Below are 115,343 nucleotides of genomic sequence, written 5' to 3' on the forward strand. Positions count from 1 at the left end.
GGCCAAGGACCACGGTTTGCGACCAAGCGGCCGGGCGGTTCACTACTACTATGACAAGCGCAGCAATAGTCACAAACGTCAGTAGCACGCCGAGCTTCCCAGCCAAGGCGACCTTCGACGCTGACTTGTCGTCGACGTAGATGCTGGCCTTTGGATTGAATTCCTTTCCGTCGGGCATGCTCGTTCTCCATGAGGCCTAACGCCTGAGTTAAGCCGCGCCGCGAAGCGGCGTCGGCTTGAACGAATTGTTAGGTGCCAACCGGACGATGTTCCGTGCCAGCACCGGGGGTGAGGAACAACATGGTAACAGGCGCATCGGCCCTCGCTGTGTGCCAGACATTCTTTGGTACAACGACATAAGAGCCGGGGCTGCTTAGTTGGATGGTCTGCTCTTGACCAGATTCTTCGAGTATGAGCGTGGCAACACCAGAGAGCAGCATGACTAATTCCTCTCCGGCGGGATGCCTCTCCCACATGGCCCACGGCTCCGAGAAGGTGAAGGCTGACATGAGCCTGCCTTGCTCTAGTTCAGGATGATTTCCAGCCGCGACCTCTTCCCAGAACGATTCTGATAGGGGAATTGGATTGACTCGCCCAATGCCCTGGAAGTGCAGGTATGTGCTGAGAATATCTTTGACGAGACTCACCTTTGCCTCCATTGGCACCTAACGTTTGAGCTGAGCCGCGTGCGCCGGTATGGCGCTTGGCCCGCCGGATGGATGATGTACCACTCCAAGAGGCGGGCCAAGTGCCATGCCGGTGCACGTCGGCTCCAGCGAAGGGTTAGGCCACACTCGTTGCACAGCAGAGTGCCGCCCGGTGCGGCTTACGGAGGACAAGTGAAATAGCTCGCCGAACAATGCGTAGGTGTACGGCCGACTGTCCGGCCAGCGCTAGAGTTGAACGACAGCGACAGTGCACAAGAACACGGTAGCCAGTATGAGCGCAACGTCCGCTGACAGCGGATTGACTTGGTCCTCGGGGTTCTGCTCGATCTCTTTGAGGACTCGCGCACCGAACCAAGCACTTTCGCGCCCATGCGAACGCCGATGAAGCACGACGGCTAGCGTGGCTGTGAGGAACAGAAGTGCGAGATTGGCGACCAGCTCGTTTTCAGCGAACTGCGCCAAGGCTGTATGCCATGCACCTGCAAGCAAGACCACAAGCGGTGCGAGGTATGCGAGCAGGCGCTGAATCCGACGAGTTGTTCTGACGTTCACGGCGGGGCGGCTGTGTGGCCTAACGTAAAGCTGAGCCGCGCGCGGAGGCAGACAACCCTGGCCGCGCGGAGCATGATAGACAACGAGCGTAGCGCGGCCAGGGTTGGCTGCCGTAGCGCGTCGGCTCGAGCGTTGGGTTAGGCCGCAACTCGGCGAAAGTATTCAAAGTTCTTGCTGCCACTGCGCAGAAAGAAGTATGGCTCGTCAAAGTACAGCGTTATATCCTCACGCCGCTCAACATGTAGTAGCTGGATAGTGATTACGTTCTCGCTCTCGCTTCGAACTTTATACGGCGCCTCCCAGGAGCCGCCATCGTATTCGGCGAGAGCGGACTTCTGGGTAAATGTATACGTGAAGCTGCCGAACCATGCCTCGATTCGCTCTCTTGCCTCTGGTGTAGCGGTCGGCAGATGACTCCAGTGCTTCATGGTCTTCTCTCGATCGGACCGCCATGTTCCGATGAGCCGCCTCCTTGCTTGTAGGGGCAGCGGCGCGGCAAGCGAAGACGCACGCGCGGTCGCGAAAAGCAGTGCGGCGGAGAGAAGAGCGCGGCGATACATTCTTTGCGGCCTAACGTTTGAGCTGAGCCGAGAGCGCCGGTGTGGCGCTTGGCCCGCTGGACGGATGATGGGCCACTCCGGGAAGCGGGCCAAGTGCCATGCCGGTGCGAGTCGGCTCCAGCGAAGGGTTAGGCGTCACTGTGGAAGAAGCAGCAGAGCATCGCGGAGCATTTGACGGGTGCTTGTGACTTGGATAGACCAAAGTGTCTTGGGGATCACGACACAGAGCCGCAAGCAAGCCTTACCCCGAACTTCATTGTTCTCTCCTGAGTTCAAGAGTCGGTCACCAAAGGCTGCTTCAATCTCGGAGATCTCATTTGGCACAAAAGGTTGTTCTGCGTCGGTGGAGGCCGCAGCCTGCGAGTAGTAGTCGGTTGCGTCGTCCAGCGACCGCAAGAGCAGCTCACGAGACTCTACGGGCAACTCATGTACCCAACTGAACAAACCTGCGGCGACCTCATTCTCGACTTCAGGCGTAAGCCCGCAGGACTCGACGGTGTGCATGGCCGCTGCGGCCGTAAGCAGGAGAAGTTCTGACTCGTAGTGCGCGCGAGAGAGCTCAGCCTCCTGAAGCCAACTTGGATTGATCCCCCCGGACAGCTTCTGAGCCAGGTTTGCAACAGCCAAGCCGATTGCGTGGCCGGCTTGGCGTGGCGTTGATTTGAAATGGATCGACATGACGAGAGAAGCGCGTGACGCCTAACGTAGAGCTGAGCTGCGTGCTGCGGCAGACGGCCCTGGCCGCGCGAAGCATGATAGACAACAGGCGTAGCGCGGCCAGGGACGGCTGCCGTAGCACGTCAGCTCGAGCGCCGGGTTAGGCCTCAATACCGTTAGTTTAAGGCACCAAATGCTCGATTTCCCTGACCTTCCGGATGTGTGCCGCCTATGATCGCCTGCGATTTCGGATGCCAGGGTAAACCCGCAAAATCTCCTTAAGCTAACGGTATTGGGTTAGGCCTCAGCGCTCCCACGGCGGATGGCGTTCCGGTGAGTCGTGTTGGTTGCCCCAGATGAGCATGAATACTGGTCTGAGGCGAAGGCTTAGTGTCTGCACTTCTGTGTTGTGGAAGCGGATCTCCACTTTCTGATCCACTTCACCCTCTTCTTCTTCGCTCATGACAACGATTTCCCTCACGTCTTCAAGTCCAAGCAGAAAGAAGCGAGACGGCGTTTTGGTGAAAACTCTGACGTTAACCTCTTCCGCAACTGGCAGAACCGATAGTGTGACTCGTTCATGCTCGGTGTCGCACTCGACCTCGTAGTTGAGAGCGCCCAACTCAGGGTGCGTCGCCTCAACGCGAGGTTGGCAGCCAAAGTATTCAGCAAGAGCGTCGATGGACGGGAGTGTTTGCATTTCTGAGGCCTAACGTTTGAGCTGAGCCGCAAGCGCCAGCGTGGTGCTTGGCCCGCTGGACGGATGATGAACCACTCCGGGAGGCGGGCCAAGTGCCATGCCGGTGCTTGTCGGCTCCAGCGAAGGGTTAGGCCGCATTCTCGATGGGAGCCACAGACTTGACCATGACGACCTCATCTGACTCCGCGCCGAACTCAGCCGCTTGCTCACTGGCAGCGGGCTTAAAGCCAAGGTTGAGCAACAACCCGAGCGACCTGTGGTTGACAGCCTTGAGCACTGCTGCGAACAGGCGAACACCATAGCTGGATTGGAGTTCACCGAGCATGGCCGAAACAGCGCAACTGCCGATGCCTTGCCGCCAGTAGCGACTCGCCAACTCGTAGGCAACCAATGCGGCACCAGAGGGAAGCACGGTTGCTTGAACATAGCCCGCCAACTCTCCGCCAGGTAGCCGCAAGACCCAGTTGAGCCAGACTTGGCTTCCATCCGCTGAAGCACGGCGCTCAAGCCTTGTGTACCGCTCGGCAAGCCATGATTCCGAGCAAGGTGGCTCGTTCTCGAACTCGTAGATAGCAGGGTCAGAGAGAACGCTGAACATCTCTTGCGCATGAGCCACGACCAAGGGTTCAAGGGTGCAGTGAGACGCTTCGACGGTTCTCATGCGGCCTAACGTTTGAGCTGAGGGGCGGACGCCGGCAAGCCGGCTTGGCCGCGAGGCGGATGATAGACAGCGAGCGCCTCGCGGCCAAGCTGGCTTGCCGGTGGCCGTCCCCTCGAGCGAAGGGTTAGGCAGCGGGTTTGCTCGTGGCAGACAGCCGTGGTGTGAGGCAACTGCATTGAGCAGCCTGAGCCGAGACCACAGACCTGCGAAGAGCCGCAGCCTGGTTTTGCTTGGGCGAGAGCACCACCAAAGCGGACGGGTTTGGCGATGAACACGGCGCAACCGCTGCTGATGCCGCCAAGCCAGGAAAGCGACTGTGGCAGAGGCGCCGAGCGCCACCAACGCCTACGCTGCCCAACTGCCGCAGCACAAGACGACGAACCTGAGCTGTGACCCTCTTGATGCGCGGACCACAGCCGCTGACCGACTTGATTGCTCCGTTCTCCAACGCTGCGAGCAGTGAAGGCATTTGGAATTCAGCAGCGCAGCGAGTGCCCAACCGGCTTCGCCTGCTGCCTAACGTTTGAGCTGAGGGGCGGACGCCGGCGAGACGGCTTGGCCGCGAGGAGCATGATAGACAGCGAGCGCCTCGCGGCCAAGGCGGCTTGCCGGTGGCCGTCCCCTCCAGCGAAGGGTTAGGCCGCACTTGGTACTGCTGACAAAGTGCGGGCGCTCGCAACGATTGCCGCCAGAACTGGACCTCACTAGATGCCCGCGATGACAGCTGTTTCGCAGGCCATGAGCGCCCGGATACCTTTGACTGCCCCCAAGGGCCTGCTGTAGCGCCCTGTCACAGTGCGGCAGGGCCAACGCAGAGCATCTCAGCAGGCTCTAGTGCTACCGAGTGAGACACACAAGTTCCTTCTGCTTCGTTGGGCCACCGCTTGCACACCCAAGGCTGGCCATACTCGTCGATCTCTTCCACTTCAAAGATCTGGCCAAGCATTGAGTCCACACGCTCCCGTTCATCGGCGGGTAGTTGTTCATACCAATCGCCTGAGAAGCCCAAGACCCGAACACGCGAGCCGACTCGGACGGGTGTTCCATCGCGATCGACGGGTGTGCGGCGCTGATTCATCGTGCGGCCTAACGTTTGAGCTGAGCCGCGGGCGCCGGCGTGGCGCTTGGCCCGCGAGGCGGATGATAAGAACCAGCGCCTCGCGGGCCAAGTGCCATGCCGGTGCACGTCGGCTCCAGCGAAGGGTTAGGCGGCGCTGGTTGCATTGCTGAGTAAGGAATGCTGCTCTGCCTATAGCCTAAGGCGTGGACTTGGAGTTGCGCTCCCACGATGGCCAGAGACCGACAACTCTCCAGTTGCCCGGGCGCAGCGTTGTGACTGCGAGAGCGCCACCAACGGCGCCAAGGCTGTAGCTCAGGAAGGAGAACAGTTGACCGGAGCTCGCTGCATGCGCCGAGGGAAAGGAAGCGAAGGCCTGGAGGACGAAGCCAAAGCCGGCGATGCCGAGGCAAAGGCGAAGCCAGTTGTTGTGTTCACCGTTGATGCGAAGTTGCAGCGAGTACGCAAAGACGACTAAGGCTCCCGCCGCAAGGAAAGCTTCTCCTAGGAGCACCATGATGCCTCCGACTTGTTGTTGTGCGCTTGAACAATGCCAGAGATGGCAACTCGTCGCAACGCTGTTTGCTTGCGACGCCTAACGTTTGAGCTGAGCCGCGGGCGCCGGTGTGGCGCTTGGCCCGCCGGACGGATGATGTACCACCCCGGGGAGGCGGGCCAAGTGCCACGCCGGTGCTTGTCGGCTCCAGCGAAGGGTTAGGCCTCCGTCTTTGACCTGAGTGGAAACGCTGACGGATTGCGAATGGATTCGACCGAGAGATCGACGTCGAGCTGCGGCCAGTAGAGGTGATTCTCAGTAGGGCGCTGAACGTCCGCGAGTTGCTCGATCGTGGCTCGCTTGAACCACGGGAACTCGGAGAACGGGACGTGAAGCTCTTCGCTGCCGAGTAACAGCCAGAGGCCGTGCGGCGAGACGTTGGTAACTTCAGCCTCCAAAGTGGCGATGCCAGGCATCTTGAATCTCCTGGATGTGCGCCTCGACAACGGCCTGCGCTTGCCTTACCTGAGCCTGGGAGAGACCTATGTTGACGGCCAAGTGTACCGTGGGCGTGAGCCAGAACTTTGCCTCCCCGTCGGGATGGGCCACATGGACGTGGATCCGTGTCTCCTCACGAGAAAAGAAGAACAACCGGAACTGTCCGTCACGGACGATGGTGGGTGCCATAGGTCCACTGTAACGGAGCGCCGAGATTCGGTGTTTTTCGGAGGCCTAACGTTTGAGCTGAGGGGCGGACGCCGGGAAGACGGCTTGGCCGCGAGGCGGATGATAGACAGTGAGCGCCTCGCGGCCAAGCTGGCTTGCCGGTGGCCGTCCCCTCCAGCGAAGGGTTAGGCCTCGCTTGCTTACGAGCGCCCGCGCCAGTAGCCGGGCCTACGGCTCTGGTGGGCTATGGCGATGATGCGCAGCGCGGCCAGCGACTCGTGATAGACGATGCTGTATGGGAAGCGCCGCATCGGAAGTCTGCGCAATGGGCCGCGCCACCGCGCGCCAAGCTTTGGATGCTCGCGGAGCAACTCGACCGCGTGGTGAAACTCGGCAATGAAGGCCTCGCCCAGCACTGCATTGGCCTCCTTGGCGTAGAAGGAGGCACCATCGACAAGCTCTGCTTCCGCCAGGGGATGGATTGAGAAGATCATCGGATCGCGTTGCGAGCGCGAGCGATGGCGGCTTCAATCGGAATGGCAGCAACGGTCCCGGCCTCGAGTTCGGCGAGGCGGCGGTGAGCTTCCGTGGCCCACTCTTCCTCGATCGACGTGTCGGCAGACAGGCTGGCGAGCAACCGATCGGCAAGCTGCGCGCGTTCCTCAGGTGCGAGGCGCAGTGCCTGTACTTCCAGGTCGGTAACGGTGCTGGGCATGCGACTACTCCTCAGAACCAGAACTGCGCGAATCATACGCGCCCGCGTTGCCTGCGAGGCCTAACGTTTGAGCTGAGCCGCGGGCGCCGGTGTGGCGCTTGGCCCGCGAGGCGGATGATAAGAACCAGCGCCTCGCGGGCCAAGTGCCATGCCGGTGCACGTCGGCTCCAGCGAAGGGTTAGGCGTCACCGGTTGGCGCGCCGACTCATTGTGCGCTACTGCCAACAAACCAGAACTCTGGAGTACACGACTCGTTGCTCAACGGGGCGCACTGAAGCTTCAGCCGCCACTGCGCTCGCAAGTACGAGAACCGGCTTTCCGACGAAGATTCGAGCTGCCAGCCCCGCTCGAGCAGTAGCTTCGGACTGACGGTGACGTTTCCGCAGGTCATGTACAGATGCTTGGGCCAATACTTACACGCCGCAGCTGCTTGATTACCAAACAAGGAAGTGACCTCTTCTCGGAACGCATGCTCCAGCTTGCGCGTCGGGGACTTGCTCGACGGCATTGGGACAAGCCACCAGAGCGCCGCGAGGACAACGGCAAGGCCTCCGATGAGGTAGAGCTTGAAGGCCTCACGCTGGAGCTTGCATTTGATGTATGGCTGCATGCGCAGAGGGGTGCGAGTCGTGACGCCTAACGTTTGAGCTGAGCCGCGTGCGCCGGTGTGGTGCTTGGCCCGCGAGACGGATGATAAGAACCACCGGCTCGCGGGCCAAGTGCCATGCCGGTGCACGTCGGCTCCAGCGAAGGGTTAGGCCGCATTCGCGATGGGAGCCACAGACTTGACCATGACGCTCTCATCTGACTCTGCGCCGAACTCAGCCGCTTGCTCACTGGTGGCGGGCTGAAAGCCAAGGCTGCGCAACAACCCAAGTGACCTGTGGTTAGCAGCTTTGAGCACCGCTGCGAACAGGTGAACACCATAGCTGGATTGGAGTTCACCGAGCATGGCCGAAACAGCGCAACGGCCGATGCCTTGCCGCCAGTAGCGACTGGCCAGCTCGTAGGCAACCAAAGCGGCACCAGAGGGGAGCACGGTTGCTTGAACGTAGCCCACCAACTCTCCGCCAGGTAGGCGCAAGACCCAGTTGAGCCAGACTTGGCTTCCATCTGCTGAAGCACGGCGCTCAAGCCTTGCGTACCGCTCGGCGAGCCATGACTCCGAGCGAGGTGGCTCATTCTCGAACTCGTAGATGGCAGGGTCAGAGAGAACGTGGAACATCACCTGCGCATGGGCCACGACCAAGGGTTCAAGGGTGCAGCGGGACGCTTCGACGATTCTCATGCGGCCTAACGTTTGAGCTGAGCCGCGAGCGCCGGTGTGGCGCTTGGCCCGCGAGGCGGATGATAAGAACCAGCGCCTCGCGGGCCAAGTGCCGCGCCGGTGCGAGTCGGCTCCAGCGAAGGGTTAGGCGTCTTTGCCACCCAGTACAAGATTTTCATGCTTCTCACCGCCAAGCTCGAAGTAGGTGATGCCCAGCTTTCTGTACCCGTGCTTGGCATAGAAGGCAATGGCTCGAGAGTTCTTGGAGTTCGTAGCGAGCCACATTGACGTATTTGCGCGCTGCTTCGCGCACTGCTCGGCGTGCTTGAGAAGTGCGCCTCCAACCCCTTTGCCCAGAAACGGCGACTGAACGTAGAGGGTTGCAAGCTCGATCTTCTCGGTTGTGGGAACCGGGCACAGTGTTCCAACTACCAGCTTTGCATAGCCGAGAAGGTAATCGTTGTTCTCAGCAACGAAAATGGCCGACGAGTCTTCCGTGAGCACGGTTTCAAACTTCTTCGCCGACAGTTCCGACAGCACATAACGTGAGACCACAGACGAGACGCCTTCAGTGGCGTACGTGTGAAGCCAAACCTGTATCGCGAGGGCAGACAGATTCTCGGCATCTTGGAGGTTCGCTTGTCGGATGAGCATCTCAAGACGCCTAACGTTTGAGCTGAGGGGCGGCCACCGGCAAGCCGGCTTGGCCGCGAGGCGGATGATAGACAGTGAGCGCCTCGCGGCCAAGCTGGCTTGCCGGTGGCCGTCCCCTCGAGTGACCAGTTAGGCAGCGGGTTTTCTGGTGACGGACAGCCAGGCTACCAGGCAGCGGTGTTGAGCAGCCTTGGCTGGCGCTGCAACCTTGCGAGAAGCCCCGTGGCGACTTGACTTGGTTGAGAGCGCCACCAAAGCCACTTGATTGACGAAGGGCAAACTGCCGTTGCCAAGGACGCAGGGCTGGGGAGGCGAGCTTGGCCGAGGCGCTGGCCTTATGGCACCAACGGTGCCCAAGTTGCCAAAGCGCAAGACGACGAGCCCGAGCGGCGAGTTCGTTGAAACGCGAACCGCAACCGCTGCACACCCGATTTGCCGCTGCCGGCGCCCAGTGCAGCGACCGAGCTTTGGTATTCAGCAAAGCGACGAGTACCAACCGAACTGACCTGCTGCCTAACGTTTGAGCTGAGCCGCGGGCGCCGGTATGGTGCTTGGCCCGCGAGACGGATGATAAGAACCGCCGGCTCGCGGGCCAAGTGCCATGCCGGTGCACGTCGGCTCCAGCGAAGGGTTAGGCCTCACCGTGTACCCCGCTCTGTTGTTTTGTTCGGAACAGCAAAGGCGCTTCTTGGAGGTACGTGCGCTCACTGCCAAAGGTGTGGGCTCCGGAACAAGTACTGATGTAGAGCGAAGATGTAGGGTGCACTGAGCAACAGAGCGGCCGCGGCAATGGCAAGAGGCAGGACGGAAAGGCTCAGCCCCGCCGTTACCAAGCAGATGACCGTTGCGACTACCGCGCCAAGCACACTCAGCCAGAACACACCCAACCAAAGCCAGCGCGGGTTGTAGCGACGTTGGCGGACGTAGCCGAACAGGGGCCAGAGGCCGATGAGTGCAAATGTGGTGCCAAAGAGTGAGGGAGACCCTTTGGGGCTAAACGCCTCCGCGAGGCTGTACATGCTGTTCGTGATGAACAGCAGCACGGAGAGTACGAAGTACCCCAGCCAGAACCTTGGGTATTGACGCGCGTAGTTCATGCAGGCGGATGCAGTGTGAGGCCTAACGTTTGAGCTGAGGGGCGCGCGCAGGCATGGCGCTTGGCCCGCGCGGTGCATGATATGAACAAGCGCCGCGCGGGCCAAGTGCCATGCCTGCGCGCGTCCACTCGAGCGAAGGGTTAGGCCTCACCCGCTGCCCAGCGAAGCGACTGAACCGCCGGCAGGGCCAATCGCTGCCTGGCAAGGGTGACTTGTTCCTCAACGGCGGTGATTGCGTCGGTACGGGCCGCCTCCATGATGTGTCTGGACAGACTCTGAAGTTCCAAGCACCACTCATAGTCGGCTTTCAACCTTAGCAATGACTGAGAGTACTTGGCGGCGCGGTCAATCTGACTACACGCCAACGCAGCCATCATTGCGTTGTAGTGGTCCCAATGGCTCTGAGACCCGACGACCTGCTCTTCAAGGTAAGCCAGTGCCGAGTGAACATCGCGGAACTGCTGTTCGTTCTTGAGCGCTCCTTCGGCGGCCATACGCGCCAGACCCTCCGCCGCGGGCCCGAAACTCGCCTCGTCCAGAAACTCAGCATAGCGTCCCAGTCGTTCGCAGACATGGAATGCGAAGTGGTCCTGTGGGTGCCAAAGCCACATGCAGGCGACATTCAGATAGGAGCCCTTCGACCAAGAACTCGGCTGAAACTCCACGATCGCAAGCCACCAACCGTGGTCACGGTACCAAGTTCGCGAGCGCCCCTTCTGTCTGAAGCCCAGCGGGCCCAAGTGCGCTTTCGCTGCCGCGCGGATGATTGCGGCGTGAGGGCCAGGGTTTCCCATCGTGAGGCCTAACGTTCGACATGAGCGGCGACCAACAGCAGGCCGCGCGGAAGCAAAAATGACGATGTGCTGTAGCGCGGCCTGCTGTTGGGCGTCCGCTCGATGAAGGGGTTAGGCGACATGGTCTTGCTGCATGAACGCGCGCGCCTCGTTCCACGAAGGGAAGATCCTGAAGCGAGGCTCTGACCCCGAGCGGAGCGAAGCAATGCATTCAACCGTGCAGTCCTGAAACGTGAGGATCCAGTGTCCGTTGTCGGCGAGGAACGAGTCGCGATCATGCCGAGGATGCCCAGCGTTTGCGCGCTCAAGCGTGAGTAGCCTCGACGAGTTGATCACCCGATGCACAGAGTAGTGCTCAAGCCCGCGGGAGTACAGAGGATGACCGGAGAGAGCTTCGTCGTTTGGGTGGCCGCAAACGAGTTGAAGGCATATGGGAAACACGGCGACTGCGACTAGCTCCTCCGGCGTGTCGAAGGCCACTAGGACTCCCACGTGGCTGTAGAGCACCGAGGGGCTGGAGTTGCCCGTGGCCAGGCCTGGCCAATCGGGTAGCACTTCGACAATCTCAGGCGCTGCCACGTGTTGCCTAACGTTTGAGCTGAGCCGCGAGCGCCGGTGTGGCGCTTGGCCCGCCGGACGGATGATGGACCACACCGGGAGGCGGGCCAAGTGCCATGCCGGTGCACGTCGGCTCCAGCGAAGGGTTAGGCACCACCGCGCCGCTGCACAAACTCTAGGGCGTGTTTGATGTCGTATGCCACTAGGAAACCGGTGTTGTAGTGCACTGTCATTCCCGTGGCGGCTCCTTCGGCGTCCAGTACTGATTCAGGCTCGACGCGGTACTTGGACACTACGCCGGCAATGTAGGGCTCCTGAGGGTTGTTGTTCCGGAAGAAGTAGAGCGGGCCGCCTGAGAACCCTTCGTTGTTCAGTGCGTCGACGTAGAGAACCTTTGGCTCTGTGAGCGTCACCGCAGACAGCGCGCCCTTCTTGAGGAACGGGCCTGGAAGACCAGCGAAAGGTTCTCCGTAGTCGACCGACATCTTGTACGGGTAGCCAACAAAGAAGACATCTTGGCCAACAAAGACGCTTCCCATTGAGGCAGTGACTGGAAAGCCGGTAGGTGTGAGGCGTGTGGCGACCCGCAAGACCGCAATGTCAAGTTCGCCACGACCTCGGCCCACTACGGTCGCAGTACCGCTCAACCACTGCTTGTTGAAGTAGATCTGGATCGGAACCTCACGATCGTTGGGCGCGGGTAGCAGGTGCGCTGCAGTTATCAAGTATTCGGCACCATCAATGTCGAGCGTAAAGGCCGTTCCATACTGCGCGAGGCGAACGAAGAACGTGCGATAAGCGATGTTGGTGGGTAGCACGGCCTTTCCCTGTGGTGCCTAACGTTTGAGCTGAGGGGCGGACGCCGGTGAGACGGCTTGGCCGCGAGGCGGATGATAGACAGCGAGAGCCTCGCGGCCAAGGCGGCTTGCCGGTGGCCGTCCCCTCCAGCGAAGGGTTAGGCCGCACTCGCTGCTTTGTATTGCTGTGCGTGGCGAAGGAAGGCGAAGAACTCCTCTTCTGAGGTACTTCCCACTTTGGTGACAGGAATGGGAGCAGTTCGCGTGGCCAGCAGGACGGCGAACTCGGCATCAATGACGAAGACTGAGACTGCGGACCAGTGAAAGACAGCGGTCATTGAGGTTGTAGTGACCGTCAGGTTGGAAGCCGTGGCCTCAAGGGTGAGAGGCTCCTCGGCGTGTGGTGCCAAACTGGCCAAGGCCTTGGCGTCCGCAAGGCGAAGGCGGCTGATCCCGACGACGAAGAAAGCGGGAACGATAAACAGAGCTAGTACAGACCAGCGGAGCACCGAACGGATGGCTTCATCTTGGTGGTTCGGAGCTACCAAGATGACGAACAATGGAACGGTATACAGCACATAAGCCAACAGCGCCAAAGGCTTGAGCGACGTTGGCATCGCACCCGCTCGGCGAAGCCTGTCGACGACAAACGCCGAAGCTCGTGAGTAGTCTGACTGCGTGAGACGAAGACTGATTTGTGCCACTTGTGCGGCCTAACGTTTGAGCTGAGCCGCAAGCGCCGGTGTGGCGCTTGGCCCGCCGGATGGATGATGTACCACTCCAGGAGGCAGGCCAAGTGCCATGCCGGTGCTTGTCGGCTCCAGCGAAGGGTTAGGCATCGCCTTACAGCGCGGCGACGAACTCCTCATGCGAGACCTCAGCCTGGCGCAAAAGCCCAGCGAGAGTGCCGACCTTGAGTTCGGCGTGCATTGGAATGACACAGCCCTTGGAGCCACGACGCACAATGACGTGGCTTCCGGACTGGCGAGCCTTCTCGAACCCGAGCTTCTGCAAAGCCTTGAGCGCTTGGGCGCCAGACACTCGCGGAAGCTTAGGCATGCGCCGGCACAGAGAAGGTGGTGACCACCGGGTGGCCGCGAGTGGCAAGGGGGAATTCGCTCAGATAGAGCGCAGTAGCCTCTTGCAGGTTAGCCACAGCCTCTTCCACCGTTTCACCTTGGGTGGTGGTGCCAGTCTCGGGATTGAGGGCCACGTAGCCGCCTTCATCCGCGGGCGTGAGCACAGCAGTAAGTTCCATCGCGAACCTCCGACGATAGGGTCTGAGCCGGATTGTCGCTCAGACGCTGGTTTGCGATGCCTAACGTTTGAGCTGAGCCGCGGGCGCCGGCGTGGTGCTTGGCCCGCGAGACGGATGATAAGAACCACCGGCTCGCGGGCCAAGTGCCATGCCGGTGCACGTCGGCTCCAGCGAAGGGTTAGGCCGCATCTCTATTCACCCAAGACGAGCTGTGTTCAGGGTTTGGGCCGAACCAGTGCGCTTTGCCGGCCTTGACCAAGAAGCCAACAGTCGCCGCGAGGGCAAGAGCGTTGCCGAGAGGAAGTGCGAACAGAAGAACTTTGAACCAGACTTGTTCGCCTACGGATGGTTGATAGATGGCTATGACTATGAGCCCAGACAGAGCGATTGCGAACTGGCATAGCCAACTAAACGAGTACGCTGCCCAACGACATTGATAACGTGAGTAGGTCTCGCCGCTCATTGGCTGCGGACCTATCCAGGTGAAAGCCACTCGTGCCAAGACGCTCTGCGGATTCCGGCGGAGAAACCAGAGCACGGCATAGACAACAAGCCAGAAGGTGAGGATTTGCTCTGCCACTTGCGGCCTAACGTTTGAGCTGAGGGGCGGACGCCGGTGAGACGGCTTGGCCGCGAGGCGGATGATAGACAGCGAGCGCCTCGCGGCCAAGCTGGCTTGCCGGTGGCCGTCCCCTCCAGCGAAGGGTTAGCCGTCACTGAGCGAACAGCGGATGCTTTGACCGTAGCTCCGAAACGCTGGCGGTGAACTCCACTGCCTTTGCGTTCTCGCGGGTGACCTTGAAGCCAAGGCGAGCATGGAAGGCCATAGACAGGTGGTTGGTCTTGTAGACATTGGAACGCAGAGACTCAATGCCCCGGCGCGATGCGATGTGTAGAAGCTGACCGAACAGAGAGCGGAATATCGCTGCACTGCGGTGCTCGGGATGCGTGCTGAAGCCTGTGACGAACCACCGACCCGCCTCTTGTGGTTGAAGCATGGCGTAGGCAACAAGAGCGCCTTGGCGGCGCACGACTGCGACCTCGGAGACGGGGAGCAGGTTCTCGATCGAGTGGCGAAGACGCACTGGATCAAGCGCATCACCGGCTCGCTCCGTGTGTTCACGCAGCGTCAGAAGATCGAGCTCGAGGATTTCGTCGACTTGGGGCACTTGCTGACGGCTAACGTTGGAGCTAACCGGCCTGCCACGGCATGCGGCTTGGCCCGCGTGACGCATGATAGGCAGAGGCGTTACGTGGGCCAAGCCGCATGCCGTGGCAGGTCCGGTTGAGCGAGAGGTTAGGCCTCGCCTGCAAGCGGTGCCTTTCGACCGCGTTTTGCCGTTCGCACAGGCTTGCCGTCTTCGAGGGTAGGCACGAGGAGATCTTCTAAGGTTAGTGGGGGAACTTGCAAGAGATGAGCCCACTTCTTGGTCGTCTCAACGATTGGCATCGCTGTTAACAGGCTCGGGTTTGGACTGCCATCCATGCAGGCAAGTTGCGTTAAATATAGCAGTGTGATAGGCGTGACCTCATCCTCTGGGTGTCCTGCAGCTCGTGCAAGTCTTCTTCGAATTTCCGTTGCGTCAGCTGAGAACTGTTTCTTCTGTGGGGCGGTCATCGCCTGGAGGAAGCGCAGGAGCGGGGTTGCGGTCTTCATGTGTTTTGGTTGAGCCTTGGCTTCTTAGATTTGTCCTGTGTAGTTCATGCCGAAAGCGTTGATGCTGCTGGAGCACTGCGCGGCCTTCGCTGCGAGGCCTAACGTTTGAGCTGAGGGGCGGGCGCCGGAAAGACGGCTTGGCCGCGAGGCGGATGATAGACAGTGAGCGCCTCGCGGCCAAGCTGGCTTGCCGGTGGCCGTCCCCTCGAGCGACCAGTTAGGCAGCGGGTTTTCTTGTGGCCGACAGCCAGGCTACGAGGCAGCGGTGTTGAGCAGCCTTGGCTGGCGCTGCAACCTTGCGAGAAGCCCCGGGGCGACTTGACTTGGTTGAGAGCACCACCAAAGCCACTTGATTGACGAAGGGCAAACTGCCGTTGCCAAGGACGCAGGGCTGGGGAAGCGAGCTTGGCCGAGGCGCTGGCCTTATGGCACCAACGGTGCCCAAGTTGCCAAAGCGCAAGACGATGAACCCTAGCGGTGAGTTCGTTGAAACGCGAGCCGCAACCGCTGCACACCCGATTTGCTGCTGCCGGCGCCCAGTGCAGCGACCGAGCTTTGGTATTCAGCAAAGCGACGAGTACCAACCGAACTGACCTGCTGCCTAACGTTTGAGCTGAGCCGCGGGCGCCGGTGTGGCGCTGGGCCCGCCGGATGGATGATGTACCACTCCAGGAGGCGGGCCAAATGCCATGCCGGTGCACGTCGGCTCCAGCGAAGGGTTAGGGCTCACTGGTTGCGTGACTCAGTGGTTGCGCAGCGCAAACGCGAGGAGCGTACCCCGGCGCCAGATGCGACCAGGCACGGCACAACGAGTTGCCTCAGACGGCTACTAAACCGTACCACCGCTTGAGGATGACTCAGGCGTATGCGCTGAACCGAGGGGTTTGTCTTGCTCGGCCGGAGCGAATGGCCCCTGAGTTTGCTGCCTGAGGTAGCGCTCGCCAGCGGGAGAGTTGAATGCCTTGTAGAGCTTGGCAAACGCCAGCACCAGGACGACCACCGCGCAAGCTATTGCGACCCACTGCATGGAATGGCTCATTGGTACTCTCCTTGGCTCTGGGGCGGATGATGCACGAAAGTTGGCCGGCTTGGGGCGCTGCTTGCCCGGCCTTCTGCCCGATGAACAGCCAAGCTCGGCGCGCTGCGCTGGCGCTGCTGCTGTGAGCCCTAACGTTTGAGCTGAGGGGCGGACGCCGGTGAGGCGGCTTGGCCGCGAGGCGGATGATAGACAGCCAGAGCCTCGCGGCCAAGCTGGCTTGCCGGTGGCCGTCCCCTCGAGCGACCAGTTAGGCAGCGGGTTTTCTGGTGACGGACAGCCAGGCTACCAGGCAGCGGTGTTGAGCAGCCTTGGCTGACGCTGCAACCTTGCGAGAAGCCCCGGGGCGACTTGACTTGGCTGAGAGCACCACCAAAGCCACTTGATTGACGAAGGGCAAGCTGCCGTTGCCAAGGACGCAGGGCTGGGGAGGCGAGCTTGGCCGAGGCGCTGGCCTTATGGCACCAACGGTGCCCAAGTTGCCAAAGCGCAAGACGATGAACCCTAGCGGTGAGTTCGTTGAAACGCGAACCGCAACCGCTGCACACCCGATTTGCTGCTGCCGGCGCCCAGTGCAGCGACCGAGCTTTGGTATTCAGCAAAGCGACGAGTACCAACCGAATCGGCCTGCTGCCTAACGTTTGAGCTGAGCCGCGGGCGCCGGTGTGGCGCTTGGCCCGCCGGATGGATGATGTACCACTCCAGGAGGCGGGCCAAGTGCCATGCCGGTGCACGTCGGCTCCAGCGAAGGGTTAGGCCTTGCTACGTGGCTGCAAGTGCGATGGCTGTGCCCGCGACGAGGAAGGCCCAAGCACCCAGCGTGACCAGCATGTTGCGACGCGACTCATGATGGGTGAGAAACAGATGCCCGAGCAGACTGGTGATGCCTGACATGCCGCCAGTAGCTGCGATTGCTAGGACAACGCCGAGGTAGACCAAGTGGAAGGCCCAAGGCAGCGACAGCCATGTATACGCTGCCACCCGCCCACTACCGAGCGCAAGAGCCAAGCCCAAGTACAGGGAAAGTTCGAACAGCGGGACGCAGAGGGCCACTGCAAGTGCTCTTGTGGCCAGGTTCTCGGTGTTGCCGGAATCGGGCTGAGTTCTCACGCGGGCTGCTTAGCTTGGCTGACGTTGTGAACTGCTCACAGCGCCGAATGCGCCTGAACTCCAGTTCCCAGGTAGGTCACTATGTGGCCTGCAAGGCCTAACGTTCGAGCTGAGCAGCACGCGGAGGCAGGCAGTGTAAGCCCGGGTTGAGACAATGTACGGAGTATCTCGGCCCGGGCTTATACTGCCTGCCGTAGCGCGTCGGCTCGAGCGAGTTGTTAGGCCTCACCTTGCGCTGCCGCTCTGATATTGGCATTTTCGTTCTTCTGCCTTCCATTGGCCACCGCTGTCTAGGCACCTGTCTTGGGCGATAAAGTCGCGCGCCAGCGAGTAGCCGTTCCATGCGGCCGTAGCAACTGCAACGGCGAGCGTGATGCCAAGGATTGTAGAAAGCCCGTACCACGCTATGCGGGCGATTGAGAACTCTTTGCCCTCAGCCCTTTTCTCGAAGTAGCGCGTACCTTGCTTCATACCTGGAAGCGACATGAAGAAATGTGCTGCCCCTTCGACGGCAGCGTTTGCCAAGAGGCCCATAGGCACGATGGCGACTGCCCACAAACACCACTTCACCAAGCCTTCAGGCTGCAACAACATCAGGGCAACCGCTGCAGCGATACCACCCGCGAGCCAGAGCCACAGCAGAAGGAGGAGTTTGCGGGGCATGAGCGGCGGGGTTTGGATTGTGAGGCCTAACGTTGGAGCTGAGCCGCGTGCGCCGGTGTGGCGCTTGGCCCGCGAGGCGGATGATAAGAACCAGAGCCTCGCGGGCCAAGTGCCATGCCGGTGCACGTCGGCTCCAGCGAAGGGTTAGGCCGCGCTTTTCGTTTGGCTGCTCAACAATTGACTGCACTTGCGGGAGGCTTACTTCGTAAGCGGGCGCCCCCAAGGCGTGCAGGCTTGAGGTGCTGGCACAGTAGGGCTATGGCAGCACGCGGCGGCTACTCATAGATCTTGCCACAGTAGAGAAACACAGCAAACCTTTTCCACGAATTGGATGGATCGAGTCCTTGCGTGAGACCGAAGTTGGTTGATTCGGCCCAAGCTGATGCAGCCCCGAGGAAGGCTTCTATCGTTCGGTTTTCCCAGCCGTTTGCGCCTGGACCGTACGGACTTGATGGGGACGGGCGTTCCTTCTCGTCCTCCTCGATCCTGTCGAGCCGAAGGGCATTGACGAACGCAAGCAAAGTAGCTTCGTCTTTGACTAGATCAAGAAGATCGTGGGGATCGGTGGCCATGACTTCGAGCGCAGGCTGTGCGGCCTAACGTTTGAGCTGAGGGGCGGACGCCGGCAAGCCGGCTTGGCCGCGAGGCGGATGATAGACAGTGAGCGCCTCGCGGCCAAGCTGGCTTGCCGGTGGCCGTCCCCTCGAGCGACCAGTTAGGCAGCGGGTTTTCTGGTGACGGACAGCCAGGCTACCAGGCAGCGGTGTTGAGCAGCCTTGGCTGGCGCTGCAACCTTGCGAGAAGCCCCGTGGCGACTTGACTTGGTTGTGAGAGCACCACCAAAGCCACTTGATTGACGAAGGGCAAACTGCCGTTGCCAAGGACGCAGGGCTGGGGAAGCGAGCTTGGCCGAGGCGCTGGCCTTATGGCACCAACGGTGCCCAAGTTGCCAAAGCGCAAGACGATGAACCCTAGCGGTGAGTTCGTTGAAACGCGAACCGCAACCGCTGCACACCCGATTTGCTGCTGCCGGCACCCAGTGCAGCGACCGAGCTTTGGTATTCAGCAACGCGACGAGTACCAACCGAATCGGCCTGCTGCCTAACGTTTGAGCTGAGGGGCGGCCACCGGCAAGCCGGCTTGGCCGCGAGGCGGATGATGGACAGCGAGCGCAACGCGGCCAGGGACGGCTGCCGTAGCACGTCAGCTCGAGCGAAGGGTTAGGCCGCACTTCGCGACTCAGCCAACGCCTTGAGTTTGGCTAGCGTGACCGGAAGCCCCGAGTTCAACTGCTTGGTGAGCATGCCGCCCAGGAAGATGGTGAGCGGCCCGGAGAAGGTAACCCTGTGGATGACCTCGGTCAGCCCTTGCTCGGGTACCAGTTCGTGCTCGAACACCATGCGAAACAGCGGGATCTTCGACTCGACCGTGAAGTGGCTGTCGCGAACCGCGTGCGTAAGGACCATTGGAACGGTGTTGCCCTTGGTAGGCGTGAGCCGGCCCCGGCTTCCAACCTCAAACGGGCCTTCAAGGAAGGCAACCTTCGTGTCAGGATCCCAGGTGTGCCAGTTCTGCACGTCCTCGTAGATGCGGAAGATGACCTCAGGGGCGGCAGAGACCTTGATGCGATGTTCGACTTGCATGGACCAAGAAGAGTGTGAAGACACCCCGTTCAACGCACCGCTGCCGCAAGGGCGGACAGGCGGGCTTGTGCGGCCTAACGTTTGAGCTGAGGGGCGGACGCCGGTGAGCCGGCTTGGCCGCGAGGCGGATGATAGACAGCAAGAGCCTCGCGGCCAAGGCGGCTTGCCGGTGGCCGTCCACTCCAGCGAAGGGTTAGGCGTCGTTGCGGGACTCAAGCGATGTGCGTGACCTCACCCGGCACCTGAACCCAGGAGTGCATGCGCTCCTCGTAGACGGAGAAGGAGGGCGCTGGAAAGGAGGGATCGGCGAATGCCCCGACGGGGATGGCGACGAACTCCTCGAGCCCGAACATTGTGTAGTACACCGTGGCACCGCAGTGCGGACAGAAGCCGAAGGTGACGTGTGTTCCTTCGTCCCCCACGCGGACAAACTGAGTGACGTTGCCGCTGATAGCAACGGCTGCCTTGGGGAAGCGTGCCTGAGCGCCAAACACACTGCCTGTGCGACGCTGACAAGCCAGGCAGTGGCAAACGGATACGCGAACTGGTTCTGAAGTGACCAGTGCTCGCAATTGACCGCAGCTACAAGAGGCAGTGCGCTGAGTCATACGGCTGTTGGGGTTGGTTTGCGACGCCTAACGTTTGAGCTGAGCCGCGGGCGCCGGTATGGCGCTTGGCCCGCCGGATGGATGATGTACCACTCCAGGAGGCGGGCCAAGTGCCATGCCGGCGCACGTCGGCTCCAGCGAAGGGTTAGGCCGCATTCCTTAGGGCGCAGGCGATCTACTGTTTAGAACAGATGACACCTTAGCGCCGAAGCAGCGAACCCAAGTACCTAAGGATCTGGGCTACGCCTTCGCGCTTAAGCTCGACGTAGACGGGGTAAAGGTAGACGACGGCAACGAGTGCCGGTGGTATGAGCAAATGACGGTACTTGTAAGGGTGATCGCTATCGAACGACATCCAAGCAAGTGCGCAGCCCAACAGGAAGGCGCAAGCCGCAAGTACGTGGAGACGGCGCAGCCTAGAAACAAGGTCGTCTTTTCCGTCGAGCTTGCTCAGCCGATTGCCAAGGTAAAGCATCGTCGCCGCGATTGCCGAATACACGGCGATCATTCCGAAAACGACAAGCGCGATGGTGACGGGTGCTTCGTTCATGCGGCCTAACGTTTGAGCTGAGCGGCCGGAAGCGGCGAGGTGCTTGGGCCGCGAGGCGCAGCATAAGCCTGAGCGCCTCGCGGCCCAAGTGCCTTGCCGGTGGAGGTCCGCTCGAGCGAAGGGTTAGGCGTCACCGCTCATCCTGGAAAGCAGCGTCGTAGAGCGACTTGAAGACAGTGTCCTGGTTCTCGTCGATGTACTTGGCGAGTGCAGAGTCAATGGATTGAACGAGGTCGCTACGATTCCAGAGGATCGCCCAGATCGCCAGTTCGACGGGAGTGCCCCGATGCCTGCCGTTTGAGAGGTCATCGGAATAGGCTCGATATGCTTGGCCGACCAAGGCGAAGTCATGTGGGTCCGGCATCTGATGCGCCAGCAGGCGGTTCTCCGGCGCCGAGAGATCGACCGACTTGTCGAGTCGGTCGAGCCCTTGCTCGTGCAGCTTCGACATGTCCTTGCCGTAGGTTGTGACGAACGCCCGCGCGACCGTTTCCTTCATTTCCCACTTCTCAGTCATGTATGACAGAAAGTCGGCCGAGTGATCTGGGGTTCGATCTTGGCGATTGCCATCCACGTCAAGCGGGACGATCTCCGGCTTGTACGAGAAGCGTGGCGCGTTGGGATCAGGTGGGAGGCAATACAAGGTTCCACCACAGCTGTGCCGCAAGCTAACGCAGTTTCCACTGTCATCAAATTGCAGAGGGACTGTCCCGTCAGACCCGCAGGCCAAGCACCTTGGACCGGACTTACGAACCTTGGTTACTCGTATAAGCCCGTTCAGGCGTTGGACTTCAGCGTCTTCGTCGTTCGAGTTGCCTCCAAGCGCTCGGTCAATGGCGCCGAAGAGTCCCCTGGGGCGGCGAGAGTTGATGGCATGCAGCTCGGATTGCAGTTGTTGAGCATCGAGACGTTGCTCGATGTCTCTTATGCCATTGCATCGCCTACACCAACCGAACTCGCGGTGGCCATCGACAGTGGAGCCGTCGGCAAGCATGTAGCGCAGCGTTACTGAGCGGCGCTGTAGCACGCCCTCGAAGTCGCAGCCGTGGCAGCGAATTTGACCGGCCGGGGCGGACATGAGTTCTCCTGTGTGACGCCTAACGTTGGAGTTAACCGGACCGCAGCGGCATGCGCCCTGGCCCGCGCGGCGCATGATAAACAAAGGCGTTGCGCGGGCCAGGGCGCATGCCGCTGCGGGTCCGGTTGAACGACTTGTTAGGCCTCGCTCGGCGGTAGGGCATACGTGACCTTGGTGCCGTCTATCTCAATGACCCCCTCGGATTGGAGGTGCCGCAGAAGTGCGACAAGCTCCTCCTCTGAGAGTTGCTTCTGGAAGATGGAGTTGACCGTGCTCGTCAGGGTCTTGAGGGTACGCGGCTTGGATGCTCCACGTTGTTGAAGGTTGGCAATGACAACACTTGCTTTGTCTGGAACGGACTTGGAGTTGCTGGCCTTGAGCAGCGGAATGTCAGCGATCGACTTCGATCTGCCTGCGAAAATCTTTCGATCCTTGAGGTGCTGGATCAGCGGGTCGAATCCGGTGTCCTTGGAGATGATGTGAAAGAAGGCGCTGGCGTCCTGGGCTGCGAGGTTGCCGATGTAGAAGGCAATGTGGAAGTCCAGGGCGTTGGCTCCGTTACCTGCGATCTTTATGTACTGCGCGCGGTCGCCCAGCTTCTGAGTGGCGGAGGCGATTTCGAACGTGAGCTTGTTCTGGTTGGCGCCAACGAACAAGAGGACGCGAAAATGCTCTGCGTCGAGGCCAGCCAACGTGTCGGGCTGGACGTTCTCATAGTCGATCAGGACGTAGTTGGTTCGCACGGTCGGGCTGTTTGGATTCTGGCTGTTGGTTTTCGCGGCGTGAGCGTACTACGGAACACGGTTTGCGAGGCCTAACGTTTGAGCTGAGCCGCAAGCGCCGGTATGGTGCTTGGCCCGCTGGACGGATGATGAACCACTCCGGGAAGCGGGCCAAGTGCCATGCCGGTGCTTGTCGGCTCCAGCGAAGGGTTAGGCGTCACTCGGCACCCCGCGCTCTTCTAGAAATTGCTTGATACGTTGCCGGAAGTTCTCGTGCGGCGCTCGCTGACTTGCACGCTCAAGTACTTGAGTTGCTTCGACGTGCCGACCGAGCCTGTCGAGACACCAGGCATGGCTCTCACAGTACCAAACGGAATCAAGCTCCGCATACAAGTTCACTAGGGTTGGTAAGGTGGACATCCGGCGGAGTAGATCCAGCCCTGTATTGGAGAATACCTCCCTGACTTGAGAGAAGAGGGCCGTTGTGTCGGCGCCGTACTCTATGGTCCACCGTTGCCTCCCTTCGACGTGCAAGCTCAATCCAATGCACATCAATCGCCGGTTGGGAGGTAGCGAAGCATGAGTAACACACAAGTCAAGCCCGAAGTGAATCGGGCCACAAGGCGAAGCAGGGCCGGACTCTAGGGTTACTGACGTCACCAGACCGTCATCGGCCTGCCGTTCACTGCGCCGTCCCTTCTTGCGAAACCCAGCGGGCTTAAGCCACTGCTTGTGAAGCTCGCTGAACAAGGTATCTCGCGGGTCGGTCATGTTCTGTGTGACGCCTAACGTGTTTTGTCCCCCACTTTGCCACACCCACCAACAAGTTCCTTCATCTATCCACCTCTTCCCTCAGCAATTGTTCCTGCGACACCGCGATCCGGTGCGCCAGCCCCAGGCTCAGCACGTCGTGCCGCGCCAGCTTCCACAGCCCGGTCTTCGCGTCGAACCAGGCGCCGCGGCGCAGGGCTTCGCGGCGTAGCCGGGTTTCGCCGTCGCGCAGCTTGAAGGCGACGATCTGGTCGCCGCGCTTGCGCACCATCGTGCGCTCGACGATCAGCTCGATCGTGGTCAGCCGCTCCTCCCCGCTGCCGCTCGTGCGGTAGCGCACGCACACCAGCCGGTCGCCGTGCAGGCGCATCAGGCGCACCGCGCCGCGCTCGCCGGGTTGCATGGTCTTGCTCACGTGCCACCACCCGCGTTGGGGGTGCTTGTCGTTTCGGCGTGGCGGCGGCGACATGACTTCTCGCTCCATTTTGTGGATACTGTACAAAAACACAGTTTCGAAAGCAAGCCGTGAGCCCCACCCCAGACGTGACGCCTGCTCCCGCCCCAGCCACCGCCCCTCGTCTGCTCGACCTCCTGCGCACCCAGGTCCGCGCGCAGCACTACAGCCTGCGCACCGAGCAGGCCTATGTGCACTGGGTGCGCGGCTTCATCCGTTTCCACGGCCTGCGCCATCCGGCCGAGCTGTCGGGCGCGGAGGTCGAGGCCTTCCTGTCCTGGCTGGCCGTCGAGCGCCGGGTCGCGCCGGCCACGCACCGGCAGGCCTTGTCGGCGCTGCTGTTCCTCTACCGCAGGGTGCTCGGCCAGCACCTGCCGTGGATGGACGAGATCGGCCGCCCGCAGCGTCCGCCGCGCCTGCCGGTGGTGATGTCGCGCGACGAGGTGGCGCGCCTGCTCGCCGCGCTCGCGCCCTGGCCGGTGCCGCAGCTCTTCGCCCAGTTGCTCTACGGCACCGGCCTGCGCCTGATGGAAGGGCTGCGCCTGCGCGTGAAGGACATCGACTTCGAGCGCCGCGCCATCGTCGTGCGCGAGGGCAAGGGCGGCAAGGATCGTGTCGTGATGCTGCCGGCCGCGCTCGAGGCGCCGCTGCGCGCGCAGCTCGCCCGGGCGCATCGCCAGTGGGAGGCCGACCGCGCCGCCGGCGTCGCCGGTGTGCACCTGCCGCATGCCCTGGCGCGCAAGTACCCGCGCGCGGCCGAATCCTGGGCCTGGTTCTGGGTCTTCCCGCAGGCCGCGCTGTCCGTCGATCCGCGCGCGCAGGCGCACCCGCCACAACCGCCACAACCGCGCCGCCATCACCTCGGCGAGCAGTCGGTGCAGCGCGCCTTCAAGCAGGCGCTGCGCGAGGCCGGCCTGGCCGACAAGCCCGCCACGCCGCACACGCTGCGCCATTCCTTCGCGACGCACCTGCTGCAGTCGGGCTACGACATCCGCACCGTGCAGGAATTGCTGGGCCATGCCGACGTCAGCACCACGATGATCTACACCCACGTGCTCAAGCTCGGCGGCGGCGCGGTGCGCAGCCCGCTCGACCAGCTCCTGCGCGAGCCCGCCCCGCCGTGTTACCCGCCGACACCCGCCGCCCGGTAGCCGCCGCGGCACCCGGCGGCCGGCCCGGCCTGCCGGGCTATGCCGAGCTGCATTGCCGCAGCAGCTTCAGCTTCCTCACCGGCGCCTCGCAGCCCGGCGAGCTGGTGCAGCGCGCCTGGGCGCTCGGTTACGCGGCCCTGGCGATCACCGACGAATGTTCGCTGGCCGGCGTGGTGCGCGCGCACCTGGAGATCGAAGGCGAACGGGCGCGGCTGCACGACGGTGGCGGCGGCGAAGCGCGCCCGCCGCACCCGCTGCCGCGCCTGATCGTCGGCGCCGAGATGCGGCTGTCGTGCGGCACCCGCCTGGTCGTGCTCGCGCAGTCGCGGCGCGGCTACGGCAACCTGTCGCACTGGATCACGCTGGCGCGCCGGCGCGCGGCCAAGGGGCAGTACCTCGCGCATGCGCGGGATGTCGAAGGCCGCGAGCCGACCGCGCCCTTTCTCGCCGGCCTGCCGGGCTGTTTCGTGCTGCTGGTGCCCGATGCCGCGCAGGGCGCCGAGGGCGTCGAGGCGCTGCTCGAACGCGCGCGCTGGCTGAAGGCCTGGTTCGACGACGGCGCGCGCGCCGCGATCGCCTTCGAGCGGCTGCTGCATCCCGGGGAGGACGCGCTGCGCGCCGATGTGCAGCACGCCGCGCGGGCCAGCGGCCTGCGCATCGTCGCCGCCGGCGACGTGCTGATGCACCTGCGCTCGCGCAAGGCGCTGCAGGACACGCTCACCGCCGTGCGCCTGAAGCGTCCGCTGGCCGAATGCGGCGCGGCGCTCGCGCCCAACGCCGAGCAGCACCTGCGGTCGCGCACGCGGCTGGCGCGCCTGTACGAGCCCGGGTGGCTGCAGGCCACGCTGGACGTGGCCGATACCTGCCGCTTCTCGCTGGCCGAGCTGCGCTACGAATACCCGCAGGAGCTGGTGCCGCCCGGGCACACGCCGGCCAGCCACCTGCGCGCCTTGGTCGAGGCGGGTTTCCCGGGGCGCTTCCCGCCCGAGCGCTTCGGCGCCGCCGAGCGCGAGGCGCACCGCCGCCAGATCGAGCACGAGCTGGCGCTGATCGGCCGGCTCGAATACGAGCCTTATTTCCTCACCGTCGCCGACATCGTGCGCTGGGCGCGCGAGCAGGGCATCCTGTGCCAGGGCCGCGGCAGCGCGGCCAACTCGCTGGTGTGCTACTGCCTGGGCGTCACCGAGGTCGAGCCGGGCCAGGCCAGGCTGCTGTTCGAGCGCTTCATCAGCGCCGAGCGCCGCGAGCCGCCCGACATCGACATCGACTTCGAGCACCAGCGCCGCGAGCAGGTCATCCAGTACGTCTACCGCAAGTACGGCCGCCACCGCGCCGCGCTGACGGCCGTGGTGATCAGCTACCGCCCGCGCAGCGCGCTGCGCGACGCCGGCCGCGCGCTGGGCATCGACGAGCAGCGCATCGCCGCGGTCGCCAAGGGGCAGCAGTGGTTCGACGGCCGCGGCGTCGCCGCCGAGCGGCTGCGCGAGAACGGCTTCGACCCGGCCTCGCCGGTGGTGCGCCAGTGGGTCGCGCTGACGCAGCAGTTGATCGGCTTCCCGCGCCACCTCTCGCAGCACCCCGGCGGCTTCGTCATCGCGCGCGACCAGATCGAGCAGCTCGTGCCGGTGGAGAACGCCGCGATGCACGGCCGCTCGGTGGTGCAGTGGGACAAGGACGACCTCGACGCGCTCGGGCTGATCAAGGTCGACATCCTCGCGCTGGGCATGTTGAGCGCGCTGCGGCGCAGCTACGAGCTGATCGGCCGCAAGCTCGGCCATCCGTTCGATGCGCAGCGGATCCCGCAGGACGACGGCGACACCTACGACATGATCTGCGCCGCCGACACCATCGGCGTGTTCCAGATCGAGAGCCGCGCGCAGATGAGCATGCTGCCGCGCCTGAAGCCGCGCTGCTACTACGACCTGGTGGTCGAGGTGGCGATCGTGCGGCCCGGGCCGATCCAGGGCGGCATGGTGCATCCGTACCTGAAGAACCGCGAGCTGGAGAACGGGCAGATCGACTACCCCGAGGCGCTGCGCCCGGCGCTCGAGCGCACGCGGGGCGTGCCGATCTTCCAGGAGCAGGTGATGCAGATCGCGATGATCGCCGCCGACTTCACCCCCGGCGAGGCCGACGCGCTGCGCCGCGCGATGGCGGCCTGGAAGCGCAAGGGCGGGCTGGGGCCGTTCCACCAGCGGCTGGTCGGCCGCATGGTCGAGAAGGGTTACGACCCCGGGTTCTCCGAGCGCATCTTCAAGCAGATGGAAGGTTTCGGCGAATACGGCTTCCCCGAGAGCCACGCCGCCGGCTTCGCGCAGCTCGCCTACGCCAGCAGTTGGATCAAATGCCACCACCCCGACGTTTTTCTCGCCGCGCTGCTGAACAGCCAGCCGCTGGGCTTTTACGCGCCGGCGCAACTGGTGCGCGACGCGCGCGCGCACGGCGTCGAGGTGCGGCCGGTGGACGTGCAGCGCAGCGAGGTGGAGACGGTGCTCGAAGGGCGCATCGACGCGGCGGGCGAGGCCCTGCTGCCGGTGCGCCTGGGGCTGGACCGCATCGGCGGCCTGGGCGCGGCCGCCGCGCAGCGCATCGCCGCGGCGCGCCGCGCGGGCGGCCTCTTCACCGGCATCGAAGACCTGGCGCGCCGCGCCGAACTCGATGCGCCGGCCTTGCAGGCATTGGCCCGGGCCGATGCCCTGCGCGCGCTGGCCGGCCACCGCCACCAGGCCGCCTGGGGCGTGGCCGGCGTCGACACGCGCCCCACCGCGCTGCTGCGCGCCACGCGCCTGCGCGAGGGGCCGCAGGAGGTGGCGCTCGCGCCGCCCAGCGAGGTGCAGGACATGCTGGCCGACTACCGCAGCGTCGGCCTGACGCTGAAGCGCCACCCGATCGCGCTGCTGCGCGAGCAGCTCGCGCGCTTCAAGGTGCAGCCCGCGGCCGTGCTGAAGACCTACCCCGACGGCCGCCTGGCGCGTGCCAGCGGCATCGTCACGCACCGCCAGCGCCCCGAGACCGCCAAGGACACCACCTTCGTCACGCTCGAAGACGAAACCGGCGTCGTCAACGTGATCGTCTGGCCGCGGGTCTTCGAGGCGCACCGCCGCGAACTGCTGGGCACGCGGCTGCTCACCGTCTACGGCCGCTGGCAGCGCGAGGGCGAGGTGATGCACCTCGTCGCGATGAAGCTGGTCGACCACAGCCCGCTGCTGGCCGGGCTCGTCGCGAAGAGCCGCGACTTCCATTGAGCCGCGTTGCACCGACAATCCGCGCATGCTGTTTCTTCTCTCCCCCGCCAAGCGCCTCGACTACGAAACCCCCGTGCCGCCCGAGGTGGCCGCGCTCGCCACCACGCCGCAGCGCATGGGCGATGCCGCCGAGCTGATCGCGCTGATGAAGGCCAGGACGCCCGCGCAGGTGGCGCGGCTGATGGACCTCTCCGACGAACTCGCCGCGCTCAACGTGGCGCGCTACGCGGCCTGGTCCCGGCGCAACACGGCGAAGAACAGCCGCCCGGCCGTGCTCGCTTTTGCCGGCGACGTCTACGAAGGTTTGCAGGCCGACACGCTGACGCCCGACGAGCTTGCCTGGGCGCAGCGGCACGTCGTCATCCTCTCGGGCCTGTACGGCCACCTGCGACCGCTCGACAGGCTGCAGCCCTACCGGCTCGAGATGGGCACGGCGCTGGCCACCGGACGCGGGCGCGACCTCTACGCCTTCTGGGGCGATGCGATCGCCGAACACCTCGACCGCCTGCAGCGCGGCGAGCGTGCGCCGGTGGTCGTCAACCTCGCCTCGCAGGAGTATTCGCGCGCCGCGCTGCGCCCGGCGCTGAAGGCGAGGGTGGTCGAGTGCGTGTTCGAGGAAGGCAAGGGCGGCGGCCAGTACCGCATCGTCAGCTTCTTCGCGAAGAAGGCGCGCGGCACGATGGCGCGCTTCGCGATTCGGCACCGCATCGAATCGCCCGACGCGCTGCGCGACTTCGACGAAGACGGCTACGCCTTCGCGCCGAAGGCGTCGGGCGAAAACCGGCTGGTGTTCCGCAGGCGCGGCGCGTGACGGCGCTCAGCGCCGCGCGTCGAACACCAGGCAGGTGGTCGTGGCGTGCGCGTACAGCTTGCCGTCCGGCCCGACGAGCCGGCCCTCGGCGGTGGCCACCTGGTTGCCGCCGTGCACCACGCGCCCTTCGGCGCGCACCAGCGGCACCTTGTCGGTCAGCGCGCGCACGATGTTGAGCTTCAGCTCCAGCGTCGTGTAGGCCTTGCCGGCCGGCAGCGTGGAGTGCACCGCGCAGCCCACCGCCGAATCGAGCAGCGTCGCGAACCAGCCGCCGTGCACCGTGCCCAGCGGGTTGTAGTGCGCGAAGCCCGGCCGGCCCTGGAACACCGCGCAGCCGGGCTCGATGTGCACCAGCACGAAGTCGAGCGTCGCGCCGATCGGCGCCGCCGGCAGGCGGCCGGCGAGCATGGCCTCGAACACCTGCATGCCCGACAGCCCCGCCACCTGCTCGGGCCGCGCCACGCCGATCTCGCCGCGCCGCGCCAGCGCCGCGTCGGCCTCCTCGCGCCAGCGCGCCAGCGTGGCCTCGGCATCGTGGGTCTTGTGCATCGTCACTCCTTCAAGTTGCATCTACAACAATTGTAGATACAATAATCAGCATGAGCGAAGCCGTCAAGCCGCGGGGCTGCACCAACCTGAAGCTGCGCCAGCTCGGGCGCGCCGTCACGCGCCACTACGACGCCTACGTCGCGCCCACCGGGCTGAAGAACTCGCAGTACTCGCTGCTCTCGCACGTGGTGCTGCTCGGGCCGATCCGCCCCGGCGAGCTGGCCGCGCGCATGAAGCTCGACGCCTCCACGCTGACGCGCAACCTGCAGCCGCTGATCGCCGCCGGCTGGGTGGCGCAAGGCCCCGGCGACGACGCGCGCAGCCGCTCGGTGGCGGCCACCGAGGCCGGCCGCGCCAAGCGCGCCGAGGCGCAGCGCGCCTGGAAGCAGGCCCAGCTCGCGCTCAACGCCCGCCTGGGCAACGGGCGCGTGGCGCGGCTGCACGCGCTGCTCGACGACTGCCTGGCCCTGGTCGACACGGCGGTCGACGATGCATGACGCCGCGCGTCGCGGCGGCGGCCCGGCCGCTCAGCCGCCGCGTGTCGCGGCCACGCCCGGCACCACGTCGTCGCCGTAGGCGGCCTTCCAGCGCGCGCTCAGGCGCTCGCTGGCGTCGAGCCGCGTGCCGGGCAGGCCGTCGTCGGCATGCCAGTTCGCCACGCGCGACTCGATCGCGAAGTGCGACACCGGCCGGATGCGCGCCGGCTCGTCCAGGCTGCCCACCGACAGGTCCATGCGCTGCGAATCGACATAGGCGAAGGTCAGCGGCGTGCCGCATTCCGGGCAGAAGCCGCGCCGCGCGAAGCGCGACGAGGCGTGGTACTTCGGTTCCTCGCCGAGCCAGCGCACCGCGGCCTGCGGCACGTTGATGAAGGTGGCGCGCGTGTTGCCGAAGGCGAGCTGGCACATGCGGCAGTGGCAGTAGTAGCCCTCGTCGGACTCGGGCTGCACTTCGTAGCGGACGCGGCCGCACAGGCAGCCGCCTTGCAGGGTCATCGTCGTTGCGGCCATGCGAACGCTCCTTTGCGGGATCAGACGGTGTAGTTGAGCGCCCGCCGCCCGCCGTCGGCATAGACGATCTCGCCGGTCAGGTAGCTGGCGGCGTCGCTGAGCAGGAAGGCCACCACCTCGGCGATCTCGGCCGGCTCGCCGAGCCGGCGCAGCGGCGTGCGGCTGAGGATGCGCGCTCGGGCCTCCTCGCTGCCCAGCACGGCGGCCTGGGCCAGTTCGGTGGCGATGGTGCCCGGCGCCACCGCGTTGACGCGGATGCCGCGCCCGGCCAGCGCGAGCGCCATCACGCGCGTGAGCTGGTCGACGCCGCCCTTGCTGACGTTGTAGCTGGCGATGCTCGGGATCGCCATCACGCCGTTGACCGAGCTCATGTTGACGATGGCGCCGCCGCCGGCCGCGGCCATGTGGCGCGCCACCGCCTGCGCCACCAGGAAGGCGCCCTTGAGGTTGACGCCGAGCACGGCGTCCCAGTCGGCCTCGCTGATGTCGAGGAAGTCGGCGGCCTTGAAGATGCCGGCGTTGTTGACCAGCGCGTGCACCCGCGGCAGCGCCGCCAGCGTGGCGGCGAGCGCGGCGTCGACCTCGGCCTTGTTCGCCACGTCGCAGCGCACGAACAGCGCCTGCGCGCCCTGGTCGCGCAGCGCGGCGGCGAGCGCCTCGCCGCGCGCGGCGGCGATGTCCCACAGCGCCACCGCCACGCCGCCGGCCGCGAGGCGGCGCGCGCAGGCTTCGCCTATGCCCTGCGCCGCGCCGGTGACGATCGCGGCGCGGCCGGCCAGCGCGAAATCGACGCCGCTCATGCCGCCGCCTCCCGGTCGAGCCAGACGGCGATGCCTTGCGCGTTCAGCGTCACGTCCATGCCCAGCAGTTGCATCGTCTCGTCTTCGCCGAGGCGGCAGCCGCGCGCCGCGGCGATGGCCAGGTACTCGTCGCGCAGCGCGCGCTCCAGCGCGGCGTGGCGGTCGGGTGCGCTTTTCAGCGCGCGGCCGATCGCCACCAGGCGGTCGAGCTGTTCCAGCAGGCTCGCACCCAGGCGCTGCACGTCGCGCACGCGGCCGTAGTGCGTCAGGTACATGCACTCGGGCCGGTACGACAGCAGCCGCTGCACCGATTCGCGCAGCCGGTCGGGCTCGAACTGCACCGGCGTCGTGGTCGGCAGCAGCCACGGGCCCTGCGCGGTGTCGAACTCGCGGTAGCTCAGGCCGAAGGTGTCGCCGGTGAAGAAGCCCTTGGTGCGCGCGTCCCACACGCAGTGGTGGTGGCGCGCGTGGCCGGGCGTGTCGATCAACTGCAGCGGCCGGCCGGCCAGCTCGATGGTCATGCCGTCGCACGATTCGCGCACGCGCGCCGCATCCACGCCGACGATGCTGCCGTAGGAGCGCGCGATCTCCGCCTCGCCGTACACCGCGGTGGCGCCGGCCACCAGCGCCGAGGGGTCGATCATGTGGCGCGCGCCGCGCGGATGCACGATGGCCTTGGCGCGCGGCAGGCTGCGCATCAGCAGGCCGACGCCGCCGGCGTGGTCGAGGTGCACGTGGGTCGGGATCACGTAGTCGACGGCGTCGCGCGCCAGGCCCAGCGCCTCCAGCGCGGCCAGCAGGCGCGGCACGCCGAAGTTGGTGCCGCTGTCGACGAAGGCCGCGCGGCCGTTCTCGACGACCAGGTAGGCGGCATCGAACAGCGGGCGATGGAAGCCGGTGTCGATGGCGACGATGCCGTCGCCGAGATCCTGGGCGAAGGAGGGAAGGGCGGCCATGAAGAGGGATTCTAGGCAGCGCCGCTTCGCGCCGCGCCGGGAGTTCCGCTATCGTCCCGGGTCATGGCCCGTGTTTCCATCCTCGCCGCCGCGCTGGCCGGGGCGCTGCTCGCCGGCTGCGTCAACATGAACAGCCCGAGCGTGCTCGCGCCGGGCGCGAGCGCCGAGGCGATCCGCGCCCGGCTCGGCGAGCCGACCGGCCGCTATGCGATGCCGGGCGGCGGCACGCGCCTGGAGTACGCGCGCGGCCCCTACGGCCGCCAGACCTGGATGCTCGACGTCGATGCCGGCGGCGCGCTGCTCAAGGCGACGCAGGTGCTGAACGAAGCCACCTTCCACACCATCAAGGCCGGCATGACGCGCGACGATGTGCTGCGCACCATCGGCCGGCCGGGCAGCCTGGGTTACGTCGGCTGGCAGAAGCAGACGGTGTGGAACTACCGCTACGACAGCCCGTTCTGCCAGTGGTTCATGGTCGGGCTGAGCCAGTCCGGCATCGTCGAGGACACCGCCTTCGGCCCCGACCCGCTGTGCGACGACGACAGCCATTCGCTGCAGGGCGTGCTGCGCCTGCGCTGAGCCTCATGAGCACCCCGACCACGCTGTACGGCATTCCCAACTGCGACACCGTCAAGAAGGCGCGCGCCTGGCTCGCCGCGCGCGGCGTCGAGGTCGTCTTCCACGACTACAAGAAGCAGGGCGTGCCCGAGGCCGCGCTGCGCGGCTGGGTGAAGGCGCTCGGCTGGGAGGCGCTGCTCAATCGCAAGGGCACGACGTGGCGCAAGCTGGAGCCGGCGCGCCAGGCGGCCGTCGGCGACGCCGCCGGCGCGATCGCGCTGATGCTCGAACAGCCGAGCGTGATCCGCCGTCCGGTGCTGGTCAGGGGCGACACGCTGCGCGTCGGCTTCGATGCCGGCGAGTGGGCGAAGCTCTTTCCCTGAAGCTCACAGCTTCAGCTCGAACTCGGCCTGAGCCACCACCTCGCCGTTGATGCGCAGGTCGACCGCATGCCGCCCGGCGTGGTAGCGCCGCGTGCTGATCTCGCGCATCACGTGCCGCTTGGCAAGGCTGCGCGATTCGCCCGCCGCCAGCGTGAGCGCCCAGCCCTTGAACACCTTGGGCGTTCGTTCGCCGTTGGCCTTCACGTGGTGTACCGCGTAGTCGATCACCAGCGGCTGCGCGCGCCGCGCGGTCGATTGCAGCGCGAGCTTCATCTCCAGGCTGTTGCCGAGTTGCAGCGTCTTCGGCGCGATGGTGAGCGCCGCCGTGCCCGCGAAGCGGCGGCCCAGCCCCCAGGCCTTCAGCATGCGCGCGTCACCTTGCTTGATCAGCGTGCGGCTGGCGTGCTTGAGCAGCGCGCGGCGTTCGGGCGGCGCATCCGGCAGGTGGCGCAGCACCCAGTCCACCACGAGGGCCGGATGGTCCTTGGCGATGTCGTTGAGGTGGTTGGCCACGCTGCGCCGCACGTACTCGCTGGGGTCGTCGAGCAGCGCTTCGAGCAGCGGCAGCGTGGGCGAGGGGTCGGCGACCAGGCCATCGAGCCGCTGCCCCCAGGGCAGGCGCGGCCGGCTGCCTTCGCTGGCCAGGCGGCGCACGTGCGGGCTGGGGTCGCGTGTCCAGCGCATCAGCGTGGCGTAGGCGAGTTCGGGCCGCGCGACGATGAAGGGCCGCAGCGCCCATTCGGCGGTGAAGCGCTGCGTCAGCGCATGCAGGCAGCGCAGCGAGCGTTCGGGTGAAGCCAGGCCGCGCGCCGCGACAAATTCGGTCAGCGGCCAGATCGGCCAGCCGGCCAGGCCGGTGTCGCCGCTGCGCAAATCGCCCAGGGCCTCGTCGCCGCGCACCGGCCGCAAAGAGGCTTCGATGATGCTCGCCGCGGCGTCGAAGTCGGCCGGCAGCGTGGCTTCCAGCGCGGCGCCGAGGTGGCGGGCGCGCGCCTTGAATTCGAGCGCCTCCAGGCCGTTCAGCGCCAGCGCCTCGAAGCGCGCGCCGTCGAAGCGCTTCCAGGCGCGCGCCAGGTGGCGGCGCAGGCTGCGCACGCTGCCGGGGTCGAGCAGGTTCTTGAACGGCTCGGCCATCGCCGCCGGCTCAGGCCGCGATCAACTGCCTGAGCACGTAGGGCAGGATGCCGCCGTGCAGGTAGTAGTCGACCTCGATCGGCGTGTCGATGCGCAGCGTCAGTGCCACCCGCTGCGTCGAGCCGTCGGCGCGGTGGATGGTCATCGAGGCGTCGGCCTGCGCGCGGATCTGATCGCCCAGCGCGATGTCGATCCGCTCGTCGCCCTTCAGCTCCAGGCTCTGCCACGAATCGCCCGGCTTGAACTGCAGCGGCAGCACGCCCATGCCGACGAGGTTGCTGCGGTGGATGCGCTCGAAGCTTTTGGCGACGACCGCCTCGATGCCCAGCAGTTGCGTGCCCTTGGCGGCCCAGTCGCGCGACGAGCCGGTGCCGTATTCCTCGCCGCCGAAGATCACCGTCGGCGTGCCGGCGGCGATGTAGCGCATCGCCGCGTCGTAGATCGGCAGCTTCTCGCCGGTGGGCTGCAGCAGCGTCAGTCCGCCTTCCTCGCGCGAACCGTCGGGCAGCGGCGGCAGCATCAGGTTCTTGATGCGCACGTTGGCGAAGGTGCCGCGCATCATCACCTCGTGGTTGCCGCGCCGCGAGCCGTAGCTGTTGAACTCCAGCTTGGGCACGCCGTGCGCCTTGAGCCACTGGCCGGCCGGGGAACTCTCCTTGATGGAGCCGGCCGGCGAGATGTGGTCGGTGGTGATCGAGTCGCCGAACAGCGCCATGATGCGCGCGCCGGTGATGCTCGTGCCCACCGGCTCGGGCACCGCGCTGAAGCGGTCGAAGAAGGGCGGCCGGGCGATGTAGGTCGAGGTCGGCCAGTCGTAGACCTGGCCGGTGGTACCGCGGATCGCCTTCCACAAGGCGCCGGGCTGCTTGTTCACCTTGTCGTAGTTGGCCTTGAAGGCGGCGCCGTCCATCGCATGCTTCATCAGCGCGTGGATCTCGGAGGGCGTGGGCCAGATGTCGCCCAGCCAGACCGCGCGGCCGTCGGCGTCGACGCCCACCGGCTCGGTCATCAGGTCGCGCAGCACGGTGCCGGCGATCGCGTAGGCCACCACCAGTGGCGGGCTGGCGAGGAAGTTGGCCTTCAGGTTCGGGTGGATGCGCGCCTCGAAGTTGCGGTTGCCCGACAGCACGGCGGCGCAGACGAGGTCGTTGCCGGTGATCGCCTCGTTGATCTCGGGCGCCAGGTCGCCGGCATTGCCGATGCAGGTGGTGCAGCCGTAGCCGGCGAGGTAGAAGCCGAGCTTTTCCAGGTAGGGCAGCAGGCCGGCTTTCTGCAGGTATTCGGTGACGATGCGCGAGCCCGGCGCCAGCGAGGTCTTGACGTGCGGCTTGACGCTCAAGCCCGCCTGCACCGCCTTCTTCGCCAGCAGCCCGGCGGCCAGCAGCACGCCGGGGTTGCTGGTGTTGGTGCAGGAGGTGATCGCGGCGATCAGCACGTCGCCGTTCTTCAGCGCCAGGCCGCCGCGCGTCGTGAAGGTTTGGTCGAGCTTGGCCGCCGGCTGGTTGAAGCCGTTGTCCGCGGCGCCCGCGCTGAACAGCGCGGCGAACTGCTTCTTGACTTGGCCGATCTCGATGCGGTCCTGCGGGCGCTTCGGCCCGGCCAGGCTGGGCGCGACGCTGCCGAGGTCCAGCCGGACCACCGCGCTGTAGTCGATCTCGCCGGGCCGGGGCACGCCGAACAGGCCCTGCCCGCGGAAGTAGGCCTCGAAGGATTCGATCTCCCGCGGCGTGCGCCCGGTGCCCTCGAAGTAGTCCAGCGTGCGCTCGTCCACCGGGAAGAAACCCATCGTCGCGCCGTATTCGGGCGCCATGTTGGCGATGGTCGCGCGGTCGGGCACCGACAGGCTTCTCGTGCCCTCGCCGAAGAACTCGACGAACTTGCCGACGACCTTGTGCTTGCGCAACAGCTCGGTGACGGTGAGCACCAGGTCGGTGGCGGTCACGCCCTCGCGCAGCCGGCCGCTCAGCTCGAAGCCGACCACGTCGGGCGTCAGGAAGTAGACCGGCTGGCCGAGCATGCCGGCCTCGGCCTCGATGCCGCCCACGCCCCAGCCGACCACGCCGATGCCGTTGATCATCGTCGTGTGGCTGTCGGTGCCGACCAGCGTGTCGGGGTAGCACACGCCGTCGGCGCGGCGGTGGATGCCGCGCGCCAGGTACTCGAGGTTCACCTGGTGCACGATGCCGAAGCCCGGCGGCACGACGCCGAAGGTGTCGAAGGCCTGCATGCCCCACTTCATGAACTCGTAGCGCTCGCGGTTGCGCTCGAACTCGAGCTTCATGTTCAGGTCGAGCGCATCGGGCGTGCCGTAGTGGTCGACCATCACCGAATGGTCGACCACCAGGTCCACCGGCACCAGCGGCTCGATGGTCTTGGGGTTGCGGCCCATCGCGGCGGCCACGTTGCGCATCGCCGCCAGGTCGGCCAGCAGCGGCACGCCGGTGAAGTCCTGCAGCACCACGCGCGCGACGACGAAGGGGATCTCCTCGCTGCGTTCGGCGTTCGGCTGCCAGTTCGCCAGTTGCGCGACGTGCTCGGCGGTGATCTTGCGGCCGTCGCAGTGGCGCAGCACGGCTTCGAGCACGATGCGGATCGACACCGGCAGGCGCGCGACCGAGGGGAACTGTTTGGCCAGCGCCGGCAGCGAGTGGAAGCGGCCCTCGTGGCCGGAAGCGGTGCGGAAGCGCTGGAGCGTCGAGGCGAAGGGATGCGCGGCCATGATCGATGGTGAGCGAGTGGCTGAGGGCACTACGCTAGCGCCAATCGCTTGCCTTCGCTACCGCTTGGGGTAAGTACGTTGGGTGAGTCGGGTTGGAGCGGCAAAGGGCCGTCCGGGGCGCCCGCGGCGCGCCACCCCCGAGAACCTCACCCGAACCGCCCCGCAAACTCCCGCAGATAGTCCACCAGCGCCCGCACCCCTTCCATCGGCATCGCGTTGTAGATCGAGGCGCGCATGCCGCCGACCACGCGGTGGCCCTTGAGCTGCACCAGGCCGCGGGCCTGGGCGCCTTCGAGGAAGCCGGCGTCCAGCGCCGCGTCGCGCAGCCGGAACGGCACGTTCATCAGCGAGCGGCAGTCCCGCGCCACCGGCGCGCTGTAGAAGTCCTGGCTGTCCAGGTAGTCGTACAGCAGCGCCGCCTTGGCGCGGTTGTGCGCCTCCATCGCGGCCAGGCCGCCCTGCGCCTTGATCCACTTGAACACCAGCCCGGCGATGTAGATCGCGTAGGTGGGCGGCGTGTTGAGCATCGAGTCGGCGGCGGCCTGCTGGGCGTAGTCGAAGGCCGAGGGCGTGACCGGCAGCGCGCGGCCTAGCAGGTCGTCGCGCACGATCACGATGGTCAGCCCGGCCGGGCCGATGTTCTTCTGCGCGCCGCCGTAGACCAGGCCGTACTTCGAGACGTCCAGCGGCCGCGACAGGATGTTGCTCGACACGTCGGCCACCAGCGGAACCTCGCCCACGTCGGGCGTGAAGTGGTATTCGACGCCGCCGATGGTCTCGTTGGCGCAGATGTGCACGTAGGCGGCGTTCGGGTCGAGCTGCCAGCGCTCGCGCGGCGGGATGCTGGTGTAGCCGGTGTCGCGGCTGCTGGCCGCGACGTTGACCTCGCAGTACTTGCGCGCCTCCTCGATCGAGCGGCGGGACCACTCGCCGGTGTCGATGTAGTCGGCGCCGGTGTAGCCGCGCAGCAGGTTCATCGGCACGATCGCGTTCTCGGCGATCGCGCCGCCCTGCATGAAAAGGACCTTGTAGTTCGACGGCACCGCCAGCAGCTCGCGCAGCAGCGCGACCGCCTCGGCGTGGATGGACATGAACTCGCGGCCGCGGTGGCTCATCTCCATCACCGACATGCCCGAGCCCTGCCAGTCGAGCATCTCGCCGGCGGCCTGGCGCAGCACCGGCTCCGGCAGGGCGGCGGGGCCGGCGCTGAAGTTGTAGACGCGGGTCATGGAACGGGCTCTCCGGGGGCGTGCATCGCGACGAGGGGCGCACAGCATAGCGCCCCTGGCGCGCTGGCGCGTTTGGTGCCAGCATCGGCACACCATCCACCCCCGAGCGAGGAGACGCGCCATGCTGAAGTCCGGCATCGACCAGGACAGGATCATCGAGATGTTCGCCACCGCCAGCGCCGGCGGCACCGACCAGTTGCGCAAGGGCGTGCAGCAGGCGACGCTGGCCGCGCTGCAAGGCCGCGAGCTGACGCTGAAGAACATCCGCGCCGTGCTCAAGACCGTGGCCGACGCCGCCTCGACCGGCGCGGCGCAGAACAAGCTGCCCAACGTCGACGTGGAGGCGCTGCTCGACAAGGCCGTCACCGGCATGGACGAGGCGCTGCTCAAGGCGGTGGAAGCCAACCGCGTGGCCTTGCAGCAGCTCGTCAACCAGGGCGCCGACCTGCGCGAGAAGCACCTGAAGAAGGCGCTGGCCGACCTGGAGGCGATGGAAGACGGCTTCATCGGCGCGCTGAAGAAGGCCGCCGACGCCGCCGGCGCGCAGGCCGGCCAGGCCTGGGCGCCGCTGCTGGAGAAGCTGCAGGCCGGCGGCACGCTGTCCGGCGCCAAGGCGGCCACCACCGCCGAGCAGTTCATCGGCCAGATGCAAGGCGCGCTGCGCGACAGCCGCGCCGCCGGGCTGAAGGCGGCGCAGACGCTGGCCGAGAGCTACGCGGCGCTGGTCAGCGGCGTGCTGATCGGCATGTCGGACGCGCTGACGCAGGGCGGCCGCGCCGCCGCGCCCAAGGCGGCGGCGAAGAAGAAGTGAGGCGGCGCCGCTCGGTTATCGTGCTTGCATGAATGAATCGGGCGGCGACCTCACGTTTTTCTGGCACGACTACGAGACCTTCGGCCGCGTGCCGCGCCGCGACCGGCCGGCGCAGTTCGCCGGCGTGCGCACCGATGCGGATCTGAACGAGATCGGCGCGCCGCTCGATCTGTACTGCCGGCCGCCGCTGGACGCGCTGCCCGAGCCCGAGGCCTGCCTGCTCACCGGCATCACGCCGCAGCGCTGCGCCGAGCGGGGCGTGGCCGAACACGCCTTCGCCGCCGCCGTCGAGGCGCAGCTCGCCGCGCCCGGCACCGTGGGCGTGGGCTACAACTCGATCCGCTTCGACGACGAGGTCACGCGCTTCCTGTTCTGGCGCAACCTGATCGACCCCTATGCGCGCGAGTGGCAGAACGGCTGCGGCCGCTGGGATCTGCTCGACGTGGTGCGCGCCGCCTTCGCGCTGCGCCCCGAGGGCATAGCGTGGCCGCGCCACGACGACGGCAAGCCTTCGTTCAAGCTCGAACACCTGAGCGCCGCCAACGGCCTCGCGCACGCCGCGGCCCACGATGCGCTGTCGGACGTGCGCGCCACCATCGCGCTGGCGCGCCTGGTCAAGACGAAGCAGCCGCGCCTGTGGGACTTCTGCCTGCGGCTGCGCCGCAAGGACGCGGTGATCGCCGAGATCGGCGCGGCGCGGCCCTTTCTGCACGTCTCGGGCATGTACGCGCCGGAGCGCGGCTGCGTGGCCGTCGTCTGGCCGCTGGCGCCGCACCCGACCAACAAGAACGAGCTGATCGTCTGGGACCTGGGCGCCGACCCGGCCGAGCTGATGGCGCTGGACGCCGCGGCGATCCGCGAACGGATGTTCACGCGCGCCGACGAACTGCCCGAAGGCGTGGCGCGGCTGCCGATCAAGACCATCCACCTGAACAAGTCGCCCATCGTCGTGGGCAACCTGAAGACACTGAGCCCGGCGATGGCCGAGCGCTGGGGCGTGGACGTGGCGCAGGCCCTGCGCCACGCCGAGGCCGCCGCCCAGGCCGGCGGCGCGCTGGCCGGGCTGTGGCGCGCGGTGTTCGAGCGGCCCGCCGCCGCGCAGGCCGTCGACGTGGACGAAGACCTGTACGGCGGCTTCGTCGGCAACAGCGACCGCGGCCGATTGCAGCGCCTGCGCGAGATGACGCCGGAGCAACTGGCCGCGAAGCGCCTCGCTTTCGACGACGCGCGGCTGGAGGAGATCGTGTTCCGCTACCGCGCGCGCAACTTTCCCGAGACGCTGTCGCAGGACGAACGCGAGCGCTGGGAGCAGCACCGCGCCGAGCGCCTGCACGGGGGTGCCGTGCAGGACTACTTCGAGCGCATCGACGCGCTCAGCGAGGCCGCAGACGAAAACGGCCAGGAGATCCTGGCCGCCCTGTACGACTGGGCCGAGCAGATCGCGCCGGAACGCTGAGCGCCCGGCACGACCCGCGCGCGCTCAGACCGCCACCGACTTCGCCGTCTCGGCGTACTCCTCGATCTGGTCGAAGTTCATGTAGCGGTACACGCTGGCGGCATCCTTGTTGATGATGCCCATCGCCTCGTGGTACTCGGCCACCGTCGGGATCTTGCCGAGCTTGGAGGCGATCGCCGCCAGCTCCGCCGAGGCCAGGAACACGTTGGTGTTCTTGCCCAGGCGGTTGGGGAAGTTGCGCGTGGAAGTCGAGACCACCGTCGCGCCCTCGCGCACCTGCGCCTGGTTGCCCATGCACAGGCTGCAGCCGGGCATCTCGGTGCGTGCGCCGGCCGTGCCGAAGGCGGCGTAGTGGCCTTCCTTGATCAGCTCGCTCTGGTCCATCTTGGTCGGCGGCGCGACCCACAGCTTGACCGGGATGTCGCGCTGCCCGCCCAGCAGCTTGGCCGCGGCGCGGAAGTGGCCGATGTTGGTCATGCACGAGCCGATGAAGGCTTCGTCGATCTTGGTGCCGGCGACTTCACTCAGAACCTTGGCGTCGTCCGGATCGTTCGGGCAGCACAGCACCGGCTCCTTCAGCTCGTTCAGGTCGATCTCGATCACCGCGGCGTACTCGGCGTCCTTGTCGGCCTCGAGCAACTGCGGGTTGGCCAGCCACGCCTCCACCGACTTGATGCGGCGCTCCAGCGTGCGCTTGTCCTGGTAGCCGTCGGCGATCATGTTCTTCATCAGGACGATGTTGCTCTTCAGGTACTCGATGACCGGCGCCTTGTCGAGCTTGATCGTGCAGCCGGCGGCCGAGCGCTCGGCGCTCGCGTCGCTCAGCTCGAAGGCCTGTTCCACCTTCAGCTCGGGCAGGCCCTCGATCTCGAGGATGCGGCCGCTGAAGATGTTCTTCTTGCCGGCCTTGGCGACAGTCAGAAGGCCGGCCTTGATCGCGTACAGCGGGATCGCGTGCACGAGATCTCGCAGCGTGACCCCCGGCTGCATCTGCCCCTTGAAGCGCACCAGCACCGATTCGGGCATGTCCAGCGGCATCACGCCGGTGGCCGCGCCGAAGGCCACCAGGCCCGAGCCGGCCGGGAACGAGATGCCGATCGGGAAGCGCGTGTGCGAGTCGCCGCCGGTGCCCACGGTGTCGGGCAGCAGCAGGCGGTTCAGCCACGAGTGGATCACGCCGTCGCCCGGGCGCAGCGCCACGCCGCCGCGGTTGCTGATGAAGGCCGGCAGCTCGCGGTGTGTCTTCACGTCCACCGGCTTCGGGTAGGCGGCGGTGTGGCAGAAGCTCTGCATCACCAGGTCGGCCGAGAAGCCCAGGCAGGCCAGGTCCTTCAGCTCGTCGCGTGTCATCGGGCCGGTGGTGTCCTGCGAGCCCACGGTGGTCATCTTCGGCTCGCAGTAGGTGCCCGGGCGGATGCCCTGGCCTTCGGGCAGGCCGCAGGCGCGGCCGACCATCTTCTGCGCCAGCGTGAAGCCGGCCGTGCTGGCCGCCGGCGCCTGCGGCAGGCGGAACGCGGTCGAGGCGCCCAGGCCCAGGAAGTCGCGCGCCTTGGCGGTGAGCGAACGGCCGATGATCAGGTTGATGCGGCCGCCGGCCTGCACTTCATCGAGCAGCACGTCGCTCTTGAGCTTGAACTCGGCCACGGTCTGCCCGTTCTTGACCAGCTTGCCCTCGTAGGGCAGCACGTCGACCACGTCGCCCATCTCGAGCTTGGACACGTCGACCTCGATCGGCAGCGAGCCGGAGTCTTCCTGCGTGTTGAAGAAGATCGGCGCGATCTTGCCGCCCAGCGTGACGCCGCCGAAGCGCTTGTTCGGCACGAAGGGGATGTCGGCGCCGGTGGCCCAGATCACCGAGTTGGTGGCGCTCTTGCGGCTGGAGCCGGTGCCGACCACGTCGCCCACGTAGGCCACCAGGTGGCCCTTCTTCTTCAGGTCTTCGATGAACTGGATCGGGCCGCGCTTGCCGTCTTCCTCGGGCTTGAAGGCCGCGTCGGGGCGGGTGTTCTTCAGCATCGCCAGGTAGTGCAGCGGGATGTCGGGGCGCGTGGTGGCGTCCGGCGCGGGCGACAGGTCGTCGGTGTTGGTCTCGCCGGGCACCTTGAAGACGGTGATGGTGATCTTCTGCGCGACCTTGGGGCGGCTGGTGAACCACTCGGCGTCGGCCCACGACTGGATCACCTCCTGGGCCTTGGCGTTGCCGGCCTTGGCCTTGGCGGACACGTCGTTGAAGTAGTCGAACATCAGCAGCGTCTTCTTCAGCGCGTCGGCGGCCACCGGGGCCACCTCGGCGTCGTCGAGCAGCTCGATCAGCGGGTGCACGTTGTAGCCGCCGACCATGGTGCCCAGCAGCTCGGTGGCCTTGGCCTTGGACACCAGACCGACCCGGATGTCGCCGTGCGCCACGGCGGCCAGGAACGAGGCCTTGACCTTGGCCGCGTCGTCCACGCCCGGCGGCACGCGGTGCGTCAGCAGGTCCAGCAGGAAGGCGTCCTCGCCGGCCGGCGGCGCCTTGATCAGCTCGATCAGCTCGGCGGTCTGCTTCGCATCCAGCGGCAGCGGCGGGATGCCGAGGGCGGCGCGTTCGGCGGCATGTTGGCGATAGGCTTGCAGCATGAAGGGCTCCGTTGGATGGGCTGGCGGGGTGGGGCGGGCGAAACGGGGTCGTGGGATCGGCGATCCGGGAAACCCCGATATTTTATGTCTTATATAAGACTTGAGGAAGGGGCGCGGCGCGCATGCCGAACTGTCGCTCGGCGCGCAAGCAAAAGAAAGGCCCGCGCGCGGCGGGCCTGGGGTGCGGGGCGGGCCGGTTTACTGCTTGGCCAGCGAGGCGGACACCGCCTTCTGCTCGGCGTTCATGCAGCCGTCGAGCACGCGCTGGCCGCTCTTGCTGTCGAACAGCATCGACTTGTTGGCGATCTGCAGCACCAGGAACTGGCCCTTGAGGTCTTCCAGGCGGATCGCGCCGGTGCTGGAGGCCACCGGCTTCATCATCCAGGTGCGGTTGCCCGACTTGACCTCGGCGTAGCCGGGGTACTTGGGCAGCGTGGCGACCTGCGCGGTCTTGCCGAATTCGCAGTCGTAGGTGCCGTAGTAGACGCGCTCGGCGGCAGCGAGCTGCTCGGCGGAGGCGGGCGCCGGCTCGGCTTCGGCCTTGGCCGCGGACTTGGGCTTGGCCGCCGGCTTGGCCGCGGCCTTCTTCGCCGGCGCCGGCTTGGCCGGGGCGGTCTGCGCGGCGGCGACGGTGGCGCCCAGGCAGAGGGCGGCGGCGATGGCGAGGGTGTTCTTCAGGTTCATGGCGGTGCGCGCAAGCGCGGGTCGGGTGACGGTGCGCGCAGCATGGGGCCGCCGGGCCCGGTCGTGCAACCAATTGCTGCGCCTCCGTGCCGGCGCTTACATGTGGCTACCTGGAGCGCCCGCCGGTCGTGGCGCCTGCCACGCCCGCGCGGGCCGGCTCAGGCGTCGAACCAGGCCTGCCGCACCTCGGCCGGCAGCGGCTGGCCGGTGCGCCGGGCGCGCTCGACCACCTGCCAGAAGTAGCGGTAGCTGGCGCGGTCGTGCAGCGTGTCGCGGTGCCGGATCGGCGCCCACTGCGCCGCCTGCGCGGCGCGCAGGATCTCGATGGCCAGGTCGGTCTCGGCGGCGCCGGGCGCGAAGGCCTCGACGATGGTGCGCACCTGGTCGGGGTGGATGCTCCACATGCGCGTGTAGCCGAACTCGCGGCCGGCGCGCGTGGCGGCCGCGGCGAGCGCGCGCAGGTCCTTGAACTCGGTGACCACGCAGTGCGAGGGCACCTTGCCGTGCGCATGGCAGGCGGCGGCGATCTCCAGTTTGGCGCGCCGCACCAGCGGGTGCGTGAACTGGCCCTCGGCGCTCATCGCCGAGGCCGGGATCGCGCCGCGGTGCGCCGAGACGAAGTCCATCAGCCCGAAGGAGATCGACTCGATGCGCGGATGCGCCGCGATCGCGTCGACCTCGCGCAGCGCGCCGTGCGTCTCGACCAGCGCGTGCACCGGCACCGCGCGGCCGTGGCCGTGGACGCGGATGGCGTGGTCGATGTGCTCGACGGCGCGCTGCACGTCGGCCAGGCCGCGCGGCTTGGGCAGCATCAGGTAGGCCAGCCGCGCGCCGGCGCGTCCCAGCAGCGTGTCGACGTCGTTCCCGAAGCTCGGGTGCTCGACCGGGTGCACCCGCGCGCCGACGCGGCCGAAGCGGTTGGCGGCCGACATCACCAGCTCGGCGCACAGCAGCGCGTGCTCGGCCTCGCCGCCGACCGGCGCGCCGTCTTCGCAGTCGAGCGTGACGTCGAACACCGGCCCCAGCTCGGCCTGCAGTTCCAGGCTCTTGCGCATGCGCGCCTCGACGCCGCTGTAGTGGTCGCACACCGGCAGATCGCCGGCCGCGACTTCGCCGGGGTCGAACAGGGCTTGGCGGGGGTGGGGTGCGCTCATGGGGCCGGATTGTGGGCCTTGCCGGCCGGCGCTACGCGCCGCGGCGGGCCACGTAGAACAGGCGCGGGAAGGCCAGCAGCCGCTGTCCGTCGGCGCGCGGCGGGTAGGCGGCGGCGATGCGCGCTTCGTAGTCGGCCACGAAGGCCGCCTGCTCGGCGTCGGGCAGCGGGTCCAGGAAGGGCCTCAGCCCGGTGCCGCGCAGCCAGTCGACGATGGCGCGCGGCGAGGGCATCGGGTGCTGGTAGATGGTGTGCCAGAGGTCCACGCTCGCGGCCCGCGGCGCCAGCAGGTCGTAGAGGCGGCCCACCGGCAGGCGCGGCGCGCGCACGGCGCCCGGGTCTCCGATGCGGGCCGCCCAGGGGCCGGCCGCGGCGGTTTCGCGCATCAGGCGGTGGCTGGGCTCGTCGAGGTTGTCGGGCACCTGCACCGCCAGCACGCCGCCGGGGGCCAGCAGGCCCATCAGGCGCGGCAGCAGGCGCTCGTGGTCGGGCACCCATTGCAGCGCCGCGTTGGCGAAGATCAGGTCCGGCGGCGCCCCGGGTGTCCAGCGCGCGATGTCGCCGAGCTCGAAGCGCGCCCGCGGCAGCCGCTCGCGCGCGGCCTGCAGCATCGCCGCCGAGCTGTCCAGCCCGAGCAGCCGCGCCTGGGGGTAGCGCGCCGCCAGCAGTTCGGTGGAGTTGCCCGGGCCGCAGCCCAGGTCCACGACGAGCGGCGCCGCGTTCGCCGCCGTCGAGGGCAGCTCCGGCACGCGCGCCAGCAACTCGGCGGCCGGGCGCGTGCGCTCGGCCTCGAAGCGGCGGTACAGCGCGGGGTTCCAGTCGTTCACCGGGCTCCCCGCGCCGCGCCGGTCACAGCAGGTGCTTGACGCCGTCCTGCTCGCCCTGCAGCTCGGCCAGGGTCTTGGCTATGCACTCCTGGCTGAAGGCGTCGATCGCCAGGCCCTCGACGATCTTGTACTTGCCGCCTTCGCAGGTGACCGGGTAGCCGAACATCACGTCCTTCGGGATGCCGTATTCGCCGTTACTGGGCACGCCCATCGTGACCCATTCGCCGTGGGTGCCCAGCGCCCAGTCGCGCATGTGGTCGATCGCGGCGTTGGCGGCCGAGGCGGCCGACGACAGGCCGCGCGCCTCGATGATCGCCGCGCCGCGCTTGCCGACGGTGGGCAGGAACACGTCCTTGTTCCAGGCGTGGTCGCCGATCATGTCCTTGACGCTCTTGCCGTCGATGGTGGCGAAGCGGTAGTCGGCGTACATCGTCGGGCTGTGGTTGCCCCACACGCCGAGCTTCTTGATCGAGGCCACCGGCTTGCCGGTCTTGGCGGCGATCTGGCTCAGCGCGCGGTTGTGGTCCAGGCGCAGCATCGCGGTGAAGTTCTCGCGCTTCAGCTCGGGCGCGCTCTTCATCGCGATCCAGGCGTTGGTGTTGGCCGGGTTGCCGACCACCAGCACCTTGACGTCGCGGCTGGCCACGGCGTTCAGCGCCTTGCCCTGGCCGATGAAGATCTGGCCGTTGATGGCCAGCAGCTCGGCGCGCTCCATGCCGGCCTTGCGCGGCATCGAGCCGACCAGCAGCGCGTAGTCGGTGTCCTTGAAGGCCGTCATCGGGTCGCTGTGCGCCTCCATGCCGTGCAGCAGCGGGAACGCGCAGTCCTCGAGTTCCATCATCACGCCCTTGAGCGCCTTCTGCGGGCCTTCGACGGGCACTTCCAGCAGTTGCAGGATCACGGGCTGGTCCTTGCCCAGCATCTCGCCGGAGGCGATGCGGAACAGCAGCGCGTAGCCGATCTGGCCGGCAGCGCCGGTGACGGCGACTCGAACGGGTTTCTTGCTCATGGGAGGGCTCCGGAAAGGCAGAGGGGAAGGAGAGGTCGAGGGGAATCCGGGCGCGAGTGTAGGCCGAATGGCGCCCGGCGGCGAGGGGAATCCCGAGTCTTATGTCTTCTATAAGACATCTGTCAGTTGATCGTGGACGATGGCGGCCCGTTGTGCTGCAATCCGGCCATGTCCACCCCCGCCACCGAGCTCGCCAGCCCCGCCTTCAGCCCGCTGTACCGGCAGATCAAGGCGCTGATGGTGCGCGAGCTGCAGGCCGCCACCTGGCGCCCCGGCGAGGCGATCCCGAGCGAGACCGAGCTGGCCGCGCGCTTCAAGGTCAGCCAGGGCACGGTGCGCAAGGCGATCGACGAGCTGGCCACCGAAAACCTGCTGGTGCGCCGCCAGGGCAAGGGCACCTTCGTCGCCACGCACGCCGAGCAGACCACGCAGTACCGCTTCCTGCGCTTGCACAGCGACGACGGCGAGGCCGGCGGCGGCACGCAGCGCCAGTTCATCGACTGCCGGCGCCTGCGCGCGCCGGCCGACGTGGCGCGCGTGCTCGGCCTGCGCTCGGGCGACGCGGCGATCCAGGTCAAGCGCGTGCTGTCGCTGCGCGGCGCGCCGGTGGTGTTCGACGAGATCTGGCTGCCGGCCGCGCCGTTCAAGGGGCTGAGCGCCGAGAAGCTGTCGGGTTACCGCGGGCCGATGTACGGCCTGTTCGAATCGGAGTTCGGCGTGCGCATGATCCGCGCCGAGGAGAAGATCCGCGCCGTCGCGGCCGAGGGCCAGGCGGCCGAGCTGCTGGCGGTGGCGCCGGGCACGCCGCTGCTGTCGGTGGAGCGGCTGTCGCTGAGCTACGACGACAGGCCGGTCGAGCTGCGCCGCGGCCTGTACAACACCAGCGCGCACCATTACCGCAACGAGCTGAGCTGATGCCGATGCATTGATCGAACGCAGCCGGCGCGGGCGCGCAAGCACGGCGAAAGCCTGTTGCGGTGCAATAGAATCATCTGGTTTCGCGTCGATTACATCCTCACTGAACAGGGTTGGGCATGGCAGACACACTCAAGCCGCGGCCGGAGTTCCGCAACATCCACGTCACCCAGATCGTCGCGTACCGGATGCCGGTGGCGGCCATCGTGTCGATCCTGCATCGCATCAGCGGCGTGCTGATGTTCCTGCTGATGCCGTTCATCATCTGGATGTTCGACGCCAGCGTGACCTCCGAGGTCTCCTACGACGTGTTCCGCTCGGCCTTCGCCGCGGGCGTCGGCTTCATCCCCGGCTGGTTCCTCAAGCTCGTCGCGCTGGGCCTGATCTGGGCCTACCTGCACCACCTGATCGCGGGGCTGCGCCACCTGTGGATGGACGGCACGCACGCGGTGTCCAAGGAGTTCGGCCGCAGCTCGGCGATCGCCACGCTCGCGGTCAGCGTGCTGCTGACGCTGGCGCTGGGCTACAAACTGTTCTTCTGAGGGCGTCCGCGATGGCACAGAATTACGGATCGAAGCGCACCGTCGTCGGCGCGCACTACGGCCTGCGCGACTGGCTCGCGCAGCGCGTCACCGCGGCGCTGATGGCGCTGTTCACGCTCGCGCTGATCGTGCAGGTCCTGCTGCCCGGCGAGATGGGCTACGACAAGTGGGCCGGCATCTTCAGCCACCAGTGGATGAAGGTGCTGACCTTCGTCGTGATCGTCGCGCTGCTGTACCACGTGTGGGTCGGCATGCGCGACGTGTGGATGGACTACATCAAGCCGGTGGCGATCCGCCTCGCGCTGCAGGTGTTCACCATCGTCTGGCTGACGGGCTGCGCCGGCTGGGCCATCCAGGTCCTTTGGAGACTGTGATTCCATGAGCTCCCTCAACGTCTCGAAGCGCAAGTTCGACGTCGTCATCGTCGGCGCCGGCGGCTCCGGCATGCGCGCCTCGCTGCAACTGGCGCGCGCCGGCCTGAACGTCGCCGTGCTGTCCAAGGTGTTCCCGACGCGCTCGCACACCGTCGCCGCGCAGGGCGGCATAGGCGCCTCGCTCGGCAACATGAGCGAGGACAACTGGCACTACCACTTCTTCGACACCGTCAAGGGCTCCGACTGGCTCGGCGACCAGGACGCGATCGAGTTCATGTGCCGCGAGGCGCCCAAGGTCGTCTACGAGCTCGAGCACTTCGGCATGCCGTTCGACCGCAACCCCGACGGCACGATCTACCAGCGCCCGTTCGGCGGCCACACCGCCAACTACGGCGAGAAGCCGGTGCAGCGCGCCTGCGCCGCGGCCGACCGCACCGGCCACGCGATGCTGCACACGCTGTACCAGCAGAACGTCAAGTCGCGCACCAACTTCTTCGTCGAGTGGATGGCGCTCGACCTGATCCGCGACGCCGAGGGCGACGTGGTCGGCGTCACCGCGCTCGAGATGGAAACCGGCGAGCTGCACGTCTTCGAGGCCAAGACCGTGCTGCTGGCCACCGGCGGCGCGGGGCGCATCTTCGCCGCCAGCACCAATGCCTTCATCAACACCGGCGACGGCCTGGGCATGGCCGCGCGCGCCGGCATCCCGCTGGAGGACATGGAGTTCTGGCAGTTCCACCCCACCGGCGTGGCCGGCGCCGGCGTGCTGCTGACCGAGGGCTGCCGCGGCGAGGGCGCGATCCTGCGCAACGACAAGGGCGAGCGCTTCATGGAGCGCTACGCGCCGACGCTGAAGGACCTGGCGCCGCGCGACTTCGTCTCGCGCTGCATGGACCAGGAGATCAAGGAAGGGCGCGGCTGCGGCCCGAACAAGGACTACGTGGTGCTCGACATGACGCACCTGGGCGCCGAGACCATCCTCAAGCGCCTGCCCAGCGTGTTCGAGATCGGCCACAACTTCGCCAACGTCGACATCACCAAGGAGCCGATCCCGGTGGTGCCGACCATCCACTACCAGATGGGCGGCATCCCGACCAACGTGCACGGCCAGGTCGTCGTGCCGAACGGTGGCGTGCACAACGCCGTGGTCAACGGGCTGTACGCGGTGGGCGAGTGCTCGTGCGTCAGCGTGCACGGCGCCAACCGGCTGGGCACCAACTCGCTGCTCGACCTGCTGGTGTTCGGCCGCGCCGCGGGCAACCACATCGTCGACGCCGGGCTGAAGAACCGCGCGCACAAGCCGCTGCCGAAGGACGCCGCCGACCGCACGCTGGCGCGCCTGGCCAAGTACGAGAAGAGCAGCAGCGGCGAGTACGCGCAGGACGTCGCCAACGACCTGCGCCGCTGCATGCAGCAGCACGCCGGCGTGTTCCGCACGCAGGCGGTGATGGACGAGGGCGTGGCCAAGGTCAAGGAAGTCGCCGAGCGCGCCAAGGGCATCCACCTGGCCGACAAGTCCAAGGTTTTCAACACCGCGCGCATCGAGGCGCTGGAAGTCGAGAACCTGATGGAGGCCGCGCTGGCGACGATGATCTCGGCGGCTGCGCGCAAGGAAAGCCGCGGCGCGCACACCGTCGACGACTACGCCGACACGCCCGAGCACCCGAACGGCCGCAACGACACCGAGTGGCTGAAGCACACGCTGTGGTACAGCGAGGGCAACCGCCTCGAGTACAAGCCGGTGAACATGCAGCCGCTGACCACCGAATCGGTTCCGCCCAAGGTTCGCACGTTCTGACCTCCGAAAGATCGACATGACCAAGCGCGTCTTCCAGATCTACCGCTACGACCCCGATACCGACGCCAAGCCGCGCATGCAGACCCTCGAGGTCGAGCTCGACGGCAGCGAGCGCATGCTGCTCGACGCGCTGATCAAGCTCAAGCAGGTCGACCCCAGCCTGAGCTTCCGCCGCTCCTGCCGCGAGGGCGTGTGCGGCTCGGACGCGATGAACATCAACGGCAAGAACGGCCTGGCGTGCCTGACCAACATGCGCACGCTGCCCGACGTCGTCGTGCTCAAGCCGCTGCCCGGCCTGCCGGTGATCCGCGACCTGATCGTCGACATGACGCAGTTCTTCAAGCAGTACCACTCGATCAAGCCCTACCTCGTCAACGACGAGCCGCCGCCCGAGAAGGAGCGGCTGGCAGTCGCCCGAGGAGCGCGACGAGCTCAACGGCCTGTACGAGTGCATCCTGTGCGCGAGCTGCAGCACCTCGTGTCCGAGCTTCTGGTGGAACCCCGACAAGTTCGTCGGGCCCGCCGGGCTGCTGCAGGCCTACCGCTTCATCGCCGACAGCCGCGACCAGGGCACCGGCGAGCGGCTCGACAACCTCGAAGACCCGTACCGCCTGTTCCGCTGCCACACCATCATGAACTGCGTCGACGTCTGCCCCAAGGGCCTGAACCCGACCAAGGCGATCGGCAAGATCAAGGAGCTGATGGTCCGCCGCGCGGTGTGACCGCTGCATCGCCATGCACGAGGTGATCGACGAACGGGCCCTGTCCAAGCTGCGCTGGCGCTGCCGCCGCGGGCTGCTGGAGAACGACCTGTTCGTCGCGCGCTTCTTCGAGAGCCGCGCCGGCCGCGTCACCGAGCGCCAGGCCGAGGGCATGGCGGCGCTGATGGAGCTGGCCGACAACGACCTGCTCGACCTGCTGCTGCGCCGCAAGGAGCCCGAGGGCGAGCTGGCGCGCGACGACGTGATCGAGGTGCTCGGGCTGATGCGCACCGCGCCGCGCGCGCCGAGCCGACAAGACAACGACAAGAAGACGAACGAGGGACGAACGAGCCCCGCCGATGGAGACGACGAGCCCGTCCTCAATCCGAACCGCCTCACAAGGAACCGACCATGACTCCGTCCGACGTCAAAGCCACCCTGTCGTTCTCGGACGGCAGCCCGAACATGGAGCTGCCGATCTACAAGGGCTCGATCGGCCCGGACGTGATCGACATCCGCAAGCTGTACGCCCAGACCGGCAAGTTCACCTACGACCCGGGCTTCCTGTCGACGGCGTCGTGCAACTCGACGATCACCTACATCGACGGCGACAAGGGCGAGCTGCTGTACCGCGGCTACCCGATCGAGCAGCTCGCCGAGAAGTGCGACTTCCTCGACACCTGCTACCTGCTGCTCAAGGGCGACCTGCCCAACGCGGCGCAGCAGAAGGACTTCCACAAGCTCGTGACCAACCACACGATGGTCAACGAGCAGATGCAGTTCTTCCTGCGCGGCTTCCGCCGCGACGCGCACCCGATGGCGGTGATGACCGGCCTGGTCGGCGCGCTGTCGGCCTTCTATCACGACAGCACCGACATCAACAACGCGCAGCACCGCGAGGTGGCGGCGATCCGCCTGATCGCCAAGATGCCGACGCTGGTGGCGATGGCCTACAAGTACGGCGTCGGCCAGCCCTTCATCTACCCGCGCAACGAGCTGTCGTACAGCGCGAACTTCATGCGCATGATGTTCGCCACGCCCTGCGAGGAGTACGTGCCGAACGACGTGCTGGTGCGCGCGCTGGACCGCATCTTCATCCTGCACGCCGACCACGAGCAGAACGCCAGCACCTCGACGGTGCGGCTGTGCGGCTCGTCGGGCACCAACCCGTTCGCGGCCATCGCCGCCGGCGTGGCCTGCCTGTGGGGCCCGGCGCACGGCGGCGCCAACGAGGCGGCGCTGAACATGCTGGAGGACATCCAGCGCAACGGCGGCGTCGAGAAGATCGGCGAGTTCATCAAGCAGGTGAAGGACAAGAACTCCAACGTCAAGCTGATGGGCTTCGGCCACCGCGTCTACAAGAACTACGACCCGCGCGCCAAGCTGATGCGCGAGACCTGCCACGAGGTGCTGACCGCGCTGGGCCTGCACAACGACCCGCTGTTCAAGCTGGCGATGGCGCTGGAGAAGATCGCGCTGGAGGACGAGTACTTCGTCGCGCGCAAGCTGTACCCGAACGTCGACTTCTACTCGGGCATCGTGCAGCGCGCGATCGGCATCCCGGTGCAGTTGTTCACCGCGATCTTCGCGCTGGCGCGCACGGTCGGCTGGATCGCTCAGCTCAACGAGATGATCGCCGACCCCGAGTACAAGATCGGCCGCCCGCGCCAGCTCTACGCCGGCTCGCCGCGGCGCGACGTCAAGCCGATCGCGCAGCGCGGCTGACCCGGCCCGCCCGCTCGGCAGGGGCCCCGGCGCGCGCCGGGGCCTTTTGTTTGGCGAACGCCTAAAATCACGGGTCGACCCGCCGACCCTCCCGCGAAGCCCCATGCCACGCACGCTGTACGACAAGATCTGGGACGAGCACGTCGTCCACACCGAGGAAGACGGCACCTCGGTGCTCTACATCGACCGCCACCTGGTGCACGAAGTCACCAGCCCGCAGGCTTTCGAGGGCCTGCGCCTGGCGGGCCGCAAGCCGTGGCGCGTCAGCTCGATCGTCGCGACGGCCGACCACAACACGCCGACCACCGGCTGGGAGCTGGGCTACGACGGCATCGTCGACCCGACCTCCAAGCAGCAGGTCACGACGCTGGACGCCAACATCAAGGCCTTCGGCGCGGCGGCCTTCTTCCCCTTCCTCGACAAGCGCCAGGGCATCGTGCACGTGATCGGGCCGGAGCAGGGCGCCACGCTGCCGGGCATGACGGTGGTGTGCGGCGACTCGCACACGTCCACGCACGGCGCCTTCGGCGCGCTGGCGCACGGCATCGGCACCAGCGAGGTCGAGCACGTGCTGGCCACGCAGACGCTGCTGGCCAAGAAGGCGAAGAACATGCTGGTCAAGGTCGATGGCACGCTGGCGCGCGGCTGCTCGGCCAAGGACGTCGTGCTGGCGATCATCGGCCGCATCGGCACCGCCGGCGGTACCGGCTACACCATCGAGTTCGGCGGCTCGGCGATCCGCGCGCTGTCGATGGAAGGGCGCATGACGGTGTGCAACATGGCGATCGAGGCCGGCGCGCGCGCCGGGCTGGTGGCCGTCGACGAGACCACCATCGGCTACGTCAAGGGCCGGCCGTTCTCGCCTTCCGGCGTCGAGTGGGAGCAGGCGGTGGCCTACTGGCGCACGTTGCGCTCCGACGACGACGCGCCGTGGGACGCGGTGGTCGAGCTCGACGCGGCGCAGATCCGCCCGCAGGTCACCTGGGGCACCTCGCCGGAGATGGTGCTGTCGATCGAGGACCGCGTGCCCGACCCCGACCGCGAGAAGGACGCCGGACGCCGCAGCGCGATGGAGCGCGCGCTGCAGTACATGGCGCTGGAGCCGAACAAGCCGATCGCCGACATCGTGGTCGACAAGGTCTTCATCGGCTCGTGCACCAACTCGCGCATCGAAGATCTGCGCGAGGCCGCCGCGGTGGTGCGCAAGCTCGGCGGGCGCGTGGCGGCCAACGTCAAGCTGGCGCTGGTGGTGCCGGGCTCGGGCGTGGTCAAGGCGCAGGCCGAGCGCGAAGGGCTGCACGAGGTCTTCAAGGCCGCCGGCTTCGAATGGCGCGAGCCGGGCTGCTCGATGTGCCTGGCGATGAACGCCGACCGCCTCGAGCCGGGCGAGCGCTGCGCCTCCACCTCGAACCGCAATTTCGAGGGCCGCCAGGGCGCCGGCGGCCGCACCCACCTGGTCAGCCCGGCGATGGCCGCGGCGGCCGCGATCGAAGGTCATTTCGTCGACGTCCGGCGCATCGCCTGACGGTGTTTTCACCCACCCAAGGAGACTCTGTACCATGAAGCGCATCCTGTTCGCCTGCCTCGCCTCGCTCTACCTGCTGGCCGGCTGCAACACCGTCGAAGGTGTCGGCAAGGACATCCAGAAGGGCGGCGAGAAGATCGAAGACGCCGCCAAGAAGAAGTAAACCGCCGGCATGCAGGCCTTCACCGTCCACAAGGGGCTGGTCGCGCCGCTCGACCGCGAGAACGTCGACACCGACGCGATCATCCCGAAGCAGTTCCTCAAGTCGATCAAGCGTTCGGGCTTCGGCCCGAACCTGTTCGACGAGTGGCGCTACCTCGACCGCGGCGAGCCCGGCCAGGATCCGGCCCGGCGCAAGCCCAACCCCGACTTCGTGCTCAACCAGCCGCGCTACCAGGGCGCGTCCATCCTGCTGGCGCGCAAGAACTTCGGCTGCGGCTCGTCGCGCGAGCACGCGCCGTGGGCGCTCGACCAGTACGGCTTCCGCGCCATCGTCGCGCCGAGCTACGCCGACATCTTCTTCAGCAACTGCTTCAAGAACGGCCTGCTGCCCATCGTGCTGGGCGAGGCGCAGGTGGGCCGGCTGTTCGACGAGGTGGCGGCTTTCCCCGGTTACCAGCTCAGCGTCGACCTGGCGCGCCAGGTGGTCGGCAAGCCCGACGGCGAAGAACTGCCGTTCGAGATCACGCCATTCCGCAAGTACTGCCTGCTCGGCGGCTACGACGACATCGGCCTGACGCTGCGCCACGCCGACAAGATCCGCGCCTTCGAGGCCGAGCGGCTGATGCAGAAGCCCTGGCTCGCCCACACCCTCTGACCCCGAAGGACATCCGCTTGAAGATCGCCATCCTGCCGGGCGACGGCATCGGCACCGAGATCGTCGCGCAGGCCCAGCGCGTGATGGGCTGCCTCGACCTGCGCTTCGAGACCGAGACCGCGCCGGTGGGCGGCGCGGCCTACGAGGCCAGCGGCCACCCGCTGCCCGAGGCGACGCTGAAGCTCGCCCGGGAGGCCGACGCGGTGCTGTTCGGCGCGGTGGGCGACTGGAAGTACGACAAGCTCGAGCGCGCGCTGCGCCCCGAGCAGGCCATCCTCGGGCTGCGCAAGAGCCTCGGCCTGTTCGCCAACTTCCGCCCGGCGATCTGCTACGAGCAGCTCACGCATGCGTCCAGCCTCAAGCCCGAGCTGGTGGCGGGGCTGGACATCCTGATCATCCGCGAGCTGACCGGCGACATCTACTTCGGCCAGCCGCGCGGCCGCCGCGAAGCGCCCGACGGCGCCTTCCAGGGCGCGCCCGAGGCCTTCGACACGATGCGCTACTCGCGCCCGGAGATCGAGCGCATCGCGCACGTCGCCTTCCAGGCGGCGCGCAAGCGCGGCCGGAAGGTCACCAGCGTCGACAAGGCCAACGTGCTGGAGACCTTCCAGTTCTGGAAGGACGTGGTGACCGAGGTGCACGCGCAGTACCCCGACGTCGAGCTGGAGCACATGTACGTCGACAACGCGGCGATGCAGCTCGTCAAGGCGCCGAAGAAGTTCGACGTGCTGGTCACCGGCAACATGTTCGGCGACATCCTCTCGGACGAGGCGGCGATGCTGACCGGCTCGATCGGCATGTTGCCGTCGGCGTCGCTGAACGAACGCGGCCGCGGCCTGTACGAGCCCAGCCACGGCAGCGCGCCCGACATCGCCGGTAAGGATCTCGCAAACCCGCTGGCTACAATCCTGTCCGTGGCCATGATGCTCCGCTTCTCCCTGAACCAGCCCGAGGCCGCCGACCGCATCGAGTCGGCCGTGCAGCGCGTGCTCGCCTCGGGGCTGCGCACCGCGGACATCTGGTCGGACGGCTGCACGAAGGTCGGCACGCGCGCGATGGGCGACGCCGTGGTCGCCGCGCTGACCGGCGGCAAAACCACCATTACCAAGAGCTAGTTCGGCTCCGGTTCGTCTCGCCCCATCCCCGGCGAAGCGATCCGGGGGCTGCGAAGGTTTCCACTTCAACTTCAAGCAAAAGGGCGACGACGATGAGACTCACGGGATTGGTCGGCTGGCGCGGCATGGTCGGCTCCGTGCTGCTGGAACGCATGCAGGCCGAGGGCGACTTCGCCCACATCGAGCCGGTGTTCTTCAGCACCAGCAACGCCGGCGGCGCGGCGCCGGCGATGGCGAAGAACGAGAAGACGCTCGAGGACGCCTACGACATCGAGGCGCTCAAGCGCTGCGAGATCATCGTCACCGCGCAGGGCGGCGACTACACCGCCGAGGTGTTCCCCAAGCTGCGCGCGGCGGGCTGGAAGGGCCACTGGATCGACGCGGCGTCCACGCTGCGCATGAAGGACGACGCGGTCATCGTGCTCGACCCGGTCAACATGCCGGTGATCGAGAACGCGCTCGCCAAGGGCGGGCGCAACTGGATCGGCGGCAACTGCACCGTGAGCTGCATGCTGATGGGCGTGGGCGCGCTGTACAAGGCCGGGCTGGTCGAGTGGATGTCGACGATGACCTACCAGGCCGCTTCCGGCGGCGGCGCGCAGCACATGCGCGAGCTGCTGACGCAGTTCGGCACGCTCAACGCCGAGGTCAGGCCGCTGCTCGACGACCCGAAGAGCGCGATCCTCGAGATCGACCGCAGGCTCGTCGCCAAGCAACGTGCGCTGAGCGAAGCCGAGACTGCGAATTTCGGCGTGCCGCTGGGCGGCTCGCTGATCCCCTGGATCGACAAGGACCTGGGCAACGGCGTGTCGCGCGAGGAATGGAAGGGCGGCGCCGAGACCAACAAGATCCTGGGCCAGGGCGAGGGTTTCGGCGCGCCGGCCGTGCCGGTGGACGGTTTCTGCGTGCGCGTCGGCGCGATGCGCTGCCATTCGCAGGCGCTGATGTTCAAGCTGAAGAAGGACGTGCCGCCGGCCGAGGTCGAGGCGATGATCGCCGCCGACAACGCCTGGGTGAAAGTGGTGCCCAACACGCGCGAGGCGACGCTGCGCGACCTGACGCCGGTGGCGGTGACCGGCACGCTGACGATTCCGGTCGGCCGCATCCGCACGCTGGCGATGGGGCCGCAGTACCTGGGCGCCTTCACGATCGGCGACCAGTTGCTGTGGGGCGCGGCCGAGCCGCTGCGGCGCATGCTGCGCATCCTGGTCGAGGCCTGAGGCCGGGCGCGCTGTCGAATACCTACAAAGCCTCGTTGGCGCGCTGCAACATTTCTCACGACGACGCGGAGTGCATGCACACTGGCGCGAATATCAGCCAATGCATGAGCTTGTTTTCGTATCCTGTTGATGTTATTGTGATTTTGTGGCACGCATGCGCCGTTCGGTCCTCTTGGGAGACGCCTTGAAATCAAACTCGACCTTCTCGGGGCGCTTTGCCCTGACCGGTGTGGCAGCAGCCGCCCTCTGGCTGGCCGCATCGAATGCGTACGCGCTGGGTCTGGGCAGGCTTTCCGTGCAATCGGCACTGGGTGAGGCGCTGCGGGCCGAGATCGACGTCACCAGCATCACGCCGGACGAGGCGGGCACGCTGCTCGTGAAAGTGGCCAACCCGGAGGCCTACAAGGCGGCGGGCGTCGACTACAACGCCGTGCTGGCCGCCACCCGCGTCGAGTTGCAACGCCGCGCCGACGGCAGGCACTACCTGCGCCTGAGCAGCGACCGCGCCGTGCAGGAGCCCTTCATCGACGTGATCCTCGACATCGCGTGGTCCAGCGGCCGCCTGGTGCGCGAGTACACCCTGCTGCTCGATCCGCCGGTCGTCGCGCGCGCGCCCGCGCCCGCCCCGGCGGCGACCACCACGGCGCCGGTGATCGCCGCCGCGCCGCCGCCCGCCACGCCGCTGCCGCCGACCCCGCGCGCGACGCGCCCGGCACCCGAGCCGCGCCAGGCGCCGGCCGTGTCGGCCAGCAGCGGCGCCGGCATCGACGAGTACAAGGTGCGCGCCGGCGACACGCTGTCGCGCATCGCCGGCAAGACGCAGCGGCCGGGCGTGTCGCTCGACCAGATGCTGGTCTCGCTGTTCAAGGCCAATCCGGACGCCTTCGTCGGCAACAACATGAACCGCCTGAAGGCGGGCGTAGTGCTCGACGTGCCGAGCGCGGAGAGCGCGCAGGCGGTGTCGCCGTCCGAGGCGCGCCAGTTGATCCAGGCGCAGAGCGCCGACTTCGGCGCCTATCGCCAGCGCCTGGCCGGCGCGGTGCCGGCGGCGCGCGACAGCGGCCCGGCGCGCCAGGCCACCGGCACGGTGCAGACCGAGGTGCAGGACAGCAAGCAGGCCGCCGCGCCGGCGCCCGACAAGCTCACGCTCAGCAAGGGCGCCGCCTCGGCCAAGGCCGAGGAACAGATCGCCAAGGGCGCCGAGAAGAAGGACGCCGCCACGCGCGTGGCCGAGCTGTCGAAGAACGTCGCCGAACTGAAGAAGCTGGGCGACGAAGCCGCCAAGACCAAGGCCGCCGGCGCGGGTGCGCCCGCCGCCGCGGCTGCGGCCGTGGCATCGGCCGCCGCATCGCTGCCGGCCGTCACGGTGCCGGTGACGCCGCCGGTGGTCGCCGTGCCCGCGCCGGCCAGCGCGCCGGCGCCGGTGGCGGCGCCCGAACCCGCGCCGGTGGTCGCCTCGGCCCCGGCGGCGCCGGCCTCGGCCGAGCTGCCCACGCTGGTGGCCGAACCCGCCGCGTCGGAAGCGGCCTCGGCCGTGGCCGTCGCCGAGCCGGCCTCCGCGGTGGTTGCGCCGCCGCCGCCCAAGCCGGCCCCGGTGGCCGTGCAGAAGGAGGAGCCGGGCTTCTTCGCCTCGCTGCTCGACGACAACCCGCTCCTGCTGGCCCTCGGCGGCGTCCTGATCGCGGCGCTGGCCGGCCTGGGCATCTACCGCTTCACGCGGCGCAGCAAGAAGGACAGCGGCGAGACCTCCTTCCTCGAAAGCCGCCTGCAACCCGATTCGTTCTTCGGCGCCAGCGGTGGCCAGCGCATCGACACGCGCGATGCCGGCGGCAACTCGTCGTCGATGAGCTACTCGCTGAGCCAGCTCGACGCGATCGGCGACGTCGATCCGGTGGCCGAGGCCGACGTCTACCTCGCCTACGGCCGCGACCTGCAGGCCGAGGAGATCCTGAAGGAAGCGATGCGCGGCAACCCCGAGCGCATGGCGATCCGCACCAAGCTGCTCGAGGTCTACGCCAAGCGGCGCGACACCAAGGGCTTCGAACTGCTCGCCACGCAGCTCTTCTCGCTGACCCACGGGCAGGGCGAGGACTGGGCCAAGGCGCAGGAACTCGGCGCGCAGATCGACCCGGAGAACCCGCTCTACCAGCCCGGCGGCATGCCGGCCGCCGGCGTGTCGGCCTCGGGCCAGGTGATCGAGCCGCTGGGCGCCAGCACGATGCCGCAGTCGGTGCTGCCGTCGCCCTCGCAGTACGCCGCGTCGGCGCTCGACACGCGCCCGGCGCCGCCGGACGACGGCGTCGACCTGGATCTGGACATCGGCGGTGGCGGCAGCGTGTCGGCCGAGCCCGAGCCGCCGGCCCCCGCCGCGCCGCCGGCCGCCGGGGCGTCGCTCGACTTCGATACCGACCTGTCGCTGCCCGACCTGTCGACGCCCGCCGCCGCGCCGGCCAGCGCGCCCGCGGCGGTCGAGTTCGACCTCGGCGGCATCTCGCTCGACCTCGACCTGCCGGCCGACAGCGCCGCGGCGCACGCGGCGTCGGCGCCGAACACCGTGCCGTCGAGCTTCGGCGAATCCGGCCTGTCCGGCTTCGACGACGACGAATCGGCCGATCCGCTGTCGCGCAAGCTCGAGCTGGCCGAGGAGTTCCGCCAGATCGGCGACATGGAAGGCGCGCGCGACCTGCTGCAGGAAGTCGTGTCCAAGGCCTCGGGCGCGTTGAAGTCCAAGGCCCAGGGCATGCTCGAACAGCTCGGCTGACGAGGCCCGGGCGCCGCGCGGCGCCCGGTTCCCGATGAGGGTCGCCCTCGGCGTCAGCTACCGCGGCAGCGCCTACCAGGGCTGGCAGAGCCAGCCCGGCGGCAACACCGTGCAGGACCGGCTGGAAGCCGCGCTCGCGCAGTTCCTCGACGTGCCGGTGCGCGTGATGTGCGCCGGCCGTACCGATGCCGGCGTGCACGCGCTGAACCAGGTGGTGCACCTCGACACCGAGGCGAGCCGCGAGCCCTTCTCGTGGGTGCGCGGCACCAACCGCTTCCTGCCCGACGACATCGCCGTCGAATGGTGCCGGCCGGTCGACGAGCGCTTCCACGCCCGCAACAGCGCGCTGGGGCGGCGCTACGTCTACGTGATGCGCGAGTCGCCGGTGCGGCCGGCGCTGGAGGCCGGGCTGGTGGGCTGGAGCTTTCGCGCGCTCGACGGCGAGGCGATGCGCACGGCGGCGCAGGCGCTGATCGGCGAACACGACTTCTCGGCCTTCCGCTCGGCCGAGTGCCAGGCGGCCTCGCCGGTCAAGACGCTGCGCCGCATCCACATCGACAAACGCGGCGCGTACTGGCGCTTCGAGTTCGAGGCCAGCGCCTTCCTGCACCACATGGTGCGCAACCTCCTCGGCTGCCTGGTCGCGGTGGGTGCGGGCACACGCGACGCAAGCTGGCTCGCCGGCGTGCTGGCCTCGCGCGACCGCAGCCTGGCCGCGCCGACCTTCCCGGCCGACGGGCTGTACTTCGCCGGGCCGTACTACGATGCGGCCCTCGCCCTGCCAGAGACCACGGCGGCGATGGACTGGCTGCCCTGAGGCCCGCACCCCGATGCTCCCCGAACGCACCCGCATCAAGATCTGCGGCCTGACGCGCGAGGCCGACCTCGACGCCGCCGTCGCCGCGGGCGCCGACGCGGTCGGCTTCGTGCTCTATCCGAAGAGCCCGCGCTGCGTCGGCGCGGCGCGTGCCGCCGAGCTGGCGCGGCGCCTGCCGCCCTTCGTGACGCCGGTGGCGCTGCTGGTCAACGCATCGCGCGACGAGATCGACGCGGCGCGGGACGCGCTGCCGCACGCGGTGCTGCAGTTCCACGGCGACGAGAGCCGCGCCGACTGCGAAGCGGCCGGCCGGCCCTACCTGCGCGCCGCCCGGATGGCGCCCGGGCTCGATTTGGTAGACTTCGCCTCCCGATTCCCGAGCGCCCAGGCCATCCTGCTCGACGCGCATGTCGAGGGGTACGGCGGCGGCGGAAAGGTCTTCGATTGGTCTCTCATTCCAGCCAACGTGTCCCGTCCGGTCGTTTTGTCTGGTGGGTTGCATGCCGGAAATGTGACCGAGGGCATTCTTCAGGTGCGGCCCTGGGCCGTTGACGTGAGCTCCGGCGTGGAAGCAGCCAAAGGCATCAAGGATGCCGCCGCGATGCGCCGGTTCTGCGAAGCGGTGCGCGAGGCCGATGCCCGCATCGCCGACTCCGAGACCTGAATCCTTCCAGCACCATGTTGAACTACCAGCAGCCCGACGAGCGCGGGCACTTCGGCGTCTATGGCGGCAGCTTCGTCGCCGAGACGCTGACCCACGCGCTCGATGAACTGAAAGCCGCCTACGACGCGGCGCGCAACGATCCGGCCTTCATGGCCGAATTCCGCCACGAGCTGGCGCACTACGTCGGCCGGCCGACGCCGGTCTACCACGCGCAGCGCCTGAGCCGCGAACTCGGCGGCGCGCAGATCCACTTCAAGCGCGAAGACCTCAACCACACCGGCGCGCACAAGGTGAACAACACCATCGGCCAGGCGATGCTGGCGCGGCGCATGGGCAAGCCGCGCGTGATCGCCGAAACCGGCGCCGGCCAGCACGGCGTGGCGACGGCGACGATCTGCGCGCGCTACGGCATGGAGTGCGTGGTCTACATGGGCAGCGAGGACGTCAAGCGCCAGGCGCCCAACGTCTACCGCATGCACCTGCTGGGCGCGACGGTGGTGCCGGTGGAGAGCGGCTCGAAGACGCTGAAGGACGCGCTCAACGAAGCGCTGCGCGACTGGGTGACCAACGTCGAGAATACCTTCTACATCATCGGCACGGTGGCCGGCCCGCACCCGTATCCGGCGATGGTGCGCGACTTCCAGCGCGTGATCGGCGACGAATGCCTGGTGCAGATGCCCGAGGCCATCGGTCGCCAGCCGGATGCGGTGATCGCCTGCGTCGGCGGCGGCAGCAACGCGATGGGCATCTTCTATCCGTACATCCCGCACGAGGGCACGCGGCTGATCGGCGTCGAGGCCGCCGGCCTCGGGCTCGCGAGCGGCAGGCACGCCGCCTCGATCAGCGCCGGCACGCCCGGCGTGCTGCACGGCAACCGCACCTACCTGCTGCAGGACGCCAACGGCCAGATCATCGAGACGCACTCGATCTCCGCCGGCCTGGACTACCCCGGCGTCGGCCCCGAGCACGCCTACCTGCACGACATCGGCCGCGCCGAGTACGTGGGCATCACCGACGACGAGGCGCTGGCCGCCTTCCACCGCCTGTGCCGCACCGAGGGCATCATCCCGGCACTCGAATCGAGCCATGCGGTGGCCTACGCGATGAAGCTGGCGCCGACGATGCGGCCCGACCAGCACCTGCTGGTCAACCTCTCCGGTCGCGGCGACAAGGACATCAACACGGTGGCGGCGCTCTCCGGCGCGCCGCTGGTGAAGGGGCTGTCATGAGCCGCATCGCCGCCACCTTCACAGCTCTCCAGGCACGCGGCCGCAAGGCGCTGATTCCCTACGTGACCGCTGGCGATCCGTTCGCCGATGCGACGGTCGACATCATGGTCGCGATGGCGAAAGCCGGCGCCGACGTGATCGAGCTGGGTGTGCCCTTCTCCGACCCGATGGCCGACGGCCCGGTGATCCAGAAGGCCTCCGAGCGCGCGCTGGCGCGCGGCATCGGCATGGGGCAGGTGCTGGCCATCGTGCGCGAGTTCCGCAGGCACGACGAGCGCACGCCGGTGGTGCTGATGGGCTACGCCAACCCGGTCGAGCGCTACGGCGTCGAGCGCTTCGCCGCCGACGCGAAGGCGGCCGGTGTCGACGGCGTGCTCGTCGTCGACTACCCGCCCGAGGAATGCGAGGCCTTCGCCGCGCTGCTGCGCGACGCCGGGCTGGACATGATCTTCCTGCTCGCGCCCACCTCCACCGAGCAGCGCATGAAGGACGTGGGCCGCATCGCCAGCGGCTACGTCTACTATGTGTCGCTCACGGGCGTGACCGGCGCCGGCCACCTCGACACCACGGCGGTGGCGGCGATGCTGCCGCGCATCCGGCAGCACGTGAAGCTGCCGGTGGGCGTGGGCTTCGGCATCCGCGACGCGGCCACGGCGCGCGCGGTGGCCGCGGTCTCCGACGCGGTGGTGATCGGCTCGGCGCTCGTGCAGCGGCTCGAAGCCTGCGAGCGCCAAGGCGTGGCCGCGGCCGCGGCGGACTTCATCGGCGGCATACGCGCCGCCCTCGACTCGTGAAAGGACAGACACCATGAGCTGGCTCGAGAAACTGCTGCCCCCGAAGATCCAGCCCACCGACCCCAGCGAACGCCGCACGGTGCCCGAGGGCCTGTGGATCAAGTGTCCGTCGTGCGAGACGGTGCTCTACAAGACCGACCTGGAGCAGAACGTCAACGTCTGCCCGAAGTGCGGCCACCACCACCGCATAGGCGCGCGCGCGCGGCTCGACGCCTTCCTCGACGCCGAGGGCCGCTACGAGATCGGCCAGGAGGTGCTGCCGGTCGACGCGCTGAAGTTCAAGGACAGCAAGAAGTACCCCGAGCGCCTGAAGGACGCGCTCGAAACCACCGGCGAGACCGACGCACTGGTGGTGATGGGCGGCGCGCTGATGAGCCTGCCGGTGGTGGCGGCCTGCTTCGAGTTCGACTTCATGGGCGGCTCGATGGGCTCGGTGGTCGGCGAGCGTTTCGTGCGCGGCGTCGAGACCGCGGTCGAGCAGAAGACGCCTTTCGTCAGCTTCACCGCCACCGGCGGCGCGCGCATGCAGGAGGGCCTGCTGAGCCTGATGCAGATGGCCAAGACCAACGCCGCGCTGACGCGGCTGGCGAAAGCGAGGCTGCCCTACATCAGCGTACTGACCGACCCGACCATGGGCGGCGTCTCGGCCAGCTTCGCCTTCGTGGGCGACGTGGTGATCGCCGAGCCGCGCGCGCTGATCGGCTTCGCCGGCCCGCGCGTGATCGAGAACACCGTGCGCGAGAAGTTGCCCGAAGGCTTCCAGCGCGCCGAGTTCCTGGTCGAGAAGGGCGCGATCGACATGATCGTGGACCGGCGCGAGCTGCGCGCGACGGTGGCGCGCGCTATCGCGATGCTTCAGGGCCTGAGCGCGGACGCGATCGCGTGAGCGGGCGCCGGCCGCTCATGAGGGCCGGCGAACAACCCTTTCCATCTTGTTGGTGACGCGCCGCGACAGCGCCTTCAGCCTGTCGACGGACGGGTTGCCGGGCACCGGCGCGGGCGTGAATCCGCGTTGCCGCGCCCAATGGTTCCACTCATGGGCGGAGCGCCAGACGCGCGTTTCGTCGGTGTTGAAGATGATCGACAGCGAGATCGACACGTCGTCCGCGCCGTTCCTGACGTGGTGCCCGGCCGCGAACGGGATGTGCAGCGCTTCGCCGGGTGCAAACGAGTAGGGCATGCCGAACTGGTCCATCTCGGGCGTCCAGCCCAGCTCGGTGCTGTCGTAGGCGATGTAGCTCTCGCGCTGCCGATGGGTCACGACACGTTCGTCCCATTGCGGGAAGATCGTCACCGTCTTGCTGCCGCGGAACTGGAACAGGAAGGTCGAGTAGCGGTCGATGTGGAAGGGCGTGACGCTGTTCGGCGACGCGATGAACATGTAGAGCATCGCGCCGTGGGCCTGCGCGCCGACGCCCTTGGCGCGCATGATCGCCTCCGTGTCGGCGAGCAGTTCCCGGTACAGCGGCTGGAACGAAGGATGCGACTCCGGTGCACGCACCATGATGTAGGAGTCCGACTCGCGGATCTTCTCGATGGTCTCTTCCAGCGTCGCGTTCGCGTTGCCGAAGGATTGCTCGAAGTTCTGGTCGACCGAGAGGCGGTTGGTCGCGTACTTCACCTGTGCCGCGGGCAGCGCGGGAATCACCTGTGCGAGGTTGGACAGCGACAGCGCCGGGTGATCCATCATGGCGTGGCGGAACTTGAGCGGGGCGCGGTCGAGCGCCTGGGCGTCGATGTCTTGGAACAGGGCGGTTTGCATGCGGACTCCTCGGCTGATCGGGGGGCGGATCGGCTGGCCTGCAGTGTCCGCCTGTCGCCGCCTTGTTTCATCCCCGGGATGAAGTGGATCGAAACCCCTAACTGTGAATGACACCACGGTCGATGCAGGCGGCGGCGGCGATGAAGCCGTCGCCAGCCGCGTCGCACAGCGAGACGAGATCGGCGCTCGCCTCACGCCCCTCGGCAACGGGCAGCGGCACGCGGCGGGTGCCGGCGTCGAGCCCGACGTGGACGAGGGAAGGCTCGATCGAGAGCCCCACGCCGAGCGCCTTCAGGCAGGCCTCCTTGCGCGTCCAGGCGTGCATCAGCGCGCCGAGGCGGGCCGGCGTCGGCAGCGCCTGCAAGTCGAGCAGTTCGCTCGCGCTGAGCACGCCGCGGGCCGTCTGCATCAGCTCGTCGGCGTTCCAGGACGGGGCGTTTTCGATGTCGACGCCGACGTCGAGCATCCGCGACAGCCCGATCAGCGCGAAATCGCGGCAGTGGCTGAGGTTGAAGTCGACGGGTTCCGCGGGCCAGGTCAGCCGAGGCTTGCCGTCGGCATCGGGCGTGTAGCGCAGCGCGGCAGGCTCGACGCCGAGTTCGCGTGCCAGCACCCGTCGCAGCGCGACGTGCGAGCGCCGGTAGCGTGCGCGGTCGGCCTCGAAGCGCAAGCGCGCCATCCGCTCGATCTCGTCGCGCGCCAGGGTCGACGCCGTGGCCGCCACATTGTCGGGCTCGCGAAGGTCGACCAGCCAGAGCCGCAGATCGCCCATGCCGCCGGCCGCGAGTTCGCGGATGGACGGCGGCAGCGGCTGCATCATTCCTTCCCGGAAGCCGGCACGCGCGGCGGGTGCGGCCCCACGAGCCTGTCCAGCAGCCAAGCGATCGCGCGCCGGTAGAGGTCGCGCCGCACTTCGCCGATCTGACCCAGCAGCCAGGCCGCCACCAGCGTCGACGCGATGACGAGCGCGTAGCGGCCGCCGTCCACGTGTGTCCATCCTGCTGCCGCGAACAGCACCAGCAGCGAGAAGTGAACCAGGTAGAGGCTGAAGGTGTAGCCGGCCAGCCAGCGGATCGCGGCGGCCGTGCGCGGCCCGAAGGCGATGCGGCTGCTCGCGCAGCCGACCAGAAAGGCGGCGAACAGCAGCGCGACGACATAGTCGCTCAGCGGATGGACCGTTCCCCCCGGCTTCAGCGGCACCGGCAGCCAGTGGTTGAGCGTGCCGTACATCGCCCGGCTCGCCAGGTCGGCCTCGGCGCGCAGGCCGGACGCCGCGTAGACGCCGTAGGCGGCCACGGCCAGCGCCATCACCGCCAGGGCCACCGGCCGCGCCAGCGCGAGCCGCGCGCCGTGGCGGTACAGCAGAACGCCCAGCCACCAGCACGGCAGCAGCAGCCAGATGCGCGGGCCCATGATCGCCAGCGCGGCGGCGATGCCGACGGCGCGCGCGCGCCCGTGCAGCAGCGTGGCGCAGCCGAACAGCACGTAGTACCAGACCTCGTAGGGCAGCGACCAGTACGACGCCATCGAGAACGGGTCCATCGGGCCGAGCCAGGTGCCGCCGAGGAACAGCCAGTGGATGGGGATGAACAGCCACGGACGCGGATACTGCCAGTCGACCGCGTAGAGCGTCGGGTCGAGCCGCATGCCGATGTGGTCGAGCGCCAGCGCCACCAGCACCGCCGGGATAGCGACCGAATAGATGCGCGAGGCGCGCGCCTCGGCGTAGCCGCGCACCGTGACGCCCGGCCGGTCCACCGACCAGGCGATCACGTAGCCCGAGATGACGAAGAACGCGATGACCGCGTCGTCGGCGCTGCGGTGCCAATGCGGCGCGATCCAGTCCGGTGCGACGGCCAGGCCGCGCGAGTGGCCGACGAACACCACCGCCGCGGCCAGCACACGGCACAGGTCCAGCCAGACCGACAGTGCCGCGCTCATCGCGTCGCGGGCATCAGGCCGCGGCGGCCTCGCGCGGCGCGGCGGCAGGCGGCATGGCGGTGCCGTCCAGCAGCCCGGTGTCGGCCAGCCAGCGGTCGACGCTGGCGACGAAGGCTTCGCGCGAACGGCGTTGTGTCAGCAGGTGGTCGCTCTGGCCGAGCTGCTCGCAGCGCAGGTCGCGCAGCGCGGGGAAGGGCTTGAAGAAATCGCGCAACTGGCCCGGGTAGTTGAACCACTCCGGCTCGCCGCCGCAGAACATCACGAAGACCTCGACCCCGCGGCCGCGCAGCACGACGAGATCGCGCGCGAACTCGTCGACCGGCGGCACGCGCGGCGGCTCCAGGTCCTGGAGCTGGCGCTTGTCGGCCGCGGGCAGCTTCACCAGCCCGGCGGCGGCCATCGCCTTGTGCACCAGCTTGACGGCGGCGCCGGCCAGACCCGCGCGGCGCAGCCTGTACAGCAGCGTGTTCAGACGCGAGCGCGGCGTCGGGTAGGCGTACAGATCCCACAGCAGGATGCCGCGCAGGCGTTCGTCCTCGAGCGCGCAGCGGTAGGCGACCTCGGCGCCGGAGCAGAAGCCGATCATGAAGAAGCGGTTGCTGCGCAGCCGCTGCGCGGCGAAGTCCATCACGCTGCGCGTATCGGCGACCCACTGCTCCATTTGCGGCTTGGTGCTGGCGGCACGCCGGCTGTCGCCGATGCCGCCGAGGTCGAAGCGGATCGACGCGATGCCCCGCTGCGCGAGTCGGCGCGCGATCTGCACGTTGATGCGGTGCGGGCCGGCGCGCGAGATCACGCCGGAGTTGGTGAGCAGCGCGACCGGCAGGCCCCCGGCGTCGACCGCGCCCGCGGGCAGCGTGATGGTGGCCACCAGGTTGTTGCCAGGGCCGCACAGCAGCGATGTCTCGGTCACCATCTCAGGCACAGGTCTCGTTGAGGGCGGGCAGCACTTCGGGCGGCACGATCGCGCTGCCCATCGCCTGGCTCAGCATCCAGTTCGTGCGGCTCTCGATGCGCTTGCCGGACACCAGGCCCGCGCCGGTGAGCGCGGCCAGCCGCGCCTCGTGTTCCTCGTGGACGCCGCAGGTGATGCGCACGCCGCGGCGCATCGCCTGCGCCAGCGGCAGCGGCGCCAGGTTCTGCATTTCGGCCGCGAACGCCGGGCCGACGGCGAAGCCCAGCACGTCGCCGGGCAGCGCCGGCTCCACGACGCGGCCCTGGCGGAGCAGCCGCTCCCAGGGGAGGTGGTACTCGTGCTCGAGTTCCTGACGATGCGAGGCGAAGAGGCGTTGGACGTAGTCCGGCCCATCCAGCACCGGCTCCCAGAGCACCAGGTGCGCCGGCGGATCGGGCATGCGCGCCGCCGCCTTCAGCGCCGCGTGGCAGGCCAGCCCCATGCCGAACCAGTGCACGGCGGCGCCGATCTCCTCGACGAGCACGCGGTGTGCCGCCTCGATGTCGTGCGACCAGTCGGCCAGGGTCTGGTCCGCTTCCTCGCCGGGCGAGTCGCCCGTGCCGTGATAGTCGAAGGTGAGCACCGTGCTGCCTTCGCGCGCCAGCCGGTCGGCCACCACGCGGTACATCGAGGCCGTCCGCGTGCCCTCCTGGCCGAACGGACGGCACAGCAGGAAACTCGCGCGCGGCCGCGCGCCGGGCCGGCCGCGCGAGAGCAGGCCCACCATCTGCCGCGCGGATGTGCCGAAGCGTCTGACTTCCAGGCTCACGCGCGCGACACCAGGCGGCGGATGCGCGTCAGCATGCCGCCGCGCTCGGGCTCCGAGTTGGCCGCTGGGGGCGGCGTCTCGACCACGGGGCGAGTGGGGTCGGGCGTCACGTCGTCATAGGCCGCCGCGAGTTGTCCCAGCGTCTCGAACACGAAGCGCCGCGGCGAGACGCGCCGGCCGCCGAGGCGTTCCTCGAGGCGCTGCGATACCTGCATGGCCGTCAGCGAGGTGCCGCCGAGCTCGAAGAAGTTGTCGTGCAGCCCGACGTCGTTCAGGCCGAGCACGTCCTGCCAGACCTCCACCAGCGCGGCCTGCGTCGGCGTGAGCGGCGTCGCCGGGCCGTCCGCCTTGGCGCGGCGCCGGATCAGCAGCGCGCCGGCGTCGACCTGGCCATTCGCGAGCCTAGGCAGCGGGCCGGGATGGATGCGAACGCTGGTCAAGCCGGCGAGCAGCGGCGCGACGGCCTTCTCCCAGTGCGCTTCGTCGTCCGGCGCGCCGGACGAGGGCTCGATGCCGACGATCAGGCAACGGTGCAGCACCGGGTCGTCACGTGTCGCCACGGCCGCCGCGGCGACGCCGGGCAGGGCCTCGATCGCGGCGACGAGCCGGGCGGTGTCGATGCGGCGGCCTTCCACGTAGGCCACCGGCTCGACCTCGCCGAGGTACTGAAGTTTTCCGTCGGCACGCCAGCGCGCCAGCGACCCGGTGTTCGATGCGGCGCCCGGCAGGCTCACGCGCAGCGGCGCGGCCACGGTGACGGGCACCGTCCGGTCGGCGTCGTCGCGAACGTCCAGGGCGCTGGCGATCAGCGGGCGGCCGAACACCATGCAGTCGCGTTCGTCGGCCACCAGCGCGGCCGCCAGCGGCAGCCCGAGGGCATGGGGGCGGTAGGTCGACAGCAGCGTGCAGCCCTTGGCCAGCAACTGCCCGGCGAGGTCGGCACCGAGTTCGGTGACGTCGACCATCGCCACCAGCTCGAGCGGCCGCGCGCCGATGCCGGCCAGAACGCTGCGCCAGGTGGTGCCGCTGGCGTGCATCCAGGCGATGCGTTCGTCGGCCAGCGTTCCGGCCAGCCGTGCGGGGTCGGCTGGCAGCCCGCTCGGGGCCACGTAGGTCTCGGCGCCGGCGGCGAGGGCCATGACGACGGTGAACAGGCGTTGCGCCGGCTCGTCGTCGATGAAGCACAGCGCGCGGTCGCCGGCCAGCAGCGTGACTTGCGCCGCCAGCGATGCCGTGAGTTCGGCGAACTGGCTGCGGCCGATGGCGCACAGGCTGGCGCCGCCCGATGCGGCATCGCGGGTCACGCTCCAGCTTTGGCCGTCGGGCTGGTCACTCAGCACCAGCACGGGCTCGGCGGCCGCGACCTGGAAGGCCGACCCGCCGGCCGAGACCGACAACCCATGCTGCCAGGCCGCCAACGCGGCAGCGGTGTGTTCGACCACGTCGTCGATGCGCAGGCGCAGCGCGCCGCTCGTCGGCGCCTCGGCGTCGCGCAGGCGCTGCGCCATGGCTTGCACGCGGCGGGCGAGCTCGGCGCGCGTCACGATCGACTTGCCGATGCGGATGGCGGCCTGGTCCGGCGCCGATCGCGCCAGTTCTTCGATGCGCGCGAGGAAGTCGGCCCCCGCCTGCGGCTGGCGCGCGCCGGCCGTCCAGCGCTGCACCTGCTGCGCATCGGTGTCGCTTGCCGCCAGCAGGCTGGCGACGCTCTGCTCCGGACGTGCCGCGGTCGAGCGCAGCAGCGCGAGGAAGCGCGCAGCCAGCCGGTCGGCGGTTTCGGGCAGGAACAGGTCGGCGTTGTACTGCAGGCCTGCTTCGATGCCGTGGTCGAGTTCGACCATCCAGAGGTTGAGATCCTCGGTGGTGCCGCGATGCGGCAGCGGAATACGCTCGTGCGACAGGTTGCCCCAGCGCGTCTGGCGCGCGCGCGCGTCCTGGTACGAGAACATCGCCTGGTACAGCACTGGCGCGGTTCCGCCTTGCGCGGCCTCCAACTCGGCGGCCAGCAGCTCGAAGGGCGCCTCCTGGCTGGCGTAGGCCGCGACCATCGTGCCGTGCACGCTGCGGATCCAGTCCAGCACCGACGCCGAGGTGTCGACGCGGAAGCGCACCGGCAGCATGTTGTTGAAGAAGCCCATCACCGCGTCGAGCTCCGGCGTGCCGCGGCCGCGCACCGGCAGCCCGATGGCCGGCGTGGGCTCGCGCAGCCACTGCGACATCATCGCGCCGTAGACCGCGAGGATGACGATGCTGGTGGTCGTGCCCGCGCGCTTGGCCAGCGCCCGCAGTTCCTCGAGCTGCGAACGCTCGACGTCCAGCCGCGACGTGCCGCCGACGTGCTCGACGGCGGCCACGCGGGGGAAGTCGCCGGCCGGCAGCTTCAGCGTGCCGCCCGAGGCGAACTGCCTCTTCCAGTACTCGATCTGGTCGCGCAGCTCCTGGCTCTTCAGCCAGTCCTGGTGCCACTGCGCGTAGTCGCCGTAGGTCACGGCCAGCGGCGGCAGCGACGGCTGCTGCCCCGTGCGATAGGCCTCGTAGAGCGCCGCGATCTCCGCGTAGAGCACGTCGAACGACCACCCGTCCCAGACGATGTGGTGGGTCATGAAGAACAGCACGTGGTCGTCGTCGGCGAGCTTGAACAGCGTCGCCTTGAACAGCGGCGCCCGGCCGAGCTCGAAGGTCTCGTCGACCATCGCCGAGAGCGTGTCGTTCAGGCGCGCGTCGCGCTGCGCCGGTGCCTCGCCGCTGAGGTCGACGAGCGGCAGCACGTAGCCGTCGTCCGGCTCGTGGATGCGCTGGACGACACCGCTGTCCGTGCGCTCGATCGAAGTCCGCAGGCTCGCCTGCCGGCGGATCATCTCGACGAAGGCACGCCGGAAGGCCTGCAGGTCCATCAGCCCGCGCAGCCGATGGCCGGAGGGCGCGTTGTACGCGGTGCGCCCCGGATGCATCTCCTCGACGAAGCGGATGCGCTCCTGCATCACGGTCAGGGGCGCCTCGGTCTGGTCGGCGCGATGGACGATGGGGGCGCGCACCGGCTGGCTGGCGGCGCCGCTGCCGGAATCCAGCGCGGCCGCCAGCCGGGCCGGCGTCGGCGACTCGAAGATCGTGCGCAGGCCGGGGCGATGGCCGACCACGTCCTTCAGCGCCGTGGCGAGCTTGGCGGCCAGCAGCGAGTGGCCGCCGAGTTCGAAGAAGTTCTGGTTCGGCCCGACCATGCCGCAGCCGAGCACCTTGCCCATCAGTTCGCCGATTCGGCGGGTCAGTCCGGTGGCTTCGGCCGCGCCGTCGGCGGCGCCCGCGGCGGCCGTGGCCACCGGCGGCTCGGGGCGGATCGCCGGCGCGGGCAGCGCCTTGCGGTCGATCTTGCCGTTGGGCAGCAGCGGCAGCGCCGCCAGCGCGAGCACGGTGCGCGGCAGCATGTAGTCGGGCAGGGTGCTGCGCAGGCCGTCGCGGATCGTGTTGGTGTCCAGCGCCACGCCGGCGCGCGGCACCACGTAGCCGATCAGCGCGAGGTCGCCGGGCGCCACCTCGCGTGCGACGACCACCGCGCGCGCCACGCCGTCGGCCTGCTCCAGCCGGGCCTCGATCTCGCCGAGTTCGATGCGGTAGCCGCGCAGCTTGACCTGGAAGTCCAGGCGACCGAGGTGTTCGAGCGTGCCGTCCTCGCGCCAGCGCCCCAGGTCGCCGGTGCGGTAGGCGAGCGTGCCGGCGCGCGGGCCGAAGGGCAGGCGCACGAAGCGGTCGGCCGTCAGCTCCGGCCGCTTGAAGTAGCCGAGCGCGACGCCGTCGCCGCCGATGCAGATCTCGCCCTCGGCGCCGACGTCCAGCGGCTGGAGCTGCTCGTCGAGGATCCAGACCTGGGTGTTGTCGATCGGGCGGCCGATGGTGATCTTCTGCGCGGCGTCGCCGATGCGCGCCAGCGTGGACCAGACCGTGGTTTCGGTCGGGCCGTAGAGGTTCCACAGTTCGAGGCCCTGCGCCAGCAGCGCGGCGGCCAGCGCCGGCGGTAGCGGCTCGCCGCCGCACAGCGCGCGGAAGCCCGGCGCCGCGCGCCAGCCGGCGTCGAGCAGCAGGTGCCAGGTGGTCGGCGTGGCCTGCATGACGTTGACGCGGTGCTCGGCGATGAGCGCCGCCAGGGCGTCGCCGTCCATCGCGTCGTCGCGGTCGGCCAGCACGACGGTGGCGCCGGTGACCAGCGGCAGCAGCAGCTCGAGCACGGCGATGTCGAAGCTCAGCGTCGTGACGGCCAGCAGCGCGTCGCCGGCGCGCAGGCCGGGTTCGCGGCGCATGCTGGCGAGGAAGTTGCACACCGCGCGCTGCGGCACGGCCACGCCCTTGGGCTTGCCGGTCGAGCCGGAGGTGTAGATGACGTAGGCCGCCGCCTCGCCTTCCGTCAGGCGCGGCAGCGCCATGTCGGGCGCCGTGGCCAGCACGGCGGCATCGTCGTCGATGCGCAACTGCTTCTCGCGCGGCAGGCCGGCGAGCTCCGCGTGCGCGGCCTGCGTGACGACCAGCGGCAGCGCCGCATCCTCGGCCATCATGCGCAGCCGTTCGCGCGGGAAGCCGGGGTCGAGCGGAACGTAGGCGGCGCCGGTCTGCAGCACGCCGAGCAGCGCGGCGACCAGGTCGGTGCCGCGGTCGAGGCACAGGCCCACCAGCGCGCCCGGCCCGATGCCGCGGCTCGCGAGCACCTGGGCGAAGCGGTTGGCGCGCGACTGCAGTTCGCGGTAGCTCAGGCGCGCGCCCTTGGCCGCGACGGCGAGCGCGTCGGGCGTGGCGAGCGCCTGCCGCTGCACCCAGTGCTCGACGCGCGCGTTCGGCTCCAGCGGCCGGTCGGTGGCATTCCACTGCAGCAGGCGCGGGTCCAGCGTCGCCACGGCGGCGGTGGCCGGCGCGGCGGCGATGGGCAGGGCGGCGGCGATGGGCAGGGCGGCGGGCAGGGCGGCCGGCGCGGCTTCGTCCAGGCAGGCGGCCAGCAGGTCTTCGGTGGCCGCGGCGATGCGCTCGGGGCTGAAGTACTCGGTGCTGTAGTGCACGTCGAGCGTGATGGCGTCGTGCTGCTCGTAGAAGTTGAAGAACACCTCGCCGAGCAGGCCGCGCTTGCGCCCTTCGTGCATCGCCGCCTGCAGCGGCGCCCAGCCGCTCAGATCGACCTTGGGATTGAGGTTGAAGAACACGCCGGTGAGCGGCGGGCGGTTGCCCTCGGCGCGAATGCCCAGCGCGCGCGCGGCGGTGCCCTGCGTCATCAGCGGGTATTCCATCGCATCCATCAGCGCGTTCTTGACGCGTGCCAGCACCGTGCCACGGGCCTCGCCGCTCGCGCAGCGCAGGCGCAGCGGCAGGTCGAGCACGCCGTCCGCGAGCAACGGGCCCTGCCGCATCAGGTTCTGCGCCGCGTAGGGGATGCTGACCACGAAGTCGTCATGTCCGCTGCGTCGCTGCAGCATCACGGCCACGGCCGTCAGCAACCACTGGAACAGCGTCGCACCCTGCGCGCGCGCGCTGGCGCGCAGCCGGGCCAGGTGCTCGCCGTCGATGCGGGCGCGCACCGTGTCGGCGTCGAAGCGCCGCGTGGCCGGCGGCGTCCGGTCGCCCAGCACCAGCGGGGCGGGGGGATTCTTCAGCACGCCGCCCCAGTACGCCAGCGCGGCCTGGCCGTCGGCGCCGCCGAAAAGGCGCGTCACCTCCTGCGCGAAGCGCACCGGCGACTCGGCCGGCTTGAACGCCGGCAGCGCGCCGCCGCTGCGCGCGCGATAGGCCGCCGCCAGCTCCGCGTTGAAGACGCTGGAGGCCCAGCCGTCGAAGATCAGGTGGCTGGCCACCATGTGCACCACCACGCGCCCGTCGCTCAGGTGCAGCAGGCTGACGGCGGCCAGCGGCGCGCGGCCGAGGGTGAACTCGCGCTCGCCGGCGCGGCAGCAGAACTCGTCGAGCGCGGCGTCGGCATCGGGCTGCGCGCGCAGGTCCACCTCCGCGATGGCCGGCGCGGCCGCCGGGCCCACGGTCTGGACCGGTTCCTCGTCGCTGAAGGTCAGGCGCAGGGCCGGATGGCGCGCGAGCACGTCGGCCAGGGCCGCCTTCAGCGCCGCCAGGTCCACGCCGCCGCGCAGGCTCACGCAGAACGATTCGTTGAGCGCGCGCAGCGCGTTGCCGTCGAAGCTGGCGGCCAGCCAGCGCTCGGTCTGCCCGGGCGCGAGCGTGCCCGAGGCGGGCTCGCCCTGAGGGTCTTCGGGCCGCTTGGGCGTGCCCGGGCCGCCCGGCCGGGGCGTGATGAAGCCCAGCGCCATCAGCTCGTCGAGCGCGTTGGTGAAGACCGTGAAGATGCGGTCCAGCTCGGCCTCGCCCATCGCCTCGGTGACGAAGTGGCCGAACTGCTCGTACAGGTGCAGGCCGTGGAAGCGCACCAGGTAGTAGAAGAGGCTGACGTATTTCTGGTCGTCGTCCCAGGCCAGGCGCCACAGCGAGGCGCAGTGCACCGCCTTGACCGGCGCGCCGCGCGCCGCGAAGGCGGTGTTCAGGCGGTCGATGAAGCGCTGCGTGCGCTCGTTCAGGCTGCGGTACAGCTCGCGGCCGCCGCGCTTGAGGTGCAGCAGCGAGGCGTGCGCCGCGGCCAGGGCGAGCGGGTGCCGCACGAAGGTGCCGGCGAAATAGGTGACACCGGCTTCCGGGTACGAGTCGTCGCCGTACTGCCAGTGGCCGCCGTCGAGCGCATCGAGCCACTTCGAGGCGCCGCCGATCGCCGCGAAGGGCAGGCCGCCGCCGATGATCTTGCCGTAGGTGGCGATGTCGGCGCGCACGCCGTAGAACTCCTGCGCGCCGCCGGGCGCGACGCGGAAGCCCGTCACCACCTCGTCGAAGATCAGCGCGCAGCCCGCCTCGTCGGCGATCTGGCGCAGCGACTCGACGAACTCGCGCGGCTGGAGGGTCGGGTACTTGTTCTGGATCGGCTCGGTCATGATCGCCGCCAGCTCGCGGCCGCGCTCGCGCAGCACGCGCAGCGACTCCTCGCTGTTCCAGTCGAGCACCAGCACGTTCTCGACCGCGTTGGCGAGGATGCCGGGCGCGGCCGACAGCGAGCGGAGCTGCCTGGTGCCGCGCACGATCACCTCGTCGAAGATGCCGTGGTACGAGTTGGTGAAGATCGCGATGGTCTTGCGGCCCGTCACCGTGCGCGCGATGCGCATCGCGCCCATCACCGCCTCCGAGCCGGTGTTGCAGAACGCCACGCGCTCCATGCCGGTGAACTCGGAGATCAGGCGCGCCACGTCGGCGGCCAGCGGGTGCTGCGGGCCGACCTCGATGCCGGCCTGGAGCTGCGCCACCATCGCGTCGACGATCTCGTCGGGCTGGTAGCCCAGCAGGTTGGCGCCGAAGCACGACAGCAGGTCGATGTACTCGTTGCCGTCCAGGTCCCACAGGCGCGCGCCCTTGGACTTGTCGACCACGATCGGGTAGACGAGGTCCTTCCACTGCGGGTTGAAGCCGGTGACGACGCGCGGGTCGGCCATCACCTTGCGGTTGTCCTGGCTGAAGGCCTTGGACTTGCCGGTGCGCGCGTTGTAGCGGGCGATGAAGTCGGCCAGCCACTTCGACTGCGCCGGCGTCATGTCGGTCTTGCGCTCGAGCGTGATGCGCGCGGAGGCGCCGAAGGGCTTTTCCACCAGCGCCTTGGACGAGGGCTCGGCCGCCGCCGCGGGCTCGACCGGCGCCGGCGTGGCCGCAGCGGCCGGGGTGGCTGCAGGGGCCGCCACGGCGGCAGCGGCGGGCGCCGGCAGCGCCACGCCGGCCGGCTGGGCCGCCGCCGCGCCGCCGAGCAGCGCGAGCTGCTGCGACATGAGCTGCAACTGCTGCGCGAGCAGCGCCTGCACGCCGCTGACCGCGCCGGGCGGCAGCGCGGCCAGCGTGGCCACGGGCGCCGCCGCCAGCGGCAGCGCCGCCGGCACGGCCGCCGGCTGCGCGGCAGCCGCGGGCGCATCGACCGGCGCGGCCGCCGGCGCCGCCACCGGTGCGGGCGCCGGCGCGAACTTGCCGGCCGGCAGCTCGGTGTCGAGCTGGCGTGCCAGCTTGCCGATGCTGTCGAGGTCTTCGAGCAGGCGGCGGAAGCGCATCTTGACGCCGAACACGCGCTCGATCTCGAGCGTGGCCTGGGTCAGCGACAGCGAATCGAGGCCGAGGTCCAGGAAGGTGGCGTCCGCGTTCAGCTCGGCCGAGGGCAGGCCGGAGACGTTGCTCATCAGTTCGACAAGCTCGCGCTCGATGTTGGGAATGCGACTCATGGTGGGAACGGCTTCGATGGAATTCGTGACGCCGGCACGCGCCGGGACGGCGGCCGGCGCGGTGCCGGCCTTGCGCTTGAACCAGTATTCCTGGCCGGCGAACGGATAGGTGGGCAGCGTGGCGCGCGGCGCGCCGGCCGGCACCGGCCAGTGCAGTTCGACGCCCGCGCTCCAGGCGGCGCCCAGCCCTTGCAGCGCCTGCGAGGCCGGCTCGCCCGGCGCGTTGGCGGGGCCCAGCAGCGGCACGATGCGCGGCACCTTGCCGTCGCCGGTGCGGTGCTGGCGCAGCAGCGCGCTGAGCGCCTGGCCGGGGCCGACCTCGATGAAGACGGTGTCGCCGCCGCGCGCCAGCTCGGCCTGCACCGCGCGGCTGAACTGCACCGCGGCGCGCACCTGGCGCGCCCAGTACGATGGGGCGCGGGCTTCGTCGGCCGTCAGCGGCGTGCCGCTGACGCAGGAGTACACCGGCACCTTCGGCGCGGCCAGCGCGACGCCGGCCAGCGCGCGCTCGATGGCCGGCAGGGCGCCTTCCATCGACGCGCTGTGGAAGGCGTGCGAGACCTTCAGCGCCGTGGTGCCGATCTCGCGCGCCTCGAGCGCGGCGGCGAACTCGCGCAGCGCGTCGGCCGGGCCGGCCACCACGGTCAGCGCCGGCGCGTTGCAGCCGGCGATCTCCACGCCGGGTGGCAGCAGCGCCTGCACGCTGGCGGCATCGGTGCGCACCGCGAGCATCGCGCCGCGCGGTTGATCGAACATCGCCTGGCCGCGCGCGACGACGGCGCGCACCGCGTCGGCCAGCGTGAACACGCCGGCGCGGCAGGCGGCGGCGTACTCGCCGATGCTGTGGCCGATCATCGCGTCGGGCGCGACGCCCAGGCTCTCCAGCCAGGCGGCCAGCGCGTAGCAGACGCTGAACAGCGCCGGCTGGGCGTGGCGCGTCTCGGCCAGCAGTTCGCCGACGGCGGCGTCACCCGGTTCGGCGTCGACCAGCCAGGCACGCCAGTCGGCATCGCCGTGGCGCGCCAGTTCGGCGAGGCAGTCGTCGAAGGCGGCGCGGAAGGCCGGCACCTCGTGGTACAGGCCGCGCACCATGCCCGCGTGCTGCGAGCCCTGGCCGGGGAACAGGAAGACCACGCGCGGCCGTTGCGCGGCCTGCGTCGTGGACTTGGCCGCGCGCAGCGCCGCGACGGCCTGCGCGGTGTCGCGCGCCACCACGGTGAGCCGGTGCGCCATAGTCTGGCGCGCACGCGCCAGCGTGGCCAGCACCTGCGGCAGCGGCAGCTCGGGATGCGCCTCGAGGTGATCGGCCAGCGCGGCGGCGCGGCGCAGCGCCGCCTCGGCGCTGCGCGCCGACAGCGGCAGCAGCCAGGCGCCGTCGCCGCCCGCCTCGGCGGGCGCGGCCTGCGGCGCGGGCGCTTCTTCGATGACCACGTGCGCGTTGGTGCCGCCCACGCCGAAGGAGCTGACCGCGGCGCGGCGCTTGTCGGCGCCGCGCGGCCACGGCGTGTTGCCGGCCACCGGCACGAAGGGCGTCGCGGCGAAGTCGATCTGCGGGTTGGGCGTGCGGAAGTGCAGCGTCGCCGGGATGACTTCGTGCTCCAGCGACAGCGCCGCCTTGATCAGCCCGAGCACGCCCGCCGCGGCGACGGTGTGGCCGAGATGGCCCTTGATCGAGCCGAGGCGGCAGAAGCCGCTGTCGGGCGTGTACTCGCGCCAGGCGCGTGTCAGCGCCGCCACCTCGATCGGGTCGCCCAGCGCGGTGCCGGTGCCGTGCGCCTCGACGTAGCCGATGCTGCGCGGATCGAGCCGCGCCTCTTCCAGCGCCATCACGATCGCGCCGGCCTGGCCGCCGACGCTCGGGGCGGTGAAGCTGGCCTTGTCGGCGCCGTCGTTGTTCAGGCCGACGCCGCGGATCACCGCGTGGATGTGGTCGCCGGCGGCCAGCGCGTCTTCGAGGCGCTTGAGCACCACCACCGCGCCGCCGCTGCCGAACACCGTGCCGCTGGCCTCGGCGTCGAAGGGGCGGCAGCGGCCGTCGGCCGACTCCATGCCGCCTTCCACGTGCAGGTAGCCGCCGAACTGCGGCACCACCACGGTGGCGCCACCGGCCAGCGCCACCTCGCACTGGCCGCTGGCCAGCGCCTGGCAGGCCTGCGCCACCGCCACCAGGCCGGTCGAGCAGGCGGTGTGGATGCTCAGCGCCGGGCCGTCGAGATCGAGCCGGTGCGCGATGCGCGTGGCGACGTAGTCCTTCTCGCTGGCCAGCATCGCGGCGAATTCGCCGGCCTGCTGGATCAGCTCGGGCTGCTCGTCGCGCAGCGAGCCGATGTAGCTGTTGTTCGCGGTGCCGGCGTAGACGCCGACGCGGCCCTCGCGGCGCGCCGGGTCGATGCCGGCGTGCTCCAGCGCCGTCCAGCACAGTTCGAGCAGCAGGCGCTGCTGCGGGTCGATCAGCGCCGCCTCGCGCGCCGAGATGCCGAAGAAGCCAGCGTCGAAGCGCCCCGCGTTCTCCAGCACGCCGCGCGCGGCGACGAAGTTGGGCCGCTGGCGCAGCTCGGCGGGCACGGCCGGGTCGATCTCGTCGGGGCCGAAGCGCCGCAGGCTCTCCTTGCCGGCGAGCAGTTGCTGCCAGAGCGCGTCGACGTCGGCCGCGTCGCCGGCGCGCGCGGCCATGCCGACGATGGCGATGCCGCCGCCGCTGTTGCCGCCGTGGCGGCGCGAGGCGCGCTCGCGTGCCGTGCGCGCGCCCTCGCCGCGCAGGCGCGCCGCGATGCCGCGCAGCGTCGGCCGGTCGTACACGTCGGTGACGCTGAGCTGGTCGACGCCCAGCTCGCGCATGCGCGCGATGAAACGCAGCACCAGCAGCGAGCGCGCGCCCAGGTCGAACAGGTTCTGGTCGAGCCCGATGTCGGCGATGCCCAGCAACTGGCTCCACACTTCGCGCGCCGCCACGGCCGGGTCGGCGCTGACGGCGGCCTGCGCCTCGGGTTCGGGCAGCGGCAGGCCGCGCCGGTTGATCTTGCCGCTGGGCGTGGTGGGCAGCGCGTCGAGCACGACGTAGCGCACCGGCACCATGTAGTCGGGCACCTGGCCGCGCAGGTGGTTGCGCATCGCCGCGGGCAGGTCGGCCAGCGGTTCGCGCAGCACGAGGTGCGAGACGAGCTGCCGCCCGGCGCCGGGCACCACCGGCGCGGTGACGACCGCGTCGCGCACCGCCGGGTGGCGCATCAGCGCCAGCTCGATCTCGCCGGGCTCGATGCGGAAGCCGTCCACCTTCACCTGGTCGTCGGCGCGGCCCAGGTAGGTGAGCACGCCGTCGGCGTCGCGGCGCACCAGGTCGCCGGTGACGTACCAGCGGTGGCCGGGCTCGGCCGGATCGCTCTGGAAGCGCTCGGCCGTCAGGTCTTCGCGGCCGAGGTAGCCGTGCGCCAGCGTCTGGCCGCCGAGCAGCAGCTCGCCGGTTTCGCCGCCGTCGCCGGGCTCGGCGTTGACCAGCGCGATGCGCACGTAGGGCAGCGGCGTGCCGATCGGCGGGATCTCCGGCCAGGCTGCCGCGTCGCCGCGCAGTTCGTGCGCCGTGACGACGTGCGATTCGGTCGGGCCGTAGTGGTTGTGCAGTTCGGCCCCGGGCAGGGCGCCGAACAGCGCGCGGATCGCCGGCGTGACCTGCAACTGCTCGCCGGCGCTGACCACCTCGCGCAGCGAGGCGGGCGCCTGCGCACGCGAGGCCTCGGCCAGCATCTGCAGCGCCACGTAGGGCAGGAACAGGCGCTGCACGCCGTGGCGCACGATGGCCGCGTGAAGCTGCGCCGGGTCGCGCCGCTCGGCGTCGGACAGCAGCACCAGCGCGCCGCCGCAGGCGACCGTCGAGAGGATCTCCTGGAAGTGCACGTCGAAGGACAGCGGCGCGAACTGCAGCGTGCGCGCCGGCCGGCCCAGCCGCGGGTGGGCGGCGTGCCAGGCGACCAGGTGGCGCAGCGGCAGCGCGCCCATCGCCACGCCCTTGGGCTGGCCGGTCGAGCCGGAGGTGAAGAGCACGTAGGCGAGGTCGGCCTCGGCCGCATGCACGGCCTGCGCCGGCGCGGGCTGCGCCAGCGTCGGAAAGCCGGGCACGCTGCCGCGCAGTTGTTCGAGCGCGGCGGCGTCGCCGAGCACGGCGCGCGGCCGGCTCGTCTCGAGCATGGCCGCGAGCCGCTCGGCCGGGTAGGACAGGTCCAGCGGCACGTAGCCGACGCCGGCGTCGACGCAGGCGAGGATCGCGACGATGGTCTCGACGCTGCGCGTGGCGGCGATGGCGACGCGGTCGGAAGGCGCGGCGCCGATGTCGCGCAGCCGGGCGCGTTCGGCCTCGACCAGCGCGCGCAACTGCGCGTAGCTGACCGACCGGCCGTCGGCGATGATCGCGGGCTCGCGCGGGTGGGCCTCGGCGGCATGCCGAAGCCAATGGGACAATTCCGGCACTTGCGCGGTTGCGGAAGTGCCGCTGACGGTCGGGGCTCGATCGGCCATCCGGGGTTCCTAGTCGCCGTTTCATGGCGAAGCCGGCCGGCTTCGCGTGTCGTCTGTCCGGCCCGCCGACGAAGCAGTCATCTGCGGTTACCGAAAGCGTTCTGATTATGCTGAGCGGGTATGTGGCTCATGCCCCCCACTCCGGGGGCAAATTGACGATGTTTTTGCGATTTCTCGTACCGCGAAGGGCCCTTGATCGCGGGCCGGCGCGATGAAGCGCACGCTCGCCGACTGGCTGGCCCACTGCGCCGGCATGCATCCCACCGAAATCGACCTGTCGCTCGAGCGCGTGGTCGAGGTCCGTTCGCGCCTGGGCCTGGACTTCAGCACCCCGGTGATCGCCGTCGCCGGCACCAACGGCAAGGGCTCCACCTGCGCGATGCTCGAAGCCATCGCCCTGCAGGCCGGCTACCGCGTCGGGCTGTACGCCAAGCCGCACCTCGTGCACTTCGAGGAGCGCTGCCGCGTCGACGGCCGCATGGTCGATGCGGCGCAACTGCTGCCGCACTTCGAGGCCGTCGAGGCGGCGCGCGGCGAGATCACGCTGAGCATCTTCGAGTTCACCACGCTGGCGATCGCGCGGCTGCTGGCGCACCAGCCGCTCGACCTCGTGATCCTCGAAGTGGGCCTGGGCGGGCGCTTCGACGCGGTCAACGCCTTCGACGCCGACTGCGCGGTGATTACCAGCATCGACGTCGACCACGTCGAGTTCCTCGGCCCGGACCGCGAATCCATAGGGCGCGAGAAGGCCGGCATCATGCGCGCCGGCAGGCCGGCGATCGTCAGCGACCCGGCGCCGCCGCGCAGCGTGATCGACGAGGCCGCGCGCATCGGCGCCGAGTTGCGCCTGCTCGGGCGCGATTTCAGCATCGGCGGCGACCGCCAGCAGTGGAACTGGGCCGGCCGCGAGCGGCGCTACAACGGCCTGGCCTACCCGGCGCTGCGCGGCGCCAACCAGTTGCTCAACGCCGCCGGCGCGCTGGCCGCCTTCGAGGCGCTGCGCGAGCGGCTGCCGATCACCGCGCAGGCGGTGCGCACCGGCCTGGCGCTGGTCGAACTGCCGGGGCGCTTCCAGATCGTCGCCGGCCAGCCGGCGCTGGTGCTCGACGTCGCGCACAACCCGCATTCGGTCGCGGCGCTGGCCGAGAACCTCGACCAGATGGGCTTCTACCCGCGCACGCACGCGGTGTTCGGCGCGATGCGCGACAAGGACGTGGCGGCGATCCTCGCCAGGATGGCGCCGCTGGTCGACGCCTGGCACTTCACCGACCTGCCGATCGCGCGCGCGGCGCGCGCCGACGAACTGGCGCAACTGCATGCCTCGCTGGGCTGCAAGGGGCCGGGGCCGGTGGACGTGCGGCGCCACGAGTCGCCCGCGCAGGCCCTGGCCGCCTGCGTCGCGGCGGCGGACCCCGCTGATAGAATCGTCGTCTTCGGATCGTTCTACACCGTCGGCGGTGTGCTGAAGGATGGCCTGCCCCGCCTCGGCGCGCGGCACGTCGGCTGAGCAGCGCGCCGCCCGACGCACCGCATGGGTCTGCTGTCGTTCTTCCGGCGCCGCACGAACGCTGCCGACACCCCCCCGAGGTCGCTGGACCCCGCCGACGCCGTCACGGCGGCGCGCACACGCGCCCGGCGCCGCCTCGTGGGCGCGCTGGTGCTGGTGATCGCCGGCGTGATCGGCTTCCCGCTGGTGTTCGAGAGCCAGCCGCGTCCGCTGCCGGTGGACATTCCGATCGAAATCCCGCGCAAGGACGGCGCGCCCGCGCTGGCGATGCCGCCGGCGCGCGTGGCCACGGGCAAGGTGGAGCAGCCGCCGCGCGAGGAAACGCCGCCGCCGATCGAGGAAAAGCCGGCCGAGAAACCGGCGGAGAAACCTGCCGAGAAGCCGACCGAGAAGTCGGCCGAAAAAGCCGCCGAGAAACCCACCGAGAAGCCCGAGCCGAAGAAACCCACGGCCGCTGCCGACGCTGCCCGCGCCAAGGCGCTGCTCGAAGGCAAGGCCGAAGCCAAGGCGGACGTGAAGCCGGCCGCCGCCAAACCCGCCGCAGCCAAGCCCGAGCCCGCGCGCGAGGGCGGCCGCTTCGTCGTGCAGGCCGGCGCCTTCGCCGACGCCGCCGCGGCGCGCGAGATGCGCGCCAAGCTCGACAAGCTCGGCCTGAAGAGCTACACGCAGGTGGTCGAGACCTCGTCGGGCAGCCGCACGCGCGTGCGCGCCGGCCCCTTCGCCACGCGCGACGAGGCCGAGCAGGCGCTCGCCAAGGCCAAGGCCGCCGGCATCGGCGCCGCCGTGGTGCTGACGCTGTGACGCGCTGAAGGCCGCCATGGACTTCGCGCAGATCGGCTGGGTCGACGCGGTGCTGCTGGCCGTGCTGGCGCTGTCGGTGATCGTCGGCCTGGTGCGCGGTTTCGTCTTCGAGCTGCTGTCGCTGGCCGGCTGGGTGGCCGCGTGGTTCGCCGCGCAGTGGTTCGCGCCGCTGGCCGCGCGCTACGTGCCGGTCGGCGAGCCGGGGTCGGCGCTGAACCTGGGCGCGGCGCTGGCCGGGGTGTTCGTGCTGGCGCTGATCGTCTGGGCGATCGTGACGCGGCTGATCCGCTTCGTCATCCACGCCACGCCGCTGAGCCTGCCCGACCGCGCGCTGGGCGCGCTGTTCGGCGCGCTGCGCGGCGTGGTGCTGCTGCTGGCGGCGGCGGCCGTGGTCGGCCTGACGCCGGCGGTCACGTCGCCCGCCTGGCAGCAGTCGCGCGGCGCCGGCGTGCTGGCCGCGCTGCTCGACGGATTGATGCCGCTGCTGCCGCCCCAGGTGGCCGAGCACCTGAAGAGGAGTTGAACCCATGTGTGGCATCGTCGGCGTGATCTCGGGCTCGCCCGTCAACCAGCTCATCTACGACGCGCTGCTGCTGCTGCAGCACCGCGGCCAGGACGCCGCGGGCATCGTCACGATGCAGGGCACCAAGTGCTTCATGCACAAGGCGCGCGGCATGGTGCGCGACGTCTTCCGCACCCGCAACATGCGCGCGCTGCCGGGCAACGTCGGCCTGGGCCAGGTGCGCTACCCGACCGCCGGCAACGCCTACAGCGAGGAGGAGGCGCAGCCCTTCTACGTCAACGCGCCGTTCGGCATCGTGCTGGTGCACAACGGCAACCTGACCAACGCGCACGCGCTCAAGCAGGAGCTGTTCGACGTCGACCGCCGCCACATCAACACCGAGAGCGACACCGAGGTGCTGATCAACGTGCTCGCGCACGAACTGGAGCGCTGCGCGCGCGACCTGCCGCTGACGCCCGAGGCGATCTTCAAGGCGGTCGGCGTGGTGCACAGGCGCCTGAAGGGCTCGTATGCGGTGGTCGCGCTGATCGCCGGCCACGGGCTGCTGGCCTTCCGCGACCCCTTCGGCATCCGCCCGCTGTGCTTCGGCGAAGCCGATTCACACCAGGGCTCGCCAGGCCGTGAGGTGATGGTGGCCAGCGAGTCGGTCGCGCTCGAAGGCACCGGCCACAGGCTGGTGCGCGACGTCGCGCCGGGCGAGGCGATCTTCATCGACCTGCAGGGCCGGCTGCACGCGCGCCAGTGCGCCGAGCAGCCGCGCCTGAACCCCTGCATGTTCGAGTTCGTCTACCTCGCGCGGCCCGATTCGGTGATGGACGGCGTGTCGGTCTACCAGGCGCGCCTGAACATGGGCGAGACGCTGGCGCAGCGGCTGATCTCGACCATGCCGCCGAGCGAGATCGACGTGGTGATCCCGATCCCCGAATCGAGCCGGCCCTCGGCGATGCAGCTCGCGCAGAAGATCGGCAAGCCCTACCGCGAGGGCTTCGTCAAGAACCGCTACGTCGGCCGCACCTTCATCATGCCGGGGCAGGGCATGCGCAAGAAGTCGGTGCGCCAGAAGCTCAACGCGATCGCCAGCGAGTTCAAGGGCCGCAACGTGCTGCTGGTGGACGACTCGATCGTGCGCGGCACCACCTCGAAGGAGATCGTGCAGATGGCGCGCGAGGCCGGCGCGCGCAAGGTCTACATGGCCTCGGCGGCGCCGCCGGTGCGCTTCCCGAACGTCTACGGCATCGACATGCCGACCAAGGACGAGCTGATCGCGCACGACCGCAGCACCGAGGAGATCCGGCAATACATCGGCGCCGACGCGCTGATCTACCAGGACGTGGCGGCGATGAAGAAGGTGGTGGGCACGCTCAACCCGAAGCTCGACGGCTTCGAGGCCTCGTGCTTCGACGGCGTCTACGTCACCGGCGACGTGTCGACGGCCGATTTCGAGGCGCTTGCCGCGCAGCGCAGGAACCAGGGCGGCGAGGAAGACGGCGCCGGCGAGCGCTCGCGCCTGGCGCTGCACAACGCCTCGGAGGCCGGCTGATGAGCGACGGCAAACGCATTCCGCGCATCGAGCTGCCCGAGGGCACGCACCGCGACACGCTGGCCGTGCGCGAAGGCCTGCCGGCCGGCCCCTGGGGCGAGAACAGCGAGGCGCTGTTCCTCACCAGCAGCTTCCGCCAGCCCGACGCGGCGAGCGCCGCGGCGCGCTTCGCCAACGAGGAAGACGCCTTCATCTACTCGCGCTTCACCAACCCGACGGTGATGATGTTCGAGCGCCGCCTCGCGGCGCTGGAAGGCGCGCAGGCCTGCATCGCCACCTCCAGCGGCATGAGCGCGATCCTGCTGCTCGGCATGGGGCTGCTGAAGGCCGGCGACCACGTGGTCTGCTCGCAAAGCGTGTTCGGCTCGACCATCATGCTGTTCGGCCGCGAGTTCGCGAAGTTCGGCGTCGAGACGAGCTTCGTCTCGCAGACCGACCTGGCGCAGTGGCGCGCCGCGATCCGGCCGAACACCCGGCTGCTGTTCGCCGAATCACCCACCAACCCGCTGACCGAGGTGTGCGACATCGCCGCGCTGTCGGCGATCGCGAAGCAGGCAGGCGCCTGGCTGGCGGTGGACAACTGCTTCTGCTCGCCGGCGTTGCAGCGGCCGATGGAATACGGCGCCGATCTCGTCATTCACTCCGGCACCAAGTACCTCGATGGCCAGGGCCGCGTGATCGCCGGGGCGATCTGCGCCAGCGAGGCGCTGGTCAACGGGACCTTCATGCCGGTGATGCGCAGCGCCGGCATGAGTCTGTCGCCCTTCAACGCCTGGGTGGTGCTCAAGGGGCTGGAGACGCTGGCCATCCGCATGGAGGCGCAGAGCCGTCGCGCGCTCGAGCTGGCGCGCTGGCTGGAGGCGCAGCCGCAGGTCGAGCGCGTTTTCTACCCCGGGCTGGAATCGCACCCGCAGCATGCGCTGGCGATGGCGCAGCAGTCGGGCTGCGGCGGCGCAGTGGTGTCCTTCATCGTGCGCGGCCAGGCCGAGGGCGGCCCCGCGCAGGCGCGCGCCAACGCCTTCCACGTGATCGACGGCACGCGCGTGTGCTCGATCACCGCCAACCTCGGCGACACCAAGACCACCATCACCCACCCGGCGAGCACCTCGCACGGACGCCTCAGCGAAGACCAGCGCCAGGCGGCGGGCATCACGCAGGGCATGATCCGCGTGGCCGTCGGCCTGGACGACGTGCGCGACGTGCAGGCCGACCTGCAACGCGGTCTCGCGACGCTGTGAACCCCCGACCCCGATGACCCGCAGAGTCCGCACCCGCATCGCCCCGTCGCCGACGGGCTTCCTCCACCTCGGCACGGCGCGCACCGCGCTGTTCTCCTGGGCCTTCGCGCGCCACCACGGCGGCGACTTCATCCTGCGCATCGAGGACACCGACGTCGCGCGCTCGACGCAGGAGGCGGTCGACCAGATCATCGCGGCGATGAAGTGGCTGCGCCTGGACCACGACGAGGGCCCGTACTACCAGATGCAGCGGCTGGACCGCTACCGGGCGGTGGTCGGGCAGATGCTCGCCGCGGGTACGGCCTACCACTGCTACTGCACGCCCGAGGAGCTGGAAGCGATGCGCGAGGCGCAGCGCGCGCGCGGCGAGAAGCCGCGCTACGACGGCCGCTGGCGCCCCGAGCCGGGCAAGACGCTGCCGCCGGTGCCCGAGGGCGCGAAGCCGGTGGTGCGCTTCCGTAACCCGGTCGACGGCGACGTGACCTGGAACGACATGGTCAAGGGCCCGATCACGATCTCCAACCGCGAGCTCGACGACCTGATCATTTGCCGCCCCGACGGCACGCCGACCTACAACTTCTGCGTCGTGGTCGACGACTGGGACATGCAAATCAGCCACGTGATCCGCGGCGACGACCACGTCAACAACACGCCGCGCCAGATCAACATCCTGCGCGCGCTGGGCGCCGAGCTGCCCGAGTACGGCCACGTGCCGATGATCCTCGGGCCCGACGGCGACAAGCTCTCCAAGCGCCACGGCGCGGTCAGCGTGATGCAGTACGAGCAAGGCGGCTACCTGCCCGACGCGATGGTCAACTACCTCGCGCGGCTGGGCTGGAGCCACGGCGACGACGAGCTGTTCGACCGCGCGCAGCTCGTCGCCTGGTTCGACGGCAGCCACCTCGCGCGCAGCCCGGCGCAGTGGGACGCGGCCAAGCTCAACTGGGTGAACGCCCACGTGATCAAGCACATGCCCGACGCGGAGCTGGCGCCGCTGGTGGCCGCGCAGTTCGCGTCGCGCGGCGTGAGCGTCGCCGCTGATGCGCTGCTGGCGCAGCGCTGCGCGCTTTTCAAGGACCGCTGCGCGACGCTGGTCGAGCTGGCCGACTGGCTGGCGATGTACGTCGTCGACGTGAGCCCGCGCGAGGAGGACGTGGCGCAGCACGTCACCGACGCGGTGCGCCCGGCCTTGCAGACGCTGCGCGACCGCCTGGCGGCGATCGACTGGGACAAGGGCACGATCGCCGCGGCCATCAAGGAAACGCTGGCCGCGCACGCGCTGAAGATGCCGCAACTCGCGCACGCGCTGCGCGTGCTGGTGTGCGGCCGCGTGCAGACGCCCTCGATCGACGCAGTGCTGGCGCTGTTTCCCCGCGAGACGGTGCTGCGCCGATTGCAGGCGGTCTGAAATACGGGCTATACTCGCAGTCTCGCTTGAAACTGCACTGCTGCACCGACGGCGCCGAACGAGGCCACGGGGGTATAGCTCAGCTGGGAGAGCGCTTGCATGGCATGCAAGAGGTCAGCGGTTCGATCCCGCTTACCTCCACCACAACAGCCGATGCGCGGCGCAGGTTCGAGAGGGAAGGTTTGAAGTCCCCTTCGTCTAGAGGCCTAGGACACGACCCTTTCACGGTTGTAACAGGGGTTCGAATCCCCTAGGGGACGCCAAGTTTCGGCAGCGCTTGAGGAGTCATCCTGAAGTTGCCGGCCACGCGGAGTGGTAGTTCAGTTGGTTAGAATACCGGCCTGTCACGCCGGGGGTCGCGGGTTCGAGCCCCGTCCACTCCGCCAAGCATTCGCAACGCCCCGCCGGCTTCCGGCGGGGCGTTTTCTTTTAGGCGTTCAGCGTCCGATCGGGAAGTACTCGATGCCGCGCTCGCGCACCGCCTTCGGGTCGTAGAGATTGCGGCCGTCGAAGATCACCGGCTGCTTCAGCGCGGCGACGACCGCGTCGAAGTCGGGACTGCGGAATTCCTTCCACTCGGTCACGATGAGCAGCGCGTCGGCGCCGGCCAGTGCCTCCATCGGGCTCGCGGCGAAGTGCAGCCCCGGCGTGTCGGCGAGCACGCGGCGCGCCTCGGTCATCGCCACCGGGTCGTAGGCGGAGATGCGCGCGCCGCGCGCCACCAGTTCTCGGATGATCACGCGGCTGGGCGCCTCGCGCATGTCGTCGGTGTTCGGCTTGAAGGCCAGGCCCCAGACGGCGAAGGTCCGGCCGGCCAGGTCCTCGCCGAAGCGCTGCACCACCTTCTTCGACAGCACCTGCTTCTGCGCCTCGTTGGCCGCCTCCACCGCGCCGAGCACGCGCAGCTCCATGCCGGCGTCCTGGCGCGCGGTGCGGATCACCGCCTGCACGTCCTTCGGGAAGCACGAGCCGCCGTAGCCGCAGCCGGCGTACAGGAAGTGGTAGCCGATGCGCGGATCCGAGCCGATGCCGTGGCGCACCGCCTCGATGTCGGCGCCGAGCCGCTCGGCCAGCAGCGCCATCTCGTTCATGAAGCTGATGCGCGTGGCCAGCATCGCGTTGGCGGCGTACTTGGTCAGCTCGGCGCTGCGCACGTCCATCACGATCAGGCGGTCGTGGTTGCGGTTGAAGGGCGCGTACAGCTCGGTCATCAGCTCGATGCCGCGCTTGTCGTCGGCCGCGGCGCCGATCACGATGCGGTCGGGCTTGGCGAAGTCGGCCACCGCCGCGCCTTCCTTGAGGAATTCGGGGTTCGAGACGACGCTGAACGGCAGCGCGGCGCCGCGCTTTGCGAGTTCGTCGGCGAGGGCGGCGCGCACCTTGTCGGCCGTGCCCACCGGCACCGTGCTCTTGTCGATGACGAGCTTGTACTCCGTCATGTGGCGGCCGATGTTGCGGGCCGCGGCCAGCACGTACTTGAGGTCCGCGGAGCCATCCTCGTCCGGCGGCGTGCCGACGGCGATGAACTGCAGCGTGCCAAAATCGACCGCTTTCTTGACATCGGTAGTGAAGTGCAGCCGGCCGGCGCGCACGTTGCGCTCGACGATCGCGTCCAGCCCGGGCTCGTGAATGGGGATGCCGCCCGATTCGAGTGTGGAAATTTTCTTCTCGTCGAGGTCCAGGCACAACACGTCGTTGCCGACGTCGGCGAGACAGGCGCCGCTGACCAAACCCACATAGCCGGTGCCGATGATCGTGATTTTCATGGTGGAGTCGTGCAGTGGCGGCACGATGCCGCCGTGAGGGGTCGAAACCGGGCGATTTTAGGGAGCGCCCCGCCGCGGAACCACCTCTCAACAGGGGTGCGGCGGCGGCAGTGTCGAGGAAGTCTCGCTTCCGTGGTGGCACCCCCGATTCACGGGGAACGCTCCGTCCGGGGGATGGCCGCTGTCATGGACGGCTCCAATAATTCCTGCAACCAGAAGGCCCCCGGGTCAACCAAGATCGGTCAGTGTCCTCCGGTAAAACTCAATGGCTGGAATCGCAAGCATGCTCCTCGACGTCGTCATCGCCTTCTCCGCAGTGATGCTCGCCGCCTTTTCCGTGTACGGCGCGTCGAGCCTCACCGGGCTGTACCTGCCGGAAGGCCCCAGCCTGCTGTTGGTGGCCGCGGAGTTCGCGCTGGTCATGGCCCTGACACATGCCTTCGTCGGGTTGTATCGCCCGCAACGGCTGGCCACGGGCGCGGTCGTGCGGCGCACCGTCTTCGCCGTCGCCTGTGGTGGTGCGGTGAGCTACGCGCTGTGGGGCTTCACGACCTACACCAAGGTGGCCGATGAACTGATCTTCGGCTCGCTGCTGTACCTGCTGGCTGGCATCCTGCTGCTGCGCGGCGTGGCGCGCGTCGTGCGCGCACTGGCCGAGGCGCCGCGCGTGCTGGTCGTCGGCGCCGGGCCGGAGGCGATCTCGGTCGTGCAGGATCTCGCCGCCGCCCATCATTTTCGGCGCGAGGTGGTCGGCATGTATCCGGGCCTGCACTGCGATCCGGCCGGCGCGTCGGTGGCCGGCGTCGCCCCCGTGCTCGATGCGCCGCAGGGCCTGGCCGAGCTGGTCGACCGCCAGCGCGTCAACGAAGTCATCGTCGCGGTGCGCGAGCAGCGCGGCGGCGGCGTGCCGATGGACGAGCTGCTGGCGTGCCGCATTCGCGGCGTGCGCGTGCTCGACCTGGCCGCCTACTACGAGCGTGCGCGCAGCGAGGTGCGCATCGACAGCCTCAAGGCGAGCTGGCTGGTGTACGGCGACGGCTTCGTCCAGGGGCCGCTGCGCCAGGCCGCCAAGCGCACCTTCGACATCCTCAGCTCCAGCCTGCTGCTGCTGCTGGCTTCGCCGGTGATGCTGCTGGCCATGCTCGCGATCCGCCTCGACAGCCCGGGCCCGGTGCTGTACCGGCAGGAGCGCGTCGGCCTCGGCGGCCGCTCGTTCATGTGCATCAAGTTCCGCAGCATGCGCACCGACGCCGAGAAGGACGGCGTCGCGCGCTGGGCCACCAAGAACGATTCGCGCGTCACGCGCGTCGGCGCCTTCATCCGCAAGACGCGCATCGACGAGCTCCCGCAACTGATCAGCGTGCTCAAGGGCGAGATGAGCATGGTCGGCCCGCGCCCCGAGCGCCCGAGCTTCGTCGCCCAGTTGCGCGAGCAGATCCCGTTCTACGACCTGCGCCACAGCGTCAAGCCGGGCGTGACCGGCTGGGCGCAGGTGCGTTACAGCTACGGTGCCTCGGTGGAGGATGCGCGCCGCAAGCACCAGTACGACCTGTACTACGTCAAGCACAACTCGCTGCTGCTGGACATGCTCGTGCTGCTCGAGACGGTCAGCGTCGTGCTGTTTCGCGAAGGCCAGTAGTCTGCCGTCCACACGCGGCGGATTCGGTCACGGCAGCGGCGCCCGCGGGCCCGCCCGCAGGCGTACATTTGCTAGCATGTCCCGCAGCAGGATGCCCACGACTGGGGCTGCCCATCAAAGATTCGAGGAGTCAACCATGTTCATGTCGCTGATCGTCCGGATGGCCCGTCTTCCGCTGCGCTGGGCGGCGTTGGCCGGCATCGCTCTCGCGGCCACCGGCTGCGCCTCGCTGGGCAACCATCCGCCCGCGCCGCAAGACGTTTCCAACCTCGAGCACCGCTACAAGATCGGCGCGCTGGACACGCTCAACATCCAGGTTTGGCGCAATCCCGAGCTGTCGTCGACGGTGACGGTGCGTCCGGACGGCCGCATCTCGTCGCCGCTGGTCGAGGATCTCATCGCCGCGGGCCGCAGCCCGGCCGAACTGGCGCGCGAGATCGAGAAGGCGTTGGCCAAGTTCATCCGCGACCCCGTCGTCACGGTGCTGGTCAGCGGCTTCCAGGGGGTGTACTCCGAGCAGATCCGCATCGTCGGCGAGGCGACGCGCCCGCAGGCCGTGCCGTACCGCCAGGACATGACCGTGCTCGACGTGATGATCCAGGCCGGCGGCCTGACCGACTTCGCCGACGGCAACGGTGCGGTGCTGGTGCGCGGCGCCGAAGGCGGCAAGCAATACCGCATCCGTCTGAAGGATCTGCTCAAGCGCGGCGACATCTCCGCCAACGTGCCGGTGCGCCCGGGCGATGTGGTGATCATCCCGCAGAGCTGGTTCTGACCGGATGACGCGCCAGCCAACGATGAACGCCGGAGCCTCCATGCAGCCCGATTCACCGCTGACCCAACTCAAGGAACTGCTCAAGGGCGCCTGGCGCAGCCGTCGCGTCGGCGTGATCGTGGCATGGGCGCTCGCGCTGCTGTTCGTGCCGCTGGTGCTGCTGATGCCCGACCGCTACCAGGCCACGGCGCGCGTCTACATCGACACGCATACCGTGCTCAAGCCGCTGATGGCCGGCCTCGCGTTCCAGCCCGATTTCGACCAGCAGGTGCGCATGCTGGCGCGCACGCTGATCTCGCGGCCCAACGTCGAGCGGCTGCGCGCCGATACGTCCATCGGCTGGGCGCCGGCGTCCGAGGTCGGCATCTCGCGCGAGGTCGATGCGCTGATGAAGGCGATCCGCATCGTCTCCGAGGGCAGCAACGTCTACACGATCGTCTACCGCGACACCGATGCCGGCCGCGCGCAGCGCCTGGTCGCGACGTTGGTGTCGAGCTTCTCGAGCACCAGCAACGCCGACAAGCAGCGCGACTCCGAGGAGGCACGCAAGTTCATCGACGAGGAGATCCGCCAGTACGAGGTGAAACTCTCCGCCGCCGAGAATGCGCTGAAGGACTTCAAGCTGCGCAACTTCGGCGTCTCCGGCGTGTCGGGGCAGGACTACTTCGCGCGCATCTCGTCGCTGTCGGAGGACGTCGCGCGGCTGCAGTCCGATCTGCAGGCCGCCGAAGCCTCGCGCGATGCGCTGCGCAGGGAACTGAGCGCCCAGCCGGAGCAGTTGCCCGTCGAGGCGCTGCCCGGGCAGATGGCGGCCGCGCCGACCGAGTTGGACACGCGCCTGGAGGCCCAGAAGCGCCAGCTCGACGAATTGCTGCGCCGCTACACCGACGAGCACCCCGACGTGCTCGCGGCGCGCAAGACCATCGCGCAGATTGAGGCGCAGAAGCGTGTCGAGGCCGAGGCTGCGCGCAAGCGTCGCGAGGCCGACGGCAAGACGCCGGCACCGACCAACCCGGTGTACCAGCGCATCCGCGTCTCGCTGGCCGAAGCCGAGGCCAGCGTGGCCTCGCTGCGCGGCCGCCTGACCACCCAGCAGGCGCGGCTCGAGCAGGTGCGCGGCGCCGCCAGCAAGGTGCCGCAGGTGGAGGCCGAACTGGCCCAGTTGAACCGCGACTACGACGTGATCCGCAAGAACTACCAGGCGCTGGTGGAGCGCCGCGAGTCGGCGTCGATCGGCGTCAAGCTCGACCAGACCGCCTCGATGGCCGAGTTCCGCACCATCGATCCGGCACGCGCCGCGACGACGCCGGTGTTCCCGAACAAGGTCGGGCTGGCAGCCATCGGTTTCGTGCTCGCGCTGGTCGGCGGGCTGGTCGCCGCGATCCTCTACAGCCGTGTGCATCCGGTGGTCGATTCCACCAAGGTGCTGCAAGAACTGAGCGGACGGCCGGTGGTGGGCCGCATCACGCTGATCCCCGACGCCGCGACGATCGCCGCGGTGCGCCACAAGTTCGTGCTGCTCGGCGGCGCCGTGCTCGCGCTGTGCGCCTGGCAGGTCGCCTGGATCGGCTGGCTGGCGGTGAGATCCATTTCCTGACAGGGGGCCTGATGAACATCATTGAACAGGCCACGCAGCGCCTCGAAGAGCTCAAGCGCGCCGGCATCGACATCCCCTGGGCTGCCGTGGAGCAGGCCGGCGCCGGCGCGGCGCTCAAGGAAGCCACTGCGGCGCCCGCCAACGTGATCGCCCACGCCGCCGTTCCGGCCCCCGTGCGCCGCGACGGGCCGGTGCTGCGCTCGAAGGATATCCACGTCGACATGGCGCGCCTGGCCGAGCTGGGCTACATCGTGCCGGGACGCGAGCGCAGCCGCTGGGCGGAGGAGTTCCGCGCCGTCAAGCGGGCCGTGCTCGACGTGATCCGCCAGCCGCAGCAGAAGACGCCGCGCAGCAACCTGCTGATGGTGACAAGCGCGCTGCCGGGCGACGGCAAGACCTTCTGCGCGCTCAACCTGGCGCTGAGCATCGCGGCCGAGGTCGACTCGTCGGTGATGCTGGTCGATGCCGACGTCGTCAAGCCGTCTGTGCTCGATCGCCTCGGTGTACAGGCCGAGGCCGCCGGCCTGCTCGACGTGCTGAGCGGTTCGGTCAACGATCTGAGCGAGGTGCTGCTCAAGCCCGACAGCATCCCGAAGCTGACGCTGCTGCACGCCGGCATGCCGCGCGAGAACGCCACCGAACTGCTCGCCAGCGGTGCGATGGACCGGCTGCTGGACGAGTTGTCGACCCGCTACACCGATCGCATCGTCGTCTTCGACGCGCCGCCGCTGCTGCTGACCAGCGAGGCCAAGGCACTGGCCAAGAAGGTTGGCCAGTTGCTGATGGTAGTGCGCGAAAGCGTGACCAGGGTCGAGGATCTGACCAACGCCTATGCCTGCGTCGAGTCGGTGCCGAACGTGATCTCGGTGCTCAACGGCAGCCCGCTGGAAGAAGCCCCGCAGGGCTACGCCAGCGGCTACGGCTACGCGGCATGAAGCTGCGGACCTCGCGCCTCGCCACCGCTCTGGCCGGCGTCGCCGCGCTGTGCGCTGTGCAGCAGGCGAGGGCGCAGGCCGGGTTGCGCATCGAGCCGAGCGTCGGCGTCATGGCGACCGTCACCGACAACGTCAATCCGGGCAGCTATTCCGGTGAGCGCGACAAGGCGCTGGTGCTGGAATTGCGGCCGCAGATCCGCGTCTCCGGGCAGAGTTCGCGCATCCGTGCGAACGGCATGTTCGGGCTGCAGATGCTGACCTACCAGAAGTCCGACGAGGCCAGCCGCACTTTCCCCAACGGGCACCTGGAGGCCAACGTCACGCTGCTCGAGCGCTGGATCTTCGTCGATACCGAGGTCAGCGCAAGCCATGCGGGTTCGGAGATCTTCAGCTTGCAGTCGGGCAGCCAGTCGACGCCGACGGCGGATGACCGCATCACTTACAGCTACCGGCTCAGCCCCTACTTGCAACGCGAGCTGTCGCCCGGCCTGATGCTCAACGCGCGCGCCGACAAGTACTGGACTCGCCTGAAGGAAGACGACGCGCTCGGCCTGGTGGCCTCGAACTCCGATTCGCGGCGCAACACCGCCTCGCTGGAGAAGCGGCCCGAGCCGTTCGGCGGCGCCGTCGAGGTCTTCGATGAGCGCTCCAAGACCGAGTCGCTCACCGACTCCTCGCTGGCCTCGCGCGGTGGCCGCGTGGTGGCCAGCTATGCGGTCAACAACGAACTGCAGTTCGGCCTGTCCGCGGGCCGCGAACGCAGCGCCATCGACGAGGATGTGCAGACCGACGGCACCTACGGTTTCCGCCTGCGCTGGACGCCGAGCGAACGCGCGCGCTTCGAGGCGCAGGCCGAGCGGCGCTACTTCGGCTGGGGCGGCTCGGGGCTGGCCACGCTGCGCTCGCCGTTCTTCGCCTTCACGCTCGAGGCGCTGCGCATGCCGGTGATGCAATCGTCACCGCTGTTCGCGCCCGAGTTCGGCCAGAACCTCGGCGCCGCGCTCGACGCCGTGCTGACCACGCGCTACCCCGACGTGGCGCAGCGCGAGACGCTGGTGCGCAACCTGCTTACGCAGCGCGGCCTCGACCCGAACGCCGTCGGCCCGGTGGACGTGTTTCCCGACTATGCGCAGTTGCTCAACCGCGTCAGCGCGTCGATCGTCTTCCTGGGCCGTCTGACCACCGTCGAGTTGCGCGCTTTCGGCGAGCGCTCCACCGTGCTGCTGCGCGAGAACCAGCTCGTCGTCTCGCCGGTCGCGTCGCTGCAGGACAACCGGCAGCGTGGCGTGTCGCTGACCACGACGCGCCGGCTCACGCCGCAACTGGCCGCCACGCTCGACCTTTTTGCGCGCGAGATCCGCGGCCTCGGCGACGCCACGGGCCAACTCAGCCGCGAGGGCGTGGCGACGTTGGGCGCGCGCATGCTCGTCAACCCGCGCAGCGAGGTCAGTGCTGGCCTGCGCTACCGGCTGTTCCGCTCGAACGTCATCCCCGACTCCGAGGCGACCAGCGTGTTCGTGGGTGCCCTGCACAGATTCTGATCGATCATGTACGAATCGCACTTCGGTCTCAGCAGCCCGCCCTTCCAGCTCAACCCGGACCCGACCTTCTTCTTCGACAGCCGCGGGCACAAGAACGCGCTGGCCTACCTCCAGTTTGGCGCGCACCAGGGTGAAGGTTTCATCGTCGTGACCGGCGAGATCGGCGCGGGCAAGACCACCGTGGTCAATGCGCTGCTCAACGGGCTGGACCGCGACAAGGTGGTAGCGGCCAAGGTGGTCAGCACGCAGCTCGAGGCGGGCGACCTGCTGCGCGCGATCATGACCGCCTTCGGCATTCCGCCGACCGCGCCGTCGAAGGCGCAACTGATCGCGACGCTGGAGGCCTTCCTCACCGCCGTGGCGGCGAGCGGGCGGCGTGCGTTGCTGGTGGTCGACGAGGCGCAGAACCTCAACCGCACGGCGGTCGAGGAACTGCGCATGCTGTCGAACTTCCAGCTCGGCAGCCACGGGCTGCTGCAGAGCTTCCTGGTCGGGCAACCCGAGTTGCGCGCGCTGCTGCAGTCGAAGTCGATGGAGCAACTGCGCCAGCGTGTCATCGCCTCGTGCCACCTCGGGCCGCTGGACGTGACCGAGACGCAGGGCTATATCGAGCACCGGCTGCACATCGTCGGCTGGCACGACGACCCGTCGTTCGATCCGCTCGCGTTCGCCGAGATCCACCGCTGGACGGAGGGCGTGCCACGCCGCATCAACCGGCTGTGCAGCCGGCTGCTGCTGGGCGCCTACCTGCAGGACCTGCACCGCATCGACGTCGCGCTGGTGCGCGAGACCGCGCGCGAACTGGGCGTCGAGGTCGGAGATACGCCGATCGAAGGCGCCGGCGCGCCGCTGCGCGTGCTGGCGTCGGCGCCGGCCGCGCGTAACGAGCCGCTGGCCGGCGAGGCGCAGGGCGCCGCCGCCGCGCGGCCCGTGCTGTGTGTCGTCGACACCATGCCGCAGTACTACGTGGCGCGCAGCCTGGCTGCTGCCGCACGACTGCGTGCCGAGCTGCCGGGTTTCAGCACCGTCTGGGTCGACTCCGGCCGGTCGGGAGCGCTCGCCTTCGAATCCGAGCGGCCGCGCTCGGCCGATTACGTCGAGCTGGCGCCCGAAGGCACGGGCGGGGACGCGATGGAGCGTGCCTTCCAGCGCCTGCTCGACCGCGAGCGCCCGACGGCGGTGATCGTCTGCGCGTCCAGCCACACTGCGTTCGATTGCGCGATGGCCGCTTTCCGCTCCGGTGTGCCGGTGCTGCGCGTCAGCAGCGGCCGGCGGCGCTGGTGGGCCACGCACGAGCAGCGCGTGCGGCTCGAGCTGTTCGAGCGCCTGGCCGCGCTGCTCTACACCGACAGCCTGGCCGCCTCGCATGCGCTGCACCGCAGCGGCATCCCGGTCGATCGTGTGCAGTGCAGCGGCGACATGGCGGCCGTGGTGGTGCGCGCGGCAACCGAATGCGTCAGCGCGCAGGACGTCGACGACCTGCTCGCGCGGGCCGGCCTCGACGGCGCGCAGGGCTTCGTGCTCGCGACGCTGGCCTTCACCCCCGGCGAGTACACGCCGGAGCAGACGGCGCGCATCGTCAACCGGCTGGAAGACATCGCGCGGCGCACACCCGTGCTGTGGCTGGCCGACGAGCGCACGCGCCTGGAGCTTTCCACCTCCGGACACGAATCGCGCCTGCGCGACAGCCCGGTGCATCTGCTCGCCGCGCCGGACTTCGGCGCCTCGGTGGCGCTGCTCATGCGCAGCGCGGCGCTGGTGGCCGACACGCGCGCCGTGCTCGTCGAGTCGGCGCTGGCGCGCGGCCTGCCGTGCATGCTGCTCGACCAGCGCGGCGCGGCATCGGCGCGCCCGCTCGATGCGGGCACCTGGCCGTCGGTCGAGTTCTCCAACGACGTGGACGCGGTGTTCGACGCCGCGCTGGCGCAGAGCCAGGCCATGTCGGAGGCCGATGCCGAGGCGCAGGCGTCGGCGGCCACGGGCATCGTCGACCACCTGGCGGGCTGGCTGCCGGCCGTCGGTGGCAGGGCAAAGGCCCCGGCAATCACCCTCGAGCCGTCGCGCGGCAAGAAGGCCTGAGCGGCCGGTGCGCTGACGCGGCTCGATACCCGTTCCGGGTGGGTTTACCCTTGCTTGAGGGGGCGTACAACCGACGCGCCATCCAAGCCGGATTCCATAATTCCCGCTGAACAAGCATTCACTCGACAGATCCGACCATGACGCAGCAAACCGGTCCGTGGCAATCCGCCCGGCGCGTGCTCTACCACCATCGCACCCAGGGCAAGGCGGTCGAGGGTGTGCACATCCGCGGCATCGCCGACGCACTGAAGGCTGGCGGTGTCGCGGTCGACGTGCTGTCGCTGCCCGGCGCAGACCCGTACGCCTCGCCCAAGTCGATGTCTCCGACCAAGCAGGCCACGCCGCTGATGCGCCTGGTCTCGAACCTGCCCGAGCCGCTGTTCGAGTGCGTGGAGGTGGCCTACAACGCGATCGTCGCCTGGCGGCTGCTCGGCTACCTGCGCAAGCACCGCGACGTGGACTTCATCTACGAGCGCTACTCGCTGTTCATGTTCGCCGGGTTGCTGGTGGCGCGCATGAAGGGGCTGCCGTTCTTCCTCGAGGTGAACGACTCCTCGGAGGTCGAGCGCGTCAGGCCGCTGTTCTTCCGGCGCCTCGCGTCGATGATCGAACGCTGGGTGTTCCGCAAGGCCACCGGCCTGGTGTTCGTCTCGCGCGTCTTCCTGCAGCGCATGGAGCAGGCGCACGGACAGCTGGCTCCGGCGATCGTGACGCCGAACGCGGCGAACATCGACAAGTTCAGCTTCACGCCGGAACAGCGCGCGGCGGCGCGTGCCAAGTACGGGCTCGACGGATCGGTGGTGTGCGGCTATCTCGGTGCCTTCGTGCCCTGGCATGCCATCGACCGCTTCGTCTACGCGATCGCCGATCGCCTCGAGAGCGCGCCGCACCTGAAGATGCTGCTGGTGGGCGATGGGGCCACCTTCACCGAGGTGCAGGACTTCGTGAAGCGCAAGGGGCTGGATCAGCGCGTCATCCTCACCGGCCGCGTCGCGCACGACGAAGTGCCCGGGCTGCTGGCGGCGATGGACATGGCCGTCCTGCCCAGCGCGGGCGACTACACCTCGCCAGTCAAGCTGTTCGAGTTCATGGCCTCGGGCATCGCGCCGGTGGCGCCCGACTTCGATCCCATCCAGGAGGTGCTGGTGCCGGGGCGGACGGGCTGGATCTTCAAGGCGGGCGACATGGAGGCGGCGGTGCAGTCGGTGCTCGAGCGCAGCCGCGATCCGGACGTGCTGCGCCAGGTCGGCTCGGCGGCGCGCGAGTACATCCGCGCCGAGCGCCAGTGGCGCAACAACGTCGAGCAGTTGCTCAACTTCCACGTGCGGCTCGGCGGCGCGCCGGCGCGCGCGTGAGCGGGTACGGGGAGGCTCGATGCTGATCGCCGACCTCGCGGCCAAGCGCGAGCTCTACGCGCAGTACGGCACGCCCTGTTCGGCGCTCAAGGCGCTGATGGCTGACGGCACCACGGCGGTGCTGCTGTACCGCCTGCAGCAGGCGCTGGCGCGCATCGGGCTGGCGCCGCTGGCGCTGATCCCGCATCAACTCAACAAAATCCTCAACGGCTGCGTGATCGGCGTGCGCGCGCAGTTCGGCCCGGGGCTGGTGCTGATCCACCCGGTCGGCGTCGTCGTCAACTCGGCGGTGCGCGGCGGCGCCAAGGTGTGGATCGAGAGCAGCGTGGTGATCGGCGACAACCGCGGGGGCTACCCGATTCTCGGCGATGGCGTCTTCATCGGCTCGGGGGCGAAGGTGATCGGCGGCGTGCGCGTTGGATCGGGCGCGCGCATCGGCGCGAATGCCGTGGTGCTGCACGATATTCCGGAAGGAGCCACGGCGGTGGGCATTCCGGCGCGCTGTGTGAGAACGAACGAAGGGAGCCCATGAATCGAGCCCGGCTGCGCATCGCGCTGGTGACGCCGATGCTGCCCGTGCCGCACGACCTGACGCGCGGCCGCTACATCCACGAGACCGCACGTTGCCTCGCGAAGATCGCCGACGTGCGCGTCTACTTCCAGACGCTGCGCTATCCGCGCCTGCCCGGCATCGTGCCCAAGAGTTACCTCTATGGCGACGTGCCGCCCGACTACAAGCTCGACGGCGTCGACGTGGAGGCTTTCAGCTACGGCTCGCTGCCGGTGCTGGGGCGGCCGCTCAACGGCTGGCTCGCCTCGCGCGCACTGACGCCGCGCATGGCGACGTTCGCACCCGATGTGGTGGTGGGCTACTGGGTCTACCCCGATGGCTTTGCCGCGCTGCTGGCGGCGCATCGCCTCGGCAAACCCTGCGTGGTGGGAGCGCTCGGCTCGGACATCCATGTGCGTTCCGGCTCGAACGCCTGGCTGACCCGTCGCACCATCGAGCGTGCCGATGCGCTGGTGGTCGTCAGCGAGGCGATGGCGCGCGGTGCGCAGGCGCAGTTCGGCGCGGACCCTGCGCGCGTGCACACCATCGTCAACGGCTTCAACCGCAGTGTGTTCCGGCTGCAGGACCAACAGCAGGCGCGTGCCGCGCTGGGCCTGCCGATGCAGGGCCGCCTGATCGTCTACGTGGGGCGCTTCGTCGAGGCCAAGGGCCTCATCGAATTGCTGGACGCGTTCGAGAAGATGGCGGCCGAGGACGGTGACGTCCGTCTGGCGCTGATCGGCGACGGCGTGATGGCGCCTCAACTGCCCGGCCTGGTGCGCGACCGTGGTCTCGCGGAGCGTGTGCTTCTGCCCGGCAGCATGGAGCCGGTGCAGGTCGCGCGCTGGATATCGGCCGCCGATCTGCTGACGCTGCCGAGTTGGTCGGAGGGCTACCCGAACGTCGTCGTGGAAGCGCTCGCCTGTGGCACGCCGGTGGTGGCCACCGACGTGGGCGGCACGCGGGAGATTCTGCGCGAGGACCGGGGCCTGTTGGTGTCGCCGCGTGATGCGCAGGCGTTGCGTGTCGCGCTCACCGAGGCGCTGCGGCGGCCTTGGGACCGGGCGGCGATCGCGGCCTCGATGGCACGCAGCTGGGACGACGTCGCCGCCGAGACGCTGCAGGTCTGCGAGTCGGTCGTGGCACGGCGCTCCGCGCGCCGGCAGGGCTGAGGCCGCTGGCCCCGGGGTAGATCGGTTCGTGCGATGAGCACCGCCGCTCCATCCACCGCCGGCGTGCGGCTCGAGCAGGTCGACGGACTGCGCGCCCTGGCTGCGCTGAGCGTGGTCGGCTTCCATTTCACGACCCGCTACGAGCAGGTGTTCGCGCACACGCGGGCGCTCGAAGCGGGGTTCGATCTCGGCTACCTGGGTGTCAACCTGTTCTTCGTGATCAGCGGCTTCGTCATCTTCATGACGATCGAGGCCGCGAAGTCGCCGCAGGATTTCGCCTTCTCGCGCTTCTCGCGTCTCTTTCCCACCTACTGGGCTGCTGTCCTGCTCACCTGGCTGCTGACGCTGCTGCTGCCGATTCCAGGCAACGTTCGTGCGCTGCCCGAGGTGCTGGCCAACTTCACCATGGTCCACGAGGGTTTTGGCTTCAAGAGCGTCGATGGCGCCTACTGGTCGCTGGAGATCGAAATCGTCTACTACCTGTGGATGCTGGCGCTCTGGTCGCTCGGCTGGCTGCGCCGCCCGCACCTCGTGATCGTCGCATGGCTGGCCGCGGCATTGGCCGCTGCCGCGGCCAATGCCGCGCGTCCGGCGACGGTGCCGCACACGCTCATGCACTATGCGCTGCTGGGTTGGATTCCGTGGTTCGGGCTGGGCATGGTGGCCTATCTCGCCTATCGGCAACGAGCTTCCGCGCCGTTCATCGCCGCCGTATCGGCACTCGCGCTGGCGGCGATCGCCTGCCGGTCCGGTCCCGTCGAGGTGCTGGCCGGCCTCGGCGCCGGCTTGGCGGTGTGGCTCGCCAGTCGCGGCAGATTGCGCCTTGCGGGGTGGCGGCCGTTGGTCTTCATCGGCGCGATCTCCTATCCGCTGTACCTGCTCCACGAGCAGTTCGGATGGCTGTTCATGCTGCAGTTGCAGCAGCGCGGTATCGACCCCTGGCTGTCGATCGTCGGCGCCCTCGTGTTCTGCATCGCAGCGGCGTGGACGCTGCGCGTGACGGTGGAGATGCCGGCGATGCGCTGGCTGCGCGCGTGGTGGAGGCGGCATGCCGTCGTGCCGCCGTCTCCTGGTGTCTTTCGGCGTGCGACGGTGGCCAGCCTCGCCGCGTTGATGGCCCTGGCCATCGGCTCCATAGCGACCACCAAGCTCCGGCTGGTGGGCCACGGCGAGCCGCTGGCGGAAGTCAACGACTGGCCACGCGCGCCGGCGCCCGGATGTGCGCCGGAGTTGCAGCGCGAACTTCGCATTCTCGTGGTGCTTGGGCAGTCGAACGCTGCCAGCCATGCCGAGCCGGTGGCCGGCGCGAGCGAGATTCCGGTCATCCACGAGGGACGCTGCCGCATGGTTGCCGATCCCTTGCCGGGTACGAGCGGCCGTGGCGCCAGCCTGTGGACCGCACTGCTGCCGCGGCTCGATGCTGCACGGCCAGGCGTCGTCGACGCGATCATGCCGCTGGCCGTGGGCGACACGACGATCGCGCAGTGGGTGGCACCGGGGCGCCTGCGTGACATGCTGAGCGCGGAACTCGCGGCGCTGTCTGCGCAGCAGGATCGTGTGGACTTCGTGTTGTGGCAGCAGGGCGAGGCCGACATGCTGCGAGGTACCGAAGCGGCCCACTACCTGCGCGACCTTCGTGCGTTGCGCCGGCTGCTCGACGAGGCTGGCGTGCGTGCGCCGCTGGTGGTGGCGCGCTCGACGCGCTGCTTTGCACCAGGTCTCGGGGCGGGCAGCGTGCGGCGCGTGCTGGAGCGCCACGAGACGCTGTTGCGTGGCGAGCGCATCGTGCTCGGCCCCGACACCGACGGCATCGGCGGCGAAGGCCGCTCGGATGGCTGCCACTTCAATGAACGTGGCCGCCGGGAGGCGGCCACGTTGTGGCTTCGGACGCTGACGACGCTGCTTCGCGGCGGTTGATGCGCCGCGAGGCCGTTGCCGCCTTACTTCTCGATCGCGCCCAGATCGGCCGCTGCGCCGCTCACCGAGCGGGCCGTTCCCACCAGGCTGGTGTTCAACTGGTAGTTCACCGGGAAGCCCGAAGCGGCAGAGAGGCTTGCCTGAGCCTGATCGATGATGGCGGAGCCTGCGAGTGGGACGAGGGAGTTGACATCGACAGGCGGGGTGGAGCCCGTGATGAAGTTGGAGGTGCCGAGGATCTGCCCGGGGACGGGGTGATAGGGATCGGAGTCGACCCAGCGGGAGTTGATCCAGTTGCGGCCGAAGTTCAGGATGCCGCCGGTGGTCCATGCGGAGCCGACCTCGGTGGAGGCACGCAACATGGCGTAGGGAGCGGCATCGTCGTAGACGAAGACGTTGTTCCAGATCTCGGCGCGCTCCTCGGTGGTGGAGAGCTGGAAGAGCACGGCATAACCGTTGCCGGTGATGCGCACCGTGTTGTTGAAGAAATACAGTGTGCCCTTGCGGTTGTTCGGCTCGCCCCAGTTGGCGCCCGGGGTGGAGCCGTTGTGGTCGCCGCCATAGTGGATCGTGCTGCCCTTGCGACCATCCTTGATGATCTGGTTGCCGTAGACGAACGTGGTGCGGTAGTCGGGCTGCTTCTTGGCGTAGACGGGGAAGTCCTCGGCCTCGACCAGATCGATGGCGCGAGAGCCGTCCTCGATGCGGTTGTAGCGCACCACGGTGCCCACCGAGCGATCCTTGAGGGAGTTGCCCGAGGCGCCGGAGCGCATGGCGCCGTAGCGGTTGAACTCGTAGACCACACCGTGGCTCTGGATGTAGGTGGAGTGCATGTGCACGTCACCGACGATGCCGTTGTTGGTGAAAGTGTTGCCGGCGATGCGCAGGTTCTTGGTGACGGCGAAGTCGCCGTCATCGGTGGACTTGCTGAAGATGCCCTGGCTGCAATCGGTGATCTCGTTGTCGGCGATGGTGATGTTGTGGCCGCGGTCGACCCAGATGCAGGCGCCGAAGTCGGTGTAGGACTTGGAGGCGCCGGCGGCGTCGGTGAACTTGTAGCTGGGGTGGGCCGAGCGCACCACGAGGCCGTCGATCTGGATGTTGCGCGGATAGGACTCGTAGGCCTGGGTGGCCAGCGGCTTGACGACGATGACCGAGCGGTTCTGGTGGATGTCGCTGACGGCGGTGGAGCTGCCGTAGGCGTTGGCCAGGGCGCGGCGGGTGACGGCGTTGGCGCCGGTGATGACGGGGCGCTGGCCGTTGGGGCCCTTGACGCCGCAGATGCGCACGGGCGCGTCGGCGGTGCCCTGGGCGGCGATGAGGAACTTGCCGGCGTAGGGCGTGGCGCTGTAGAAGATGCGCACGGTGTCGCCGGCCTTCAGGCTCTCCCAGGGCACGTCGGCCAGGCTGGCGAGCTGGCCCGCGTTCGGCCCCACCTGGTAGTCCGTACCCTTGCCCGAGGGCTGGCACGCCGTCAGGCTGACAGGCGAGGGTGCGGGGGTCGGTGCAGGTGCAGGTGCAGGTGCAGGTGCAGGTGCAGGTGCAGGTGCAGGTGCAGGTGCAGGTGCAGGTGCAGGAGCAGGAGCAGGAGCAGGAGCAGGAGCAGGAGCAGGAGCAGGAGCAGGAGCAGGAGCAGGAGCAGGAGCAGGAGCAGGAGCCGGCGCAGGGGTGGGAGCCGGCGCAGGCGCAGGGGTGGGAGCCGGCGCAGGCGCAGGCCTCGGGGATGGTGCGGGTGCCGGGGCAGGTGCCGGCGCTGGAGCGGGCGTCGGGGCAGGCTTGGGCGCCGGCGCAGGTGTGGGCGCGGGCGCGGGCGTCGGGACTGGCACCGGAACCGGGGTGGGCTCAGCGGCGGGCGTCGGAGCGCTGGCGGCGGGGCGCTGGACGGTCGTGACACTGGTCGAACGATTGCCGGCTGCATCTTCGGCGACGACGGTGATCTTGTTGCTCCCGGTCCGCAGTTGGATCGAGGCCACCGACCAGCGTGCCGAGAAGTAGCTGCCCCTCATCGAAGCCATGCCCGAACCGCCGCGGTCGCTGGACCAGCGAACGCGGTACAGGCGCATGTTGTCGGAAGCCGTGCCACTCAGTCCGACGACGCCGCTGGCGCTGGCCTTGGGGGATTCATCGACGGTCACGCTCGGTGCGATAGTGTCCCGCGCGCGCCAGCGCAGGCGCTCGGCATCTTCGAGGTCAACGCTGAACACGTCCTCGTCGGCGGCTGCAGCGTCCTCGCCATTGGAGCCGCCGCAGGCGGCAAGCGTGGCAGCCATCATGGCGTGGAATGCCGCGAGGGCGATGCGATTGCGCTTGAAGTTCATCGAGATTCCCAACGAGTGATTTCCCTGGACGCGCCTGGCGATGAGCCTGACGTGCCTTCGTTGCCCGGCCATGACCGTGTCGATCGGTTCCGGATGCGTGAGTCGCACGGTAGTGGCCCGTGGTGCATCCCCCGTAACCGAGCGGGTCGTGTGTAACGGCAACAGGAATCGCCCACCGCGACCGCTTCTCTGGGCAAAGCGTCGTGTGTGACGAACTGTCGCGTGAGAATTTCACGTACCCCGAACACAAAAGTTACGGACTGGTGCGAGGCTGCGATGATTCATGCACCGCGTCTTGGGGGAAGGCTGTGTGGAGGCCTACCGTATGATCCGGTCGGTCGACGAGGCGCGATCTCGCGCGATCCACGCGCATGACACCGCGCAAGAACAGGAACTGCATCGGCAGTCCTCGATGAGCTTCTTTCTCTTCACCCTTTATCTGGCGCTCAACTTCGCAAGGCCGGTCGAGCTACTGGCGCCTGAACTGGGCGAATTGCGGCCGATGCTCTGGTTGTGGCTGCTCGCCTTCGGGGCCGCTTGCGTCGAGGCGGTGCGGTACCAACGCATCGCGGCTTCGAGTCTGCACATCCTGATGCTGCTCGGGTTCATGGCGGCGATCGTGGTGTCCCAGGTGATGCAAGGCTGGGCAGGCGGCGCGGTGTACGCAATGGCGGTGTTCAGCACATCGTCGATGTTCTTCTTGCTGGCCGCCCTCAACCTGACCACGCACGAGCGGCTCGTGACGGCCGGCAAAGTGCTTGCGCTGAGCATCGTGGTCATGGCAGCCGTCGGCGTGTTCTCGTACCACACCGGCTGGCATGCCGACACGCTCGTACTCGCGCAGAACACCTACGACGACAATCTCGATCCCGACGTGGGGCCCGAGCCCGGCACGGCGCCGGCGAAGGACAGCAGCGGACGCTTTCTCTGGCGCTTGCACGCCCTGGGCTTCCTGCAGGATCCCAACGATTTTGCGCAAGCCATGATCGTGAGCCTGCCGCTGCTGCTGCTCGGCTACGCGCCCGGCAGGCTGCTGCGCAACCTCGTGTTCATCGGGCTGCCGGCGGCCCTTCTGCTCTACGCCATCTTGCTCACGCACTCGCGCGGAGCGCTGGTCGGCATCGGTGCGATGCTCTTCTTCGGCGCACGGCGCTACCTCGGCACCACCCGCACGCTGATGCTGGGTGGGCTGCTGGTGGCGGGCGCTCTGGCCACCAGCTTCGGCGGCGGTCGTGCATTCTCGGCCCAGGAGGAGTCGGCGGGCGACCGCATCTCGGCCTGGTACGCCGGATTCCAGATGTTCAAGAGCAGCCCGCTGTTCGGCATCGGCTTCCAGAACTTCACGGAACATCATCACCTCACGGCGCACAACTCCTTCGTGCTGTGTCTCGCCGAACTGGGAATGTCCGGCTACTTCTTCTGGATGGCGATGCTCGTGCTGGCCTTCCTCGGCTTGAAACGCGCCGGCGCGGCGGCCGGCGGCAGCTCGACGCCAGAACTGCTGACGACGGCGCTCATCGGTTTCCTGACCTGCGCATGGTTTCTGTCGCGCACCTACCAGCCGACGCTGTTCCTGCTGCTGGCGATGTGCGCCGCGGCATGGCATTGCGCCACGCGCGGCGCCGTGCAGGCGAGCGCGCCCAGCCCGGCAGCGGCGCGCGCACTGGTGGCGACCCAATCGCCCTGGCGCTGGCCCTGGTTCAAGTACACGCTGGCGGCGATCGCCGCTTCGATGGCGCTGGTCCAGTTCTTCATCGTTGCGAGCCGCTAGCGCACCGGGCTCGTGTCATCTACAACCGATCAATGAGCAGATCCTTCCTTCCTTCCATGCCTCGCGACGCCGACTCACGCCGGGGGAGAACGCCATGATGATGTTGCTCTGGATCCTCCTGGGCCTCGTGGCCGTGGCCGTCCTGACGGCGCTGGTCTTCTTCCAGCGTCGCCATGTGGGCGTCTGGATAGGCAACTATCTGAAGCAGGACTGGCGCGCCCCCGTGCCGCCGGGCACGACGCGCCACCTGATGTTCTGCTTCGTCGACCACTACGAGCCGCGCTGGGCCTCGCCGAGCTACGAGACGGAGTGCGTACGCGTGGCACGCTGGCGGCAGGACTACCCGAAGCTGTGCGAGGGCCTGCGCGACGCCGACGGCCGCCAGCCCGTGCACACGTTCTTCTACCCCGAGGAGGAGTACCGGCGCGAGCACCTCGATGCGCTCGTCGATCTGTGTCGCATGGGCCTGGGTGAGATCGAGATCCACCTGCACCACGACGACGACACCGAGGCCGGGTTGCGCGAGAAGCTGCGCCGCTTCACGAACACGCTGGTGCAGGAGCACGACGCGCTGCCGCTCGACCCGCAGACCGGACAGGTGCGCTGGGCCTTCATCCACGGCAACTGGGCGCTCGACAACTCGCACCCCAGCGGCCGCAACTGCGGCGTGAACAACGAACTGATCGTGCTGCGCGAGGAAGGCTGCTACGTCGACTACACCTTCCCGGCCGCGCCCGATCCGTGCCAGACCAGCACGATCAACAAGATCTACTACGCCAAGGACGATCCGCACCGCCCGAAGTCGCACGACACCGGCCTGCGTGTGAAGGCCGGGGGCCAGCCCTGGGGTGACCTGATGCTGATCCAGGGCCCGACCGGCTTCATGTGGCACAACCGCAAGTTCGGCCTGCTGCCGCGCATCGAGAACGCCGACGTGCGCACCAGCAGCCCGCCGACGCTGGCGCGCGTCGACGCCTGGGTCGAGACCGGCATCCACGTCGAGGGCCGGCCGGAGTGGGTGTTCGTCAAGGTGCACACGCACGGCACGCAGGAGCGTGATACCGACACGCTGCTGGGCAAGCCGATGCGCGAGGCCTTCGAATACCTCGGGCGCCGCTACAACGACGGCAAGGACTGGAAGCTGCACTACGTCAGCGCGCGCGAGATGTACAACATCGCGAAGGCCGCCGAGCGCGGCTTGGCCGGCGACCCAGGGCAGTACCGCGACCTCGTCGTGCCGCGCCCCGGATACGCGCCCAGGCAGGCCTGACATGCTCGAGACGCTGCTGTGCTGGCTGGCCGTCGGCTGCCCGTTGCTGGCGGTCTATTCCTACGCCATCTACCCCGTCGTGCTCGCGATCGTCGCGGCCGCGGTGCAGTTGCGCGAGGATGCGCGCTACGTCGCGAGCAAGAGCGGGCGTCGCGTGCGCGAGGGCGCCGAGCTGCCGCGCGTCGGCGTGGTGATCTCGGCCTACAACGAGCAGCGCCACATCCGCGAGCGCGTCCAGAACCTGCTCGCGCTCGACTACCCGGCGCACCTCGTCACCTTCTACATCGGCTCCGACGGCAGCAAGGACGACACCGGCGCCATCCTCGGCGAGATGAGCCACGCGCAGCTCAAGGCCTTCGTCTTCGAGCGCAACCGCGGCAAGGCCAACGTGCTCAACGACCTGGTCTCGCGCGTCGAGGAGCCGATCGTCGCCTTCTCCGACGCCAACACGTTCTTCGCGCCGGATGCGCTGAAGCGCCTGGCGGTGCATTTCGCCGATGCGCGCGTCGGCGGCGTCAGCGGCGAGCTGCGCCTGCTCGGCAGCGCCGGTGACAACCAGGACAGCCTGTACTGGCGCATCGAGCAGGTCCTGAAGTTCTTCGAGTCGCGCATCGGCGGCCTGCTCGGCGCGAACGGCGCGATCTACGCGATCCGGCGCGAGCTGTGGCGGCCCCTGGAGCCCGACACCATCTGCGACGACTTCTGCGTGGCGATGAACGTGGCGGCGGCGGGCTACCGGCTGGTCTACGAGCCGAACGCCATCGCGACCGAAGACACGCCGGACAACATCAGCGAGGAATACAAGCGGCGCGTGCGCATCGGCATCGGCAACTACCAGGCGCTGTGGCGCCATCCCGAATACCTGCTGAAGACATCGGCCGGCACGAAGTTCTCCTACGTGTCGCACAAGGTGCTGCGCTGGCTGACGCCGCACCTGGTCCTCGTGGGTCTGCTCGCCTGCGTGCCGCTCGCGCTCGGCTCACCCGCCTGGGCGTGGGTGCTGGCGGCCGAGCTGGCGGCCATCGCCGTCGCGGCCTGGCTGTACGGGCGCAGTGCGGCCGGCCGGAAGCTGCCGGGCCTGCTGCGCATACCGGCTTTCCTGTTCGCGCTGAACTGGGCCTTCCTCGTGGGCTCGATCAAGTTCGTGCGCGGCACCTATGGCGGCGCATGGGCACGCACCAGCCGCTGAGACCGAATGAAGAACGAGACTTGGAACCTGGAATGACGCAGCGGAGGTTGAAGGTCGGGCTGGTCGGATGCGGCAAGATCGCCGACGGGCACATCGAACAGGTGAGGGCGCTCGGCCGCGCCGACGTGGTGGCCGTGTGCGACAGCGAGCCGTTGATGGCCGAGCAGCTCGCCACGCGCCTGGGCATCCCGGCGCGCTACGACAACCTGGTGCGCATGCTCGACGAGCAGAAGCTCGACGTGCTGCACGTGGCGACGCCGCCCGACTCGCACCGCGCGATCGCCACGCTCGCATTCGAGCGCGGTTGCCACGTCTTCATGGAGAAGCCGTTTGCGCTCGACGAGGCCGAGGCGAAGCTGATCGTCGACGCGGCCGCGGCCGCCGGGCGGCGCGTCGGCGTCAACTACCTCTACAACTACGAGACGCCGGGGCTCGAACTCGAGCGCCTGGTGACCGGCGGCGAACTGGGCAGCATCGTCCACCTCGAGAGCCACTACGGCTACAACCTCGCGGGCGACTACGGCATCGCCGTGATGTCCGACCCGCGCCATTGGGTGCACCGCCTGCCCGGCAAGCTGTTCCACAACGTGCTCGACCACGTGCTCGCGAAGATCGTGCCGCACATCGGGGACGATTTCGAGCTGCAGGCGATCTCGCTGCGCCGCCGCCAGCCGATCGGCGTCGACGTGGTCGATGCGATGCCCGACGAGCTGCGTTTCATGCTCAGCAGCGGCTCGGTGACGGCCAGCGGCCTGGTCAGCGCGCACGGCCGCCCGGTGGCGCACACGCTGAAGGTCTTCGGCGAGCGCGACAGCGTCGAGCTCGACTACATGGCGCGCACGCTGGTGCATGCCTCGCGCTGGGCGCAGCCGAGCGCGCTCGGGCGGCTCTTCCCGGCGTTCGTGCAGGCGCGCCAGCACTGGCGTGGTGGCTGGGCCAACGTCGGGCGCTTCCGCCGCCACGAGTACCACTATTTCCAGTGCATGAGGGTGCTGCTCGACCGCTTCTACGACGCGGTCGAAGGCAAGGGTGCGGACCCCGTGCCGGTGGACCAGATCCTGCGGGTCTGCCGCATCATCGATCGCATCGTCGAAGTCACAGGGCGCAAGGCATGAAGATCCTGATCACCGGCGCGGCCGGTTTCCTCGGCCAGCGCATCGCGCGGCGGCTGCTGGCGCAAGGCGCCCGCGCCGTGGTGCTGCACGTGCGGCGCGTCGCGCCCGCCGGCCTCGTCGAGGGCCTGCAGCGCGACTATCCCGACGCGCACATCGAGGTCGCCGCCGCCAACCTGCTGGCGCGCGGCACGCTCGGCCCGATGGTGCAGGGCGTCGACTGCATCGTGCACGCTGCCGCGGGCATGAAGGGCGCGGCCGCCGACATGTTCGCCAACACGGTGCTAGGCTCGCGCAACCTGCTCGAGGCGGCCGGCCCGGCCGGCGTGCGGCGCATCGTGCTGGTCAGCTCGTTTTCCATCTACCGCACCGAAGACCTGCCCGACGACGCACTGCTCGACGAGCGTGTGCCGCGCGAGGCCGTCGGCATCGAGAAGGGCGCCTACGCCTATGCGAAGACGCGCCAGGAGCAGCTCTTCGACGAGTTCCAGAAGCAATACGGCTTCGAGAGCGTGGTGCTGCGGCCGGGGGTGATCTACGGTCCCGGCGGGGGGGCGATGTCGCCGCGCGTCGGCCTGTCGGCGATGGGCCTGTTCGCGAGTCTCGGCGGGTCGGTCGTGCTGCCGCTGACCTACGTCGAGAACTGCGCCGACGCGATCGCCGTGGCGGCACTGAAGGCCCCGGCCGGCAGCGCGTTCAACGTCGTCGACGACGATCTGCCCACCTGCGCCGACTACCTGCGCCAGTACCGCCGCAACGTGAAGTCGCTGCGCGTCTTCCGCCTGCCCTATCCGGTGTTCCTGTGGGCGTCGAAGCGGTTGCAGGGCTATCACAAGCGCTCCAAGGGGCAACTGCCCGCGGTGTTCACGCCCTACGTGGTGCGCTCGATGTATCGCCCGCTGCGCTACACCAACGCGGCCCTCAAGGCGCTGGGCTGGACACCCGCCGTCTCGACGGCGCAGGGCCTGGACGCGACCTGGAAGGCGCTGCGCGGCGCCTGATCGGCTCAGGCCCCGGCCTGCGCTTGCCGCGCTTCGCCGTAGAGGCGTTCGTAGGTGGCCGCGACGGCGGTGATGGACGCATGCTCCTGTGCCCACGCGGCGGCGGCGGCGCCGAGCCGCTCGCGCAGCGCGGGCGCTTCGAGCAGCCGGATCAACGCCGCTTGCAGCGCGGCGCCGTCTTCGCTCGGCACGAGCAGGCCGGTCTGGTCGTCCTTGACGATCTCCGGGTTGCCGCCGACCTGGGTCGCGACGATCGCCAGGCCGGTCGCGCAGGCTTCCAGCAATGCGATCGACAGGCCTTCGGTGCGCGACGGCATCGCGAAGATGTCGAAGGCCGGCAGCAGGTCACCCACGTCGGGCCGCTGCGAGGCCAGCAGCACGTTCGTGCCCAGGCCCAACTCGGTGACGAGGCCGGCCAGTTCCGCCTCGAGCGGGCCTCCGCCGACGATCACCAGCCGCAGCCCGGGCCAGCGAGCCACCAGCGCCGGCATCTGCTCGATCAGCAGGCGATGGTTCTTCAGCGGTACCAGCCGCCCGACCGCGCCGATCACCAGGGCGTCGTCCGGCAGGCCGAGGCGCTCGCGGGCGATGCGGCGGCGCTGTTCGGAGTTGCGGAATCGCTCGACCGGAATGCCGTTGAGCACGATGGCCGCGCGGCGCGAGGGCACCCAGCCCTCGCCGACGAAGCGCTCGTAGACCATGCGGCCGACCATCGCCACGCGCGCGGTGCGTGTCAGCGATGCGCGGTACATCCAGCGCAGCCGCCGGTTGCCCAGCCGGTGGCCCATGTCGTGGCAGGTGCCCACCATCGCCGCGCGCGACGTGGCGCCGAGTTGCGCCGTGGCGCAGTAGTAGTTGGGCACGAAGCTGTGCGTGTGGGCCACGTCGGCGGCGCGCTCGCGCAGGTGAGCCCTCAGCTTGCGGATCAGGCGCAGGTCGAACGGGTTCTTCTTGTCGCCGATGACGACCGGAATCCCTGCGGCCTCGAGCTCTGCGCGCAGGCCCTGCGTGTCGAGCAGCGAGAACACCGACACCTCGTGCCCGCGGCGCTTCTGCTCCAGCGCGAGGTCGGTCACCACGCGCTCCAGCCCTCCGAATTCGAGGGAATCCACCACATGCACGATTCGCATGTTGTTCCGTTGCTCCTTGTCTGAGTGCTTGCCGCGGACGCCCGAAAGAGACGCGGCCCCCGAAGGGGCCGCGAGCTTGCGGTCCGGCCCGCGGGCCGATCAGTACTCTACTGCGCCCAGGTCTGCGGCACTGCCCTTGACCGAGCGGGTTGCGATGCTCAAGTCGGGGGTGATCTGGTACTGGACTGGATAGTTGGAAGCGGCAGAGAGGCTTGCCTGAGCCTGATCGATGATGGCGGAGCCTGCGAGTGGGACGAGGGAGTTGACATCGACAGGCGGGGTGGAGCCCGTGATGAAGTTGGAGGTGCCGAGGATCTGCCCGGGGACGGGGTGATAGGGATCGGAGTCGACCCAGCGGGAGTTGATCCAGTTGCGGCCGAAGTTCAGGATGCCGCCGGTGGTCCATGCGGAGCCGACCTCGGTGGAGGCACGCAACATGGCGTAGGGAGCGGCATCGTCGTAGACGAAGACGTTGTTCCAGATCTCGGCGCGCTCCTCGGTGGTGGAGAGCTGGAAGAGCACGGCATAACCGTTGCCGGTGATGCGCACCGTGTTGTTGAAGAAATACAGTGTGCCCTTGCGGTTGTTCGGCTCGCCCCAGTTGGCGCCCGGGGTGGAGCCGTTGTGGTCGCCGCCATAGTGGATCGTGCTGCCCTTGCGACCATCCTTGATGATCTGGTTGCCGTAGACGAACGTGGTGCGGTAGTCGGGCTGCTTCTTGGCGTAGACGGGGAAGTCCTCGGCCTCGACCAGATCGATGGCGCGAGAGCCGTCCTCGATGCGGTTGTAGCGCACCACGGTGCCCACCGAGCGATCCTTGAGGGAGTTGCCCGAGGCGCCGGAGCGCATGGCGCCGTAGCGGTTGAACTCGTAGACCACACCGTGGCTCTGGATGTAGGTGGAGTGCATGTGCACGTCACCGACGATGCCGTTGTTGGTGAAAGTGTTGCCGGCGATGCGCAGGTTCTTGGTGACGGCGAAGTCGCCGTCATCGGTGGACTTGCTGAAGATGCCCTGGCTGCAATCGGTGATCTCGTTGTCGGCGATGGTGATGTTGTGGCCGCGGTCGACCCAGATGCAGGCGCCGAAGTCGGTGTAGGACTTGGAGGCGCCGGCGGCGTCGGTGAACTTGTAGCTGGGGTGGGCCGAGCGCACCACGAGGCCGTCGATCTGGATGTTGCGCGGATAGGACTCGTAGGCCTGGGTGGCCAGCGGCTTGACGACGATGACCGAGCGGTTCTGGTGGATGTCGCTGACGGCGGTGGAGCTGCCGTAGGCGTTGGCCAGGGCGCGGCGGGTGACGGCGTTGGCGCCGGTGATGACGGGGCGCTGGCCGTTGGGGCCCTTGACGCCGCAGATGCGCACGGGCGCGTCGGCGGTGCCCTGGGCGGCGATGAGGAACTTGCCGGCGTAGGGCGTGGCGCTGTAGAAGATGCGCACGGTGTCG

General features: G+C 68.6%; 98 protein-coding genes, 3 tRNA genes and 2 pseudogenes (2 of these 103 only partly in view). 52 read left to right on the forward strand and 51 right to left on the reverse strand.

The genetic code is table 11. The features are described 5' to 3' along the window. The 27 genes from QM792_RS08310 to QM792_RS08440 all read right to left on the reverse strand — a co-directional run. Positions 1-178, reverse strand: the 5' portion of a protein-coding gene (locus QM792_RS08310; protein WP_415149120.1) for a hypothetical protein. 281 nt of this gene lie to the left of the window's left edge; only the first 178 of its 459 coding nucleotides appear in the window; the start codon lies at positions 176-178; the stop codon falls past the left edge of the window. 70 nt (positions 179-248) lie between these two features. Then, positions 249-647, reverse strand: a complete 399-nt coding sequence (locus QM792_RS08315; protein ID WP_415149122.1) for a cupin domain-containing protein — start codon at positions 645-647, stop codon at positions 249-251. 246 nt (positions 648-893) lie between these two features. Then, the gene (locus tag QM792_RS08320) at positions 894-1,220 is read right to left on the reverse strand and encodes a hypothetical protein (RefSeq protein WP_415149092.1); all 327 of its coding nucleotides are present in this window, start codon (positions 1,218-1,220) and stop codon (positions 894-896) included. A 137-nt stretch (positions 1,221-1,357) separates the two neighbouring features. Further along, complete coding sequence (locus QM792_RS08325) at positions 1,358-1,648, reverse strand: hypothetical protein (RefSeq protein WP_415149124.1); 291 nt, start codon at positions 1,646-1,648, stop codon at positions 1,358-1,360. A gap of 267 nt (positions 1,649-1,915) precedes the next feature. Next, on the reverse strand, positions 1,916-2,458 hold the full coding sequence (locus QM792_RS08330; protein ID WP_415149125.1) for a hypothetical protein: 543 nt from the start codon (positions 2,456-2,458) through the stop codon (positions 1,916-1,918). A gap of 283 nt (positions 2,459-2,741) precedes the next feature. After that, positions 2,742-3,137: a hypothetical protein gene (locus QM792_RS08335; protein WP_415149127.1), complete on the reverse strand. Its 396-nt coding sequence runs from the start codon at positions 3,135-3,137 to the stop codon at positions 2,742-2,744. 127 nt (positions 3,138-3,264) lie between these two features. Continuing rightward, positions 3,265-3,798, reverse strand: coding sequence for a GNAT family N-acetyltransferase (locus tag QM792_RS08340; RefSeq protein ID WP_415149129.1), 534 nt, complete (start codon positions 3,796-3,798; stop codon positions 3,265-3,267). A 1,771-nt stretch (positions 3,799-5,569) separates the two neighbouring features. Continuing rightward, the gene (locus QM792_RS08345; protein WP_415149130.1) at positions 5,570-5,827 is read right to left on the reverse strand and encodes a DUF2442 domain-containing protein; all 258 of its coding nucleotides are present in this window, start codon (positions 5,825-5,827) and stop codon (positions 5,570-5,572) included. After that, positions 5,799-6,038, reverse strand: coding sequence for a DUF4160 domain-containing protein (locus QM792_RS08350; protein WP_415149132.1), 240 nt, complete (start codon positions 6,036-6,038; stop codon positions 5,799-5,801). Before QM792_RS08350 ends, QM792_RS08345 begins: the two co-directional genes overlap by 29 nt. Positions 6,039-6,217: 179 nt before the next feature. Next, the gene (locus QM792_RS08355) at positions 6,218-6,511 is read right to left on the reverse strand and encodes a type II toxin-antitoxin system RelE/ParE family toxin (RefSeq protein WP_415149109.1); all 294 of its coding nucleotides are present in this window, start codon (positions 6,509-6,511) and stop codon (positions 6,218-6,220) included. Beyond that, positions 6,508-6,732 carry an addiction module protein gene (locus tag QM792_RS08360; protein ID WP_415149133.1) on the reverse strand — a complete coding sequence of 75 codons (225 nt, stop codon included), beginning with the start codon at positions 6,730-6,732 and terminating at the stop codon, positions 6,508-6,510. Before QM792_RS08360 ends, QM792_RS08355 begins: the two co-directional genes overlap by 4 nt. 754 nt (positions 6,733-7,486) lie before the next feature. Further along, the gene (locus QM792_RS08365; RefSeq protein WP_415149135.1) at positions 7,487-8,020 is read right to left on the reverse strand and encodes a GNAT family N-acetyltransferase; all 534 of its coding nucleotides are present in this window, start codon (positions 8,018-8,020) and stop codon (positions 7,487-7,489) included. A 123-nt stretch (positions 8,021-8,143) separates the two neighbouring features. Beyond that, positions 8,144-8,653, reverse strand: coding sequence for a GNAT family N-acetyltransferase (locus QM792_RS08370; protein ID WP_415149137.1), 510 nt, complete (start codon positions 8,651-8,653; stop codon positions 8,144-8,146). A 704-nt stretch (positions 8,654-9,357) separates the two neighbouring features. Beyond that, positions 9,358-9,750, reverse strand: coding sequence for a hypothetical protein (locus QM792_RS08375; RefSeq protein ID WP_415149139.1), 393 nt, complete (start codon positions 9,748-9,750; stop codon positions 9,358-9,360). A 140-nt stretch (positions 9,751-9,890) separates the two neighbouring features. Then, positions 9,891-10,544, reverse strand: coding sequence for a DUF4304 domain-containing protein (locus tag QM792_RS08380; protein WP_415149141.1), 654 nt, complete (start codon positions 10,542-10,544; stop codon positions 9,891-9,893). Between the two features lie 704 nt (positions 10,545-11,248). Beyond that, complete coding sequence (locus tag QM792_RS08385; protein WP_415149143.1) at positions 11,249-11,920, reverse strand: S1 family peptidase; 672 nt, start codon at positions 11,918-11,920, stop codon at positions 11,249-11,251. Positions 11,921-12,057: 137 nt separating this feature from the next. Further along, positions 12,058-12,516: a hypothetical protein gene (locus QM792_RS08390; protein ID WP_415149095.1), complete on the reverse strand. Its 459-nt coding sequence runs from the start codon at positions 12,514-12,516 to the stop codon at positions 12,058-12,060. A 226-nt stretch (positions 12,517-12,742) separates the two neighbouring features. Further along, complete coding sequence (locus QM792_RS08395; RefSeq protein ID WP_415149145.1) at positions 12,743-12,958, reverse strand: type II toxin-antitoxin system HicA family toxin; 216 nt, start codon at positions 12,956-12,958, stop codon at positions 12,743-12,745. Beyond that, positions 12,951-13,157: a hypothetical protein gene (locus tag QM792_RS08400; protein ID WP_415149147.1), complete on the reverse strand. Its 207-nt coding sequence runs from the start codon at positions 13,155-13,157 to the stop codon at positions 12,951-12,953. The genes QM792_RS08395 and QM792_RS08400 overlap by 8 nt, the downstream gene beginning before the upstream one ends. Positions 13,158-13,870: 713 nt before the next feature. Further along, positions 13,871-14,326 carry a GNAT family N-acetyltransferase gene (locus QM792_RS08405; RefSeq protein ID WP_415149149.1) on the reverse strand — a complete coding sequence of 152 codons (456 nt, stop codon included), beginning with the start codon at positions 14,324-14,326 and terminating at the stop codon, positions 13,871-13,873. 2,286 nt (positions 14,327-16,612) lie between these two features. Beyond that, entirely contained in the window at positions 16,613-16,960 is a 348-nt protein-coding gene (locus QM792_RS08410; RefSeq protein ID WP_415149151.1) for a hypothetical protein, read from the reverse strand. Between the two features lie 225 nt (positions 16,961-17,185). Next, entirely contained in the window at positions 17,186-17,623 is a 438-nt protein-coding gene (locus QM792_RS08415; RefSeq protein ID WP_415149153.1) for a hypothetical protein, read from the reverse strand. A 275-nt stretch (positions 17,624-17,898) separates the two neighbouring features. Next, on the reverse strand, positions 17,899-18,195 hold the full coding sequence (locus QM792_RS08420) for a hypothetical protein (protein WP_415149155.1): 297 nt from the start codon (positions 18,193-18,195) through the stop codon (positions 17,899-17,901). A gap of 648 nt (positions 18,196-18,843) precedes the next feature. After that, positions 18,844-19,266 (reverse strand): SRPBCC family protein, encoded by a 423-nt coding sequence (locus QM792_RS08425; protein ID WP_415149157.1) that lies wholly within the window; start codon positions 19,264-19,266, stop codon positions 18,844-18,846. 212 nt (positions 19,267-19,478) lie between these two features. Continuing rightward, positions 19,479-19,874, reverse strand: a complete 396-nt coding sequence (locus tag QM792_RS08430; protein WP_415149159.1) for a GFA family protein — start codon at positions 19,872-19,874, stop codon at positions 19,479-19,481. A gap of 199 nt (positions 19,875-20,073) precedes the next feature. After that, positions 20,074-20,424: a hypothetical protein gene (locus QM792_RS08435; RefSeq protein ID WP_415149160.1), complete on the reverse strand. Its 351-nt coding sequence runs from the start codon at positions 20,422-20,424 to the stop codon at positions 20,074-20,076. 130 nt (positions 20,425-20,554) lie between these two features. Continuing rightward, entirely contained in the window at positions 20,555-20,923 is a 369-nt protein-coding gene (locus QM792_RS08440; protein ID WP_415149162.1) for a hypothetical protein, read from the reverse strand. A gap of 285 nt (positions 20,924-21,208) precedes the next feature. Between QM792_RS08440 and QM792_RS08445 the strand changes: the two genes are divergently transcribed. Continuing rightward, the gene (locus tag QM792_RS08445; RefSeq protein ID WP_415149164.1) at positions 21,209-21,436 is read left to right on the forward strand and encodes a hypothetical protein; all 228 of its coding nucleotides are present in this window, start codon (positions 21,209-21,211) and stop codon (positions 21,434-21,436) included. A 203-nt stretch (positions 21,437-21,639) separates the two neighbouring features. Here QM792_RS08445 and QM792_RS08450 read toward each other — a convergent pair whose 3' ends face one another. Together QM792_RS08450 and QM792_RS08455 are read right to left on the reverse strand one after the other, a co-directional pair. Then, positions 21,640-22,245 (reverse strand): PIN domain-containing protein, encoded by a 606-nt coding sequence (locus QM792_RS08450; protein ID WP_415149166.1) that lies wholly within the window; start codon positions 22,243-22,245, stop codon positions 21,640-21,642. 811 nt (positions 22,246-23,056) lie between these two features. Beyond that, positions 23,057-23,410 (reverse strand): hypothetical protein, encoded by a 354-nt coding sequence (locus QM792_RS08455; RefSeq protein ID WP_415149168.1) that lies wholly within the window; start codon positions 23,408-23,410, stop codon positions 23,057-23,059. Positions 23,411-23,538: 128 nt separating this feature from the next. Between QM792_RS08455 and QM792_RS08460 the strand changes: the two genes are divergently transcribed. From QM792_RS08460 to yaaA, 3 genes are read left to right on the forward strand one after another with little or no spacing between them, the layout of a single operon-like run. Beyond that, complete coding sequence (locus QM792_RS08460; RefSeq protein ID WP_415151600.1) at positions 23,539-24,600, forward strand: integron integrase; 1,062 nt, start codon at positions 23,539-23,541, stop codon at positions 24,598-24,600. Then, complete coding sequence (locus tag QM792_RS08465) at positions 24,570-27,845, forward strand: error-prone DNA polymerase (RefSeq protein ID WP_415149170.1); 3,276 nt, start codon at positions 24,570-24,572, stop codon at positions 27,843-27,845. The genes QM792_RS08460 and QM792_RS08465 overlap by 31 nt, the downstream gene beginning before the upstream one ends. A 25-nt stretch (positions 27,846-27,870) precedes the next feature. Beyond that, positions 27,871-28,656: a peroxide stress protein YaaA gene (gene yaaA, locus QM792_RS08470; protein WP_415149172.1), complete on the forward strand. Its 786-nt coding sequence runs from the start codon at positions 27,871-27,873 to the stop codon at positions 28,654-28,656. Between the two features lie 6 nt (positions 28,657-28,662). On the opposite strand, the gene QM792_RS08475 is transcribed toward yaaA, so the two are convergent. After that, positions 28,663-29,205 (reverse strand): PaaI family thioesterase, encoded by a 543-nt coding sequence (locus tag QM792_RS08475; RefSeq protein ID WP_415149174.1) that lies wholly within the window; start codon positions 29,203-29,205, stop codon positions 28,663-28,665. Positions 29,206-29,255: 50 nt separating this feature from the next. On the opposite strand from QM792_RS08475, the gene QM792_RS08480 reads away from it, so the two are divergent. After that, entirely contained in the window at positions 29,256-29,702 is a 447-nt protein-coding gene (locus QM792_RS08480) for a MarR family winged helix-turn-helix transcriptional regulator (protein ID WP_415149176.1), read from the forward strand. A 30-nt stretch (positions 29,703-29,732) separates the two neighbouring features. Here QM792_RS08480 and QM792_RS08485 read toward each other — a convergent pair whose 3' ends face one another. Genes QM792_RS08485 through QM792_RS08495 form a run of 3 tightly spaced genes read right to left on the reverse strand, consistent with a single transcriptional unit; the run spans position 29,733 to position 31,971 of the window. After that, on the reverse strand, positions 29,733-30,215 hold the full coding sequence (locus tag QM792_RS08485; RefSeq protein WP_415149178.1) for a GFA family protein: 483 nt from the start codon (positions 30,213-30,215) through the stop codon (positions 29,733-29,735). 20 nt (positions 30,216-30,235) lie between these two features. Continuing rightward, positions 30,236-31,015 carry an SDR family NAD(P)-dependent oxidoreductase gene (locus tag QM792_RS08490; protein WP_415149179.1) on the reverse strand — a complete coding sequence of 260 codons (780 nt, stop codon included), beginning with the start codon at positions 31,013-31,015 and terminating at the stop codon, positions 30,236-30,238. Then, entirely contained in the window at positions 31,012-31,971 is a 960-nt protein-coding gene (locus tag QM792_RS08495; protein WP_415149181.1) for an MBL fold metallo-hydrolase, read from the reverse strand. The genes QM792_RS08490 and QM792_RS08495 overlap by 4 nt, the downstream gene beginning before the upstream one ends. Positions 31,972-32,034: 63 nt before the next feature. On the opposite strand from QM792_RS08495, the gene QM792_RS08500 reads away from it, so the two are divergent. After that, positions 32,035-32,550 carry a hypothetical protein gene (locus tag QM792_RS08500; RefSeq protein WP_415149182.1) on the forward strand — a complete coding sequence of 172 codons (516 nt, stop codon included), beginning with the start codon at positions 32,035-32,037 and terminating at the stop codon, positions 32,548-32,550. Positions 32,551-32,555: 5 nt separating this feature from the next. Continuing rightward, positions 32,556-32,912 carry an ArsC family reductase gene (locus QM792_RS08505; RefSeq protein ID WP_415149184.1) on the forward strand — a complete coding sequence of 119 codons (357 nt, stop codon included), beginning with the start codon at positions 32,556-32,558 and terminating at the stop codon, positions 32,910-32,912. Between the two features lie 3 nt (positions 32,913-32,915). On the opposite strand, the gene QM792_RS08510 is transcribed toward QM792_RS08505, so the two are convergent. The 3 genes from QM792_RS08510 to serC all read right to left on the reverse strand — a co-directional run bounded on the left by QM792_RS08510 (position 32,916) and on the right by serC (position 37,994). Beyond that, positions 32,916-34,046, reverse strand: coding sequence for a DNA alkylation repair protein (locus QM792_RS08510; RefSeq protein ID WP_415149186.1), 1,131 nt, complete (start codon positions 34,044-34,046; stop codon positions 32,916-32,918). Positions 34,047-34,056: 10 nt separating this feature from the next. Next, the gene (gene acnA / locus QM792_RS08515) at positions 34,057-36,765 is read right to left on the reverse strand and encodes an aconitate hydratase AcnA (RefSeq protein ID WP_415149187.1); all 2,709 of its coding nucleotides are present in this window, start codon (positions 36,763-36,765) and stop codon (positions 34,057-34,059) included. A 146-nt stretch (positions 36,766-36,911) separates the two neighbouring features. Further along, positions 36,912-37,994 (reverse strand): 3-phosphoserine/phosphohydroxythreonine transaminase, encoded by a 1,083-nt coding sequence (gene serC / locus QM792_RS08520; protein WP_415149189.1) that lies wholly within the window; start codon positions 37,992-37,994, stop codon positions 36,912-36,914. A gap of 121 nt (positions 37,995-38,115) precedes the next feature. Between serC and QM792_RS08525 the strand changes: the two genes are divergently transcribed. Both QM792_RS08525 and sbcB read left to right on the forward strand, forming a co-directional pair. Beyond that, positions 38,116-38,805, forward strand: coding sequence for a DUF6781 family protein (locus QM792_RS08525; protein ID WP_415149191.1), 690 nt, complete (start codon positions 38,116-38,118; stop codon positions 38,803-38,805). A gap of 28 nt (positions 38,806-38,833) precedes the next feature. After that, positions 38,834-40,261 carry an exodeoxyribonuclease I gene (sbcB, locus tag QM792_RS08530; RefSeq protein WP_415149193.1) on the forward strand — a complete coding sequence of 476 codons (1,428 nt, stop codon included), beginning with the start codon at positions 38,834-38,836 and terminating at the stop codon, positions 40,259-40,261. Positions 40,262-40,285: 24 nt separating this feature from the next. On the opposite strand, the gene acnB is transcribed toward sbcB, so the two are convergent. The 5 genes from acnB to QM792_RS08555 all read right to left on the reverse strand — a co-directional run bounded on the left by acnB (position 40,286) and on the right by QM792_RS08555 (position 46,550). Beyond that, a complete protein-coding gene (gene acnB, locus QM792_RS08535) occupies positions 40,286-42,877 on the reverse strand; it encodes a bifunctional aconitate hydratase 2/2-methylisocitrate dehydratase (RefSeq protein WP_415149195.1) in 2,592 nt (863 codons plus the stop codon). A 198-nt stretch (positions 42,878-43,075) separates the two neighbouring features. Then, positions 43,076-43,561, reverse strand: a complete 486-nt coding sequence (locus tag QM792_RS08540; protein WP_415149196.1) for a hypothetical protein — start codon at positions 43,559-43,561, stop codon at positions 43,076-43,078. Between the two features lie 158 nt (positions 43,562-43,719). Continuing rightward, complete coding sequence (locus QM792_RS08545) at positions 43,720-44,715, reverse strand: HpcH/HpaI aldolase/citrate lyase family protein (RefSeq protein ID WP_415149198.1); 996 nt, start codon at positions 44,713-44,715, stop codon at positions 43,720-43,722. Positions 44,716-44,746: 31 nt separating this feature from the next. After that, complete coding sequence (tam, locus tag QM792_RS08550; RefSeq protein WP_415149200.1) at positions 44,747-45,541, reverse strand: trans-aconitate 2-methyltransferase; 795 nt, start codon at positions 45,539-45,541, stop codon at positions 44,747-44,749. A 22-nt stretch (positions 45,542-45,563) separates the two neighbouring features. Continuing rightward, positions 45,564-46,550, reverse strand: coding sequence for a malate dehydrogenase (locus QM792_RS08555; protein WP_415149202.1), 987 nt, complete (start codon positions 46,548-46,550; stop codon positions 45,564-45,566). A 168-nt stretch (positions 46,551-46,718) separates the two neighbouring features. Between QM792_RS08555 and QM792_RS08560 the strand changes: the two genes are divergently transcribed. The 18 genes and pseudogenes from QM792_RS08560 to accD all read left to right on the forward strand — a co-directional run bounded on the left by QM792_RS08560 (position 46,719) and on the right by accD (position 64,433). Next, on the forward strand, positions 46,719-47,465 hold the full coding sequence (locus QM792_RS08560; protein WP_415149203.1) for a GntR family transcriptional regulator: 747 nt from the start codon (positions 46,719-46,721) through the stop codon (positions 47,463-47,465). A gap of 119 nt (positions 47,466-47,584) precedes the next feature. Further along, positions 47,585-48,007: a succinate dehydrogenase, cytochrome b556 subunit gene (gene sdhC / locus QM792_RS08565; protein WP_415149204.1), complete on the forward strand. Its 423-nt coding sequence runs from the start codon at positions 47,585-47,587 to the stop codon at positions 48,005-48,007. 11 nt (positions 48,008-48,018) lie between these two features. Then, positions 48,019-48,381: a succinate dehydrogenase, hydrophobic membrane anchor protein gene (gene sdhD / locus QM792_RS08570; RefSeq protein ID WP_415149205.1), complete on the forward strand. Its 363-nt coding sequence runs from the start codon at positions 48,019-48,021 to the stop codon at positions 48,379-48,381. A gap of 4 nt (positions 48,382-48,385) precedes the next feature. Next, entirely contained in the window at positions 48,386-50,179 is a 1,794-nt protein-coding gene (sdhA, locus tag QM792_RS08575; RefSeq protein WP_415149207.1) for a succinate dehydrogenase flavoprotein subunit, read from the forward strand. Positions 50,180-50,195: 16 nt separating this feature from the next. Next, positions 50,196-50,901, forward strand: a pseudogene (locus tag QM792_RS08580) (succinate dehydrogenase iron-sulfur subunit). A gap of 13 nt (positions 50,902-50,914) precedes the next feature. Beyond that, positions 50,915-51,172: pseudogene (locus tag QM792_RS08585) on the forward strand (succinate dehydrogenase assembly factor 2); the annotation flags it as partial. A gap of 119 nt (positions 51,173-51,291) precedes the next feature. Then, complete coding sequence (gene gltA / locus QM792_RS08590; protein WP_415149209.1) at positions 51,292-52,605, forward strand: citrate synthase; 1,314 nt, start codon at positions 51,292-51,294, stop codon at positions 52,603-52,605. Positions 52,606-52,708: 103 nt separating this feature from the next. Then, entirely contained in the window at positions 52,709-54,130 is a 1,422-nt protein-coding gene (gene leuC / locus QM792_RS08595) for a 3-isopropylmalate dehydratase large subunit (RefSeq protein ID WP_415149210.1), read from the forward strand. A gap of 34 nt (positions 54,131-54,164) precedes the next feature. Continuing rightward, positions 54,165-54,293 (forward strand): entericidin A/B family lipoprotein, encoded by a 129-nt coding sequence (locus tag QM792_RS08600; protein WP_415149212.1) that lies wholly within the window; start codon positions 54,165-54,167, stop codon positions 54,291-54,293. Positions 54,294-54,302: 9 nt separating this feature from the next. Beyond that, on the forward strand, positions 54,303-54,947 hold the full coding sequence (leuD, locus tag QM792_RS08605; RefSeq protein WP_415149213.1) for a 3-isopropylmalate dehydratase small subunit: 645 nt from the start codon (positions 54,303-54,305) through the stop codon (positions 54,945-54,947). Between the two features lie 17 nt (positions 54,948-54,964). Further along, a complete protein-coding gene (gene leuB / locus QM792_RS08610) occupies positions 54,965-56,062 on the forward strand; it encodes a 3-isopropylmalate dehydrogenase (protein WP_415149214.1) in 1,098 nt (365 codons plus the stop codon). Between the two features lie 92 nt (positions 56,063-56,154). Further along, positions 56,155-57,282: an aspartate-semialdehyde dehydrogenase gene (asd, locus tag QM792_RS08615; RefSeq protein ID WP_415149215.1), complete on the forward strand. Its 1,128-nt coding sequence runs from the start codon at positions 56,155-56,157 to the stop codon at positions 57,280-57,282. Between the two features lie 295 nt (positions 57,283-57,577). Next, positions 57,578-60,043, forward strand: a complete 2,466-nt coding sequence (locus tag QM792_RS08620) for a FimV/HubP family polar landmark protein (protein ID WP_415149216.1) — start codon at positions 57,578-57,580, stop codon at positions 60,041-60,043. A 34-nt stretch (positions 60,044-60,077) separates the two neighbouring features. Beyond that, positions 60,078-60,860 (forward strand): tRNA pseudouridine(38-40) synthase TruA, encoded by a 783-nt coding sequence (gene truA, locus QM792_RS08625; RefSeq protein ID WP_415149217.1) that lies wholly within the window; start codon positions 60,078-60,080, stop codon positions 60,858-60,860. A 13-nt stretch (positions 60,861-60,873) separates the two neighbouring features. Continuing rightward, complete coding sequence (locus QM792_RS08630; protein ID WP_415149218.1) at positions 60,874-61,524, forward strand: phosphoribosylanthranilate isomerase; 651 nt, start codon at positions 60,874-60,876, stop codon at positions 61,522-61,524. A 14-nt stretch (positions 61,525-61,538) separates the two neighbouring features. Continuing rightward, complete coding sequence (gene trpB / locus QM792_RS08635) at positions 61,539-62,753, forward strand: tryptophan synthase subunit beta (protein ID WP_415149219.1); 1,215 nt, start codon at positions 61,539-61,541, stop codon at positions 62,751-62,753. Beyond that, a complete protein-coding gene (gene trpA / locus QM792_RS08640) occupies positions 62,750-63,547 on the forward strand; it encodes a tryptophan synthase subunit alpha (RefSeq protein ID WP_415149220.1) in 798 nt (265 codons plus the stop codon). Before trpB ends, trpA begins: the two co-directional genes overlap by 4 nt. Positions 63,548-63,560: 13 nt before the next feature. Continuing rightward, complete coding sequence (gene accD, locus QM792_RS08645; protein WP_415149221.1) at positions 63,561-64,433, forward strand: acetyl-CoA carboxylase, carboxyltransferase subunit beta; 873 nt, start codon at positions 63,561-63,563, stop codon at positions 64,431-64,433. 15 nt (positions 64,434-64,448) lie between these two features. Here accD and QM792_RS08650 read toward each other — a convergent pair whose 3' ends face one another. The 6 genes from QM792_RS08650 to QM792_RS08675 form a co-directional block, all read right to left on the reverse strand. Continuing rightward, the gene (locus QM792_RS08650; protein WP_415149222.1) at positions 64,449-65,309 is read right to left on the reverse strand and encodes a cupin-like domain-containing protein; all 861 of its coding nucleotides are present in this window, start codon (positions 65,307-65,309) and stop codon (positions 64,449-64,451) included. A gap of 97 nt (positions 65,310-65,406) precedes the next feature. After that, positions 65,407-66,129: a 4'-phosphopantetheinyl transferase family protein gene (locus QM792_RS08655; protein WP_415149223.1), complete on the reverse strand. Its 723-nt coding sequence runs from the start codon at positions 66,127-66,129 to the stop codon at positions 65,407-65,409. After that, complete coding sequence (locus tag QM792_RS08660; protein ID WP_415149224.1) at positions 66,126-67,250, reverse strand: acyltransferase family protein; 1,125 nt, start codon at positions 67,248-67,250, stop codon at positions 66,126-66,128. The genes QM792_RS08655 and QM792_RS08660 overlap by 4 nt, the downstream gene beginning before the upstream one ends. A 13-nt stretch (positions 67,251-67,263) precedes the next feature. Then, positions 67,264-68,166 carry a serine aminopeptidase domain-containing protein gene (locus QM792_RS08665; protein ID WP_415149225.1) on the reverse strand — a complete coding sequence of 301 codons (903 nt, stop codon included), beginning with the start codon at positions 68,164-68,166 and terminating at the stop codon, positions 67,264-67,266. Between the two features lies 1 nt (position 68,167). After that, positions 68,168-68,974 (reverse strand): alpha/beta fold hydrolase, encoded by an 807-nt coding sequence (locus tag QM792_RS08670; protein WP_415149226.1) that lies wholly within the window; start codon positions 68,972-68,974, stop codon positions 68,168-68,170. Continuing rightward, complete coding sequence (locus QM792_RS08675; RefSeq protein WP_415149227.1) at positions 68,971-81,705, reverse strand: amino acid adenylation domain-containing protein; 12,735 nt, start codon at positions 81,703-81,705, stop codon at positions 68,971-68,973. Before QM792_RS08675 ends, QM792_RS08670 begins: the two co-directional genes overlap by 4 nt. A gap of 268 nt (positions 81,706-81,973) precedes the next feature. On the opposite strand from QM792_RS08675, the gene folC reads away from it, so the two are divergent. From folC to QM792_RS08720, 9 genes are all read left to right on the forward strand, one after another. Beyond that, positions 81,974-83,269, forward strand: a complete 1,296-nt coding sequence (folC, locus tag QM792_RS08680) for a bifunctional tetrahydrofolate synthase/dihydrofolate synthase (protein ID WP_415149228.1) — start codon at positions 81,974-81,976, stop codon at positions 83,267-83,269. 24 nt (positions 83,270-83,293) lie between these two features. Then, complete coding sequence (locus QM792_RS08685; protein WP_415149230.1) at positions 83,294-84,070, forward strand: SPOR domain-containing protein; 777 nt, start codon at positions 83,294-83,296, stop codon at positions 84,068-84,070. Positions 84,071-84,086: 16 nt separating this feature from the next. Further along, a complete protein-coding gene (locus QM792_RS08690; protein WP_415149232.1) occupies positions 84,087-84,593 on the forward strand; it encodes a CvpA family protein in 507 nt (168 codons plus the stop codon). 4 nt (positions 84,594-84,597) lie between these two features. Then, positions 84,598-86,133 carry an amidophosphoribosyltransferase gene (gene purF / locus QM792_RS08695; protein ID WP_415149233.1) on the forward strand — a complete coding sequence of 512 codons (1,536 nt, stop codon included), beginning with the start codon at positions 84,598-84,600 and terminating at the stop codon, positions 86,131-86,133. Next, complete coding sequence (locus QM792_RS08700; protein WP_415149235.1) at positions 86,133-87,371, forward strand: O-succinylhomoserine sulfhydrylase; 1,239 nt, start codon at positions 86,133-86,135, stop codon at positions 87,369-87,371. The genes purF and QM792_RS08700 overlap by 1 nt, the downstream gene beginning before the upstream one ends. A 13-nt stretch (positions 87,372-87,384) precedes the next feature. Then, complete coding sequence (gene gltX / locus QM792_RS08705; protein WP_415149237.1) at positions 87,385-88,779, forward strand: glutamate--tRNA ligase; 1,395 nt, start codon at positions 87,385-87,387, stop codon at positions 88,777-88,779. A 68-nt stretch (positions 88,780-88,847) separates the two neighbouring features. Further along, positions 88,848-88,923: transfer RNA gene (locus QM792_RS08710), tRNA-Ala, on the forward strand. A gap of 43 nt (positions 88,924-88,966) precedes the next feature. Next, positions 88,967-89,042 (forward strand) — tRNA-Glu (locus QM792_RS08715). Positions 89,043-89,088: 46 nt separating this feature from the next. Continuing rightward, a tRNA-Asp gene (locus tag QM792_RS08720) sits at positions 89,089-89,165 on the forward strand. A gap of 51 nt (positions 89,166-89,216) precedes the next feature. Here the strand turns inward: QM792_RS08720 and QM792_RS08725 are convergent. Continuing rightward, complete coding sequence (locus QM792_RS08725; protein ID WP_415149239.1) at positions 89,217-90,545, reverse strand: UDP-glucose dehydrogenase family protein; 1,329 nt, start codon at positions 90,543-90,545, stop codon at positions 89,217-89,219. A 283-nt stretch (positions 90,546-90,828) separates the two neighbouring features. Between QM792_RS08725 and QM792_RS08730 the strand changes: the two genes are divergently transcribed. From QM792_RS08730 to QM792_RS08775, 10 genes are all read left to right on the forward strand, one after another. Continuing rightward, positions 90,829-92,184, forward strand: coding sequence for a TIGR03013 family XrtA/PEP-CTERM system glycosyltransferase (locus QM792_RS08730; protein ID WP_415149240.1), 1,356 nt, complete (start codon positions 90,829-90,831; stop codon positions 92,182-92,184). Positions 92,185-92,326: 142 nt separating this feature from the next. Beyond that, positions 92,327-92,959, forward strand: a complete 633-nt coding sequence (locus QM792_RS08735) for an XrtA/PEP-CTERM system exopolysaccharide export protein (RefSeq protein ID WP_415151601.1) — start codon at positions 92,327-92,329, stop codon at positions 92,957-92,959. 40 nt (positions 92,960-92,999) lie between these two features. Continuing rightward, entirely contained in the window at positions 93,000-94,556 is a 1,557-nt protein-coding gene (locus QM792_RS08740; RefSeq protein ID WP_415149241.1) for an XrtA system polysaccharide chain length determinant, read from the forward strand. 11 nt (positions 94,557-94,567) lie between these two features. Further along, positions 94,568-95,491 carry a chromosome partitioning ATPase gene (locus QM792_RS08745; protein WP_415149243.1) on the forward strand — a complete coding sequence of 308 codons (924 nt, stop codon included), beginning with the start codon at positions 94,568-94,570 and terminating at the stop codon, positions 95,489-95,491. Beyond that, positions 95,488-97,032, forward strand: a complete 1,545-nt coding sequence (locus tag QM792_RS08750) for a TIGR03016 family PEP-CTERM system-associated outer membrane protein (protein WP_415149244.1) — start codon at positions 95,488-95,490, stop codon at positions 97,030-97,032. The genes QM792_RS08745 and QM792_RS08750 overlap by 4 nt, the downstream gene beginning before the upstream one ends. A 6-nt stretch (positions 97,033-97,038) precedes the next feature. Further along, positions 97,039-99,111 carry an XrtA/PEP-CTERM system-associated ATPase gene (locus QM792_RS08755; RefSeq protein ID WP_415149246.1) on the forward strand — a complete coding sequence of 691 codons (2,073 nt, stop codon included), beginning with the start codon at positions 97,039-97,041 and terminating at the stop codon, positions 99,109-99,111. Between the two features lie 137 nt (positions 99,112-99,248). Then, a complete protein-coding gene (locus QM792_RS08760) occupies positions 99,249-100,466 on the forward strand; it encodes a glycosyltransferase family 4 protein (RefSeq protein ID WP_415149248.1) in 1,218 nt (405 codons plus the stop codon). A gap of 19 nt (positions 100,467-100,485) precedes the next feature. Continuing rightward, positions 100,486-100,998 carry a serine O-acetyltransferase gene (locus QM792_RS08765; RefSeq protein WP_415149249.1) on the forward strand — a complete coding sequence of 171 codons (513 nt, stop codon included), beginning with the start codon at positions 100,486-100,488 and terminating at the stop codon, positions 100,996-100,998. Continuing rightward, positions 100,995-102,188: a glycosyltransferase gene (locus QM792_RS08770; RefSeq protein ID WP_415149251.1), complete on the forward strand. Its 1,194-nt coding sequence runs from the start codon at positions 100,995-100,997 to the stop codon at positions 102,186-102,188. Before QM792_RS08765 ends, QM792_RS08770 begins: the two co-directional genes overlap by 4 nt. 33 nt (positions 102,189-102,221) lie before the next feature. Further along, a complete protein-coding gene (locus QM792_RS08775) occupies positions 102,222-104,105 on the forward strand; it encodes an acyltransferase family protein (RefSeq protein WP_415149253.1) in 1,884 nt (627 codons plus the stop codon). A 23-nt stretch (positions 104,106-104,128) separates the two neighbouring features. Here QM792_RS08775 and QM792_RS08780 read toward each other — a convergent pair whose 3' ends face one another. Then, positions 104,129-105,541, reverse strand: coding sequence for a hypothetical protein (locus QM792_RS08780; RefSeq protein WP_415149254.1), 1,413 nt, complete (start codon positions 105,539-105,541; stop codon positions 104,129-104,131). Positions 105,542-105,597: 56 nt separating this feature from the next. On the opposite strand from QM792_RS08780, the gene QM792_RS08785 reads away from it, so the two are divergent. From QM792_RS08785 to QM792_RS08810, 6 genes are all read left to right on the forward strand, one after another. Beyond that, positions 105,598-105,996: a hypothetical protein gene (locus tag QM792_RS08785; RefSeq protein ID WP_415149255.1), complete on the forward strand. Its 399-nt coding sequence runs from the start codon at positions 105,598-105,600 to the stop codon at positions 105,994-105,996. A gap of 710 nt (positions 105,997-106,706) precedes the next feature. Beyond that, on the forward strand, positions 106,707-108,194 hold the full coding sequence (locus tag QM792_RS08790; RefSeq protein ID WP_415149257.1) for an O-antigen ligase family protein: 1,488 nt from the start codon (positions 106,707-106,709) through the stop codon (positions 108,192-108,194). Positions 108,195-108,288: 94 nt separating this feature from the next. Next, positions 108,289-109,464, forward strand: a complete 1,176-nt coding sequence (locus QM792_RS08795) for a hypothetical protein (protein WP_415149259.1) — start codon at positions 108,289-108,291, stop codon at positions 109,462-109,464. Between the two features lies 1 nt (position 109,465). Further along, a complete protein-coding gene (locus QM792_RS08800; RefSeq protein WP_415149261.1) occupies positions 109,466-110,653 on the forward strand; it encodes a glycosyltransferase family 2 protein in 1,188 nt (395 codons plus the stop codon). Positions 110,654-110,685: 32 nt separating this feature from the next. Beyond that, entirely contained in the window at positions 110,686-111,768 is a 1,083-nt protein-coding gene (locus QM792_RS08805) for a Gfo/Idh/MocA family protein (protein ID WP_415149263.1), read from the forward strand. After that, the gene (locus QM792_RS08810; protein WP_415149264.1) at positions 111,765-112,766 is read left to right on the forward strand and encodes an NAD-dependent epimerase/dehydratase family protein; all 1,002 of its coding nucleotides are present in this window, start codon (positions 111,765-111,767) and stop codon (positions 112,764-112,766) included. Before QM792_RS08805 ends, QM792_RS08810 begins: the two co-directional genes overlap by 4 nt. A gap of 5 nt (positions 112,767-112,771) precedes the next feature. Here the strand turns inward: QM792_RS08810 and QM792_RS08815 are convergent, their stop codons facing one another. Both QM792_RS08815 and QM792_RS08820 read right to left on the reverse strand, forming a co-directional pair. Then, complete coding sequence (locus QM792_RS08815; protein WP_415149266.1) at positions 112,772-113,896, reverse strand: glycosyltransferase; 1,125 nt, start codon at positions 113,894-113,896, stop codon at positions 112,772-112,774. A 99-nt stretch (positions 113,897-113,995) separates the two neighbouring features. Beyond that, positions 113,996-115,343 carry the 3' portion of a hypothetical protein gene (locus QM792_RS08820; protein WP_415149268.1) on the reverse strand. It continues 251 nt past the right edge of the window, so the window shows 1,348 of its 1,599 coding nt (coding positions 252-1,599); its start codon lies beyond the right edge, outside the window; it ends in the stop codon at positions 113,996-113,998.

The organism is Piscinibacter sp. (assembly GCF_047600445.1).
Lineage (GTDB): Bacteria > Pseudomonadota > Gammaproteobacteria > Burkholderiales > Burkholderiaceae_C > Piscinibacter.

Bases quoted from the DNA above. Each gene is read 5' to 3' on its own strand.
- QM792_RS08325 (WP_415149124.1), bottom strand. From the start codon at position 1,648: ATGAAGCACTGGAGTCATCTGCCGACCGCTACACCAGAGGCAAGAGAG.
- QM792_RS08330 (WP_415149125.1), bottom strand. From the start codon at position 2,458: ATGTCGATCCATTTCAAATCAACGCCACGCCAAGCCGGCCACGCAATC.
- QM792_RS08335 (WP_415149127.1), bottom strand. From the start codon at position 3,137: ATGCAAACACTCCCGTCCATCGACGCTCTTGCTGAATACTTTGGCTGC.
- QM792_RS08340 (WP_415149129.1), bottom strand. From the start codon at position 3,798: ATGAGAACCGTCGAAGCGTCTCACTGCACCCTTGAACCCTTGGTCGTG.
- QM792_RS08345 (WP_415149130.1), bottom strand. From the start codon at position 5,827: ATGCCTGGCATCGCCACTTTGGAGGCTGAAGTTACCAACGTCTCGCCG.
- QM792_RS08350 (WP_415149132.1), bottom strand. From the start codon at position 6,038: ATGGCACCCACCATCGTCCGTGACGGACAGTTCCGGTTGTTCTTCTTT.
- QM792_RS08355 (WP_415149109.1), bottom strand. From the start codon at position 6,511: ATGATCTTCTCAATCCATCCCCTGGCGGAAGCAGAGCTTGTCGATGGT.
- QM792_RS08360 (WP_415149133.1), bottom strand. From the start codon at position 6,732: ATGCCCAGCACCGTTACCGACCTGGAAGTACAGGCACTGCGCCTCGCA.
- QM792_RS08365 (WP_415149135.1), bottom strand. From the start codon at position 8,020: ATGAGAATCGTCGAAGCGTCCCGCTGCACCCTTGAACCCTTGGTCGTG.
- QM792_RS08370 (WP_415149137.1), bottom strand. From the start codon at position 8,653: ATGCTCATCCGACAAGCGAACCTCCAAGATGCCGAGAATCTGTCTGCC.
- QM792_RS08375 (WP_415149139.1), bottom strand. From the start codon at position 9,750: ATGAACTACGCGCGTCAATACCCAAGGTTCTGGCTGGGGTACTTCGTA.
- QM792_RS08380 (WP_415149141.1), bottom strand. From the start codon at position 10,544: ATGGGAAACCCTGGCCCTCACGCCGCAATCATCCGCGCGGCAGCGAAA.
- QM792_RS08390 (WP_415149095.1), bottom strand. From the start codon at position 12,516: ATGCCAACGTCGCTCAAGCCTTTGGCGCTGTTGGCTTATGTGCTGTAT.
- QM792_RS08395 (WP_415149145.1), bottom strand. From the start codon at position 12,958: ATGCCTAAGCTTCCGCGAGTGTCTGGCGCCCAAGCGCTCAAGGCTTTG.
- QM792_RS08400 (WP_415149147.1), bottom strand. From the start codon at position 13,157: ATGGAACTTACTGCTGTGCTCACGCCCGCGGATGAAGGCGGCTACGTG.
- QM792_RS08415 (WP_415149153.1), bottom strand. From the start codon at position 17,623: ATGCCCCGCAAACTCCTCCTTCTGCTGTGGCTCTGGCTCGCGGGTGGT.
- QM792_RS08420 (WP_415149155.1), bottom strand. From the start codon at position 18,195: ATGGCCACCGATCCCCACGATCTTCTTGATCTAGTCAAAGACGAAGCT.
- QM792_RS08425 (WP_415149157.1), bottom strand. From the start codon at position 19,266: ATGCAAGTCGAACATCGCATCAAGGTCTCTGCCGCCCCTGAGGTCATC.
- QM792_RS08430 (WP_415149159.1), bottom strand. From the start codon at position 19,874: ATGACTCAGCGCACTGCCTCTTGTAGCTGCGGTCAATTGCGAGCACTG.
- QM792_RS08435 (WP_415149160.1), bottom strand. From the start codon at position 20,424: ATGAACGAAGCACCCGTCACCATCGCGCTTGTCGTTTTCGGAATGATC.
- QM792_RS08440 (WP_415149162.1), bottom strand. From the start codon at position 20,923: ATGAAGGAAACGGTCGCGCGGGCGTTCGTCACAACCTACGGCAAGGAC.
- yaaA (WP_415149172.1), top strand. From the start codon at position 27,871: ATGCTGTTTCTTCTCTCCCCCGCCAAGCGCCTCGACTACGAAACCCCC.
- QM792_RS08475 (WP_415149174.1), bottom strand. From the start codon at position 29,205: ATGCACAAGACCCACGATGCCGAGGCCACGCTGGCGCGCTGGCGCGAG.
- QM792_RS08480 (WP_415149176.1), top strand. From the start codon at position 29,256: ATGAGCGAAGCCGTCAAGCCGCGGGGCTGCACCAACCTGAAGCTGCGC.
- QM792_RS08485 (WP_415149178.1), bottom strand. From the start codon at position 30,215: ATGGCCGCAACGACGATGACCCTGCAAGGCGGCTGCCTGTGCGGCCGC.
- QM792_RS08490 (WP_415149179.1), bottom strand. From the start codon at position 31,015: ATGAGCGGCGTCGATTTCGCGCTGGCCGGCCGCGCCGCGATCGTCACC.
- QM792_RS08495 (WP_415149181.1), bottom strand. From the start codon at position 31,971: ATGGCCGCCCTTCCCTCCTTCGCCCAGGATCTCGGCGACGGCATCGTC.
- QM792_RS08500 (WP_415149182.1), top strand. From the start codon at position 32,035: ATGGCCCGTGTTTCCATCCTCGCCGCCGCGCTGGCCGGGGCGCTGCTC.
- QM792_RS08505 (WP_415149184.1), top strand. From the start codon at position 32,556: ATGAGCACCCCGACCACGCTGTACGGCATTCCCAACTGCGACACCGTC.
- QM792_RS08510 (WP_415149186.1), bottom strand. From the start codon at position 34,046: ATGGCCGAGCCGTTCAAGAACCTGCTCGACCCCGGCAGCGTGCGCAGC.
- acnA (WP_415149187.1), bottom strand. From the start codon at position 36,765: ATGGCCGCGCATCCCTTCGCCTCGACGCTCCAGCGCTTCCGCACCGCT.
- serC (WP_415149189.1), bottom strand. From the start codon at position 37,994: ATGACCCGCGTCTACAACTTCAGCGCCGGCCCCGCCGCCCTGCCGGAG.
- QM792_RS08525 (WP_415149191.1), top strand. From the start codon at position 38,116: ATGCTGAAGTCCGGCATCGACCAGGACAGGATCATCGAGATGTTCGCC.
- sbcB (WP_415149193.1), top strand. From the start codon at position 38,834: ATGAATGAATCGGGCGGCGACCTCACGTTTTTCTGGCACGACTACGAG.
- acnB (WP_415149195.1), bottom strand. From the start codon at position 42,877: ATGCTGCAAGCCTATCGCCAACATGCCGCCGAACGCGCCGCCCTCGGC.
- QM792_RS08540 (WP_415149196.1), bottom strand. From the start codon at position 43,561: ATGAACCTGAAGAACACCCTCGCCATCGCCGCCGCCCTCTGCCTGGGC.
- QM792_RS08545 (WP_415149198.1), bottom strand. From the start codon at position 44,715: ATGAGCGCACCCCACCCCCGCCAAGCCCTGTTCGACCCCGGCGAAGTC.
- QM792_RS08555 (WP_415149202.1), bottom strand. From the start codon at position 46,550: ATGAGCAAGAAACCCGTTCGAGTCGCCGTCACCGGCGCTGCCGGCCAG.
- QM792_RS08560 (WP_415149203.1), top strand. From the start codon at position 46,719: ATGTCCACCCCCGCCACCGAGCTCGCCAGCCCCGCCTTCAGCCCGCTG.
- sdhC (WP_415149204.1), top strand. From the start codon at position 47,585: ATGGCAGACACACTCAAGCCGCGGCCGGAGTTCCGCAACATCCACGTC.
- sdhD (WP_415149205.1), top strand. From the start codon at position 48,019: ATGGCACAGAATTACGGATCGAAGCGCACCGTCGTCGGCGCGCACTAC.
- sdhA (WP_415149207.1), top strand. From the start codon at position 48,386: ATGAGCTCCCTCAACGTCTCGAAGCGCAAGTTCGACGTCGTCATCGTC.
- gltA (WP_415149209.1), top strand. From the start codon at position 51,292: ATGACTCCGTCCGACGTCAAAGCCACCCTGTCGTTCTCGGACGGCAGC.
- leuC (WP_415149210.1), top strand. From the start codon at position 52,709: ATGCCACGCACGCTGTACGACAAGATCTGGGACGAGCACGTCGTCCAC.
- QM792_RS08600 (WP_415149212.1), top strand. From the start codon at position 54,165: ATGAAGCGCATCCTGTTCGCCTGCCTCGCCTCGCTCTACCTGCTGGCC.
- leuD (WP_415149213.1), top strand. From the start codon at position 54,303: ATGCAGGCCTTCACCGTCCACAAGGGGCTGGTCGCGCCGCTCGACCGC.
- asd (WP_415149215.1), top strand. From the start codon at position 56,155: ATGAGACTCACGGGATTGGTCGGCTGGCGCGGCATGGTCGGCTCCGTG.
- truA (WP_415149217.1), top strand. From the start codon at position 60,078: ATGAGGGTCGCCCTCGGCGTCAGCTACCGCGGCAGCGCCTACCAGGGC.
- QM792_RS08630 (WP_415149218.1), top strand. From the start codon at position 60,874: ATGCTCCCCGAACGCACCCGCATCAAGATCTGCGGCCTGACGCGCGAG.
- trpB (WP_415149219.1), top strand. From the start codon at position 61,539: ATGTTGAACTACCAGCAGCCCGACGAGCGCGGGCACTTCGGCGTCTAT.
- trpA (WP_415149220.1), top strand. From the start codon at position 62,750: ATGAGCCGCATCGCCGCCACCTTCACAGCTCTCCAGGCACGCGGCCGC.
- accD (WP_415149221.1), top strand. From the start codon at position 63,561: ATGAGCTGGCTCGAGAAACTGCTGCCCCCGAAGATCCAGCCCACCGAC.
- QM792_RS08650 (WP_415149222.1), bottom strand. From the start codon at position 65,309: ATGCAAACCGCCCTGTTCCAAGACATCGACGCCCAGGCGCTCGACCGC.
- QM792_RS08655 (WP_415149223.1), bottom strand. From the start codon at position 66,129: ATGATGCAGCCGCTGCCGCCGTCCATCCGCGAACTCGCGGCCGGCGGC.
- QM792_RS08660 (WP_415149224.1), bottom strand. From the start codon at position 67,250: ATGAGCGCGGCACTGTCGGTCTGGCTGGACCTGTGCCGTGTGCTGGCC.
- QM792_RS08665 (WP_415149225.1), bottom strand. From the start codon at position 68,166: ATGGTGACCGAGACATCGCTGCTGTGCGGCCCTGGCAACAACCTGGTG.
- folC (WP_415149228.1), top strand. From the start codon at position 81,974: ATGAAGCGCACGCTCGCCGACTGGCTGGCCCACTGCGCCGGCATGCAT.
- QM792_RS08685 (WP_415149230.1), top strand. From the start codon at position 83,294: ATGGGTCTGCTGTCGTTCTTCCGGCGCCGCACGAACGCTGCCGACACC.
- QM792_RS08690 (WP_415149232.1), top strand. From the start codon at position 84,087: ATGGACTTCGCGCAGATCGGCTGGGTCGACGCGGTGCTGCTGGCCGTG.
- purF (WP_415149233.1), top strand. From the start codon at position 84,598: ATGTGTGGCATCGTCGGCGTGATCTCGGGCTCGCCCGTCAACCAGCTC.
- QM792_RS08700 (WP_415149235.1), top strand. From the start codon at position 86,133: ATGAGCGACGGCAAACGCATTCCGCGCATCGAGCTGCCCGAGGGCACG.
- gltX (WP_415149237.1), top strand. From the start codon at position 87,385: ATGACCCGCAGAGTCCGCACCCGCATCGCCCCGTCGCCGACGGGCTTC.
- QM792_RS08725 (WP_415149239.1), bottom strand. From the start codon at position 90,545: ATGAAAATCACGATCATCGGCACCGGCTATGTGGGTTTGGTCAGCGGC.
- QM792_RS08730 (WP_415149240.1), top strand. From the start codon at position 90,829: ATGCTCCTCGACGTCGTCATCGCCTTCTCCGCAGTGATGCTCGCCGCC.
- QM792_RS08735 (WP_415151601.1), top strand. From the start codon at position 92,327: ATGTCGCTGATCGTCCGGATGGCCCGTCTTCCGCTGCGCTGGGCGGCG.
- QM792_RS08740 (WP_415149241.1), top strand. From the start codon at position 93,000: ATGCAGCCCGATTCACCGCTGACCCAACTCAAGGAACTGCTCAAGGGC.
- QM792_RS08745 (WP_415149243.1), top strand. From the start codon at position 94,568: ATGAACATCATTGAACAGGCCACGCAGCGCCTCGAAGAGCTCAAGCGC.
- QM792_RS08750 (WP_415149244.1), top strand. From the start codon at position 95,488: ATGAAGCTGCGGACCTCGCGCCTCGCCACCGCTCTGGCCGGCGTCGCC.
- QM792_RS08755 (WP_415149246.1), top strand. From the start codon at position 97,039: ATGTACGAATCGCACTTCGGTCTCAGCAGCCCGCCCTTCCAGCTCAAC.
- QM792_RS08760 (WP_415149248.1), top strand. From the start codon at position 99,249: ATGACGCAGCAAACCGGTCCGTGGCAATCCGCCCGGCGCGTGCTCTAC.
- QM792_RS08765 (WP_415149249.1), top strand. From the start codon at position 100,486: ATGCTGATCGCCGACCTCGCGGCCAAGCGCGAGCTCTACGCGCAGTAC.
- QM792_RS08770 (WP_415149251.1), top strand. From the start codon at position 100,995: ATGAATCGAGCCCGGCTGCGCATCGCGCTGGTGACGCCGATGCTGCCC.
- QM792_RS08775 (WP_415149253.1), top strand. From the start codon at position 102,222: ATGAGCACCGCCGCTCCATCCACCGCCGGCGTGCGGCTCGAGCAGGTC.
- QM792_RS08790 (WP_415149257.1), top strand. From the start codon at position 106,707: ATGCACCGCGTCTTGGGGGAAGGCTGTGTGGAGGCCTACCGTATGATC.
- QM792_RS08795 (WP_415149259.1), top strand. From the start codon at position 108,289: ATGATGATGTTGCTCTGGATCCTCCTGGGCCTCGTGGCCGTGGCCGTC.
- QM792_RS08800 (WP_415149261.1), top strand. From the start codon at position 109,466: ATGCTCGAGACGCTGCTGTGCTGGCTGGCCGTCGGCTGCCCGTTGCTG.
- QM792_RS08805 (WP_415149263.1), top strand. From the start codon at position 110,686: ATGACGCAGCGGAGGTTGAAGGTCGGGCTGGTCGGATGCGGCAAGATC.
- QM792_RS08810 (WP_415149264.1), top strand. From the start codon at position 111,765: ATGAAGATCCTGATCACCGGCGCGGCCGGTTTCCTCGGCCAGCGCATC.
- QM792_RS08815 (WP_415149266.1), bottom strand. From the start codon at position 113,896: ATGCGAATCGTGCATGTGGTGGATTCCCTCGAATTCGGAGGGCTGGAG.